Origin of the sequence: Tepidiphilus baoligensis, from assembly GCF_012911495.1 — a bacterium.
Taxonomy (GTDB): Bacteria; Pseudomonadota; Gammaproteobacteria; order Burkholderiales; family Rhodocyclaceae; genus Tepidiphilus; species Tepidiphilus olei.
On sequence record NZ_JAAAUB010000010.1, the window covers coordinates 1 to 90913 of the forward strand.

86 protein-coding genes and 1 pseudogene are annotated in these 90913 nt (G+C 65.4%); 53 read left to right on the top strand and 34 right to left on the bottom strand.

All coding sequences use genetic code 11. From position 1 onward, the window contains the following. Positions 1-69 precede the first annotated feature (69 nt). The 9 genes and pseudogenes from GV368_RS11790 to GV368_RS07680 form a co-directional block, all read left to right on the top strand. Positions 70-261 (top strand): annotated as a pseudogene (locus GV368_RS11790) (hypothetical protein); the annotation flags it as partial. A gap of 13 nt (positions 262-274) precedes the next feature. Beyond that, entirely contained in the window at positions 275-1168 is an 894-nt protein-coding gene (locus GV368_RS07645; protein WP_169116095.1) for an NAD(P)-dependent oxidoreductase, read from the top strand. A gap of 79 nt (positions 1169-1247) precedes the next feature. Beyond that, positions 1248-2066 (top strand): phosphatase PAP2 family protein, encoded by an 819-nt coding sequence (locus GV368_RS07650; RefSeq protein ID WP_169116096.1) that lies wholly within the window; start codon positions 1248-1250, stop codon positions 2064-2066. Next, positions 2063-2674, top strand: coding sequence for a YqiA/YcfP family alpha/beta fold hydrolase (locus tag GV368_RS07655; protein WP_169116097.1), 612 nt, complete (start codon positions 2063-2065; stop codon positions 2672-2674). Before GV368_RS07650 ends, GV368_RS07655 begins: the two co-directional genes overlap by 4 nt. Before the next feature lie 164 nt (positions 2675-2838). Continuing rightward, positions 2839-3288, top strand: a complete 450-nt coding sequence (locus GV368_RS07660) for an OsmC family protein (RefSeq protein ID WP_169116098.1) — start codon at positions 2839-2841, stop codon at positions 3286-3288. Between the two features lie 14 nt (positions 3289-3302). Beyond that, on the top strand, positions 3303-4646 hold the full coding sequence (locus GV368_RS07665; RefSeq protein WP_169116099.1) for a quaternary amine ABC transporter ATP-binding protein: 1344 nt from the start codon (positions 3303-3305) through the stop codon (positions 4644-4646). Continuing rightward, complete coding sequence (locus GV368_RS07670) at positions 4643-5512, top strand: ABC transporter permease (protein WP_169116100.1); 870 nt, start codon at positions 4643-4645, stop codon at positions 5510-5512. Before GV368_RS07665 ends, GV368_RS07670 begins: the two co-directional genes overlap by 4 nt. Further along, the gene (locus GV368_RS07675) at positions 5509-6381 is read left to right on the top strand and encodes a glycine betaine ABC transporter substrate-binding protein (RefSeq protein WP_169116101.1); all 873 of its coding nucleotides are present in this window, start codon (positions 5509-5511) and stop codon (positions 6379-6381) included. Before GV368_RS07670 ends, GV368_RS07675 begins: the two co-directional genes overlap by 4 nt. A gap of 11 nt (positions 6382-6392) precedes the next feature. After that, positions 6393-7031 carry a trimeric intracellular cation channel family protein gene (locus GV368_RS07680; RefSeq protein ID WP_169116102.1) on the top strand — a complete coding sequence of 213 codons (639 nt, stop codon included), beginning with the start codon at positions 6393-6395 and terminating at the stop codon, positions 7029-7031. Here the strand turns inward: GV368_RS07680 and GV368_RS07685 are convergent. Continuing rightward, positions 7019-7960, bottom strand: coding sequence for a CysB family HTH-type transcriptional regulator (locus GV368_RS07685; protein ID WP_169116103.1), 942 nt, complete (start codon positions 7958-7960; stop codon positions 7019-7021). The genes GV368_RS07680 and GV368_RS07685 overlap by 13 nt on opposite strands. 103 nt (positions 7961-8063) lie before the next feature. Between GV368_RS07685 and GV368_RS07690 the strand changes: the two genes are divergently transcribed. The 5 genes from GV368_RS07690 to GV368_RS07710 are packed head-to-tail and all read left to right on the top strand — an operon-like array spanning position 8064 to position 13194. Then, positions 8064-9779 (top strand): nitrite/sulfite reductase, encoded by a 1716-nt coding sequence (locus GV368_RS07690; RefSeq protein ID WP_169116104.1) that lies wholly within the window; start codon positions 8064-8066, stop codon positions 9777-9779. After that, the gene (locus tag GV368_RS07695; RefSeq protein WP_169116105.1) at positions 9766-10290 is read left to right on the top strand and encodes a DUF934 domain-containing protein; all 525 of its coding nucleotides are present in this window, start codon (positions 9766-9768) and stop codon (positions 10288-10290) included. The genes GV368_RS07690 and GV368_RS07695 overlap by 14 nt, the downstream gene beginning before the upstream one ends. Beyond that, complete coding sequence (locus GV368_RS07700) at positions 10287-11030, top strand: phosphoadenylyl-sulfate reductase (protein ID WP_142803850.1); 744 nt, start codon at positions 10287-10289, stop codon at positions 11028-11030. Before GV368_RS07695 ends, GV368_RS07700 begins: the two co-directional genes overlap by 4 nt. Next, positions 11027-11929, top strand: a complete 903-nt coding sequence (gene cysD, locus GV368_RS07705; RefSeq protein WP_142803851.1) for a sulfate adenylyltransferase subunit CysD — start codon at positions 11027-11029, stop codon at positions 11927-11929. The genes GV368_RS07700 and cysD overlap by 4 nt, the downstream gene beginning before the upstream one ends. Next, on the top strand, positions 11929-13194 hold the full coding sequence (locus GV368_RS07710) for a sulfate adenylyltransferase subunit 1 (RefSeq protein WP_142803852.1): 1266 nt from the start codon (positions 11929-11931) through the stop codon (positions 13192-13194). The genes cysD and GV368_RS07710 overlap by 1 nt, the downstream gene beginning before the upstream one ends. 4 nt (positions 13195-13198) lie before the next feature. Here the strand turns inward: GV368_RS07710 and GV368_RS07715 are convergent, their stop codons facing one another. Genes GV368_RS07715 through mbhE form a run of 6 tightly spaced genes read right to left on the bottom strand, consistent with a single transcriptional unit; the run spans position 13199 to position 19063 of the window. Next, positions 13199-13591: a Na+/H+ antiporter subunit G gene (locus GV368_RS07715; protein WP_142803853.1), complete on the bottom strand. Its 393-nt coding sequence runs from the start codon at positions 13589-13591 to the stop codon at positions 13199-13201. Between the two features lie 11 nt (positions 13592-13602). Continuing rightward, positions 13603-13872 (bottom strand): K+/H+ antiporter subunit F, encoded by a 270-nt coding sequence (locus GV368_RS07720; protein WP_142803854.1) that lies wholly within the window; start codon positions 13870-13872, stop codon positions 13603-13605. After that, positions 13869-14387: a Na+/H+ antiporter subunit E gene (locus GV368_RS07725; RefSeq protein WP_206673344.1), complete on the bottom strand. Its 519-nt coding sequence runs from the start codon at positions 14385-14387 to the stop codon at positions 13869-13871. The genes GV368_RS07720 and GV368_RS07725 overlap by 4 nt, the downstream gene beginning before the upstream one ends. After that, positions 14384-15880 carry a monovalent cation/H+ antiporter subunit D gene (locus GV368_RS07730; RefSeq protein WP_178086755.1) on the bottom strand — a complete coding sequence of 499 codons (1497 nt, stop codon included), beginning with the start codon at positions 15878-15880 and terminating at the stop codon, positions 14384-14386. Before GV368_RS07730 ends, GV368_RS07725 begins: the two co-directional genes overlap by 4 nt. Next, positions 15877-16227, bottom strand: a complete 351-nt coding sequence (locus GV368_RS07735; protein WP_142803855.1) for a Na+/H+ antiporter subunit C — start codon at positions 16225-16227, stop codon at positions 15877-15879. Before GV368_RS07735 ends, GV368_RS07730 begins: the two co-directional genes overlap by 4 nt. A 1-nt stretch (position 16228) precedes the next feature. Continuing rightward, entirely contained in the window at positions 16229-19063 is a 2835-nt protein-coding gene (gene mbhE / locus GV368_RS07740; protein ID WP_169116106.1) for a hydrogen gas-evolving membrane-bound hydrogenase subunit E, read from the bottom strand. Between the two features lie 70 nt (positions 19064-19133). On the opposite strand from mbhE, the gene GV368_RS07745 reads away from it, so the two are divergent. Beyond that, positions 19134-19973, top strand: coding sequence for an IclR family transcriptional regulator (locus GV368_RS07745; RefSeq protein WP_169116107.1), 840 nt, complete (start codon positions 19134-19136; stop codon positions 19971-19973). A gap of 161 nt (positions 19974-20134) precedes the next feature. Here GV368_RS07745 and pbpG read toward each other — a convergent pair whose 3' ends face one another. Beyond that, complete coding sequence (gene pbpG / locus GV368_RS07750) at positions 20135-20980, bottom strand: D-alanyl-D-alanine endopeptidase (RefSeq protein WP_169116108.1); 846 nt, start codon at positions 20978-20980, stop codon at positions 20135-20137. A gap of 199 nt (positions 20981-21179) precedes the next feature. On the opposite strand from pbpG, the gene GV368_RS07755 reads away from it, so the two are divergent. Both GV368_RS07755 and GV368_RS07760 read left to right on the top strand, forming a co-directional pair. Beyond that, entirely contained in the window at positions 21180-23024 is a 1845-nt protein-coding gene (locus tag GV368_RS07755; RefSeq protein WP_178086756.1) for a phosphoenolpyruvate carboxykinase (GTP), read from the top strand. Between the two features lie 19 nt (positions 23025-23043). Further along, entirely contained in the window at positions 23044-24207 is a 1164-nt protein-coding gene (locus GV368_RS07760) for a pyridoxal phosphate-dependent aminotransferase (RefSeq protein ID WP_169116109.1), read from the top strand. Between the two features lie 205 nt (positions 24208-24412). On the opposite strand, the gene GV368_RS07765 is transcribed toward GV368_RS07760, so the two are convergent. Continuing rightward, the gene (locus GV368_RS07765) at positions 24413-25270 is read right to left on the bottom strand and encodes a lytic transglycosylase domain-containing protein (RefSeq protein ID WP_169116110.1); all 858 of its coding nucleotides are present in this window, start codon (positions 25268-25270) and stop codon (positions 24413-24415) included. Positions 25271-25526: 256 nt separating this feature from the next. Further along, positions 25527-26132 (bottom strand): 1,6-anhydro-N-acetylmuramyl-L-alanine amidase AmpD, encoded by a 606-nt coding sequence (gene ampD / locus GV368_RS07770; protein ID WP_142803860.1) that lies wholly within the window; start codon positions 26130-26132, stop codon positions 25527-25529. A gap of 66 nt (positions 26133-26198) precedes the next feature. Here ampD and cobU point away from each other — a divergent pair, with 66 nt between their 5' ends. From cobU to GV368_RS07820, 11 genes are all read left to right on the top strand, one after another. Next, positions 26199-26732, top strand: a complete 534-nt coding sequence (gene cobU, locus GV368_RS07775; protein ID WP_169116111.1) for a bifunctional adenosylcobinamide kinase/adenosylcobinamide-phosphate guanylyltransferase — start codon at positions 26199-26201, stop codon at positions 26730-26732. 82 nt (positions 26733-26814) lie between these two features. Beyond that, complete coding sequence (gene cobT / locus GV368_RS07780; RefSeq protein WP_142811545.1) at positions 26815-27855, top strand: nicotinate-nucleotide--dimethylbenzimidazole phosphoribosyltransferase; 1041 nt, start codon at positions 26815-26817, stop codon at positions 27853-27855. A gap of 33 nt (positions 27856-27888) precedes the next feature. Continuing rightward, complete coding sequence (locus GV368_RS07785; protein ID WP_169116112.1) at positions 27889-28668, top strand: adenosylcobinamide-GDP ribazoletransferase; 780 nt, start codon at positions 27889-27891, stop codon at positions 28666-28668. Then, positions 28653-29210, top strand: a complete 558-nt coding sequence (locus GV368_RS07790) for a histidine phosphatase family protein (protein ID WP_169116113.1) — start codon at positions 28653-28655, stop codon at positions 29208-29210. The genes GV368_RS07785 and GV368_RS07790 overlap by 16 nt, the downstream gene beginning before the upstream one ends. Further along, entirely contained in the window at positions 29207-30337 is a 1131-nt protein-coding gene (locus GV368_RS07795; RefSeq protein WP_169116114.1) for a glycosyltransferase family 4 protein, read from the top strand. Before GV368_RS07790 ends, GV368_RS07795 begins: the two co-directional genes overlap by 4 nt. A gap of 67 nt (positions 30338-30404) precedes the next feature. Then, positions 30405-31682, top strand: a complete 1278-nt coding sequence (tviB, locus tag GV368_RS07800) for a Vi polysaccharide biosynthesis UDP-N-acetylglucosamine C-6 dehydrogenase TviB (RefSeq protein WP_169116115.1) — start codon at positions 30405-30407, stop codon at positions 31680-31682. Between the two features lie 125 nt (positions 31683-31807). Further along, on the top strand, positions 31808-32461 hold the full coding sequence (locus tag GV368_RS07805; RefSeq protein ID WP_206673345.1) for a hypothetical protein: 654 nt from the start codon (positions 31808-31810) through the stop codon (positions 32459-32461). A gap of 38 nt (positions 32462-32499) precedes the next feature. After that, the gene (locus GV368_RS11145) at positions 32500-32847 is read left to right on the top strand and encodes a glycosyltransferase (protein ID WP_206673346.1); all 348 of its coding nucleotides are present in this window, start codon (positions 32500-32502) and stop codon (positions 32845-32847) included. Next, positions 32844-33551, top strand: a complete 708-nt coding sequence (locus GV368_RS07810) for a glycosyltransferase family 4 protein (protein WP_206673347.1) — start codon at positions 32844-32846, stop codon at positions 33549-33551. Before GV368_RS11145 ends, GV368_RS07810 begins: the two co-directional genes overlap by 4 nt. Next, on the top strand, positions 33548-34345 hold the full coding sequence (locus GV368_RS07815) for a hypothetical protein (RefSeq protein ID WP_206673348.1): 798 nt from the start codon (positions 33548-33550) through the stop codon (positions 34343-34345). The genes GV368_RS07810 and GV368_RS07815 overlap by 4 nt, the downstream gene beginning before the upstream one ends. Next, a complete protein-coding gene (locus GV368_RS07820; protein ID WP_169116116.1) occupies positions 34342-35601 on the top strand; it encodes an O-antigen ligase family protein in 1260 nt (419 codons plus the stop codon). The genes GV368_RS07815 and GV368_RS07820 overlap by 4 nt, the downstream gene beginning before the upstream one ends. A 192-nt stretch (positions 35602-35793) precedes the next feature. Here GV368_RS07820 and GV368_RS07825 read toward each other — a convergent pair whose 3' ends face one another. The 3 genes from GV368_RS07825 to polA all read right to left on the bottom strand — a co-directional run bounded on the left by GV368_RS07825 (position 35794) and on the right by polA (position 41320). Continuing rightward, entirely contained in the window at positions 35794-36765 is a 972-nt protein-coding gene (locus tag GV368_RS07825) for a mitochondrial fission ELM1 family protein (protein WP_169116117.1), read from the bottom strand. Between the two features lie 62 nt (positions 36766-36827). Then, positions 36828-38600, bottom strand: coding sequence for a lipid A export permease/ATP-binding protein MsbA (msbA, locus tag GV368_RS07830; RefSeq protein WP_169116118.1), 1773 nt, complete (start codon positions 38598-38600; stop codon positions 36828-36830). Continuing rightward, complete coding sequence (gene polA, locus GV368_RS07835; protein ID WP_169116119.1) at positions 38600-41320, bottom strand: DNA polymerase I; 2721 nt, start codon at positions 41318-41320, stop codon at positions 38600-38602. The genes msbA and polA overlap by 1 nt, the downstream gene beginning before the upstream one ends. Positions 41321-41388: 68 nt before the next feature. On the opposite strand from polA, the gene GV368_RS07840 reads away from it, so the two are divergent. The 10 genes from GV368_RS07840 (at position 41389) to GV368_RS07885 (ending at position 50856) form a co-directional block, all read left to right on the top strand. Then, a complete protein-coding gene (locus GV368_RS07840) occupies positions 41389-42114 on the top strand; it encodes an LOG family protein (RefSeq protein WP_169116120.1) in 726 nt (241 codons plus the stop codon). Between the two features lie 78 nt (positions 42115-42192). Further along, positions 42193-42540 (top strand): DUF2782 domain-containing protein, encoded by a 348-nt coding sequence (locus GV368_RS07845; protein ID WP_206673349.1) that lies wholly within the window; start codon positions 42193-42195, stop codon positions 42538-42540. Positions 42541-42553: 13 nt separating this feature from the next. Further along, complete coding sequence (locus GV368_RS07850) at positions 42554-43303, top strand: BPSS1780 family membrane protein (RefSeq protein WP_169116121.1); 750 nt, start codon at positions 42554-42556, stop codon at positions 43301-43303. Beyond that, entirely contained in the window at positions 43284-44012 is a 729-nt protein-coding gene (gene nadD, locus GV368_RS07855; protein WP_169116122.1) for a nicotinate-nucleotide adenylyltransferase, read from the top strand. The genes GV368_RS07850 and nadD overlap by 20 nt, the downstream gene beginning before the upstream one ends. Next, complete coding sequence (gene rsfS / locus GV368_RS07860) at positions 44009-44374, top strand: ribosome silencing factor (protein ID WP_142803876.1); 366 nt, start codon at positions 44009-44011, stop codon at positions 44372-44374. Before nadD ends, rsfS begins: the two co-directional genes overlap by 4 nt. Before the next feature lie 10 nt (positions 44375-44384). Then, positions 44385-44855 (top strand): 23S rRNA (pseudouridine(1915)-N(3))-methyltransferase RlmH, encoded by a 471-nt coding sequence (rlmH, locus tag GV368_RS07865; protein WP_142803877.1) that lies wholly within the window; start codon positions 44385-44387, stop codon positions 44853-44855. Positions 44856-45015: 160 nt separating this feature from the next. After that, on the top strand, positions 45016-48606 hold the full coding sequence (locus tag GV368_RS07870; RefSeq protein ID WP_169116123.1) for an indolepyruvate ferredoxin oxidoreductase family protein: 3591 nt from the start codon (positions 45016-45018) through the stop codon (positions 48604-48606). Between the two features lie 43 nt (positions 48607-48649). Continuing rightward, positions 48650-49399, top strand: coding sequence for a class I SAM-dependent methyltransferase (locus GV368_RS07875; RefSeq protein WP_169116124.1), 750 nt, complete (start codon positions 48650-48652; stop codon positions 49397-49399). Between the two features lie 110 nt (positions 49400-49509). Beyond that, the gene (locus GV368_RS07880; protein WP_142809391.1) at positions 49510-50205 is read left to right on the top strand and encodes a nucleotide-binding protein; all 696 of its coding nucleotides are present in this window, start codon (positions 49510-49512) and stop codon (positions 50203-50205) included. Between the two features lie 72 nt (positions 50206-50277). After that, positions 50278-50856, top strand: coding sequence for a PhaM family polyhydroxyalkanoate granule multifunctional regulatory protein (locus tag GV368_RS07885; RefSeq protein ID WP_169116125.1), 579 nt, complete (start codon positions 50278-50280; stop codon positions 50854-50856). On the opposite strand, the gene GV368_RS07890 is transcribed toward GV368_RS07885, so the two are convergent. The 8 genes from GV368_RS07890 to GV368_RS07925 form a co-directional block, all read right to left on the bottom strand. Then, positions 50853-51935: a CaiB/BaiF CoA transferase family protein gene (locus GV368_RS07890; RefSeq protein WP_206673350.1), complete on the bottom strand. Its 1083-nt coding sequence runs from the start codon at positions 51933-51935 to the stop codon at positions 50853-50855. The genes GV368_RS07885 and GV368_RS07890 overlap by 4 nt on opposite strands. Further along, on the bottom strand, positions 51928-53190 hold the full coding sequence (locus tag GV368_RS07895) for a phenylacetate--CoA ligase family protein (protein ID WP_169116126.1): 1263 nt from the start codon (positions 53188-53190) through the stop codon (positions 51928-51930). The genes GV368_RS07890 and GV368_RS07895 overlap by 8 nt, the downstream gene beginning before the upstream one ends. Positions 53191-53202: 12 nt before the next feature. Beyond that, on the bottom strand, positions 53203-54036 hold the full coding sequence (locus tag GV368_RS07900) for an ABC transporter ATP-binding protein (protein ID WP_142803882.1): 834 nt from the start codon (positions 54034-54036) through the stop codon (positions 53203-53205). Between the two features lie 71 nt (positions 54037-54107). After that, positions 54108-55439 carry an ABC transporter substrate-binding protein gene (locus GV368_RS07905; RefSeq protein WP_142809395.1) on the bottom strand — a complete coding sequence of 444 codons (1332 nt, stop codon included), beginning with the start codon at positions 55437-55439 and terminating at the stop codon, positions 54108-54110. Between the two features lie 51 nt (positions 55440-55490). After that, entirely contained in the window at positions 55491-56558 is a 1068-nt protein-coding gene (locus GV368_RS07910; protein WP_169116127.1) for a branched-chain amino acid ABC transporter permease, read from the bottom strand. 21 nt (positions 56559-56579) lie between these two features. Continuing rightward, positions 56580-57506 carry a branched-chain amino acid ABC transporter permease gene (locus GV368_RS07915; RefSeq protein ID WP_169116128.1) on the bottom strand — a complete coding sequence of 309 codons (927 nt, stop codon included), beginning with the start codon at positions 57504-57506 and terminating at the stop codon, positions 56580-56582. Between the two features lie 13 nt (positions 57507-57519). After that, positions 57520-58305, bottom strand: coding sequence for an ABC transporter ATP-binding protein (locus GV368_RS07920; protein ID WP_169116129.1), 786 nt, complete (start codon positions 58303-58305; stop codon positions 57520-57522). 11 nt (positions 58306-58316) lie between these two features. Beyond that, the gene (locus GV368_RS07925; protein ID WP_169116130.1) at positions 58317-60296 is read right to left on the bottom strand and encodes an AMP-dependent synthetase/ligase; all 1980 of its coding nucleotides are present in this window, start codon (positions 60294-60296) and stop codon (positions 58317-58319) included. Between the two features lie 247 nt (positions 60297-60543). Between GV368_RS07925 and GV368_RS11150 the strand changes: the two genes are divergently transcribed. From GV368_RS11150 to GV368_RS07955, 6 genes are read left to right on the top strand one after another with little or no spacing between them, the layout of a single operon-like run. Further along, a complete protein-coding gene (locus tag GV368_RS11150) occupies positions 60544-61245 on the top strand; it encodes an energy transducer TonB (protein WP_206673351.1) in 702 nt (233 codons plus the stop codon). Positions 61246-61264: 19 nt separating this feature from the next. Further along, positions 61265-62032 (top strand): MotA/TolQ/ExbB proton channel family protein, encoded by a 768-nt coding sequence (locus GV368_RS07935; protein WP_169116131.1) that lies wholly within the window; start codon positions 61265-61267, stop codon positions 62030-62032. A 12-nt stretch (positions 62033-62044) separates the two neighbouring features. Continuing rightward, positions 62045-62467 carry an ExbD/TolR family protein gene (locus GV368_RS07940; protein ID WP_169116132.1) on the top strand — a complete coding sequence of 141 codons (423 nt, stop codon included), beginning with the start codon at positions 62045-62047 and terminating at the stop codon, positions 62465-62467. A gap of 41 nt (positions 62468-62508) precedes the next feature. Next, positions 62509-64701: a TonB-dependent receptor gene (locus tag GV368_RS07945; protein ID WP_169116133.1), complete on the top strand. Its 2193-nt coding sequence runs from the start codon at positions 62509-62511 to the stop codon at positions 64699-64701. A gap of 43 nt (positions 64702-64744) precedes the next feature. Beyond that, a complete protein-coding gene (locus GV368_RS07950; RefSeq protein WP_142809400.1) occupies positions 64745-65425 on the top strand; it encodes a Fe2+-dependent dioxygenase in 681 nt (226 codons plus the stop codon). Positions 65426-65453: 28 nt separating this feature from the next. Beyond that, complete coding sequence (locus GV368_RS07955; RefSeq protein WP_169116134.1) at positions 65454-66449, top strand: alpha-hydroxy acid oxidase; 996 nt, start codon at positions 65454-65456, stop codon at positions 66447-66449. On the opposite strand, the gene GV368_RS07960 is transcribed toward GV368_RS07955, so the two are convergent. Both GV368_RS07960 and GV368_RS07965 read right to left on the bottom strand, forming a co-directional pair. Continuing rightward, entirely contained in the window at positions 66372-67187 is an 816-nt protein-coding gene (locus GV368_RS07960) for a DUF2334 domain-containing protein (RefSeq protein ID WP_169116135.1), read from the bottom strand. The genes GV368_RS07955 and GV368_RS07960 overlap by 78 nt on opposite strands. Beyond that, positions 67184-68335: a glycosyltransferase family 4 protein gene (locus GV368_RS07965; protein WP_169116136.1), complete on the bottom strand. Its 1152-nt coding sequence runs from the start codon at positions 68333-68335 to the stop codon at positions 67184-67186. Before GV368_RS07965 ends, GV368_RS07960 begins: the two co-directional genes overlap by 4 nt. A 201-nt stretch (positions 68336-68536) precedes the next feature. Between GV368_RS07965 and GV368_RS07970 the strand changes: the two genes are divergently transcribed. Continuing rightward, positions 68537-69109 (top strand): lipid-binding SYLF domain-containing protein, encoded by a 573-nt coding sequence (locus GV368_RS07970; RefSeq protein WP_206673352.1) that lies wholly within the window; start codon positions 68537-68539, stop codon positions 69107-69109. Between the two features lie 78 nt (positions 69110-69187). Further along, positions 69188-69403, top strand: a complete 216-nt coding sequence (locus GV368_RS07975) for a glycine zipper 2TM domain-containing protein (protein WP_169116137.1) — start codon at positions 69188-69190, stop codon at positions 69401-69403. 16 nt (positions 69404-69419) lie between these two features. On the opposite strand, the gene GV368_RS07980 is transcribed toward GV368_RS07975, so the two are convergent. Then, complete coding sequence (locus GV368_RS07980) at positions 69420-70733, bottom strand: hemolysin family protein (RefSeq protein ID WP_142809408.1); 1314 nt, start codon at positions 70731-70733, stop codon at positions 69420-69422. A gap of 97 nt (positions 70734-70830) precedes the next feature. On the opposite strand from GV368_RS07980, the gene cutA reads away from it, so the two are divergent. Then, positions 70831-71169 carry a divalent-cation tolerance protein CutA gene (gene cutA, locus GV368_RS07985; protein ID WP_169116138.1) on the top strand — a complete coding sequence of 113 codons (339 nt, stop codon included), beginning with the start codon at positions 70831-70833 and terminating at the stop codon, positions 71167-71169. Next, the gene (dsbD, locus tag GV368_RS07990; RefSeq protein WP_169116139.1) at positions 71166-73010 is read left to right on the top strand and encodes a protein-disulfide reductase DsbD; all 1845 of its coding nucleotides are present in this window, start codon (positions 71166-71168) and stop codon (positions 73008-73010) included. The genes cutA and dsbD overlap by 4 nt, the downstream gene beginning before the upstream one ends. Here dsbD and GV368_RS07995 read toward each other — a convergent pair. Continuing rightward, the gene (locus GV368_RS07995; RefSeq protein WP_169116155.1) at positions 73007-74977 is read right to left on the bottom strand and encodes a UvrD-helicase domain-containing protein; all 1971 of its coding nucleotides are present in this window, start codon (positions 74975-74977) and stop codon (positions 73007-73009) included. The genes dsbD and GV368_RS07995 overlap by 4 nt on opposite strands. 606 nt (positions 74978-75583) lie before the next feature. Between GV368_RS07995 and GV368_RS08000 the strand changes: the two genes are divergently transcribed. Beyond that, a complete protein-coding gene (locus GV368_RS08000) occupies positions 75584-76993 on the top strand; it encodes an MFS transporter (protein WP_142803899.1) in 1410 nt (469 codons plus the stop codon). A gap of 33 nt (positions 76994-77026) precedes the next feature. Here the strand turns inward: GV368_RS08000 and lipA are convergent, their stop codons facing one another. Genes lipA through GV368_RS08045 form a run of 9 tightly spaced genes read right to left on the bottom strand, consistent with a single transcriptional unit; the run spans position 77027 to position 86344 of the window. Beyond that, on the bottom strand, positions 77027-77983 hold the full coding sequence (gene lipA / locus GV368_RS08005; protein WP_169116140.1) for a lipoyl synthase: 957 nt from the start codon (positions 77981-77983) through the stop codon (positions 77027-77029). A 13-nt stretch (positions 77984-77996) separates the two neighbouring features. Beyond that, positions 77997-78662, bottom strand: a complete 666-nt coding sequence (gene lipB / locus GV368_RS08010; RefSeq protein ID WP_328514248.1) for a lipoyl(octanoyl) transferase LipB — start codon at positions 78660-78662, stop codon at positions 77997-77999. Next, positions 78659-79801, bottom strand: a complete 1143-nt coding sequence (locus tag GV368_RS08015) for a D-alanyl-D-alanine carboxypeptidase family protein (RefSeq protein WP_206673354.1) — start codon at positions 79799-79801, stop codon at positions 78659-78661. The genes lipB and GV368_RS08015 overlap by 4 nt, the downstream gene beginning before the upstream one ends. A 49-nt stretch (positions 79802-79850) precedes the next feature. Next, positions 79851-80843, bottom strand: a complete 993-nt coding sequence (locus tag GV368_RS08020) for a septal ring lytic transglycosylase RlpA family protein (RefSeq protein WP_178086757.1) — start codon at positions 80841-80843, stop codon at positions 79851-79853. A gap of 20 nt (positions 80844-80863) precedes the next feature. Further along, positions 80864-82027, bottom strand: a complete 1164-nt coding sequence (rodA, locus tag GV368_RS08025; RefSeq protein WP_169116143.1) for a rod shape-determining protein RodA — start codon at positions 82025-82027, stop codon at positions 80864-80866. Beyond that, positions 82024-83883: a penicillin-binding protein 2 gene (gene mrdA / locus GV368_RS08030; RefSeq protein ID WP_169116144.1), complete on the bottom strand. Its 1860-nt coding sequence runs from the start codon at positions 83881-83883 to the stop codon at positions 82024-82026. The genes rodA and mrdA overlap by 4 nt, the downstream gene beginning before the upstream one ends. Positions 83884-83890: 7 nt before the next feature. After that, positions 83891-84415, bottom strand: a complete 525-nt coding sequence (mreD, locus tag GV368_RS08035; RefSeq protein WP_142803905.1) for a rod shape-determining protein MreD — start codon at positions 84413-84415, stop codon at positions 83891-83893. Then, positions 84415-85281, bottom strand: coding sequence for a rod shape-determining protein MreC (mreC, locus tag GV368_RS08040; protein ID WP_142809424.1), 867 nt, complete (start codon positions 85279-85281; stop codon positions 84415-84417). The genes mreD and mreC overlap by 1 nt, the downstream gene beginning before the upstream one ends. A gap of 22 nt (positions 85282-85303) precedes the next feature. Next, positions 85304-86344 (bottom strand): rod shape-determining protein, encoded by a 1041-nt coding sequence (locus GV368_RS08045; protein ID WP_142803907.1) that lies wholly within the window; start codon positions 86342-86344, stop codon positions 85304-85306. Between the two features lie 332 nt (positions 86345-86676). On the opposite strand from GV368_RS08045, the gene gatC reads away from it, so the two are divergent. The 4 genes from gatC (at position 86677) to GV368_RS08065 (ending at position 90903) form a co-directional block, all read left to right on the top strand. Next, positions 86677-86958: an Asp-tRNA(Asn)/Glu-tRNA(Gln) amidotransferase subunit GatC gene (gatC, locus tag GV368_RS08050; RefSeq protein ID WP_142803908.1), complete on the top strand. Its 282-nt coding sequence runs from the start codon at positions 86677-86679 to the stop codon at positions 86956-86958. Beyond that, positions 86955-88433 carry an Asp-tRNA(Asn)/Glu-tRNA(Gln) amidotransferase subunit GatA gene (gatA, locus tag GV368_RS08055; protein WP_169116145.1) on the top strand — a complete coding sequence of 493 codons (1479 nt, stop codon included), beginning with the start codon at positions 86955-86957 and terminating at the stop codon, positions 88431-88433. The genes gatC and gatA overlap by 4 nt, the downstream gene beginning before the upstream one ends. A 16-nt stretch (positions 88434-88449) precedes the next feature. After that, positions 88450-89910, top strand: a complete 1461-nt coding sequence (gene gatB, locus GV368_RS08060; RefSeq protein ID WP_169116146.1) for an Asp-tRNA(Asn)/Glu-tRNA(Gln) amidotransferase subunit GatB — start codon at positions 88450-88452, stop codon at positions 89908-89910. Between the two features lie 87 nt (positions 89911-89997). Continuing rightward, on the top strand, positions 89998-90903 hold the full coding sequence (locus GV368_RS08065) for a hypothetical protein (RefSeq protein WP_169116147.1): 906 nt from the start codon (positions 89998-90000) through the stop codon (positions 90901-90903). Positions 90904-90913 lie beyond the last annotated feature (10 nt).

Below are 90913 nucleotides of genomic sequence, written 5' to 3' on the forward strand. Positions count from 1 at the left end.
GGGAGCGAGCACCGCGCAACGCAGCGATTCGCCCGCGCAGCTAATTATTCAGCATTTCCCTGAGTCTGCCTGTACAATCACTACATCCCACGGAAAGCCCTGGGACATATCACACCCATCGAAGCCATGAAAAGATGGTGCGCGGAAAACGAGCGCCGCATGTTTCGACGAAAGCAAAAACCGGAACTCTTCATAAATCGGAGCAATACCCAACGAATTCTACGGCAGCTTTCTTGTCGCTCGTGCTTCCTTTTCCCCTGAGGAGATCGTCGTCATGAAGATCGCTTTTCTCGGTCTCGGCCGCATGGGATCCGGCATGGCACAGAACCTGCTCCGTGCCGGCCATACGCTCGTCGTCTATAACCGCACGCCGGAACGGATGCAAGCTCTGGTGGCGCAAGGCGCCAAGCCGGCGCCTAGTCCCGCGGAAGCGGTTCAGGGCGTGGATGCCCTGGTGACGATGCTCGCCGACGATGCGGCCGTGGAAACGATGCTCTTCGGTGCGAATGGCGCCTTTGCCGCGCTACCTGCCGGCGCGATCCACGTCTCGTCGAGCACCTTGAGTGAAGCCTTCGTCATCCGCCTCACCGAAGAGCACGCCCGTGCTGGGCACGGTTTCGTCTCCGCACCCGTGTTTGGTCGCCCCGAGGCGGCCGCGGCGGGCAAGCTGCGGGTGGTGGTAGCCGGCGAACCGCAGTTCGTCGAACCTTGTCGCCCGATTTTCGAGGCGATCGGGGAAGCGGTACATGTCGTCGGCACGCAACCGCAACTAGCCAACGTCGTCAAACTCGCGGGCAACTTCATGATCATGGCGCTCATCGAGGCGCTAGGCGAATCCTATGCCCTGATGCGCAAAGCGGGCGTCGAACCGCTCCAGTTTCTTGAAATCATCAACGGGCTCTTCCGCTCACCAGTCTACGAGAATTACGGTCGCCTCGTAGCCGAAGAGCGATTCTCTCCTGCTGGATTTACGGCCAAGTTGGGGCTGAAGGACGTTCGCTTCGTGCTCGCTTCGGCCGAACGCGCCGCGGCCCCCATGCCGATCGCAAGCCTCGTGCGTGACCGCTTCCTCGCCCTGATAGCCCAAGGCGGCGAGGCGCTCGACTGGGCGGCGCTCACCCGTATCGCGGCGATGGAGGCGGGTCTTGCCGCTCCGTCGGACCGCTGACTGCACGGAAGGTGACCCCCACTTCGGGGGAATCGGTGTCGCGTTTACAATCGCCCCATCCGACCGAGTCCGGTCCAGGGTGGAAGGGCGAGCATCGATGGGAACGGGAACCTATCGAGTCAAGGAATTCGGGGTTTGGTTGCATGAGGAGGCACCGCGACCGGCGCTTGGGCTCGCCGTCGTCGCGGCGCTGATTTTTCTCGGCCTGCTGGGCACACTGGTCTTCGGCGTGCCCCCCGCCATGGACGAGGCAGTGTTCCACACCCTGCAAGGCTGGCGCACGCCGGAGCGCGACGGCGTGATGGTGCTCTTTACCGAGTTCGGCGATCAGGGCATGATCCTGCCGGTGGCGGCGCTGGTACTCGCCTGGCTGGCGGCGCATCGCCTATGGCGCAGTGCGGCCTGCTGGCTGCTGGCAGTCGGCGGGGCCGAGCTCGCCACGGCGGCGCTCAAGCTCGTCCTGCACCGGCCGCGTCCCAGGAGTTTCTTCAGCGGGGTCGAACAGTATTCTTTCCCCAGCGGTCACGCGCTCATGGGGGTGACCGTCTATGGCCTACTCGCCTGGTTCATCTACCACCAGGCCGGCACCCGGTTACGGACCGCGACGATCGCGCTGACCGTACTGCTGCTCGCACTCATCGCTTTCTCCCGGCTCTATCTCGGCGTGCATTGGTGCTCCGACGTGCTCGCCGGCCTCGCTTTCGGCCTCTGTTGGGTCACGTTCGTGGCGTTACTCCATGCCTTTTACGGTCGCGAGGCGATCCCCTCCGCCCGGTTCGCCCGCGCTGCCGTGGCGATCTTCGTCGTCGTGGGCGCGGTGCACGTCGGCCTGCACCATGAGACCAACCTGGCACGCTATGCGCAGGTGGTTGCGCAAGACCAAGGAGTTGCACCATGATTCTTTATCTCCACGGTTTCCGTTCCTCGCCCCAGTCGGTGAAGGCGCGCGCGCTCGCCGCGCACATGGCGGCCAAAGGGCTCGCCGACTCGTTCCGCTGTCCCCAGCTGCCGATCGCCCCGGCCGAGGCGATGGCCATGTTGCGCGAGGAAGTGGCACGACTCGCCGAGCAGACGGGACGGCTGCCGACGGTGGTGGGGAGCTCCCTGGGCGGTTTCTACGCCACTCGACTCGCCGAAGAGCTGGGCGTGCGGGCGGTGGCGGTCAATCCGGTCGTCCATCCCTCGCGGGGGCTTTCCGCCTACGTCGGCCGGCTCACCAACCTCTACACCGGCGAGCCCTTCGAGTGGACGCCCGAGCACGTCGCGCAGCTGCGTGCGCTGGAGCGCGACCGTCTGGAACATCCCGAACGGATCTGGCTGATGGTGGAGCTGGGCGACGAACTGCTCGATCACCGACAGACCATCGCCTTCTACCAAGGCGCGAAGCAGACGGTACTCGAAGGGGGCGATCACAGTTTCACGCGCTGGAATGACCATCTCGACGAAATTCTCGTCTGGGCAGGGTTGATGCCGGAAGGAAATGCCGGAAAAGCTGAGCGTTCGTGAGGCAATCGTCGCGAGCGGGGCAATAGCGAGGCGCACGAAGTGCAGTGACTGGGCCTTTCTGCGTAGACGGACGAGGAGCGAGCACCGCGCAGCAGATTGATTCACCGGTTCTGACGCCCGTCGGTGCTACCATTGACTCCGCCCATTCATCGGAAGGAGCGATCATGGAAGAAAAAAACCCGCCCAGTGTCAGCCTGCGCCAGATCGAAGGGTTCCAGTTCGAAGTGCGTTTTGGCGAAGATATGCCGGTGCTGCTCACCGACGAGCCGCCCCCGCTGGGCAAGGGCACGGGCCCCACGCCTACCCATCTACTGCTCTCGGCCGTGGGCAATTGCATGGCCTCCAGCCTCTATTTCGCCCTGACGAAGTTCAAGAACGATCCGCAAGGGGTGCGCGCCGAGGCGAGTGCCGAGCTGGGACGCAACGAAGCGGGCCGTTTACGCGTGCGCCGCATCGACGTGCGCCTCGAAATCGGCGCCCCCGCCGCCACCCTGCAGCATCTGGACCGCATCCTGGGACAATTCGAGGAATTCTGCGTCGTCGGCCAGAGCGTGGCCGCCGGCATCCCGGTGATGCTCAGCGTCTTCGATGGCGAAGGGTTGCAGTTGAAATGAGCTCCGAAGCACCGATGCCGACCGATTCCTCCCACCAAGCGCTCGCACCCAAGATTCGCCTGGAAAAAGTCAGCAAGATCTTCGGGCGACATGCCGATCAGGCGCTCGATTTACTGGCCCAAGGGTTGGACAAGAAAACGGTACAGGAGCGTACCGGAGTCGTGGTGGGGGTCTACGACATCTCTCTGGAAATCGCCGAAGGAGAGATTTTCGTCATCATGGGGCTATCGGGCTGCGGCAAGTCCACGCTGTTGCGCCTCATCAATCGCCTGCATGAGCCGACCACCGGCAAAGTCTTCATCGGCGAAGAAGACATCACGGCCATGGGGGCCCGTGAGCTGCGTCGCCTGCGTCGCAACGCTTTTGGCATGGTATTCCAGAGCTTCGCCCTGCTGCCGCACCGCAATGTACTCAGCAACGTCGAATTCGGTCTCGAGTTGCACGGCGTGGCCCGCCAGGCACGGAGAGAACGGGCACAGCAGGCCATCGAGACGGTGGGATTGAGCGGCTACGAGCACAAATATCCCGACGAGCTCTCTGGCGGCATGCAGCAGCGTGTCGGGCTCGCACGAGCACTGGCGGTCGATCCGCAAATCCTTTTGATGGACGAAGCTTTCAGCGCGCTCGATCCGCTCATTCGCGGACAACTACAAGACGACCTCATCGCGATCCAGGAGCGCATGGGCACGACGGTGGTGTTCGTATCGCACGACCTGGACGAGGCGATCAAGATCGGCACGCGCATCGCCATCCTGCGCGATGGGCGCTTGGTGCAGGTAGGCACCCCGCAAGAAATCCTCGCTGCACCCGCCGACGACTACGTGAGCGCCTTCGTGCGGGGCGCCGACCGAACCAAGGTGCTCACCGCCGCCGACGTCATGCTGCCGTTGCACACTTTCGCCCATTTGCGTGATTCGCCCCGGGCCTTGTTGCGCAAAATGCAGCATAGCGGTTTCAGCGGCCTGATCGTGCTCGACAATCAGCGCCATCCCTTGGGTTACGTCGAATTACGGCAAGTAATCGAGATGCGAGACCAAACACGCCTCGAACGCTCCGCCTTGCGCCCCCTTCCCTGTGCCACTCCCGAGGAGCCCTTGTCGGAGCTCATTCGGCGATCCAACGTCGAAGGCTCTCCGATGGTCGTGTGCGATACCAAGGGACGGGCCATCGGCGTCATCGACAAAACCACCTTGCTGGCAGCCTTGGCGCAACAGGGTGAGACGGACGAATCCGCTGCCGCGACGAGTGAGCAAACCGCCGAGCAGCCGGCCTGCGCGGAGCCGACGCCCAACGAATCCGCGCAGAAACCGCCGTCCGGCGAGTCGCGAGTCTCCATGGAACGCGAGGACAAATCATGAAGGAATTCGCCCCCATCCCGCTGGGTGAGTGGGTGAGCGATGGTATCGACCGGCTCACCCGCGAATACGCCACAGCCTTCGACTCGATCAGTTTCGTGATCTACGAGTTGATCGATGCCTTGCAAAGCGGCCTCCACGCCATTCCTGCGCCATGGTTCATCGTTCTCCTTTCTCTGCTCGCCGTGCTCGCCGCGGGATGGCGACGCCCTGGCAGCTGGGGGTTGGGGCTTTTCACCCTGGTCGGTCTGGGCTTGGTATGGAACCTGCGCTTGTGGGACGATCTCATCACGACGCTCTCACTCGTGCTCGCCAGCGAAGCCTTGGTGCTGCTCGTGGGCATCCCCTTGGGCATCGCCTCCGCCAAAAGCGCCATGGTGGAGCGCATTCTGCGCCCGGTGCTCGACGTGATGCAAACGATGCCCGCCTTCGTCTACCTCGTGCCCGCGGTGATCTTCTTCGGGCTCGGCCTGGTGCCAGGCGTGATCTCGACCACCATTTTCGCCCTCCCACCCCTCATTCGCCTAACCAGCTTGGGTATTCGGCAAGTGCCTCGTGAATTAGTCGAAGCCGCACTGGCTTTCGGGGCCACGTGGTGGCAGCTGCTCACCAAGGTTCAGGTTCCCGTCGCCCTTCCTGCCATCATGGCAGGCGTCAATCAATCCATCATGCTCGGCCTCTCCATGGTCGTGATCGCCGCCATGATCGGCGCCGGGGGGCTGGGTAACGTAGTGCTCGAGGGCATCACCCAGCTCGACGTCGGCAAAGGATTCGTCGGCGGGCTTGCCGTGGTCATCCTCGCCATCGTCCTAGATCGCATTACCCAGTCCATGGGGAAAATCTATCAGCAAAAGGGGAAACCGCGATGAAACGACGTCACTTCCTGTTCCTGAGCTCCGCGGCTGCGCTTTCCTCGTTCGTGCCGCGCGCGTTCGCCCAAAGCGCCACCGTCCGGATCACCTACGTGAAGTCCTGGCCCGACAGCAATCTCAATACGAATATCGCCACTCAAATCCTGCGTGAACATCTGGGGCAGTCGGTGGAGCTGATCAATACCGACGCCGGCCCCATGTGGGCAGCCGTTGCCACCGGTCGGGCCGATGCCACGCTGACGGCATGGCTTCCCAATACCCACCAGGTCTACTGGGAACGTTACAAGGATCAGGTGATCAACCTCGGTCCCATCACCGAGGGAACCTGGTTGGGCCTGGCCGTACCCGACTACGTCCCGATCGACTCGATCGAAGATCTCGATGCACATGCTGACCGTTTCGGCCGGCGCATCGTCGGCATCGAAGCCGGCGCCGGCATCATGATCAATACCCAACAAGCGATCGAAGCTTATGGCATAAAAAACCTGCGTTTGATCAACAGCTCCACTCCGGCCATGCAGGCCGAACTCGCCCGAGCGGTGGCCCGAAAGCAGTGGATCGTGGTCACGGCCTGGACTCCCTTGGGAATCTGGGCGCGTTTCCCGCTCAAACAACTCGCCGACCCCAAGAACATCTATGGTGAGCAAGGGCATATCGATGCCGTGATCCATCCGAGCCTTCAGGAACGCTCACCTGAGACCGTGGAATTCCTGCGACGTTACAAGATGCCGCTCGAAGAACTCCAGCGTATGATGCTCGCGCTCGATGAAGGCCAAGCGCTCGAAATGGTGACCCAGGAGTGGCTGGATCGCAATCGCGCCACCGTAGAGCAGTGGGTTGTCGAAACGAAAGCCGCCGTGGGTTGAATGAGGGTTGAATGACGCTCATTCAATGGCTCGACTACGCGGGGGTGGCGGTGTTCGCCCTCTCGGGCGGCATCACCGCGGCGCGCAAGCGGCTCGATCCCGTCGGCTTCGCCCTCATCGGCACGGTGACCGGCATCGGCGGGGGGACGCTGCGCGACCTGCTGCTCGATCGCCCCGTCTACTGGATCACGCAGTGGGAATACCTCGTCATCACCGTGCTCGCCGCCTGGGTGGTATTCTTCTGGGGACGTTTCGCGCCGCGCCCGGCACGCCCCGTGCGCTGGAGCCGGCTGCTCGACTGGGCCGACGCCGTGGGGCTGTCGGTCTTCGCCCTCATCGGCGCGCAGGCGGCGCTCTCGGCCGGGGCCAACGGCTTCATCGCCGTGGTCATGGGCATGATGACGGCGAGCTTTGGGGGGCTCTTGCGCGACATCCTCTGCAACGAGATCCCCATGATCTTGCACCGTGAGATCTACGCCTCCGCCGCCGCGGCCGGGGCCGCGGTCTACGTTTTGGGGCTACGAGCCGGCTGGCCCCACGATCCCACGCTCGCCGCCGGTGCCGGCACGGCCCTCGCGCTGCGCGGACTGGGCATCACGCGGGGCTGGCATCTGCCGGCGTACCAAGGGGAAACCCCTCACAACCCATAATCCTCCCCGTCCCCCCGTAGCGCCCGCTCCACCACGTCGCGTTTGAGGTGCGGCGCGAAGGCTTCGATGAAAGCGAAGACGAATCCGCGCAGGTAGGCGTCGCGCAGGACGCCGATGCGCGTCGTGTTCGATTCGATCAGATGCCCCAGGTCGCGGCAGACGAGGTCGGCGTCGGCCGCGGGGTCGAAGGCCATTTTCGCCAGGATCCCCACGCCCAGGCCCATGCGCACGTAGGTCTTGATGACGTCCGAGTCGAGGGCGGTGAGGATCACCTCCGGCCGCAGGGCGCGGCCGAGGAAGGCCTTGTTGATGTGGTTGCGGCCGGTGAAGGCGCCGTCGTAGGTGATGACGGGGTGCCGGGCGATCGCCTCCAGCGTGAGCGGCTCCAGCGTGGCGAGTTCGTGGCCTTTGGGCACGACCAGCGCATGCGTCCACTGGTAGCAGGGGAGCTCGACCAGCTCGGGGAAATCGCTGATCCCTTCGGTGGCGATGGCGAGATCGGCCTCGCCGGCGATCACCATCTCGCACACTTGCCGAGGACTGCCCTGGTGCAGGGAGAATCGCACCTTGGGGAAACGCTCGCGAAAGTTGCGGATCACCGTCGGCAGCACATAGCGCGCCTGGGTGTGGGTGGTGGCGATCGACAGCACCCCCTCGTCGGCGCGCGAGAATTCTTCCGCCACCGCGTGCAGGTGGTTCATGTCGCGCAGCATGCGCTCGCAGATCGCCACGATCTGGCGCCCCGGTTCGGTGAGCGCGGTGAAGCGCTTGCCGTGACGCACGAAGATGTCCACGCCCAGCTCCTGCTCGAGGGCGCGGATCTGCTTGGAGACGCCGGGCTGCGAGGTGAAGAGCGCATCGGCCGCCTCGGACACGTTCAAATTGTGCTGCACCACTTCGACGACGTAGCGAATCTGCTGCAGGTTCATCACCGCTTCCTAATAACCGACGGTTATCGAAGTCTAACGCAAATCGCCTGTTATGCGCCAGAGGCGGCCGCTACACTGCCGCCATCGCATAGGGGAAACTTGCATGTACCGCTACGATTCCTGGGACCAAGCCCTGGTGCAGGCCCGCGTCGTCCAGTATCGCGACCAGCTGCGCCGTTTCCTTGCCGGTGAGCTCGGCGAGGACGAATTCCGCCCGCTGCGCCTGCAAAACGGCCTCTACGTCCAGCGCCACGCGCCCATGCTGCGCGTGGCCATTCCCTATGGACTGCTGGAAGCGCGGCAGCTGCGGATGCTGGCCGACATCGCCCGCCGCTACGACCGCGGCTACGGTCACTTCACCACCCGGCAGAACATCCAGTTCAACTGGATCCGGCTGGAGGACACGGCCGACATCCTCGAACGTCTGGCCGAAGTGGGACTGCACGCCATCCAGACCTCCGGCAACTGCATCCGCAACCTCACCACCGATCCGTTTGCCGGCGCGGCTCCGGACGAGCGCGTCGATCCGCGCCCCTGGTGCGAACTGATCCGCCAATGGTCGAGTTTCCATCCCGAGTTCGCTTTCCTGCCGCGCAAGTTCAAGATCGCCGTTCATGGAGCCGAGGAAGACCGCGTGCTCGTCCGGGCCCACGACATCGGACTCGAACTCTTGCCGGGCGACGATCCCCTCCTGCCGCGCGTGCGCGTCTTCGTCGGCGGCGGTCTGGGACGCACGCCGATCCTGGGCAAACTCCTCTACGACGAGGTCCCGGCCGAGGAACTCTTCACCGTGCTGGAAGCGATCCTGCACGTCTATAACCGCCATGGACGGCGCGACAATCTCTACAAGGCCCGGGTCAAGATCCTGGTGCAGGCGATCGGCATCGACGCCTTTCGCGCCGAAGTCGACGCCTACCGGGCCGAACTGGCGACACAGGGCGAAGCCCTGCTGCTCACGCGCGAGGAGATCGAACGCGTGGCAGCGCACTTCGACGATCTGCGCCGCGCACGGGCGCGGCAAACACCCCTGCCCACCGTCGCTCCGCTCACGGCGCACGAATGGCCTGCCTTCACGCGCTGGCGGCAGCGCAACGTGCACCTGCAGCGCCAGCCCGGCTACGCCCTTGTCGTGCTCACCACCAAGCGCGCCGCGAGCGCTCCAGGCGACGTCTCCGCTGAAGAAATGACAGCGATCGCCGACTGGGCCGAGCGCTACGGCGACGGCGAGATCCGCGTCACGCACGAGCAGAACCTGGCGCTCGCCTGGGTGCGCGAAGAGACATTGCCAGGACTGTGGCGCGAGGCGCGTGCGCTCGGTTTCGGACATCCCAGTTTCCGCCTGGCGCACGATCTCATCTCCTGCCCCGGCGGTGACTACTGCGCCCTCGCCAACGCCCGCTCCATCCCGGTGGCCCAGGCGCTGCTTGCCGAATTTGCCGAAGCGGAACTGGAAGACATCGGGCCGCTGTCGATCAACGTCTCGGGCTGCATGAACGCCTGCGGCCATCACCACGTGGGGCACATCGGCGTGCTCGGCGTCGATAAGAACGGCGAAGAATGGTTCCAGGTGACGATCGGCGGACGGCAAGGAAACCACACGCGGCTCGGCAAGGTGATCGGGCCGGCCTTCCGCGCCGAAGACATGCCGCGCGTGGCGCGCACCCTGGTCGAGACTTACCGCGCCCTGCGCGCCCCCGGTGAGACCTTCCTCGACACGCTCGACCGTCTGGGGCCGGCGCCTTTCAAAGAAGCCGTCTATGCCGGCACCCCCGCCGCCCGTCATCCCGCGCTCCGGGAGGCCGCCGATGTGGAAGCTTGAGCTCGACGGCAGCGTCTCGGACTACCGCGCGGTACTGGTATCGACCTGGGAAGCTGCTCGCGACGAGGCGGACACCGTGCTGGCCTTGCCCGTCTGGCGCGAGGCGCTCGCCGCGGGCCGCACGCCGCTGCCGCGGCGGGTGTGGCTCGCGCCGGAGGAAGACCCGCTCCTCAGCCCGGACGAAGGCACTCGGCTCGAGGAGATCGTCCTGCCCTTTGCCAAATTCACCGACGGACGCGCCTTCAGCCAGGCCACGCGCCTGCGTCGGCGCGGCTGGCATGGCCGGCTCACCGCCTTCGGCGCCTTCCTGCTCGACCAGCTCGACTATTTGCGCCGTTGCGGTTTCGACGGATTCGTCCCCGACCCGGCCCGCTACGACCGCGCCACCCTGGAGCGCGACGGTGCCCGGCTGCTGACCGTGTTCCCCGAACCCTATCAGGCGAGCGCCGCCGTGCCCGACCCGCTCTTTCGCCGCCGGGAGCGTGGACTTGCCGAGGACCGAACCCCATGAGCGATCCCACCCGCCCTTCGCTCGACGCGGCCGAACTCGCCGCGCTCGAGCAAAAAACCGAGGCTGCCATCGCCCTTCTCGAGCGCATCGCCCGCGAGCACGTCCCGGCGGTGCTCGCGAGCAGCCTCGGCGCCGAGGACATGGTGCTCACCGACCTCATCGCCCGCCACGCCCTCTCCATCGGCCTCTTCGTGCTCGACACCGGTCGGCTGCACGAGGAGACCTATGCCCTGATCGCCCGGGTGGAGGCGCACTACGGCCTGCGTCTGCAGCTCTTCGCCCCGCGGGCCGAGGAGGTGGAAGCCTTCGTCGCCCGATATGGCATCAACGGATTCTATGACTCGCTCGAAGCGCGCCGGGCCTGCTGTGCCGCCCGCAAAGTGCAGCCGCTCGCCCGGGCGCTCGCCGGCAAGCGCGCCTGGATCACGGGCATGCGCCGCGAGCAATCCCCCACCCGCAGCGACCTGCCGCAGGAGCAATGGGACGAAGCGCACGGGCTGGCAAAGTTCAACCCGCTCGCCGACTGGAGCGCGCGCGAAGTCTGGGCCTATCTGCGCCGCCATGCCGTGCCCTTCCACCCCCTGCACGAGCGTTTCTACCCCAGCATCGGCTGCGCCCCCTGCACCCGCGCCGTGGCCGTGGGCGAAGACCCGCGCGCCGGACGCTGGTGGTGGGAACATCCCGAACACAAGGAATGCGGCCTGCACCGCCGCCCCGTCCTCACCGGAGAGACCCGATGATCGCCCCCCGCACCCATCTCGACCGGCTCGAAGCCGAGGCCATCCACATCCTGCGCGAAGTGGCGGGGCAGTGCCAGAACCCCGCCCTGCTCTTCTCCGGCGGCAAGGATTCGGTCTGCCTGCTGCGGCTCGCCGAAAAAGCCTTCCGCCCCGGCCGTTTTCCCTTTCCCCTGCTGCACATCGACACCGGTCACAACTACCCCGAGGTGATCGCCTTCCGCGACCGGCGTGCCGCCGAGCTCGGCGAGCGGCTCATCGTGCGCTCGGTGGAAGACTCCATCGCCCGCGGCACGGTACGGCTCGCCCGGCCGGACGAGTCGCGCAACCGGCATCAGTCGGTGACCCTGCGCGAGGCGATCGAGGAGTTCGGTTTCGACTGTCTCATCGGCGGAGCACGCCGCGACGAAGAAAAGGCCCGCGCCAAGGAGCGCGTCTTCAGCGTGCGCGACGAGTTCGGTCAATGGGATCCGAAGAACCAGCGCCCGGAGCTCTGGCGCCTCTACAACGCCAAGGTTCCGCCGGGCGGGCACGTGCGCGCCTTCCCCATCAGCGACTGGACGGAACTGGACGTATGGCAGTACATCGCCCGCGAGGGACTGGAACTGCCCTCGATCTACTTCGCCCATCCCCGCCCCTGCGTGCGCCGCGGCAGCCTGCTCGCGCCGGTCACCGAGCTCACTCCGGCGCGCGAGGGTGAAGCGGTCGAAACCTTATGGGTGCGTTTTCGCACGGTGGGCGACATCACCTGCACCGCACCGGTGGAATCGCGCGCCCGCACGATCGAGGAAATCCTGCGCGAGACCGCCGCGACCACCGTCTCCGAGCGCGGCGCCACCCGGCTCGATGACCAGACGCACGAAGCAGCGATGGAACAACGCAAACGCGAGGGCTATTTCTGATGGATACCGTACTGCGCTTTCTCACCTGCGGCAGCGTCGATGACGGCAAGAGCACGCTCATCGGACGACTCCTCTACGACAGCCGGGCGCTGCTGGTCGACACCCTGGAAGGCATCGAGCGCACCAGCCGGCGCCGCGGTGCCACCGCCCCCGACCTCTCACTGGTCACCGACGGGCTGATCGCCGAGCGCGAACAGGGCATCACCATCGACGTCGCCTACCGCTACTTCCGCAGCGGCGCGCGCACCTTCATCATCGCCGACGCACCGGGCCACGAGCAATACACCCGCAACATGGTCACCGCCGCCTCCATCGCCCAGCTCGCCGTGCTGCTGGTCGACGTGCGTCAGGGACTCACGGCCCAGACCCGGCGCCACGCCCTGCTCGCCGATCTCGTCGGCATCCCGGCGCTAGCGATCGCGGTCAACAAAATGGATCTGGTCGACTACGACCCGGCCGCTTTCGAAGCGGTGGTCTACGCCTTCGAGGACTTCGCCGAAGCCAGCGGACTGCGCGCCCGGCGCCACTACATCCCCATGTCGGCGCTACTGGGCGACATGGTGGTCGAGCGCGGTGAGCACCTGCCGTGGTACCTGGGTCCGACGCTGCTGGAAGTGCTCGAACGCACCCCCGCCGGCCAGGGCGTGAGCGACCACCCCTTCCGTTTTCCCGTGCAATGGGTCTGCCGGCCGAGGAAAGCCACCGACCCCCGGCTGCACGATTACCGCGGCCTGGCGGGGCAGGTGGCAGCCGGCACGATCGCCGTGGGCGAAGAGATCGTCGTGCTGCCCTCCGGGCGCCGCAGCACCGTGACCGCCATCGAATTGGGCGGCGTGCCGCGCGAGCGCGCCGTCGCCGGCGATTCGGTCATGCTCCGGCTCGCCGACGATCTCGACGTCGGTCGGGGCGAAATGCTCGTGCGCGCCGACGAATCCGCGCCGGCGCTCACCCGCGGCGTGGAAGCCGACCTCGTCTGGCTCGACCCGGCCCCTCTCGCCCCCCGGCGCACCTACCTGCTGCGCCACACCACGCGCGAAGTGCAGGCGCGGGTGGAGACCATCGAATGGAACCTGGACGTGGCCACGCTCGAGCGCGAGCCGGCGCACGAACTCACCATGAACGACATCGCCCGGGTGCGCGTCAAGCTCGCCCAGCCGATCGCCGCCGACCCTTACGAGGTTCTGCGCGACACCGGCAGCTTCCTCCTCATCGACCCGGCCACTTGGGACACGGTGGCCGCGGGGATGATCCGCGGGACGCAGTGAGGCGCTAGCGCCGAGGTTCGGCACCGTCGCTGCCGGATTCCTCCGGCGGCGGCTGGAACGTTCCCCAATCGACGCCGGACGCAGCGGGACGGGGCAGCGCAGCGTGTACCCGTTCCCGTTCGCGATGCAGCCAGGCGCGCGCGAGCATCAGCGCCGAGAGAGGGGCCGTCAAAAAGAGGAAGAGGGTGATGAGCAGCTCATGGACCGACCACTCTGCGCGCACCCAGCCGAAATAAGCGATCGAAGCGAGCAACACCCCACCCACGCCCAGCGTCGTCGCCTTGGTCGGCGCATGCAGCCGCTGCATCGCCTGAGGCAGCCGCACCAACCCCCACGACCCCACGAGGCCAAAAAACGCGCCCACGAGCAACAAGGCCGCGATCAGCATGTCTGCCATCTCTCCCCCTCCTATTCGATGATGAGCCCACGCAGCACATAGCGGCAAAACGCCACCGTCGACACGAACCCGATCATGGCGAAAAAGAGCGCTGCCTCGAAGAACACCGCACTCCCTTGCCAGATGCTCCACGTGACGATGAGCGCGATCACGTTCACCATCATGGTGTCCAACGCCATCACCCGGTCGACCAGGTCCGGGCCGCGCCACAGACGCCACGCGCACAGCAGCACTCCCAACCCGAATGCCGCCAAGGCCACCAAAGCCGCCCATTCGATCATGCGTCGCCCTCCCCGAAAATCTTCATCACGCGTTCCTCGTAGCGCGACTTGATCCCCGCCACCGTCGCGTCCGGATCGTCCGTATGCAGGCAATGCACCAGCAGGGCCGAGCCGTCGGCGGCCAAATCGCAACTCACCGTGCCCGGCGTCATCGTGATCGTGCCCGCGAGCAGGGTGATCGCCTCGGGTCGATGCAGGCGCAGCGGCACGACGAGCCAGGTCGAGCGCAACGTCTCCGGCCGGCGCAGCAGTATCCAGCCGGCCACCTGTATGTTGGCTCTGACGATGTCCCACAACACGATCACCGCATAGACGATGGCCGTACGCCATGAATACACCCGCGGCAGATCCGGCCAGAACGGGCGCAGGAGCAAAGGAACCACCACGCCCAGGATCACGCCCATCAGCCACTGCCCGGCAGAGAAATCGTTTTGCAGGGCCACCCATACCAAGGTCAGCGCCAAGCTCACGGCTGGATGCGGCACCCAGCGGCGCCACTTCGATCGCATCCTCATCGGTACACCCCCGCTCCCATCACGGCCTGCACGTAAGCGCCCGGCTCGAGCAACGCCTGTGCCGCCTGGGTGAAATAAGCGAGCGCCGGCCCCGCGACGAGTGCCCAGACGACGGTCCCTGCCAGCAGCAAGGCGAGCGCAGCCACTCCACCCGCCGCCGGCCCGTGCGATGCCTGCCCTCCATCCTTCTGCGTCTTCCAGAACACCCGTGACCCTGCCCGCGACAACCCCAGCAGCAGCAGGAAAGACGCCATGAGCACGAACACCCAGCTCGCCGCCCCTTCGATCACGGTGACTGGAATGCTGCGCAACACGGCAAGCTTGCCGACGAAACCGGAAAGCGGCGGCAAGCCCACCGTAACGATCGCCACGAGAAAGAACAACCCACCGAGCAGCGCCCGTCCGCTAAATTCCCGGCCACCGACCAGCGCATCGCCTTCCTCGCGCCGCACCGAGCGCACCAGGTCGGCGAGCACGAAGAGTGCGGCCCCAGCCAGCGTGGAATGGACCAGGTAGTAGAGCCCGGCGCCCAGCCGCGCCGCATCCGCCCCGGCCAGCCCCACGAAGAGCACGCCGATCGACGAGATGGAAGCAAAACCGGCGAGCACGCCCAGCGAGGGTGCGGCCAGAACGCCCAGCGCCCCAGCCAACAGAGTGAGCCAGGCGAGCGGCTCCAGCGCCGCGAGCGACGACCACCCCAAGCCGACGAGGGCAAAGCGCAGCAACGCATAAGCACCGACTTTGGAGAGCAAGGCAAAGAGCGCCGCCGCCACTCCCGGCGCATGCCCGTAGGCTCCCGGCAGCCAGAACTGCAAGGGCACCACCGCCGCTTTCAGCAAGAAAACGACGCACAGCAACGTTCCTCCAGCCATGAGGATGCCCCGATCGGAGGACGGAATCGTCGGCACTCGTTGTGCCAGATCGGCGAAATTGAGCGTACCGGCCGCGTTGTAGATGAGGGCGACGGCAAAGAGGAACAGGGACGAAGCGATGAGGTTGACCACCATGTACTGCAACGCATTCGTCAGTCGCGCCGCACCACCGCCGTGCACCATCAACCCGTAGGAAGCGATCAGCATCACCTCGAAGAAAACGAAGAGGTTGAAGAAATCCCCCGTGAGAAAGGCGCCGTAAATCCCCATCAGCTGAAACTGGAACAACGGATGGAAGTGCCTTCCGCGTCGGTCCCAGGCGCAGACCGCGTGCAACAGCAACACCGCGCCGAGGATGGCGGTGAGCAGCACCATCGCCGCCGAGAGGCGATCGGCCACCAGCGCGATGCCATACGGCGCCGGCCAGTCGCCGAGTCGGTAGACGAGAATCTCTCCTTCTCCCGTCGCCGCGAACAGCAACAAGGCCACGACGAGTTGGGCTGCCGCAGCAATGAAAGAGAGCACGCGCGCCAGCACCAGATCCTGACGCGAGAGCGCCACCATCACCGCCGCGCTCAGTACCGGAATCAGGACGGGCAGAATCGGCAGATGCGCATTCACCGCTCGACCTCCACTCGATCGGTCACCGCCGGCACGTCGCTGCGCTCCACACCGGACTCGAAACGCGCCCGGATGGCCAGCACCACCAGGAGCGCCGTCATTCCGAAGGCAATGACGATGGCCGTGAGCACCAACGCCTGCGGCAGCGGATCGGCGAAGCGCGTCACCCCCTCAGCCCAGACCGGGGGAGCGCCGACGGTCAAGCGCCCGGCAACGAAGAGGAAGAGGTTGGTGGCGTAGGAGAGCAGGGATAGGCCCAGCACCACGGGAAAGACTTGTCGTAGGCAACACAGGTAAATCCCGGCAGCCGTCAGCGCTGCGATGAGCACGGCGAACAAAATTTCCATCTCACCCCTCCTTTTCCGATGGTTTCGGCCGAGCCGGGTCCATGGGCGTGCGGCTGGGCAGAAAACCCGCGAGCTGCCCCAAATGAGCCAATTGCACCAAAGCCAGCGTCACCGCCCCGAATACCGTCAGCAGCACCCCCAGATCGAACCCCATGGCGCTCGCCAACGGCACCGGTCCGATGCCTGGGATATGCACCTCGCCGTGGGCACTGCGTAGAAATGGCGCGCCCAAACCCATCGCCGCCATCCCGGTCGCCCCGGCCACGAGAAGCCCGGTGCCGATCCAGACGTGCGCATCGAGGCGCATGCGATGCATCGTCCATGACAGGCCACTGGCCATGTACTGGATCAAGAATGCAAGGGCCAAAAGCAAAGCGGCGATGAAGCCACCGCCAGGGGCATTGTGCCCGCGGAAAAAGATATAGAAAACGGCCATGAGCAGGAAAGGTAGCATCACCCGCGCCGTCACGGCAAACGGCAGCGGATGGCGCGTCGGGGACAAAGCGAACGGGAAACGCCAGGCGTGGAGATGCTCCCGTGCCACCCCCTCCTGCATGCCCTGCAAAAGCGCGTAGATCACCAAGGCGGCGATGCCCAGAACCGTAATTTCGCCGAACGTATCGTAACCGCGGAAATCGACGAGGATCACGTTGACCACGTTGCTCCCCCCCCCTTCCGATACCGAACGGCTCCAGAAGTAATCGGCCAGGTTAGGCCCGTCATTACGCATCATCACCCAGGCGAGCAAGCCCACCACCGCGCCGATGAGGATGGAGGCGGCCGCCGCACCCCGCGGCTTGGCCACGGGCTCGGTATCGTGCTGAGGAAGGAAGAACAGCATGAGCAGCAGCAAAACCGTCGTCACCGCCTCGACCGAAATCTGGGTGAGCGCCAGGTCCGGCGCCGAAGCATGCAGGAAAGCCAGCGAAACGACGAGCCCCACCGCCCCCGTGAGCAATACTGCTCGCAGCCGCTTGTGATGCCAGCGCACCACGAGACCGATCGCGGCGAGACCGACCCCGGCGAAGATCAGACCGAGGCCGTTCATGGGCGTCGGCGCACGCTGCGGCCGCCACCCCTCTCCCATGCCCCAACCGAGCGCGAGCGCGGCAAGGCTCACCACGGCGAGCAGCAGCACGTAGCGCCCCAGTACACCCGAGTGCACCCGGGCGATGAGGCGATGCGCCCCGCGCACCAGCCATTCCTGCGCCGAGAAGAACGCTCTACGCCCATCGAACGGCAAAGCCCAGGCAAGCACCCGGCCCGACAGCGCTCGATAGTGCCACACCATGGCCGCGCCGATGACGAAAGCCACGGCGGAGACCACGAGCGGCGCGCCGAACCCATGCCATAGCGCGAGTTCCGGCCACGGCGCGTGCGCGCCCACCGCCGCCGCGCTTGCCGCGGCGAGCAAGGGCTCGGCGAGGCTCGGCCACAGCCCCAACACCACCACTGCCACGACCAAAACCAAGGGAGGTCCCCACAGGAGTGCCGGCGGATCGTGTGGGATCCTCCCCTCCGGCAGGCGCAACGGCCCGAAGAAGAGCGCCGAAAAATACCGGAATGCATAAGCCGCGGAGAGGATCGCCGCCAAGCCGACGAGCCCCCACAACGGCCAACCGCCTCCCCAGCGCGCCGCCAGCACTTCGACGAGCATCGCCTCCTTGGAAACGAAACCATTCAACGGCGGCACACCGGCCATCGACAAGGCCGCCAGCGTCCCCAATCCCGCCGTCAGGGGCATGACCTTGGCCAAGCCCGAGAGGCGACGCAAATCGCGCAGGCCCGTTTCATGATCGACGATGCCCGTGTTCATGAAGAGCGCCGCCTTGAACGTCGCGTGCATCAGCACGTGCAGCATGGCCGCGAACACCGCCGTGGGCGTTCCCAAGCCCAGCAACATCGTCACCAGACCAAGATGGCTCACCGTCGAATATGCCAGCAGTGCCTTCAGGTCGTCCTTGAAGAGCGCGATCGTCGCACCCAGAAGCATCGTCGCCGCCCCGACCCCAGTCACCCAGACGACCCAGGCGTCGGTTTGACCGAACACCGGCCACACGCGCGCGAGCAGATACAACCCCGCCTTCACCATGGTGGCCGAATGCAGATAGGCCGAAACCGGCGTGGGCGCGGCCATCGCGTGCGGCAGCCAGAAGTGGAAGGGAAACTGCGCGCTCTTGGTAAAGGCGCCCAGCAGAATCAACGTAAGTATCGCCGGCGCCAAGGGCGAGGCGAGAATGAGCTCTTGCCGCGCCGCGAGTTCGGAGAGGCGATACGTACCGGCGACCTCTCCGAGTAGGATCAGGCCGGCGAGCAGCGCGAGCCCCCCTGCCCCGGTGATCGCCAGTGCAAGCCGTGCCCCGCGCCGACCGTCGGGCAGATGACACCAAAATCCGATCAGGAGAAACGAAGAAAGGCTGGTGAGCTCCCAGAACACCAGCAACAGGAGCAGATTGTCGGCCAGCACCACCCCCAGCATCGCCCCTTGGAAAAGAAGGAGATACGCATAAAACGTCCCGATGGGTTCGTTGCCGGCAAGATAGCCGCGACTATAGATGAAAATCAGGATGCCGATCGCCAGGATCAGGGAAGCGAAGAAAAAACCCAGACCATCGATACGCAAAGCCCATTCCAGGCCGAGCGCGGGCACCCAAGGGACATACACTTCCTCTGGTACGCCGGAAAACACCGACGCCGCCTGCCCCCACAACAATAGGAGCGCCACCACACTCGGCGCCAGAGCCGCGAGCAGCGCTGGCGTGCGCCCTGCCCGTGCAAAGAGTGGCGGCAGGATCGCGCCCAGCAGCGGCAAAGCGACGATTGCACTTGCGCTCATTGCCTCCCTCCTCATTTCACGATACGAAAAATCGAGCTATACTATGCGCTCGATTCCGACGATCGACCCGATGATACAACATCCTCCTGCAGCCCCCGCCCCAACGCCCGCCGAGAACAAAAGTTCGATCCAAGTGATCGATCGGCTCGTCACTTTGCTCGACGTATTGGCACGGCATCCCGATTCGCTGCCGCTGAAGGTGCTCGCGAACCAAGCGGGGCTTCACCCCTCCACCGCGCACCGCATCCTTTCGGCCATGACGGCCGCCGGGTTCGTCGAACGGGTCGAAGGCGGGGCCTATCGCCTGGGCATTAGGCTGCTCGAGCTGGGCGCACTGGTCAAGGAACGCCTTTCCTTGCGCGAGGTCGCCCACCCGTGGCTACGGCAACTCCATCGCGCCACCGGCGAAAGCGTCAATCTGGGCATCCGCGACGGCGATCACATCGTCTATATCGAACGCACGAGCGGAGGGCGCTCTGCGGTTCGGGTGGTCCACATCGTCGGCTCCCGGGCGCCGCTACACACCACCGCCACCGGCAAGCTCTTCCTCGCCGAGGAGCCGCGAGCCGAGGTCGAGCGCTACGTCGCCCGCACGGGACTCGCCCCCATGACGCCGCGCTCGATCACCGATCCGATGCGGCTGTACGAGGAGCTCGAACGCGTGCGCCGTGAAGCGCTCGCCTACGACCTCGACGAGCAAGAAGTAGGGGTGCGCTGCATTGCAGCCGGCATACGGGATGAAGATGGCACGCTCGTGGCAGGGCTTTCACTCTCCACGCCGACCGAGCGCTACAACCCGACACTGGCCGAGCCGATCCGGCGGACCGCGGAGGCGATCTCGCGCGCGCTCGGGCACGGCCCCCGCACGCGCGAACCCCTCGATGCGATCAGAGAAAAGGCGTTACCCTGACTCCGGAGCGCCCTGCGGGCGCCTCGAATGACCGGCTGCACGCGGCAGCGTTCTCCGGCGCTCGGATGCTCGCCCATCGATTCATGGATCGGGCATCGCGTGCGCCGGACGCGCGCTCCGGCAAACCGCACGATGGTTTCCGTGCTACGCCTCATTCGTGCTCAACCGCTGCGCGCTGCCAGCCCCGACCCGGCGACGGCGCCGCCCGCCTCCATCCAGCGTCGCAGCCGCTGCGCATCGGCCACGCGCGTGAGCTTGCCCTGACTGTTCATCAACACGATGATCACCGGCCGATCCGAGAGCTCGCTGAGCATCACCAGGCAGCGGCCAGCTTCACTGATGTAGCCCGTTTTCTGCAAAGAGATTCGCCAATCGTCGCGTCCCACCAAACGGTTGGTCGTGCCAAAGCTCACGCGCTGGCGGCCAACGAGCACCTCGGCCCGTTCCCTGGTGGAAAAGTCGCGAATCAAAGGATACTCGTTCGCGGCGCGCACCATTTTCACCAGATCCTGCATGGAAGCCACGTTGTCGGGACTCAACCCCGCCGGATCGACGAAACGGGAATGATGCATCCCCAACATGCGCGCCTTGACGTTCATCGCTCGAAGAAACGCCGGGCGCCCACCGGGATAATGGCGTGACAGCGCCATGGCCGCGCGGTTCTCGGAAGCCATGAGCGCCAAGAGCAACGCCTCGCGGCGGGTGAGGCGAGCTCCGATCCGCAAACGCGAGCGGGTCCCTTTGATGGTATCGACGTCCTCCTTGCCGATGCTGATCTCCTCGTCGAGCGGCAGACGGCTCTCGAGCACCACCATGGCCGTCATCAACTTGGTGATCGAGGCGATCGGCATGGGTTCGGCCGGGTCACCGCGCAGGGCGATGCGCTCGAGCGAGCGCGCATCCGCCACGAGGAAAGATTCGGACTTGAGCGGCGGCTCGGCCGCCTGCGCCCACGACACCACCAACAGGATCGCAAGGATCCCTCCCTGAACGAACCGGCGCAGCATGACACCCTCCCGACGCAGATCGAGCGACTGACGATCCGCCAAATATAACAGTTTGTGACGGAAGACGAGCCATTCGCCGGCATGAATACGCTGCCGGTCAGTATCCCCGTCATCGACTCGTGCGATAATTATGGCCTCGCCGCCGCCCGCGGGCCGCGACGCCACCGGCTTTTTTACTGCATCACCCGTGAGGAAGTCCATGACCGACAATCGTTTCCGCCGCATGGCGCTCGACTCGGCGCCTGCCTACGTGCGCCACGAAGGGCTCAAGCGCTGGGTGGCCGACATCGCCGAGCTCACCGAACCCGACCGAATCCATTGGTGCGACGGCTCGCAGGAAGAATACGACCGCCTGTGCCAAGAGATGGTCGAATCCGGCACGCTGATCCGGCTCAACCCCGAGAAACGCCCCAATTCCTACCTCGCCTGGTCCGACCCCTCCGACGTCGCCCGCGTGGAAGACCGCACCTTCATCTGCACCCAGGACCCGGACGATGCCGGCCCCACCAACAACTGGGAAGATCCGGCGAAGATGCGCGCCACGCTCACGGGGCTTTTCCGGGGTTGCATGCACGGGCGCACCCTCTACGTCATCCCCTTCTCCATGGGGCCGCTGGGCAGCCCGATCGCGCACATCGGCGTGGAACTCTCCGACAGCCCCTACGTGGTGGCCAACATGCGCATCATGACGCGCATGGGCAAAGCCGTCTACGACGTGCTGGGCGAGAACGGCTTCTTCGTGCCGGCCGTGCATTCGGTGGGCGCGCCGCTCGCGCCGGGCCAAAAGGACGTGCGCTGGCCGTGCAACCACACCAAGTACATCGTGCACTTCCCCGAGACCCGCGAGATCTGGTCTTTCGGTTCGGGCTACGGCGGCAATGCACTGCTTGGCAAGAAGTGCTTCGCGCTGCGCATCGCCTCGACCATGGCGCGCGACGAGGGCTGGCTTGCCGAGCACATGCTCATTCTCGGCGTCGAATCCCCGCAGGGCGAGAAGACCTACGTGGCCGCCGCCTTCCCCTCGGCCTGCGGCAAGACCAACTTCGCCATGCTCATCCCGCCCAAGCGTTTCGACGGCTGGAAGGTCACCACGGTGGGCGACGACATCGCCTGGATCAAGCCCGGTCCCGACGGCAAGTTTCGTGCCATCAACCCCGAGGCGGGCTTCTTCGGCGTCGCGCCCGGCACCGGCGTGAAGACCAACCCCAACGCCATGGCCACGCTGCACTCTAACGTGATCTTCACCAACGTCGCGCTCACTGACGACGGCGACGTGTGGTGGGAAGGCATGTGCGAGCCGCCGGCGCACTGCCTCGACTGGCAAGGGCGCGACTGGACGCCCGAGATCGCCCGCGAGACCGGGCGCAAGGCCGCGCACCCCAACGCCCGCTTCACCGCCCCCGCGAGCCAGTGCCCCTCGATCGACCCCGAATGGGAGAACCCCGAAGGCGTGCCCATCTCCGCCTTCATCTTCGGCGGGCGGCGCGCCACCACCGTGCCCCTCGTCTACGAAGCCTTCAACTGGGGCTATGGGGTGTACATGGCTGCGACCCTGGGGTCGGAGACCACGGCGGCGGCCACCGGCAAAGAGGGCGTGGTGCGCCGCGACCCCTTCGCCATGCTGCCTTTCTGCGGCTACCACATGGGCGACTACTTCAACCATTGGCTGCGCATGGGCCGCGTGGTCGAACATCCGCCACGCATCTTCTGCGTGAACTGGTTCCGCCTGGACGAAAACGGCCGCTTCATGTGGCCCGGATTCGGCGAGAACATGCGCGTACTCAAGTGGATCGTCGATCGCTGCCAAGGGCGAGTCGGTGCCAAGGAGACGCCGCTCGGCTGGATGCCGCGGTTCGAAGACATCGACTGGACGGGGCTCGACATCACCCGTGAAGAGTTCGAGGCGCTGACCCGCGTCGACGTCGAAGCCTGGCGCAAAGAACTCTCCGAGCACAAGGAATGGTTCGACAAGCTCGGCGAGCGCCTGCCGCGCGAGCTGGTGCTCAAGCGCGAGCTCTTCGAACTGATGCTGCACGAAGACTGACCGACGAAGGAGCGCGGCGATGACCCCGAGGTTCGCCGCCCGCATGGGCGAGATCGCTCCGTTTCACGTGATGGAGCTGCTGCGCCGCGCCTCCGAGCTCGAACGTGCCGGCTGCGACGTCATCCACATGGAAGTGGGAGAGCCCGACTTTCCCACGCCCGCACCGGTGCTGGACGCGGCCCGGCGCTTCCTCGCGGCCGGGCGCGTGGCCTATACGCCGGCGCTGGGTCTGCCGGCGCTGCGCGAGGCGATCTCCGCCTTCTACGCCGAGCGATTGGGAGCCGACGTCGCCCCCGAGCGCATCGTCGTCACCGCGGGCGCTTCTGGCGCCCTGGTGCTGGCGCTGGGTATCACCACCGATCCCGGCGACGAGTGGCTGCTGCCCGACCCTTCCTACCCGTGCAACCGCCACCTCGTGCGCACCTTCGAGGGGCGGGTGCGGCTGCTGCCGGTGGGCCCCGAGACGGCCTTCCAGCCCACGGCGACGATGATCGCCGCGGCCTGCGGGCCGCGCACCCGCGGCGTGATGCTCGCCTCACCGGCCAATCCCACCGGCACCCTGCTCTCGCTCGAGGAGATCGAGGCGATCGCCGAGGCGGCCGCCGCACGCGGCGTGATCACGCTCGTCGACGAGATTTACCAGGGGCTCACGTACGGCGAGGAGATGCGTACCATCCTCTCGCGCCGGCACGACGTACTCGTCGTCAACAGTTTCTCCAAGTATTTCGGCATGACCGGCTGGCGCCTCGGCTGGCTGGTGCTACCCGATGCCGATTGGGTGCGCGAGGCGGAAAAGCTCGCCCAGCACCTCTTCATCTCGCCCTCAACGGTGGCCCAGCACGCGGCGCTCGCCGCTTTCCTGCCGCAGACCCGGGAAGAATTGGAACGGCGACGCCACGAGTTCGCCCAACGGCGTACGCTGCTGCTGCGCGGACTCGATACCCTGGGCCTGAACGTGCCGGCCGAACCCACCGGCGCCTTCTATGCCTACGCCGACGTCTCGGCCTTGGGAGAGACGGCCGATCGACTCGCGCAGCGATTCATCGAGGAAGCGCATGTGGCCGTCACGCCCGGGCGGGACTTCGGCGAGCATCGTGCCGAGCAGTTTTTGCGCTTTGCCTATACCACCACCCAGGCGCGCATCGCCGCCGCCATCGAACGGCTGGCAAAGGTGCTACCCTGATCGCAACGACGGATGCACGCCTCGAATGAGCCGCCACGCGAGTGCCGGGCGAAGCGTTCCCTGGCGCGAACACCCCCTGGGCTCATCATCGTGAAGGATCGTGAGGCGTCGCACATCTCGCTCAGGACGCCCCCAACCACTCTCTGCCCCGCCAGCAGGCGCAACGATTGACCTCGGCACACTGCAGCCGCCCTGCGCCGGGGAGTCAGCCCCGCTGCTGATGGTTGGCGATCTGCTCCAGACTGCGCTTCATCGACAAAACCCGCCGAGCATAGCGCCTATCGGGATCATCGATGGCCCCATTGTAGGCCTGCAAGGCAGTTTCCAGATCCCCATGCCGTTCGATGGCCTCCACCAAAACGTCGATGCCCACCATTACGTTGAGCACCGGATCGAACAACGCGCGCGCATGCACTTCCCGATCGAGACGGGCGGCGATCTTGTCGCCGTGCCATTTCGGGATCACTTGCATCAAACCCTGAGCACCGGCAGCGCTTTCGGCGAAGGGGTTGAATCCGGATTCGATGGCGATGATCGCCACCACCAGCGTTGGATCGATCCCTCGCCGACGCGATTCTTCCTCGACGGCCAGAAAGAGCGGCGTGAGCATCCCGGAAGCCACCCGATACCGACGCGCCACATGATCACGCAGCCGGCGCAACTCGGGGCTGAGCGCCTGAATCCCCAAATGGGCATGCACTGAATCTGCCGAGGACAAACCCGCCGAAGAAGGTTTGCGCGCCTCCACTTTCTGCTTGCCGCTCACCGCCGGGGCAGGGGTTTGCGGCTGTACTTCTGCGGCACGCTCGACCACGGCATCCATGGGGCTCGAGGCACGAAGCACGTCCCCCCCCGAAGATTCCTCGCCGTCCTCGTCTTGCGACAAAGACAGGAACGCCGTGACCGAGGAAGGCATGGCCGCCACTCCTGCATCGGAGACCACGGCCAGACCCAAGATACCGAAACCGATGGCGAGCAACAACAGCACGGTGGACACCGTACGCCCTGGCGCCGTCTTGCGGGACGGCTCTAGCGAATCATCATGACGCCGTTCGTCGGTCATGACATCGACCTCCTTCTTGATTCGGATGCCTTCGCCTGGACGAGAGAAATTTCACCGCACACGCGGCAAAGGCGAAAGCGACCCCGAAAGCATACAGACCAGCCGGAACGCGGCTGAATTGAGCGACGGCAGCAAGGCCGCCGCAGAGAAAAGATGAGAAACGATCATTGAGGAATTTGGAGAATAGCGTAAAAAACTCGACAAGCCAAGGACTTGGCCCATCGAGACGCAAACTCCCCCCGACCCTGTTGCATTCTTACGACAGCGGTCGAGGAAGAAAACGCCCCGAAAAGAGACCGGCGATCCTCGAGCGCGCAGCGAGCGGCGCGGGCAAGGAAGACGCAAAACGATACCAATCGAAGAAAGGCCCGGGGTCGGTCTTACGACCCGGAGATATATGACAATGGCCTGCAATCGCGTCGATCCCGGGATATCTTCTTATCAATGCGGCAACGAGCGCCCCCGTTCGTTCGTACTGCGCCGGCGTGAAAGGCTGCCGATCGGAGCCTTCGAGTTCGATGCCCACGGAGAAATCGTTGCAGCGCTCCCGCCCTTCCCACCAGGAGAGGCCGGCATGCCAGGCACGGCGCTGCGGAGGAACGAATTCGATCGTTTCGCCGTCGCGCCGGATGAAGTAGTGTGCCGACACGCGCAGCCCCTCGAGCGATGCAAAGGAGGGATGAGTGGCCGGATCGAGGGTGTTGGTGAAGAGCCGCTCGACCGCATCGCCGCCGAAGACTTCCGGCGGCAGGCTGATCGCGTGCAGTACCACCAGGCGAATCACCGTCCCCGGCGGACGATCGTCGCAGTTGGGTGAGGCCACGCGCCGATCGACCCAGCGTTCGAGTTCCTCCACGACCATGTTCTCCAAACCGGTTCGTCCAGGGTCTCTATAATAGGCGGTTTCAGGTTCCGAACCCGTACCTATATGAGCACCCACTTCCTGCTCGGCGGCGCCCGCAGCGGCAAGAGCGCCCTGGCGCAACGGCTGGCCGAAGACAGCGGTCTGCCGGTGACGGTGATCGTCACGGGCGAAGCCCGCGATGGCGAAATGGCCGAGCGCATCGCCCGCCATCGGCAGGAGCGCCCCGCCCATTGGCTGACGGTGGAGACCCCCTTCGCGCTCGCCGCCGCCCTGCGCGCCCATGCCGCCCCCGATCGCTTCGTCCTCGTCGATTGCCTCACGCTGTGGCTGTCGAACTGGCTGCTCGCCTGCCTCGACGAACCGCCGCGCCGAACGCCGACCGAATTCGCCGCCGAGCGCGCGGCGCTGCTCGAACTCGTGGCCGATCCGCCCGGTCCGCTCGTGCTGGTTGCCAACGAAGTCGGCCTGGGGCTGGTGCCAGAAACCGCACTCGGGCGGCGCTTTCGCGACGAGGCCGGGCGGCTCAATCAAGACGTCGCCGCGCGTGCCGCCGCCGTGAGCTTCGTCGTTGCCGGACTGCCGCTGCAGCTCAAATGAGCGTTCATGCACGGCGCACGGCGTTTCCCCCGCGATCGCGTTTGCGTACAATGCGGGCTTTCGCCCACGACCTTTCCGCCCCATGCTCGAATTCTCCCTCACACCGACGCACGATCCGGAACTCGCCGCCCGGCTGCAGCGCGCCATCGACGACAAGACCAAGCCGCGTGGTGCGCTGGGGCGGCTCGAGACCACGGCGCTGCGTTTGGGTCTCATCCAACGCCGCCTCGACCCCCATCTGGAACGCCCGCAGGCACTCGTCTTCGCCGCCGATCACGGCGCCACGCACCGGCCCGGCATCTCGGCCTTCCCGCGCGAAGTCACCTGGCAGATGGTGGAAAACTTCCTCGCCGGCGGGGCGGCGATCAACGTCTTCTGCCGGCAGCACGGCATCCCGCTCGCCGTGGTCGACGCCGGCGTGGATCACGTGTTCGCGCCGCACCCCGGCCTGATCGACGCCAAACTCGCTTTCGGCAGCAACGACTATCTCCAGGCGCCCGCGCTCGGCCGGGAATTGGCCGTGCGCTGCCTCGCCACCGGCGCCGAGCTGGTGCGCCGCCTGGCACCCGAGACCGACTGCCTGCTGCTGGGCGAGATGGGCATCGGCAACACGGCTTCGGCGACGCTGCTCACCCACTGCTTCACCGGCGCCCCGCTCGCGGCAATCACTGGCCGCGGCACGGGGCTCGACGACGAGGGACTGGCGAAGAAACGCCAGCTGCTCGAGACGGCGCTCGCGCGCGGCGGCGTACCCGCCGATCCGATCGACGTGCTCGCCGAATACGGCGGACTCGAGATCGGCCAGATCGCCGGGGCGATGCTCGCCGCGGCCGAACGCCGTCTCGTCATCCTCGTCGACGGCTTCATCGTCACCGCCGCGCTCCTCGTCGCCCATGCCCTGGAACCGGCCGTGCTCGACTACTGCATCTTCTCGCACCGCTCGCAGGAGCCGGGGCACCGCCTGCAGCTCGCACACCTCGGCGCCGAAGCGCTCCTCGAACTCGACCTGCGCCTGGGCGAGGGTACCGGCGCGGCGCTCGCCTATCCGCTCGTCGTCTCCGCCGCCGCCTTCCTGCGCGAGATGGCCAGTTTCTCCGCGGCCGGCGTGGCCTCGGGCAGCTGAAGCGGTGGCACGACCACGCCTGCGCGCTCCACCATGATCCGTACCCTTTTCTGGCGGTTCGTCGCGGCGCTGCAGTTCTTCACCCGGCTGCCGCTGCCGCGCGACTTGCCCCAAGTACCGTTCCATCAGAGCGGTGCCATCGGCTTTTTCCCCTGGGCGGGACTCGTCGTCGGTCTCCTCGAGGCCGCGGTGTTGTCGTTGGCGCTCTGGCTGTGGCCGCCGACCGTCGCCGCGGTGCTCGCCGTGGCGTTCGTGGTCCTGCTCACCGGGGCCATGCACGAGGATGGCCTGAGCGATGCCGTCGACGGCTTCGGTGCCGGCTGGGATAGAATGCACATCCTCGCCATCATGAAGGACGCACGGCTGGGCAATTACGGGGCCACCGCCCTCATCCTGGCACTGGGGGCGCGCGTGGCGCTCACCGCCGCGCTCGCCAGCGAGCTCGGAGCGGGATCGCTGTTCGCTGCGCTCATGGCGGCGCATGCGGTCTCGCGCGGCGCCGTGCTATTCCCCATGCTGGTGTTGCCCTATGGGCGCGCCGAAGACACCACGAGCCGCGCCAAACCGCTGGTTGAAGAGCTGGACTACGCGGCGAAGCTCGTCGCCACGGCCGGGGTACTCGCGCCGCTCACCTGTCTCCCGCCGCCGGTCGCGCTCGCGGGGCTTGTCGCTGCCGCGGCCGCCGCCGCCGCATGGACCCGGCTGTGCGCCCACCGGCTGGGCGGCTACACCGGCGACGTGCTCGGTGCCGTCCAACAAACGGGCGAAATCACCTTTTTGCTAGGAATCTTGGCTGCATGGAAATTCATCTGATCCGACATCCGCGCGTGGCCGTCGACCCGGGCTTGTGCTACGGCCACAGCGACGTGCCGCTCGCCGAACCCGCAGAGGAAGCCGCCGAGCGCCTGTCCCCGTGGCTGCCCGAGCGCTTTCGCCTCTTCTCCAGCCCTTCGGGCCGAGCACACGCGCTGGCCCAGGCCCTGGGACAGCCCATCCTCGACGAGCGTCTCAAGGAAATGCACTTCGGCCAATGGGAGCTGCAGCCGTTCGAGTCGCTGGGCGAAGCCCTGGAACTCTGGGCGAAAAACCCCTTCGGTTTTCAGCCGCCGGGAGGTGAGTCGGCCGCCGAAATGGCCATGCGCGTGCTCGAATGGTGGCAGGAGACGCGCGAACGCCACCAGGACGAGGAGGCAATCGTGATCGTCGCCCACGGTGGCCCCTTGCGTGTGCTCGCCGGGCACCTGCTCGGGTTGCCGCGCGAGCGTTGGCTCGCCCTCGACTTCGGTTGTGCCCAATCCACGCGCATCGACCTCGAGCCCTGGGGGAGCATGCTTCGGTGGTTCAATCGAACATGAGTCGACGTCTAACCGTAGTGCAGATGCTGCCAGCGCTACAGGCTGGAGGTGTGGAACGCGGCACGCTCGAGATCGCTCAGGCGCTCGTCGAAGCCGGGCACCGCTCCATCGTCATTTCCGGGGGCGGGAGGCTCGTCGAGCCACTCGTACGCGGCGGCAGCGAGCACTTCACCTGGGACGTGGGACGAAAATCGCCTTGGACGCTGCTGCGCTACGTGCGGCGGCTCAGAGCGCTGCTGTGCGCCGAGCACGTCGATATCCTACACCTGCGCTCGCGCATGCCCGCCTGGGTGGGCTATCTGGCCTGGCGAGGGATGCGCCCGGAGGAACGCCCTCGATTGGTGACCACTGTCCATGGTTTTTATCGTGTCGGACGATACAGCGCCGTGATGACCCGGGGCGAGGCGGTGATCGCGGTCTCGAACAGCATCCGCGACTACCTGCTGCAGCACTACCCGGACGTACCGCCCGAGCGCATCCACGTCATCCCCCGCGGCATTGACCCAGCGCACTACCCCCGTGGCTACCAGCCGTCCGCGGAGTGGTTTGCACACTGGTACGAGCAATTCCCGCAGACGCAAGGCAAGCGCTGGCTCACGCTGCCGGCGCGGCTCACGCGACTCAAGGGGCACGAGACCTTTCTCGAGCTCATCGCCACCCTGCGCGAGCGATTCCCCGACATCCACGGCCTCATCGTCGGAGGGGAAGATGCACGGCGTACCGCCTATGCCGCAGCGCTGCGACACCAGGTGCAGGTGCTAGGACTGGCACAGCATGTCACCTTCACGGGGCACCGCAGTGACCTGCGCGAGATCCTCGCGGCCTCGGCGATCGTCTATTCCCTGTCGCGTCAGCCTGAATCCTTCGGCCGCACCACCCTCGAAACTCTCGCGCTTGGACGCCCCGTGATCGGCTATGCGCATGGTGGCATAGGCGAGCAGCTCTCGAGCCTTTTCCCCATAGGAGCAGTGCCTCCGGGGAATTTCGCCGCCCTGGTGACGACGTCCGAACGGATGCTCGCCGAGCCCTTCCCTGCACCCGCCGACCTGCCGGCAGAATACACGCTCTCCGCCATGTGCCAAGGAACGCTGGCGGTGTATCATCGACTGGCCGCGCAGCAAATATGAGCGAGGCGGACACCCTGAAGACATTACCCGCTCAACGCTCCGCCGGACGGTTCAGGAGCAAAGGAAAATGATGGGTCAGAATCACGATACAATTGCCCTCATCGGCCTCGGCTACGTCGGCCTGCCGCTGGCCGTCGAATTCGGCAAGCGCCGCCCGGTGGTCGGATTCGACCTCAAGCGCACCCGCATCGAAGAACTGCGCCGCGGGCTCGACCGCACGCGCGAAGTCTCCGCCGAAGAGCTCGCCGCCGCCCGTCACCTCCGCTTCACCGACGATCCGGCGGAGCTAGCGCGCTGCACCGTCTTCATCGTCACGGTGCCCACCCCCATCGACCGGCACAAGCGCCCCGATCTCACCGCGTTGCTCGCCGCCAGTGAAACGGTGGGCAAAGCGCTCAAGCCGGGCGATCTCGTCATCTATGAATCCACCGTCTATCCCGGCTGCACCGAAGAAGACTGCGTGCCGGTGCTGGAGCGCACCTCCGGCCTCGTTTTCAACCGCGACTTCACCGTCGGCTACAGCCCCGAGCGCATCAACCCCGGCGACCCCGAGCACCGCCTGCCCACCATCAAGAAAGTCACCTCCGGCTCCACGCCCGAGGCCGCCGAACGGGTCGACGCCCTCTACCGCGAGATCATCACCGCCGGCACGCACCAAGCCCCCAGCATTCGCGTGGCCGAAGCCGCCAAGGTGATCGAAAACACCCAGCGCGACGTCAACATCGCGCTGATCAACGAACTCGCCATCCTCTTCAACCGGCTCGGCATCGACACCCAGGCCGTGCTGGAAGCGGCCGGCACCAAGTGGAACTTCCTGCCGTTTCGCCCTGGTCTGGTCGGTGGACACTGCATCGGCGTCGACCCCTACTACCTCACGCACAAGGCGCAGGAAGTCGGACACCACCCCGAGATCATCCTCGCCGGGCGCCGGCTCAACGACGCCATGGGCGCCTACGTCGCCGGGCGCGTGGTCAAGCTCCTCATCAAACGCCGCCGACCCGTCGAAGGCGCCCGCGCGCTCATCCTCGGGCTCACCTTCAAGGAAAACTGCCCCGACCTGAGAAACAGTCGCGTCGTTGATGTGATCGCCGAACTCAAAGATTACGGCATGGAGGTAGACGTCTGCGATCCATGGGCAGATCCCGATGAGGCGCGCCAAACGTACGGCATTGAACTCGTGGCCGAACCACCGCTCGCATCCTATGACGCAATCGTGCTCACCGTCCCGCACCGCCAATTTCGCGAATGGGGGACACAGAAGCTGCGGTCCTGGTTGCAGCCCGACGGCGTGCTCTATGACGTCAAGCACGTCCTTCCCGCCGAGGCCGCCGAGGGCCGTCTGTGAGTGTCTTGAAGAACCTCGTTGCAGCAATAGGCGCTCAAGCCAAAAACAAAAATCGTGGTATGATGTAGTGATGGGTAGGATGGGTACGGTTACGTTCTCTTCCGTCGCCCGTGTTCCAGGAGTTCATGATGATGGCTGATCACGTCCGCCGCGCTCTTGCGGCAGCCCATAGGGAGGACAACCCCTATCCCCATTGGATCTTACGCGATGTCTTGCCACTTCAAACGGGCAAGGCACTCGCTGAGCTTCCTCTTACTCCCCCGGCGCCGGGAGACATTCAGGGACGGCGAGAAACGATCAACGACAAACGCATTTTTGCCTCCGAGGAAAACCGGGCGCGTTTTCCTGTACTAGATGATCTGGCTCGCAGTTTTCAAGAGCAAGCCACGGTCGCAGCGCTTGAAGCACAATGCGGATGCTCGCTGGAAGGAGGTTTCTTGCGCATTGAATACTGCCTCGATACCGATGGCTTCTGGCTTGAACCGCACACCGACATCGGGGCGAAGATGTTCACGATGCTCGTCTACCTCTCCGAGCATCCAGATGCGGAACACTGGGGAACCGACATCTTCGATGCGCATGGCAAACTGGTGAAACGCGCATCGGGGGCTTTCAATACTGGCCTTATTTTCATCCCGGCTGCCAATACTTGGCATGGCTTCGAGCACCGTCCGATCCGAGGTATCCGGCGCACCCTGATCATTAATTATGTCCGTCCTGAATCGCGCTCGCGCCATGAGCTCGCCTTTCCAAGCGAGCCAGTGCGTTGGGGCACATGAGCGATCGAGGCAGCGAAAACCCTGCGCCAGGAGGGGCTGTGAAAGTCAGCCAGGTGATGCTCAGCAAGGGCTTCGGCGGTGCCGAACGCTATTTCGTCGATCTGTGTACCGCGCTTGCCCGCCGCGGCCATGCAGTGCAGGCCATCTGTCACAGAGGTTCCGAAGCCGAGCGCCGCCTGCGGGGGATACCCAACCTCGAACTCGCCCCGATCCGCGTGCTGGGCACCTGGGATCCTCTGGCAAGCTGGGCCATTCATCGAGCGTTGCGTCGCTTTGCACCTCAGATCGTGCATGTTCACTTGCGCGCGCAGCAAAGCTCGCTGGTCGCGCGGCCCATGCCCTTGGCAAACCGGTCGTCACAAAACTGCACAATTACGTCAACTTGAAATATTACGGCAATATCGACTGGTTCAACGTCACGACGGACAGCCAACGGCGCTATCTGCGGGAAAAAAGGGTGCCGGAAGAGCGTATCCGTGTCATTCCCAACTTTTCGACACTTCTCTGCGCGAGGAAAGTACCTGAACCTGCAGCCGAACCGATCGATCTCGCAAGCTATGGGCGCTTCGTGCACAAAAAAGGCTTCGACCTTCTATTGCAGGCATTTGCCCAACTGCGACCAAGCTTTCCACAGCTTCGCCTTCGGCTCGGCGGAGCAGGGGAGGAAGAAGCGGCCCTTAAGGCGCAGGTTGCCGAACTGGGTTTGAACGAAGCTGTCACGTTCGTTGGTTGGGTCGAGGACGTGCCGCAGTTTCTCGCGCCAGCGGATCTCTTCATCCTACCCTCGCGCGATGAACCCTTTGGCATCGTCGTGCTTGAGGCGATGGCCTGCGGCGTGCCGATCGTCTCGACGCGCACCCAGGGACCGCTCGAGATCCTCGACGAGGAGACCGCTTGGATGTGCGCTGTCAATGATGCCGAGGATCTCGCCCGAACGATCGCACGCGCGTTGCGTGATCCTCAGCAGCGGCATGAGCGCGCGCGCCGGGCGCTCAAACGCTATCGCGAACGCTACCATGAAGACGCGGTAATCCCGCAGCTGCTCGCTTTGTATGAAGAAGCGATCGCCGCGCGACAGGAGGCCAGATGACCGACATGAAACAGGTCCTCTGCATGAAATGGGGGACTTTGTATGGGGCCGATTACGTCAATAAACTCTATCAGATGGTCGCCGCCCAGTGCAGCGGTCCCTTGCGCTTCGTCTGCTTAACGGACGATCCTTCCGGTTTGCTCCCGGAAATCGAGCATTACCCTTGTCCAGAGATCCCCATTGAGGGCCGCCGCAAGAACACTGGCTGGCGCAAGCTGACACTCTACCGCGAACGCGAGCATCTCTTCGGCCTTGAGGGCGACTGGCTCTTTCTGGACCTCGATGTCGTCATCACGGGCGGACTCGATCCCTTCTTCAGCTTCCAGCCCGAGAAAAGCTTCATCGTGATGCAAAACTGGACTCAGCCAGGAAAAGGGATCGGCAATACGTCGGTCGTGCGCTTCCGCGTCGGGGCGCACCCCTATCTCTACGACCATTTCGTCGCCCATTGGCGCGAAGTCTTTGCCGAGCATGACAACGAACAGATCTACATCTCCCGCACGATCCACGAGCTGACCTTCTGGCCCAACGAATGGTGCGTACTCTACAAAGTTCAATGCCTCCCGCCGTGGCCCCAACGTTTTTGGCAGGATCCCGTCATTCCCGCCGGTGCGCGTATCATTGCCTTCCCCGGCGCCCCAGATCCCTACGAGGCCGTCAAAGGAGAATGGCCAGTCAAACGTTGGTATAAAAAACTCTACAAATATACCCGACCAGCTCGCTGGATCGAAACGATTTGGCAAGACGCCGAGCAAAAGTACCGCAGCCGTCGCGAAGCTCGGTCCCCTTCTTGAACGACACCGAACAGGAGCCCCCCTTGCCGCAATTCTCCATGACAAAATCCCAACTCGAAGCAAGCGCTGCCATTGGCTTGACATTGCTCGCTTTTTTCCTCCTGCCCTTCGGGCGTGCGGTCAATGCTCCCCTCGCGCTACTGGCGACCTGGGGCGTCGTCCTGCTCATTCGTCATGGTGCCGAATTGTGGCAACGACCGTCGATTCGGGCGATGTTGATCTTCGTACTGTGCCTCTGGCTGCCCCAGTTCTGGGCCCTGCTCCATGCCGCCGATCCGGCGCGCGCCTGGGGCAGCGCGCTCTACTATCCCTGCTACGCCTTGGCCGGAGTACCGCTGCTATGGCTTGCGCTGCGTTATGAAGTCGAGGCTATGCTGCTCAAAGGGCTGCTTGCCATAGCGGTATTCTGGTCGCTGGATGCCTTACTGCAATGGATCGCTGGTCGCGACCTCCTCGGTTACCCCTACGACGGCATCCGACTGCAGGGGATTTTCTATCCAAAATACAGCATTGGCATAGTCTTGGCACATTTACTCCCACTGCTACTCGCCGCCTCGTACCGGTTGCAGCGGCGCTCCCCGATCTGGAACCTCATGCTCTTGCCGGTGGTTGCGACGATTGTCCTATCGGGCACCCGGACGGCAATGATTCTGATGGTGCTCACGTTTGTACTCTATAGCGGCTGGCTCGTCTCTCGCCGCCTCCTGAGTTGGCGATGGGTGACTGCCGGAGCCGCTGCACTCGTAATCTGCATCGCTGCCGTGTTGGCGGCCTCACCACAGACGCGACAGCGTTTCGTCGAAGTGCAGGAACTCGGTCAGATGAACATCGAAGCCGTCAACCGCGCCACCTCGCTGCGAGGCAGTGTCTGGCTTGCGGCGCTAACGATCGCCAAGGAGCACCTTACGACCGGCATCGGCGTACGCGGCTATCGCAAACTGATCCAGGAGGAAGGCCTTGCCGATATAGACTTCGCGCACCCGCATTTCTTTGCACTCGACGTACTCGTCTCCACAGGTATTTTCGGATTGTTGGCTTATCTCGTCGCCTATTTATACTTCTTGGCGAGACTGTATCGCTACATCACTACCCCTAAAGGTTTCGCCGGCTGGTTGACATCTGCGCTGGCCTTCTTACCGATCAACGCGCACTGGAGTATCTACGCTTCTTACACGCTGGCACTCGTCTGGCCTCTGACCACCCTAGGAGTGCTACTGATTCTGCGCAACCAAGAGGCTCCTGTCACAGATCCCTGAGTCATCCCGCCGTGCAATCCGAGGGAGACGCTGAAGAAATGAGCGAGCGGGATGAAGTGCAAGGCGCACGGAGCGCAGCGACCGAGACATATCGAGTGGATAGGCGAAGGAGCGAGCACCGCGCAACGCAGCGATTCGCCCGCGCAGCCAATTGTTCAGCGTTTCCATAGTGACAGCGTATCGCATGCCGACTCATCCACCGGCACAATGCGCAGTAAATCGCCTCCGCACCTCTCGTGCCACCGTCGCGGTGGGATTCATATAAGGTGCCATCGTCGTGTGGGCATCCCCGCCAATTTCGGTGAGCCACCCCTTTTGCCGCAGTAGCGCAGAAAAGGCACGCAGACGAGGGCTGAGTTCGCCCACGGACAGATCCCACACGGGGCGGTGCGATTCGATCGCTTCCGAAATCATCGATACCGAATCTTGCGTTACCGACAGCCGATCGCTACAGGTGAGGATGCCAAAATAAGGGTTCTCCCCCTCTCCGCTCCATACCCACCCGGGGATCTCGCTCCCAACGCGATCCTGCAGCCAGCGAACCTCTTTGCTTGGAGTACGGCGCGAGGTCGTCACGAAGAGGCTACCGCATGCATGCTTTGTCCACTGTTCCAAGCGCAAAAACTCCTGTCTGAACCTCGCCCCGTCCCAGCGCACCGAACGGCTGGGCCCGCCCACCAGCACCCCGACCCACGGTCGGGGAAAAAGCCCCATCCAGCGCGGTAACCATCGTTCCCTCGCCTCCTGAAGGCGCTGCGGCGTAACATGGTGTAGCGCTAACGGCGTGGTCACCACGTTCGGACCGCGCACCGCATCGTGTTCCGGTGCCGCCACGAGGTCGAAATGATGCGGGGAGATACGCGGATTCTGGATATAGACAGTAAAAGTGCGACCTCTACTCGCTTGCTTGATGAGCAAGGTTGCCACCTGCGCCCGCCTCCCACAGGCAATGACCAGATCCGGCCATGGGGGGGAAATTGGGTCGATTCCTCCCACGGCCATGCCCGCGAGTGCACGCTCGGCAGCAGCCCCGCCCCAACGCCAGCGCGCCAAACGCACCGCCACCGGTGCTGGCAGATGGCGCCATGGACCGCGCAGATCGTAGCGCTTCTCTTCATATGGCCAACCTAGCGCCTCGGCCAACCCCAAAGCTTGGCTACGCATCCCAGCCTCACCCGAGGTAAGGACCCACACGAAGGGGATTCCCCTATGTAGCATTCCAGCATTCATGCCACTAGATCCTCCCGGTACAGCTGGGCATAGCGCCCCCCCGCGGCGAGCAGCTGTGCGTGCGTGCCGCTTTCGACGATGCGCCCGCGCTCCATCACCACGATGCGATCGGCCCGCTCCACCGTCGTGAGGCGGTGCGCGATCACGAGCGTCGTGCGCCCCTGCATAAGGGTCTCCAGCGCGGCTTGCACCGCGCGCTCGGATTCGTTGTCCAGGGCCGAGGTGGCCTCGTCGAGCACCAGTACCGGCGCGTCTTTCAGGAGGGCGCGGGCGATCGCCAGGCGCTGGCGCTGGCCGCCGGAAAGCAGCGCCCCGTTCTCGCCGATGGGGGTATCGAAGCCTTGCGGCAGGCGCTCGATGAACTCCAGTGCGTGCGCCGCGCGCGCCGCCGCAATGATCTCCTCGCGCGACACCTGCCGCTCGCCCGCGCCGTAGGCGATGTTCTCCGCCACAGTCGCGTCGAACAGCACCACTTGTTGCCCGACGTAGGCGATCTGGCGGCGCAGCGCCGCGAGCCGCCATTGCGGCAAGGGAACGCCGTCGAGCCGGATGCAGCCTTCGGTGGGATCGTAGAAGCGCAACAGCAGCTGGGCCAAGGTCGACTTGCCGCTGCCCGAAGGGCCGACCAAGGCGACGACGGAACCCGGCTCGATGCGTAGATCCAACCCGTCGAGCGCCCAGTCTTGAGCATTCGGGTAACGGAAGCGCACACCCTCGTAGGCGATCTCGCCGCGGGCGCGCTCGAGGGCAAAGCTCCCCTCGTCGCGCTCCGGTGGCACGTCGAGCAGCGAGAAGATACTCTCCGCTCCGGCCAAACCTCGGGCGATACGGGCATTGACTTCGGTCAGCTGCCGAATCGGCTTGGGCAAAAGCCCGGCCGCCGTGACATAAGCCACCAGGTCGCCGGCCGTGGCGTCGCCGCGCAACCACAACACGAGCCACAGCAGAGCGCCGATCGCCACGAAGGTGACGAGCTGTATCGTCGAGCTATTTCTCGCTCCGATCCGCGCCAAGCGCAGCTGACGTTGGAAATCTTCTGCGTTGGCCTGCGTAAAGCGCTCCAGTTCCCGCCGTTCGCCGCCAAAGGCTTTGATGACGCGCTGCGCCATCACCACCTCGGTGGCGAGCGCAGTGATGCGCCCCATCGATTCTTGGAGGCGTCGAGACGCTGAGCGAAGCTTGCGTCCAGCACTGCGCATCATCACTCCGAGCACCGGAAGCAGAACCGCCAACATCAGCGTGAGTTTCCAGTTCGACCACAGCAGATAGCCAAAGAGGGCGACCACTGTCAGCCCCTCGCGCACGACGACGCGCACCGCCTCGGTCACGGCGCCCGTGGTCATGGTCACGTCGAAGGTGAGCCGCGAGACGATCCGGCCCGAATCCTGGCTGTCGTAATAGGCCGTAGGGAGCCTCAACCCGTGCGCGAAGAGCGCCGCCCGCAAATCGTGGATGAGTCCGACGGACACCTTGGACATGGAATAGGCGCCGAGAAACGAACCGATCCCTTGCCAGAGGGCCACCAACATCAGGGCCGCCGGCACGAGATAGAGCGTGTCGACTACCCCCCAGCCCGGCACCAGCAGCTGTGCCCGCGCCGGGTCGGTCAGGCCATCGACGAAATACTTCAGCGCACCCATCATCATCGGCTGGCCGCTGGCGAAAATCATGTAGCCGAGCAGGGCCGTGGCAAAGGCCGCACGATAGGGACGCACATAACCCCACAGCCGGCGATAGAGCATCCAGGAAGAATCCACACTTCGCTCCATCAATGCGCCTCGTCCCAATTACGGCCCACGCCGACGTCGACCACGAGCGGCACGCGCAGCTCGGCGACGTTCTGCATCTGGTCGGTGACGAGGGTACGCACGGCCTCGATCTCCGCTTCCGGGACTTCCAGCACCAGCTCGTCGTGCACCTGCAGGACGAGCCTCGCCGCGCGGCCTTGCTCCTGCAAGGCACGATGCACGCCGATCATCGCGAGTTTGATGAGATCGGCCGCGGTGCCCTGCATCGGCGCGTTGATCGCCGCCCGCTCGTCGGCCTGGCGTTGGGCCGGGTTGCGCGAGCGGATGTGGCGCAGCCACACCCGGCGGCCGTAGAGGGTCTCGACGTAGCCCTGCTCATAGGCCGTCTTTCGCGCCTGCTCCATGTAGGCCGCCACGCCCGGATAACGCGCGAAATAGCGGTCGATGTACTCCTGCGCCGCAGCGCGGTCGATCCCCAGGCTGCGCGCCAGGCCATGCGCGCTCATGCCGTAGATGAGACCGAAGTTGATGGTCTTGGCCACGCGCCGCTGTTCAGGCGTGACCGCATCGAGAGGCACCGCGAAGATCTCGGCAGCGGTGTGCTTGTGGATGTCCTCGCCGTGCAGGAAGGCCGCCACCAGGGTCGCGTCGCCCGAGAGGTGCGCCATGATGCGCAGCTCGATCTGGGAATAATCCGCCGACAGCAGCAGACAGCCGGGCGGAGCGACGAAGGCCGAGCGGATGCGCCGCCCCTCGGGCGTGCGCGCCGGGATGTTCTGCAGGTTCGGCTCGCTCGAGGACAAGCGCCCCGTAACCACCACGCTCTGGGAAAAGGTGGTGTGCACCCGCCCCGTGCGCGGATCGATCATCTTCGGCAGCTTGTCGAGATAGGTGTTCTTCAGTTTCGAGAGTTGGCGGTGCTGCAGCAGCACTTCGACGATGGGATGCTCGTGTGCCAGGCGCTCGAGCACTTCCTCGCTGGTCGAAGCCTGCCCGCCGGCGGTTTTTTTGGCCGCTTTCAGGCCCAGCTCGCCAAACAGGAGTTCGGCGACCTGCTTGGGCGAGGCGAGATTGAACGATCGCCCGGCAAGCTCATGGGCTTTCTGCTCGAGCGCGCGCAGCTGGGTTTCGAATTCGCACGATTGGGCCGCGAGCACTTTGGGATCGATCGCCACGCCGGCGCGCTCCATGGCCACCAACACGGGCACGAGCGGACGCTCGATGTCGCGATAGACGCGTTCGAGCTTGGGTTCGGCAGCGAGCTTGGCCGAGAGCACGTCGAAGAGCCGCCAAGTGAGGTCCGCATCCTCGGCGGCATAGGCTGCCGCGCGCGCCGGCGGCACCTCGTCGAAGCCGATCTGTTTCTTGCCGCTGCCGCATACCTCGGCATAGGTGAGCGGTTCGAGCGACAGCCAGCGGCGGCTGAGCCGGTCGAGGTCGTGCTGGGCGTCGCTCTCGAGCACGTAGGACATCAACATCGTGTCGTCGATGATCCCGCCCGGCTCGGCCCCGTGCGCCGCGAGCACGTGCCAGTCGTACTTCGCGTTCTGCGCCACCTTGCCCTCGGCCGCGGCGAACCAGGGTGCGAGCCGGCGCAGCACTTCTTCGCGCGGCAGCTGCGGCCCGACCTCGAGCCCTCGATGCGCGAGTGGAATGTAGCACGCCCGGCCCGGGCCCACGGCGAAGGAGATGCCGACGAGGGAAGCCTTGCGCGCGTCCAGGCTGGTCGTTTCGGTATCGAACGCCACGCGGGCGCCCTGCTCGATTTCACCGAGCCAGCGCTCGAATTCGTCCCAGTCGGTGAGGCAGGCGTAGGCCGAACGCCGCGCCGCGGCCTGCGCCGGCGATTCGAACCCATCATCGTCGCTCGACTCGGCCACCGCCTCGACTCCCTGTGCCCGCAGTTCATTCAACCAGGTGCGGAATTCGAGCCGTTCATAGAGCGCGAGGAGTTTCTCGCGCTGGGGCGGCCGCGCCTGCAGATCTTCCAGCCGCACCGGCAGTTCGAGGTCACAGCGCACGGTCAGGAGCTTTCTTGCCAGCGGCAGAAAATCGCGTGCCGCACGCAAGTTTTCCCCCACCTGCCCCTTGATCTCGTCGGCGTGCGCCAGCAAGGCATCGAGCGAACCGTATTGCCGCAGCCATTTCGCTGCCGTCTTGGGGCCGCAGCCCGCCACGCCGGGGACGTTGTCGACCGTGTCTCCCACCAGCGCCAGGTAATCGACGATGCGCTCGGGCGGAACGCCGAATTTCTCCTCCACGCCCTGGGCGTCGAGCTTCTCGCCGCGCATGGTGTCGACCCACAAGACCCCCGGTCCAACGAGTTGGGTGAGGTCCTTGTCGCCGGTGGAGATCACCACTTCCCAGCCGCGTGCCAGCGCCTGGCGGGTGAGCGTGCCGATCACGTCGTCGGCCTCCACTCCCGGGATCACCAGGAGCGGCCAGCCCTCGGCCTCGATCGCCTCGTGCAGCACGGGAATCTGCGCGGCGAGGTCCTCGGGCATTTCGGGGCGCTGCGCCTTGTACTGCGGGTACCATTCGTCGCGAAAGGTTTTGCCCGGCGCATCGAACACGCAGGCCCGATACGGCGCGGGGAATTCCTGCGTCAGGCGCCGCAGCATCGACAGGACCCCGCGGATGGCGCCCGTGGGCTCTCCCCGGGAAGTACGAAGATCGGGCAAAGCGTGATACGCTCGATAAAGATAGCTCGAACCGTCGACGAGCAGCAGACGCGTCGTCATGGCGTCTCTCACAGAGGCTTGCAAACGGGCAACTATACCGCGGTTCGGCGCACGATGAAAGGAAGACCATGCCGTTGAACGACAAACTCCCCAATCCGGTCGTCGACCCCAAGGACATTCAATACAACGGGCGCGAATCCTGGCGCATCTTCGGCATCATGGCCGAATTCGTCGAGGGCACCGAGCGGCTCGCCGCCATCCGCCCGGCGGTGAGCATCTTCGGCAGCGCCCGTGTCGTGCCCGACCACCCTTATTATCTGCTCGCCGAGCGCATCGCGCGCAAGCTCTCGGACGCCGGGTTCACCGTCATCTCCGGCGGAGGGCCGGGTGTGATGGAAGCGGCCAACAAAGGCGCCTACTTCGGCAAGAGCCCCTCGGTGGGGCTCAACATCCAGTTGCCGCACGAGCAGCACGCCAACCCCTACCAGGACATCTCGCAGACGTTCCGGCACTTCTTCGCGCGCAAATACATGTTCGTGAAGTTCGCCTCGGCCTACGTCGTATTGCCAGGTGGATTCGGTACCCTCGATGAACTTTTCGAGGCCATGACGCTCATCCAGACCGGCAAGAGCCGGCGCATCCCACTGATCCTGGTACACCGCCCATTCTGGGAAGGGTTGCTCGAGTGGGCACGCGAGCGGCTCGTGGGAGAAGGGATGATCGACGAGAAGGACCTCGACATCGTGCAGCTCATCGACGATCCCGACGAGATCGTCGCGGCGATCTTCAAGTACTACGAAAGCCGCGGTTTCGAGCCCCTGCCCACGGAGCGCGAGCTGATGCTCAACCTGTGAAAAAGCGAAGAAAAGGGCGAGTCTGCCTGCCGCTATTGTAGAATGCCGGCAAGAAGCCTCCCCGTCGGAATCGTATCCATGAAACCCCGCCTTCGCCCCTTCCTGTTCGCCTCCTTGCTCATGGCCGGCACGGCTTGGGCGCAGCAATCCTCGCGCCCGCCGCTCGAACCGATCCCGGAGCCGCCGCCGCTGCCCGGACCCATCACCGAAGAGGATCTGCTCGAGCCTCAAGTGACGATTCGCAAGGAAGGGGAAGACGAAGTCACCGAATACCGCATCGGAGGGCGCGTCTATATGATCAAGGTCGTACCGGCCCATGGGGGCACACCGTACTATCTGATCGATCGTACCGGCAATGGCGTGATGGAGCGATTCGACGGTACGCCCGAGCTCTCCGTGCCGATGTGGATCATCAAGTCCTGGTGAGCGCCGGCTTCGCATGCACGCCCACATCCTTGGATATTCGCACGGCTGGCGCTGGATCACCGAAGGGTTCGCGCTGTGGCGCCGCGCCCCCGCGCTCACGAGTTACGTGAGCTTTGCCTACGTCCTGCTGCTGTTGCTTGCCTCGAGCCTGCCCTACCTCGGTCAGTTTCTCGCAGCACTGCTCATGCCCATCCTTTCGATCGGCGTGCTCGAGGGTATGGCGGCTGCCGAGGGCGGGCGCCGTCCGGGACCAGAAGTGCTCTTCGCCGGTTTTCGTGGGCCGTGGCGCTCGCTCGCCGCGCTGGGTGCTTTTCAGCTGGCGGGAAACCTGCTCGCCGTACTCGCCACGATCCTCGTCGACGGCGGCCTGATGCTCGGGCTGTATCGCGGCACGATCGATCCTGCCTCGCTCGAGAGCGAGCCCCAGCTCCTGTGGCCGTTGCTCGTCTGGCTCGCGATAGCGCTGCCGGTGACCATGGCCTACTGGTTCGCCCCGGCTCTGGTCGCCTGGCACCGGCAACCTTGGCCCAAGGCGCTCTTTTTCAGTTTCTATGCCACCCTACGCAACTGGCGCGCCTTGCTCGTATATGCGTTAGGCATTGCTGCCGTCGTTTTCGCCCTGGTGCTCGCGTTATCCTTTCTGGCCGCGCTCATCCATCCCTACGTGCTCGGCATCGCTCTGTTCCTGCTGCCGCTGGTACTCGTGCCGACGCTCTTCGCCGGGCTCTACCTGCAAGTACGCGATGTCTTCGGTCCCCGCTAACGCCTCACTGCGGCCGATCGGCATACTCGGCGGCACGTTCGACCCGATCCACTACGGCCACCTGCGGCTCGCCGAAGAGGCGCGCGAGGCGCTCGCGCTCGAGCGCGTGCTCTTCATCCCAGCAGGCGACCCGCCGCATCGCCCCGCGCCGGGCACCCCGGCCGTCCATCGGCTCGGCATGGTCCGCTGCGCCCTCCGTGGCCATGCCGCCTTTCGTGCCGACGATCTGGAGTTGCGCCGCAGCGGCAAGAGCTACACCGTCATCACCCTGGAAACCTTGCGGCGCCGCTACGGTCCACGCCGATCTCTCGTGCTGATCCTCGGCGCCGACGCCTTCTTCGGCCTACCCTCGTGGCACCAGTGGCAGCGGCTCTTCGAACTGGCCCACGTGCTCGTCGCCATGCGGCCAGATTTTCCGCCGCCCTGGGGCAGCGAACCGCCCGAAGACGATCCGCCCGAGCCCGGCGCGGGGCTACCACCGGCCTTGCAGGACGTGCTCGCTGAGCGGCGCGCGCCCAAACTCGCGCGGTTCGCCGAAACGCCGGCCGGCCTCGTCGGATTCTTCCGCAACACGCCGCTCGCCATCTCGGCCACCACGATCCGCCGGCTGCTGTACGAGGGACGCAGCGCCCGCTATCTCTTGCCGGAGGCGGTGCTGCGCTACATCACCACCCATTCACTGTACCAAGGAGACCCTGGAAACCCATGACCACCACCGACACCCTACTCGATGCCGAAGCCATCGCCGCCCTGTCCGTCGAAGCCCTCGAAGACGTCAAGGGCGAGGACATCCGCGTGTTCGACACGCGAGCGCTCTCGCCGCTCTTCGACCGCGTCGTCGTCGCCAGCGCCCAGTCCACGCGTCAGACGAAGGCGCTCGCCCAACGCGTGATCCAGCGCGCCAAGGAGGCCGGCATCCCCATCGTCGGCGTCGAGGGCGAGGCTCTGGGCGAATGGGTGCTCGTCGATCTCGGACCGGTCGTCGTACACGTCATGCAGCCGGCCGTGCGCGCCTACTATCGCCTCGAAGACCTGTGGCAGCACGGCGCCACTGCCCGCCAAGGCACCTGAACGACGCACGATGAAGCTCACCCTGCTCGCGGTGGGTACGCGCCTACCCGCTTGGGCCGAGACGGCCTGCACTGAATACGCGCGGCGTTTCCCTCCCGATCTGCCGTTGACGATCGTCGAAGTCAAGACCGAGCCGCGTACCGGCGGCAAATCGGTGTCCGAGCTCAAGCGCCGCGAAGCCGAGCGCCTGCGCGCGCAGATCCCTACTGGAACACGCCTCGTCGCGCTCGACGAGCGCGGTGCCGACCTCAACACGAAGCAGCTCGCCGATCGGCTCCAGTCCTGGCGCCACGACGGGCGTGACGTGGCGCTCCTCATCGGCGGCCCCGACGGGCTCGATCCCACGCTCTTGCAGACCGCCGACGAAACGGTGCGTCTCTCCAGCCTGACGCTGCCACACGCGCTCGCCCGTGTCGTCCTGATCGAGGCGCTCTATCGCGCCTGGAGTTTGACGGCAGGGCATCCCTATCACCGCGATTGAACCTTCAGGGTTTACCCGACTGCCCTCATCGACCGTTTGGCACTAGGCTTACTCCTCGACTAAGCTGAAATGCAAAGGGGCGCCTACCCACGCGCCCGATCGCATGGACCCCCGCCGACTCGCCACGAGCGAACCCGGCGGATGAACGGAGGAGACACCGATGGCCAGCACCCCTGCCACCACGCCCGCCGTGGCCGCCCCCCTTGCGTCGCTCGACGACCGCTATCGCGTCACTGGACGCGTCTATCTCACCGGCTACCAGGCACTCGTGCGCCTGCTGCTCATCCAGCGTGAGCGCGACGAAGCCGCCGGGCTCAACACGGCCGGCTTCGTCTCCGGCTACCGGGGCTCGCCGCTCGGCGGACTCGATCAGACCTTGTGGCGCGCCAAGGAACATCTACGCTCGCATCACGTCGTCTTCCAGCCCGGCGTCAATGAAGATCTCGCCGCCACCGCCGTCTGGGGCACCCAGCAAGTGGGGCTCTTTCCCGGAGCCAAATACGACGGCGTCTTCGCCATGTGGTACGGCAAGGGACCGGGGGTCGATCGCTGCGGCGACGTCTTCCGCCATGCCAATGCCGCCGGCACTTCGCGCTTCGGTGGCGTGCTTGCCGTGGCCGGCGACGACCATGCCGCCAAGTCCTCCACGCTACCGCACCAGACCGACCACGTCTTCAAGGCGCTGATGATGCCGGTGCTCGCCCCGGCCGGCGTGCAGGAATACCTCGACCTGGGCATCCACGGTTACGCCCTGTCGCGCTACTGCGGCTGCTGGGTGGCCTTCAAGGCCCTCGCCGACACGGTGGAAACCTCGGCCTCGATCGACGTCGATCCCTTCCGCATCGAAACACGCATCCCCGAGGACTTCCCCCTGCCGCCCGACGGGCTCAACATCCGCTGGCCCGATCCGCCGCTGGTGCAGGAGAAACGGCTGCTGCACCACAAGCTCTACGCCGCGCTCGCCTACTGCCGCGCCAACGGGCTCAATCACGTGGTCATCGATTCGCCGCAGCCGCGCCTGGGCATCATCACCTCCGGCAAAGCCTATCTGGACGTGCGCCAGGCGCTCGACGATCTGGGCATCGACGAGGAGCTCGCCGCCCGAATCGGCATTCGTGTCTACAAAGTCGGCATGGTCTGGCCACTCGAGGCCGAAGGCGTGCGCCGCTTCGCCGAAGGGCTCGAGGAGATCCTCGTCGTCGAGGAGAAACGCCAACTCATCGAATACCAACTCAAGGAAGAACTCTACAACTGGCGTGAGGACGTGCGCCCGCGAGTGATCGGCAAATTCGACGAAAAAGGTGAATGGGCGCACATCCTGCGCCCCGATGGCAAAGTGGACCACGGTCAGTGGCTGTTGCCTGCCGCGGGGGAGCTCAACCCGTCGCAGATCGCCCGGGTGATCGCCCAGCGCATCGCGCGTTTCTACACCTCCGAGCGCATCCGCGAGCGCCTGGCCTTCCTCGACGCGAGCGAACGCGCCCTCACCGTTCGCCCTCCCGTCGCTGAGCGCGTCCCCACTTTCTGCCCCGGATGCCCGCACAACACCTCCACGCACGTGCCGGAAGGAAGCCGTGCCGTGGCCGGCATCGGCTGTCATTACATGGTCACCTGGATGCCCGAACGACGCACGGCCACGTTCACCCACATGGGCGGAGAGGGCGTCCCCTGGGTCGGTCAAGCCCCTTTCACCGAAGAGCGCCACCTCTTCGCCAACATGGGCGATGGCACCTACTTCCACTCAGGCATCCTCGCCATCCGCCAGGCGGTGGCCGCCGGAGTCAATATCACCTACAAGATCCTCTTCAACGATGCCGTGGCCATGACCGGCGGGCAGCCGGTCGATGGCCCGCTCACCGTGCCGATGCTCGTCAAGCAACTGCAAGCCGAAGGCGTGGCCAACGTGGTGGTGGTCACCGACGGCACGGCGCGCCCCTACGGGCCGGCGGATCTGCGCCACGTCCCGATTCGGCACCGCGACGAGCTCGACGCGATCCAGCGCGAATTGCGCCAACTTCCGGGCGTCTCGGCCATCGTCTACGACCAGACCTGCGCCGCCGAGAAGCGGCGTCGGCGCAAGCGCGGCCTCTACCCCGATCCGCCAAAGCGCGTCTTCATCCACGAGGCGGTGTGCGAAGGGTGCGGCGACTGCACGGTGCACTCGAACTGCGTGGCCGTCGTTCCGGTGGAGACCGAATTCGGGCGCAAACGGCGCATCGACCAATCCAATTGCAACAAGGACTACAGCTGCCTCAAAGGCTTCTGCCCCAGTTTCGTGACCATCGAAGGCGGGCGGCCGCGCAAGGGCAAGGCGCTCGCCGACGAACCGGGTCGCTTTCCCCTGCCGCCCGAGCCGACCCTGCCCGGGCTCGCATCGCCCTGGAACCTGCTCGTGACCGGCGTGGGCGGCACGGGCGTCATCACCATCGGCGCGCTCATCGGCATGGCGGCGCACCTCGACGGCAAGGGCGTCACCGTGCTCGACATGACGGGGCTCGCGCAGAAGAACGGCTCGGTCTTCAGCCACATCCGCATCGCCGCCACCCCGCAAGACTTGCACGCGGTGCGCATCGCCGCCGGGGCGGCCGATGCGATCATCGGCGGCGACCTCATCGTGACGGCGAGCGCCGAGGCGCTCACCAAGATGGCCCCGGGGCGCACGCGCGTGGTCACCAACGCCGCCGAGATTCCCACCATCGACTTCCTGCGCAATCCCGACTGGCGCTTCTCGGCCCAGGAGATGCAAGCGCGCATTCGTGAGCGCGTGGGCGAGGCCCCGGCCGAATTCCTCGACGCCACGGGGCTCGCGACCCGGCTCATGGGCGACGCCATCGCCACCAATCTCTTCCTGCTGGGCTACGCCTGGCAGAAAGGCTGGGTGCCGGTGAGCCACGAATCGCTCATGCGGGCGATCGAATTGAACGGCGTGGCCATCGACATGAACCGCGCCGCCTTCCTCTGGGGGCGGCGCATGGCCCACGACCCGCAGGCGGTGCTCGACTTCGCCCGCCCCGAAGCCGAGCCCGAAGCGCGCTTTGCCCGCACGCTCGACGAAGTGATCGAGCGGCGCGCGGCCTATCTCGTCGACTACCAGGACGAAGCCTACGCCGAGCGCTATCGCCGGCTGGTGGAACGCGTACGCGCCGCCGAGCGTGCGCTGCGCGGCACCCCTGCCGAAGAGACGCCTGGCACGATGCCGCTCACCGACGCCGTGGCCCGCTCCTACTTCAAGCTGCTGGCGATCAAGGACGAATACGAAGTGGCGCGCCTCTACTGCGACCCCACATTCTGGCAGAAGCTGGAAGCGCGCTTCGAAGGCCCGTTCGAAGTGCACTTCCACCTCGCCCCGCCGCTCCTCGCCCGCCCCGACCCCGTCACCGGCCTCATTGCCAAGCGCGAGTACGGCCCGGCCATGCGCCACGCCTTCGCGCTGCTCGCCAAGATGAAACGCTTGCGCGGCACGGTGCTCGACCCCTTCGCCCGCACCGAGGAGCGGCGCTGGGAGCGCGCCCTCATCACCGAATTCGAAGGCGACGTGGAGCGGGTCTTGCGCGAACTCGACGCCGAGCGGCTGGCGCTCGCCACCGAGCTGCTCGCCCTGCCGCAGCGTATCCGTGGGTTCGGGCACGTCAAGCGGGCCCAGGGCGAAGAAGCCGAACGCCGCCGCGCCGTGTTGTGGCGGCGGTGGCAGGAAATCGGCAAAGCCGGCGCGACGGAGCCTTCTGCGGCAGGACAGCCCGTGCCGGCTTGAGCACCGAAGCACACGAGGCGGCACGAGGTAGTATCATGAAAGCATGACGTTCCGCCTCTCGCGCTCGCCGCTCCTTGCCGCGGCGCTGGCCCAGCTGCTGGGCTGGCTGCTCGCCTTCGTCGCCGCGCATCTTGGCCTCGTGGCCGGGCTGTGGCCGCTCCTCGCCTTGCAGGCGCTCGCGGCTGCAGGGATCGCCGCGTCCTTGCGCAGCCCCTGGTGGTGGATCCTCTTTCAGCTCATTTTCTCCCCTGCCCTCGTGCTCCTGCATGGCTTGGGGCTCGCGCCGGGGTGGTACCTCGCGGCCTTCGTGCTGCTCGCCCTCGTCTTCGGCAACCCGACGCGCGCCCGGGTGCCCCTTTTCCTGTCGCACCGCGCCACGGTGGATGCGCTCGCGGCGCTGCTGCCCGCCGATCGTCCTTTCCATTTCCTCGACGTGGGCAGCGGCACGGGCCGCGTCGCCGTCGCGCTTGCCCGCGCTTTTCCTCGAGGCGAATTCACCGGTATCGAGCAGGCGGTCCTGCCGCACCTGATCGCACGCTGGCGCGGCCGCGGCCTGCCAAACCTGCATCTGCGTCGAGGCGATGCCTTCGCGCTGCCTTGGGCAGGATACGACGTGCTCTACGCCTTCCTCTCACCCGTGCCCATGCCCGACTTGTGGCGCAAGGCTCGAGCGGAACTCCCGCCGGGATCGCTGGTCTGCAGCAACGAGTTCCCCATCCCCGGGATCGTGCCCGAAGCCCACATCGTGCCGCAAGGTACCCATCGTCCTCTCTGGCTCTACCGGGTGGGGTAACGCAGGAATTGGGGAATTGACGGGAGAGGTGGGCGCTATTTTCCTCAAGAGTCGGTGCGTATCTGCCGATAATCCTGCCAAGGCTGCCCTCCACCACGAGGCTCTTCGTCATGGCGATCCTGATTGCGATCATCGGCAACAAAGGCGGCACCGGCAAGACCACGCTCTCGCACCTGCTCTGCCACGGGCTGGGGCTGCTTGGCCGGCGCTCGGCCTGCGTGCTCACCGATACCACCCGTCAGCCACTCGACCCGCGCGGGCGACGCTACGTCATCGCCGACGCGCGCTCGCTCGACACGCTCAAGCGCATCATCGACAAGCTGCGCCCGCTGGATGACTGGATCGGCGTGATCGACGGTGGCGGCAACCGCCCCGACGTCGACCGGCGCCTCTATGCCCTGTCCGACCTCGTGTTGCTGCCGTTTCGCGAGTCGCACGAGGACATCCGCACGGTCACCGCCGACCTCGAGCAGTTCCCCCGCGCCTATGCTGTGCCCAGCCAGTGGCCGGTCAATGTCTGGCAGCGCGAGGCCGCCGATCGCGCGGTGGCCCAGCTGATGGCGCCTTACCTCGGCCGCATCCTGCGCCCCGTACCAGCAGTCTCGGCAACCAAGCTGTTGCTGCAAAAGCACCTGCCGGCACAACTTCCCACCCCCCTCAACAACACCGCCCGGGCCTTCGCCCGCCAGCTGCTGGAAGTGCTCGATCTCGGCCGTGAGCTCCCCTCCTCATTCGACGAAGCAGAAGGTGAAGAAATCTACGAAGGCATTCCCGAAGAGGAAATGCCCTTGCGCCTCAGGCGCTGAAGTTCGCATCGCGCTACAATGCCATGAGAGAACAGCGGCTCATAGCGCAACACGCGACCGGAGAGGAAGACCATGACGCAGAATTTCTTCGAGGGTAATGACCCTTTCGCCTTCTTGCGGCAGATGTGCGCCAACATCGGCGTGCCGGTTCCGGGAATGGTGTTTCCGACGATGGATCTCGCCGACGTCGAGCGGCGCATCGCCGAATTCAAGGCGGTGGAGCAATGGCTGCAGATGAACCTGAGCACCCTGCAGATGACGCGTCAATCGCTGGAGATGCAGCGCGTCGCCATCCTCTCGCTCACGCAGATGGGCACGGCGAGTCAGGCCGCGGCGGCGGAAGCGGCCACCACCCCGGCCGGCAACCCCTTCGAGGCCATGGCACAGCTGTGGCAGACGATGCAGCAGGCCGCCCAGCAAACGGTCGAGGCCACCGCCACCGCCACCCAGGCGGCACATCAGGCCTTTGCTCAGCCCCCCTCGCCACCACCGCAAGCAGCCGATTCAACGGTCGCCCGGACTGCCGCAGAAACAGGACGGGAAGCCTCTCCTGCGCCTGACTCGTCTGCGGCGCCCAAACCCAAGCCGGCGCGACGGCGTCAGAAAACCGCGCCCTCGCCGAAAGGAGATAGCGGGAAAGAAGGTACCTAACCCCGCCGTACCCGCAGCGGCGAACGGGGCCAGGGGCCGCCTTCTTCCGCGGCTTTCAGCGCCTTCCGCTCCCGGAAGAGCGGATGCTCCAGCGTTTCCTCGGGCGCAAGCACCGGCGTGACACAGCAATCGTGCGGCGCGAAGAACGCCGCCCATTCGTCGCGCGTGCGCGTGCGCAGCACCGCCGCCAGTTCCGCCTTGGCCTTGACCCCTTCCTCGCCCACGGCGCGATGAAAAGGAACGAGATCGGGTCGTCCGATCGCCTCACACAACCGCACCCAAAATTTCTCTTCCAGTGCCCCCACGGCGAGATGCCGCCCGTCGGCGGTTTCATACACCCCGTAGCACGGCACCCCACCAGTGAGCAAGCCCTCACCCCGCGGCTCGCTGCGCCCCTCGACCAGGGCTTGCGCCAGAGGAAAGACCAGATGCGCCCAGCTGGCCTCGGTCATGGAGAGGTCGACATGGGCACCGACCCCGTCGCGCCGCGCCGCATGCACCGCAGCGACCGTGGCGAGCGCCGCATGCAGCGCCCCGCCCAGCAGGTCGGCGATCTGCAGATTGCACTGCGCGGGCGGCCCACCGGCCGTGCCGGTCTGGTGCAGCACCCCGGCGAGCGCCAGATAGTTGATGTCGTGCCCCGCCGCCTGCGCCATCGGGCCATCCTGACCATAGCCGGAAATGGACACCAGCACGATGCGCGGATTGAGACTGCGCATGGCCTCGAACCCCAGGCCGAGCCGCTCGAGCACGCCGGGACGGAAACCTTCGATCACGGCGTCGGCTTCGCGCAGGCGCGCCTCGAACCACGCCCGACCTTCTTCGCTCTTGAGGTCGATGCGGTGGATTTCCTTGCGTCCGTTGATACTTCGATAGAAAAAGGACGTTGCATCACCCGCTCGTCGAACCCCCATGCGCGCCGCGTCGTCCCCCTGCGGCGGCTCGACCTTGATCACGCGTGCACCAAGCTCGGCCAAATGCCAAGCAGCCATCGGCCCCGGCAACAGGAGCGAGAGATCGAGCACCGTCATGCCCCCGAGCAAGGGCAAGGTTCGTTTCTGCGGTTCGGTTTCAGTCATATTTTCTCCGATCGTCGATCACTTTACCATCATTGGGCAGACTACCCGGTGGCACGAAGCGTACTTCGCCGCGCAGCTTGGTGATTTCACGCAGCGTCGTCTCGATCGCCAGGCGCAATCCCTCGTCACCTCCCGCCACTTCGCATTCGAGGATCATGACGTCGGACAAGTTCGGGTTCTCGACCACCAGCCGGGCCCGCCGCACTTCGGGATGGCGTGAGGCCACCGCCAGCACCTGCGAGGGATGCACGAACATCCCTTTGACCTTGGTCGTCTGATCCGCCCGCCCGAGCCAACCGCGGATGCGTGTGTTCGTGCGCCCGCAGGGCGAGATGCCAGGGAGGATGGCCGAGAGATCCCCGGTGCCGAAGCGGATCAGAGGATAGACCGGATTGAAGGTGGTGACCACCACTTCCCCCACCTCGCCCTCGGGCACCGGTTCGCTCCCGCCCGGGCGCACGATCTCGACGATCACGTCCTCGTCTAGCACCAGCCCCTCGCGCGCCTCCGTCTCGTACGCGACGAGCCCCAAGTCGGCGGTGGCGTAGCCCTGATAGGCGTCGATACCGGCTTCGGCCACCTCGCGCTGCAGAGCCGGGGGGAACGCCTCGCCGGAGACCAAGGCCTTGCGCAAGGACAACGGCACGCCCGCCTCGCGGCACTTGTGGATCAAGATGCGCAGGAAGGAAGGAGTCCCGGTGTAGGCATTCGGTTTCAGGTCGGCGATCGCCTGTACCTGCAGTTCGGTCTGCCCGACCCCGGCGGGGAAGACCGTACAGCCGAGTGCATGGGCGCCGGTCTCCATCATGCTGCCCGCCGGCGTCATGTGGTAGGAAAAAGTGTTCTGTACCAGATCCCCCTCGGCGAACCCGGCGGCAAAAAGAGCGCGCGCCATGCGGTAATGATCCGGCCGGTTGCCCTCGGGCTCGTAGATCGGGCCGGGCGAGGCGAACACGCGCAGCACCTCCCGTCCCCAGCCGGCGGCGGCAAAACCGCCGAATGGGCGTTCTCTCTTTTGCAGCTCCAGCAGTTCCGATTTGCGCACCACCGGCAAGCGGGCAAGCGCCGCGCGGGAGGTAATCTCCCGCGGATCGATCCCGGCGAACAACCTCGCGTAGGCCGGCGCACGCGCCTTGGCGTGCGCGATCTGCGCCGGCAATCGTGCGAAGAGCTCCAGCTCACGCCGTTGCGGCGACCAGGTCTCGCGTTCGTCGTAGTGGCGGCGCCGCGCCGCCCGAGTAGTCCCCTTGGTCATGTGTTCTCTCCGTCAGGACAGCCAGCGCTTGCGTCGACGATAATGTTTCACCTCGCGGAAACTCTTGCGTCCCTGTGACGAGAGGCCGAGGTAGAACTCCTTCACGTCCTCGTTCTCACGCAGTTCCCGGGCTTCGCCCTCCATCACCACCCGGCCGTTTTCCAGAATGTAGCCGAAGTTGGCGTAGCGCAGCGCCACCATGGTGTTCTGTTCGGCGAGCAGGAAGCTCACGTTTTCCTTAGCGTTGAGCTCGTGCACGATCTCGAAGATCTCTTCGACCACCTGGGGCGCCAACCCCATGGAGGGTTCGTCGAGCAGGATCATCTCGGGTGCGGCCATCAGAGCCCGGCCGATGGCACACATCTGCTGCTCGCCGCCTGAAGTGTAACCCGCCTGCGACTTGCGCCGCTCCTTGAGCCGGGGAAAATAGTGATAGACGCGCTCGAGCGCCTGGGCGAGCTGCGCGCGCGAAAGCTTGCGCGTATAGGCCCCCGTGAGGAGATTCTCCTCGATGGTGAGGTGCTCGAAACAATGCCGCCCTTCCATCACCTGGATGACCCCGCGGCGCACCAGCTCGTTGGGCGAGAGGGCATCGACGCGCTCTCCCTTGAAACTGACCGAACCCTTGGTCACCTCGCCGCGCTCGGCACGCAGCAGATTGGAGATGGCCTTGAGCGTGGTCGACTTGCCCGCGCCATTGGCGCCGAGCAGCGCGACGACGCCGCCACGCGGCACTTCGAGCGAGACGCCCTTGAGCACCAGGATCACGTGGTCGTAGATCACCTCGACGTTGTTGACGACGAGGTAGGGTTCGCCAACGGCGGCGCGGCCCGCTTCAGCGTTCATCGCACATTGACTCCGGTTTGGGACTAGCCGTACAGGGCGGGCGGCGGCCCGCGAAGGACCGCCGCCGTCGCTCACTGCTCCTTGCTGCAATCACGCGGCGTGATACCTTTTTCCTTGGCGTAGGCCGCCGCCGACTCTTCCACCAGCGCGCGCACCACCTCGCGATCCGGTTCGATCCAGTCGGAGACGGACACCCATTTCTCGCCGTCCCACTGCTGGAAGCGTACCCGGCCGGACCCCTCGTGGTCGGCGCACGACAGCGCCAGCTCGGGCATCAACCCTTTGGCGCCGATCGCCTCCAACCGCTTCTCGTCCAGCCGGAGATTTTCCAGCGCCCAGCGCATCTGCTCACCGTCAACCGGTTGCCCCTTGCCGAATTTCTCCTGGGCGAGGCGCAGCGCTTCCACGTAGATGATCCCGTGCCCCACGCCACGGTTGTAATAGGTACTGCCGACGCGCTTGGGATCTTGCATGTCACCCTGACCCTTGGCATAGACATGCTTCTGGATGTCCTGGATCACAGGGAAATCGGTACCCGCCGGGTTGAACGCTCCGGCCACGAACCCCTTGGCCGCATCGCCCGCCGGTACGACGTCCTCCTCGGCTCCGGCCCACCACCAGCCCACGATACGGTCGGCCGGGAAGCCCGTACGCGCCGCGGTCTTCAGGGCCGTCGGGTTGGAGACGCCATAAGTGAGGAGAATCACGTAGTCGGGCCGCATCTGCCGGATCTGCAGCCACTGCGCCTGCTGCTCGTTGCCGGGCATGGCCACGGCGATCTTCTCGGTGGTAAAGCCCCACTTCTGCGCCAAGCGGTCGAGCACGGGGAAAGGCTCCTTGCCCGGAGCGAAGTCGAGGTAGAGCACGGCGATCTTTTTGCCCTTGAGCTTGTCCATGCCGCCCTCACGCTGCCCGAGATAGCCGACGATGGCCGAGGCTTGCGACCAATAGGTGGCTATCATGGGAAAGACCCAAGGGAATACGCTCCCGTCGGCAGTATCCGAGCGGCCGATCCCGATCGAGAGCAGCGGGATTTTGTCCTGAGGTACGCGCTCGAACACCCCGAAAGTGATGCCGGTAGAGACCGGCGCGAAGAGCACATTGCGCTGGCCTCCCCGCTGTTTGAGCCGTTCGTAGCACTCCACGCCGCGCGCGTTGTTGTATTCCGTCTCGCACTCTTGCCACACGAGCTTGACGCCGTTCACGCCCCCGTCGCGCTCGTTGATGAGCTTCATGTAGTCGATCCAACCGCCGAAGACCCCCGTACCACCGGCCGCATACGGCCCGACCCGGTAGCTCGGCAAGCCGAGGTACTGTTCCGCCGCCTGGGCCGACCCCACGGCAGCCGCGCCCCAGACGGTGCTCGCCGCCACCGCCGCCAACCAGATTTTTTTCAGTTTCATCGCCATGCCTCCTTTCGTGTGGAAAATCCCCGTGCCGTGCGTTCTTCCCGCTCAGTGCGGGAAAGGCCACAGGCGCAGTTTCTCCTTGCCGATCTGCCACAAGCGGGTGAGGCCGTGTGGCTCGACGATCAGGAAGAAGATGATGAGCACGCCGAACACGATCAACTCCAGGTTCGAGGCGAGCGTGGTCGGAACGAGCGCCCCGACCGAAGTATGCATCAGCACGTTGATCCCCACCGGCAGCAGCAGGATGAAGGCCGCCCCGAGAAAGGCGCCCAGCACCGAGCCCATGCCGCCGATGATGATCATGAAGAGAATTTTGAAGGAGAGGTCGAGCCCGAAGCCATCGGGTTCGACCGTCCCCAGATAGGTATAGGCGTACAGCCCGCCAGCGATGCCGCAGTAGAAGGACGAGACGGCAAAAGCCAGCAGCTTGGTCTTCATGAGCGGAATGCCGATCACTTCGGCCGCCACGTCCATGTCGCGCACCGCCATCCACGAGCGGCCGGTGTTGGTGCGCGCGAGGTTCTTCGCCGCCAGCGCGAGGAGCGAAACGATGGCGAGCGTGAGCAGATACTTGCTCACCGGGGTGTCGAAGGCAAATCCCAGGATTTCGATGCGCTGCGCCGAAATGATGCCGGAAGAAGAGTAGTTCGAAAACCAGGGAAACTTGGTCAGGACCCAGATGATGAAAAACTGGGCCGCGAGCGTGGCCATGGCGAGATAGAACCCCTTGATGCGCAGCGAGGGTAGCCCGAAGACGATACCCACGGCCGCCGCGCTCAGCCCGCCGAGGGCGAGCCCGACGAGAAAAGGCAGGCCGTCGAGACGCAGGAGAAAATTGTAGGTGGCATACGCCCCCACCGCCATGAACGCGCCGGTACCCAGCGACAGCTGCCCCGCGTAACCGGTGAGGATGTTGAGCCCCAGGGCTGCGAGCGCGAACACCAGCACCGGCGTGAGCACCGCCTGCAGCCAATATTCGCTGGCCACGAAAGGTACGACGAAGAAAGCGGCCACGACGAGCGTCGCCATCACGATCCGGTCTTGCTTGATCGGAAAAATCTGCTGATCTTCCTCGTAACTCGCTTTGAATTGCCCTGCCTCGCGATAAATCATCCCCAATCCCTCCCGAACCCGTCAGACGCGGTCGATGTGTTTTTCGCCGAAGAGCCCCTCGGGCCGGATCAGCAGGAAGACGAGTGCGAGCACGTAGGGGAACCACGAGTCGATCCCGCCGCCCACGTAAGGCCCGAGATACACTTCGGCCAGTTTTTCACTCGCCCCGATGATGAGCCCACCGACGATGGCGCCGGGCACCGAGGTGAGCCCGCCGAGGATGAGTACCGGCAATGCCTTGAGGGCCGTGAAGGTGAGGGCGAACTGCACACCGTTGCGCGACCCCCACACCAGACCGGCGACGATGGCCACGAACCCGGCCACCGCCCACACGATCACCCAGATGCGCTGCAGCGGGATGCCCACCGACAGCGCCGCCTGGTGATCGTCGGCCACCGCCCGCAGCGCCCGCCCTACTTTGGTATATTGGAAAAAGAACGCAAGCACGGCCACCAGGACGCCGGCTACCGCCGCCGCCACGACGTCGAACTTGGAAATCATCAAATTGTGGCGCTCGAGTAGCCACATCACCGGTTCGTCCGAGATTCCCAGATCGAGACCACGCACCATCGCCCCCCACATGCCCTGAGCCACCCCTTCGATGAGATAGGTGAGCCCAATGGTGGCCATAAAGAGCGTGATCGCCGGCTGATTGACCAGCTTGCGCAGCATGAAACGCTCCACCAGCCAGGCGAGCAGCACCATGATCGCGGCGGTGAGCAGCAGCGCGATCCAGAAAAGCCCCGCCCACTCGGGCGAGAACCCAAACCACTGAGGCAAACGCTCGGTCAGGCCGACGAAAGTGAGCGCCGCAAAAAAGACCATCGCCCCCTGGGCAAAGTTGAACACCCCCGAGGCCTTGAAGATGAGCACGAAACCGAGCGCCACCAAGGCATAGAGCATCCCCGCGAGCAGCCCACCGATGAGCACTTCCAGAAAGAATTGCATCGTCCCTTCTCCCTCAGTGGGCAGCGCCGCCGAGATAAGCTTCGATCACGACCGGGTCGTTGCGCACCTCCTCGGGCGGCCCGTCGCCGATCTTGCGACCGTAATCGAGCACGACCACCCGGTCGGAGATGTCCATCACCACCCCCATGTCGTGCTCGATGAGCACGATGGTGGTCCCCAACTGCTCGTTCACGTCGAGGATGAAGCGGCACATGTCCTGTTTCTCCTCCACGTTCATCCCGGCCATGGGTTCGTCGAGCAAGAGCAGCGAGGGTTCGGCCGCCAGCGCCCGGGCGAGTTCCACCCGTTTTTGTAGTCCATAGGGCAGACGCCCCACCGGCGTCTTGCGGATGTTCTGGATCTCGAGGAAATCGATGATCTCCTCGACACGGCGCCGGTGCGCGATCTCCTCACGTCGACTCGGCCCCCAGTAGAGCGCATTCCACAGGAAGTTGCGCCGCATCAGGAGGTTGCGCCCGGTCATGATGTTGTCGAGCACCGTCATGCCTTTGAAAAGGGCAATGTTCTGGAACGTGCGGGCGATGCCCTGCGCCGCCGCCTCGTGGGGATTCATCCGTCGCCGCTCCTGGCCACGGAAGACGATGCGCCCCTGCTGCGGGTGATAGACGCCATTGATGACGTTGAGCATCGAGCTCTTGCCCGCCCCGTTGGGTCCGATGATCGCGCGGATCTCGCCTTCGCGCACGTCGAAACTGATGTTGGTGAGCGCCTTGACCCCGCCGAACGACAACGAGATGTTCTGCAGATCGAGGATCACGTCGCCGATGACTCGCGCCATTTCCTCCTCCTTCAAGCGTGCACGCGCGGTGAGGACGGGAAGACCTTCGCGTCGCGGATGCGTACATCGGCGGCGATCTTGCCGGTGCGCCCGTCTTCGTACTTGACCGCCGTCTCGATGTATTGGCTGTCCTTGCCGGCATAGAGCGCCTCGACGAGCACGGCATACTTCTCGGAAATGAAACGCCGACGCACCTTGCGCGTGCGGGTGAGCTCCTCGTCGTCGGCATCGAGCTCCTTGTGCAGGATGAGGAAACGCCGGATCTGCGAGCCGCTCATCTGCGGATCGTGGCTCAGGTCTTCATTGACTTCTTCCACGCACTGCTGGATCAAATCGTAGACGGCCGGCTGCTGCGCCAGATCGGTATAGCCCGAATAAGCGAGCCCGCGGCGCTCGGCCCAGTTGCCCACCGCCTCCAGGTCGATGTTGATGAAGGCGGTCACGTAAGGACGGTCGTGCCCGAAAGCCACCGCCTCCTTGATGAGAGGGAAGAACTTGAGCTTGTTCTCGATGAAATTGGGCGCGAACATCGAGCCGTCCTTGAGCCGCCCTACGTCCTTGGCCCGGTCGATGATCTTGAGGTGCCCGTCCTCGTCGAAGAAGCCCGCATCCCCCGTCATGAAATAGCCTTCCTCGTCGAAGGCCTCGGCCGTGTCCTGCGGCCGCTTGTAATAGGCTTTGAGCAGCATCGGACCGCGTACGCGGATCTCGCCGTTGTCGGCGATCTTCACCTCCACCCCCGGCGCGGGTTTGCCCACCGAATCGAGCTTGACCTCCCCGTCTGGCTGCAGGCAGACGTAGGCGCAGGTCTCGGTCTGACCATAGAGCTGCTTGAGGTTGATGCCGATCGAGCGGTAGAAACGGAAGAGATCCGGCCCGATCGCCGCCCCGGCCGTATAGGCCACCCGCAAACGCGACAGGCCCAGCACGTTGCGCAGCGGCCCATAGACCAGGATCTCACCCAAGGCATAGTGCAGGCGCTGCAGCAGCGGCACGGGACGCCCCTCGAGGATCTGGATACCACAGCGCTCGGCCACTTTCATGAAATGGCGAAACATCGCCTGCTTCAAACGGCCGGCATCCTCCATACGGATCCACACCTGGGTGCGCAGGTTCTCGAACACGCGCGGCGGCGCGAAGTAGTACGTTGGCCCGATCTCGCGCAGATCGGTCATCACCGTCTCGCTCGACTCGGGGCAATTGATGGTGAAACCGGCGGCAAAGGCCTGGGCATAGGAGAAGAGATGGTCCCCCACCCAGGCCATCGGCAGATAGGAGAGCACTTCCTCCTTGTCGGTGAGGCGGTCGAACTGTACCCCCCCCATGCCGGCGAAGAGAAAAGCCCGATGCGTCTGGCACACCCCCTTGGGCTTGCCGGTGGTGCCCGAGGTATAGAGCATGACCGAGACGTCGTCACTCTCCCCCTTCTCGATCTCCTCATCGACGAAATCGGGCTGGTTGCGATCGTGGATGCGCCCAGCCTCCAGGAGCTCGTCCAACCCTTGCAGCACCGGCAAGGTGTAGTGGCGCATCCCGCGCGGATCGTCATAGAAGATGCGCTCGAGCGAGGGCAGGCGATCGAGGATCTCGAGGAGCTTGTCGACCTGCTCCTGATCCTCCACCACCGCCATCTTGACCTCGGCGTCCTGCAGCACGTAGGCCATCTCCTCGGCGATCGCATCCTGGTAGAGCAGCACCGGGATGCCACCCAGGCATTGCGCCGCGGCCACCGCCAGGTAGAGGCGGGGCCGGTTGTCACCGACGATGGCCAAACGGTCGCCGCGCCGGAAACCCGCCTCGGCCAGCCCACAGGCGAGCGCGCGCACCTGGGCATAGCACTCCCCCCAGGTGTAGGTCTGCCAGATGCCGTATTCCTTCTCGCGGATCGCCGGCCGGTCGGCGCGCACGCGGGCATGATGCCGCAGCATGCGCGGGAAAGTCTCCAGTCCCGGGATGATCGCAGGGGCATGCGGTTTCGCGCCCTCGGCCATGCCAATCCTCCTCCAATACGATGAGTGTGTAGAGCCCCGCCGTCGTTCTCTTTTTTCGGCGGGGCCGTCTCCCTCCACTCGACGGCTGCATTGTGCCGACGAAGTTTTGCAAGGGTTTGTCACGAACGTAACGTGAATGTAACGACGGATTACCGGATCCCGCGTGACGTGCGAAATATTTTTTTGCACTTGATACTGATTATCGTTTACTATATCATTTGCAAAGAAACGTTTCGCACACCGGATCATGACTCCAGACACTCATCGCGTCATCTCGCCCTGGTCGATTGTCGCCGCCCTCGCGCTGCACGGGGCGATCCTCTACGCTAGCGCACGCGCCCTGCCCGAAGTGCAGGCGCCTGCCGCGGCCCCGATCATGACGCTCGCCTGGGTCGCTCCGTCGCCCGAACCCGCTCCCGCAGCGGCGCCGGCGTCTGCAGCCGAACCCCCTCCGACCCCTCCCAAAGCAAAAGCGCCTGCCCACCCGCAACCCAAATCCCGTGCGACGGCTCGGCCCACCCCAGCGCCACCGCCACCGCAAATGGCAAACGCCGCCCCGGTCCCGTCCACCCCGGCAAACGAGGCGACGGCAGACTCCGCGCCGGCAGCGGACGCTTCCGCCACTGCCCACGGCAGCACCCCGAGCGCCGAAGCCGCGCCTTTCGTCGAACCGCGCTTCGATGCCGCCTACCTCGCCAACCCTCGACCCGCCTATCCCCCCGTCTCACGCCAACTCGGCGAACAAGGGAAGGTGATCCTGCGCGTACTGGTCGGGGCTGACGGGCTGCCTCGCCACGTCGAGCTGGAGCGCTCCTCGGGCTACCCCCGGCTCGACCGGGCCGCGCGCGACGCCGTCGAGCGCTGGAAATTCGTTCCCGCACGCCGCGGCGACACGCCGGTCGAGGCCACGGTACTCGTGCCCATCGCTTTTTCCCTTTCCTCTTCCTGATCTTTGCGGAGCCTTACCCATGAACGAATCCTTACTGCATTTCTTCGCCCAAGGCGACGGCGTGAGCCGCTTCATCTTCCTGCTGCTCGCGCTGCTCTCCGTATCGAGCTGGGCCGTGATCCTCGCCAAAACGGCACTGCACCTGCGTCTGTCGCGGCGAGCCGCCCAGTTTCTGCGCCGATTCTGGAACGCGGGCGATCTGGCCGAGATCGCGCGCGACCTCCGGGAACACGGCGCGATCGATCCCGCCTCGCACCTCGTCCATCACGGCCTCGAAGTTCTGGAGCGCATCGACCGGGCAGGAGAAAACGCCGCGGCACGTCCCGGAGCACTCGGAGAACGAGGCGAGCCGCAGGAACTCCTCACCCGGGCCTTGCGCCGTGCCATCGACGAAGCCCGCGCCCGCGACGAGGCCGGCATGACGCTCCTCGGTACCACCGCCTCCAGTGCCCCCTTCATCGGGCTCTTTGGCACCGTCTGGGGCATTTATCACGCACTGCAGGCGATCGCCGCCAGCGGCAGCGCCTCGCTCGACAAAGTGGCCGGCCCCATCGGTGAAGCCCTGGTGATGACCGGATTCGGTCTGGCCACCGCGATTCCGGCCGCGATCGCGTACAACGCCTTCAGCCGCATCCAGCGCCGCCGCACCCAGGAGCTGGAGTCCTTCGCCTATGACGTCTACACCTTCCTCGTCACCGGCATCAAACGTCCGACGACCCGGTCCGAACCCGCCGTCGTCGCGCTCGGTGTCGACGCCCCTCGCCCTGCCCGCAAGACTGCCTCCTGACGGAGATCTCTCATGGCCTTCGCTCGACTCGACAGCACCGGTGACACCGAACCGATCAACGAGATCAACATGGTGCCCTTCATCGACGTGATGCTGGTGCTGCTCATCATCTTCATCGTCACCGCCCCCTTGATGACCCACGCGGTGAAAGTCGACCTGCCTCAGGCGAGCAGCGTCCCCGACACCCAACGCGACGAAGAGCGCCTACGCCTGCGGCTCGCCGCCGACGGGCAGACCCTGCACTGGAACGACGAGGCGATCGACTGGACGGCGCTGGAGCCGCGCCTCGCCGAACTCACGCCCCAGACCACGCTGGAGCTGCAAGCCGATCGTGCCACCCCCTATGAGGCGATCGCCCGTTTGATGGCCGCCGCCTCGCGCCACGGCCTGGCGAAGATCGCCTTCGTGACCCTGCCGGGTGAGCCCTTGCCCTGAAAAACGACGACGCTTTTCCCCAACCCCAAGGAGTGTTTTCGATGTCGACCGTCCCTCCGCACGAGCCCCAGCCGCAAGCGGAAAATGCCGCGCTTCTTCGTCCCAAGGTCCTGCCGCTGGGCGCGGCGGTGCTCATCGGACTGGGTGCCGCGCAACCGGCGCTGGCTCAAAGCGCCGAAACCGGCACTGCCGACGCCCAAGTCCTGCCCACCGTGACCGTGACCGACCAAGCCCCCGTAGCCGAAGAGGGATACCTCAAGCGCACCACCCGCGTGGGCAAGACGCTGCAAGACCCGCAGGAGATTCCCCAGGCGATCACCATCCTCACCCGCGACCTGCTCGAAGACCAGCAAGTGGGTTCCTTGCGCGAGGCGCTGCGCAACGTCTCGGGACTCACCTTCAACGCCGCCGAGGGTGGGCGCTCCGGCGACAACATGATGCTGCGTGGTTTCTATACCTTCGGCGACATGTACCTCGACGGCATGCGCGACACGGCGCAATACAACCGCGAGACCTTCAATCTCGAGAGCGTGGAAGTGCTGCGCGGCGCCGCCGCCATGCTCTACGGCCGCGGCCAGGCGGGTGGCGTCATCAACCAGGTGAGCAAGACGCCGTTGCCCGTCGACAAGTACAAGCTCACCGGCTCGGTCGGTACCGAGGACTATCGCGAGGGCACGGCCGATCTCAACAAAACCCTGGGTGAGAACTCGGCGCTGCGCGTCAATCTCATGAAACGCGTGGAAGGCAGCTGGCGCAAGAACCCGGCCAACGGCGCCGAACCCGAGGTCGACCGCCAGGGTGCGGCCCTGAGTTTCGTCCACGGCATGGGCACGCGCGACGAAGTGCAGCTCAGCTACTACTATCTACAGACTCGCGACAATCCCGACTACGGCGTGCCCTTCGATGCCACGACCAAGCGGCCGCTCAAACGCTTTGGATCCTCCGCCTTCTGGGGCACCGACGATACCTTCGACGACTCGGACACACACATCGCCACCGCCACCTACACCCACCGTTTCCAACCGGGCACCGAGTGGCGCACGAGCCTTCGTTTCGCCGATTACGACCGCAGTTATTGGGCGCTCGCCCCTTCACGCACTAGCGCACCCGCTGCCGACGGTTCGAGTGGCAGCTCGAAAACACGCAACACCGACTATCAAACCGTGGCGCTGCAATCCGATCTCACGCACGCCCTCACGCTCGCCGGCATGCGCCATGAACTGCTCCTGGGATTCGAATACCTCAACGAAGACAGTCACCGCCGCGCGCTGCGCAATCTCGCTCCCCAGGGGGCACCCGCTTTCTATCGTCCCGGTATCGAAGATCCCAGGGCGAGCGCCACCGATTTCACGGGCGATAGCTACGCGCTCCTTGCCCAAGACACGATCGAATTCCTGCCCGGTTGGAAACTCACCTTGGGCGCACGTCGCGACGAGCTCTCCGCCGACTATAGCAACGTCAATTCTCCCCGTCTCGACTACGGCGAGAACAGCTACCGCGCCGGCCTGTCGTGGATGCCCACCGCCAACCAACACTACTACCTCTCGTGGTCCGACAGTTTCAGCCCCACCGCCGACCTCTACCAGCTCTCCGGCGGCGAGTATCCGGCCGAGCGCAGCGACGTGGTCGAGCTCGGTGCCAAATGGATGCTCTTCGAAGGCGATCTCTCTCTGCGCGCCGCCCTCTATCGTGCCACCAAAGACTGGGAACGCAACACCGATCTCGAGACCACTGGCGCCATCCTCAGCCGCAAGCGCCGCACCGATGGGTTGGAGCTCGAAGCCGCCGGCCGCATCACCGAGCGCTGGGAAGTTTTCGCCGGCCTATCCCTGATGGACGCCGAGATCCTCAAAGTCGCCCCCGGCGCCGATCCGCGATTCAAGGGGCAGCAGCCGCGCAATACGCCCGACTACACCTTCAACCTGTGGACCACCTACCGCTTCATGCCTCATTGGAAAGCCGGTCTAGGCGCCGAGACCAAGGGCGAGCGCTATGGCTACAACCCCATGGCCGCCAACGGACCCTTCGTGAACGGCAAGTTCTCGCCCAATGTCGCTCCCTCCTACACCCGCTGGGACGCGATGCTCGCCTACGAACAGCCCTCTTACACGATACGCATGAACGTGCGCAACCTCTTCGACAAGGTCTATTATGATGCCCTCTACGACAACGGGGGCTTCGTCGTCCCCGGCACCGACCGGGCGGTGATCCTCACGGCCGAGTTCAAGTTCTGAATTTTCGGCGGGGCGCGAAGCCCCGCCTCTCACGGAAGATGCCATGCTCCTGACGATCGACGAAGTCCTCTCCGCTGCGGAAGTCGACCATGCCCGGGCACTGCTCGCGCAGGCGCGCTGGGTCGATGGCCGCAGCACCGCCGGGCCGCTCGCCCGCGAAGTCAAGAACAACCTGCAGATTGCCGAAGACTGCCCCACCCTCGCCCCCTTGCGCCAGCTGGTGCTGCAGGCGCTCGAGCGCGAGCCGCTCGTTTTTTCGGCCGTCCTGCCGCGCGACATCTTCCCGCCGCAGTTCAACCGCTATCGCGCCGTCGGCGAAGGCGAACGCTACGGGCCCCACGTCGATGCCGCCATCCGCCTCGTCGGCGAACGAAAACTGCGCACCGACGTCTCGGCCACACTCTTTTTCAGCGCACCGGAGGAATACGACGGGGGCGAGCTCGTCATCCACGACCTCTTCGGCACGCAGCGCGTCAAGGAAAAGGCCGGCTCCATCGTCATCTACCCTGCGAGTTCGCTGCACGAGGTCACGCCGGTCACCCGGGGAGAGCGGCTCGCCTCTTTCATGTGGTTCCAGAGCCTGGTGCCCGATCCGGTCGAGCGGCGCATGCTGTTCGAACTCGACATGGCCACCCTCACGCTGCGCAGCGAACACGGCGAAGGGGCACTCGCCGCCCGATTCTCCACCCTCTATCACAACCTGCTGCGGCGCTGGAGCGTCTAGCCGTGTCCGACGATGCGCTCGCGCCCGTGTGCGCCGAAGACTACCTCGAGCTCGCGCAACGGCAGCTGGCGCCGGACGTCGCCGCGTACCTCTCGGCGGGGCCGAAGCGGAACTGGCGGCGCGGCGCAACCGCGAGGCGCTGGACGCCACCACCCTCATCCCCCGTTTCGTGCGCGAAACGCCTCCCGCCCCGCCTAATGGGCCGACCCTGTTCGGCCGGCGCCACGCTTCGCCGCTGCTGCTCGCGCCGATCGCACACCAGCGGCTCTTCCATCCCGACGGTGAGGCGGCGAGCGTCCTCGCGGCGTTGGCGCAGGGCGTCACGCCCATCGTCTCCAGCCTGGCGAGCACCCCCTGGCCGCAACTGCGCCAGCTCGCCGAAGAAGAACCGCTGTGGTTCCAGATCTACTGGCAGGGCGATCGCGCCGCCACCGCGCGGCTCATCGATCGTGCCGCGCAGCTGCGCCCCGAAGCCTGGATGATCACTCTGGATGCGCCCATCGGAGGCTTGCGCTGGCGTCTGTGGCGCAGCGGTTTTCGCTTGCCGCCTCAGGCGGTACCGGCCAACCTCGACCCCCAGGTACCGACGCAGCGCACGCACGAACTGGCGGCCCTCCTTGCGCTCGCGCCGACACGCGATGATCTCGCCTGGCTACGCGATCGCGTACGGCAGCCGCTCCTTGCCAAAGGCGTGGTGCACGAAGCGGACGCCCAAGCGCTGGCGCGGCTGGGCTACGACGGTCTCGTCGTCTCCAATCACGGCGGGCGCACCTTCGACGCCGCCCCCGCGAGCCTTGCACGGCTTGCCCCGCTCGCACAGGCCGTGGGCAAACGGATGACGATCCTCTTCGATGGCGGCGTGCGCCGCGGCAGCGACGTCGCCAAAGCCTTGGCACTGGGCGCGTCGGCCGTGCTCGTCGGCCGCCCCTACGTGGCAGCGCTTGCCCTAGAGGGCGCGCACGGCGTCGCCCGCTGCCTGCGCTTGCTGCGCGACGAGTACGCCGCCGTCGCTGCCTTGCTGTAACGCGGCCAGATGCCGCAATGCATCGACCTTGGTGCTCGGCATGCGTTCGGCCAGTAGCGCGCGCGTCGTCCGCTCCCAGAAACGGCGTGAGCGCTCGTGGCGCATGTCCACCGGGTGCAATCCCAGTCGCAGCCAAGGGCGGTTCGCGCTGCGTCTCAACCAGCGCTCATTGACCACCTGCGAAACGAGGCGACGCCAGCCGCTGCGGGCGCTCCACACGAGGCTGGGCGCCTCGATCGAGCGCCACCCCGCACCCGCACGGACATACACCCGCCGCGGCGAGCTGGTATAGCGCAAGGGAGTACGCGCGAGCGCACGCCAGGCGCCTTCTCCCAAAAGCCAACCCGGCGCGACGAAACCCTCCACCGGCCAACCCAGGCACGCGAAGAGCGCGAGGCCCCGTTCGAGCCGCATCTGGGCCTCTTGCTCGGAGATCGCCGCGAATTCCCCCTCGTGGGTAAAGATGCGCCGGCGCACGAAGTCGATCGGTCCATGACAGGGAAGTTCGTCGGCATGGAAGTACCCGTGCAGCACCGCCTCGCCGCCGCGGGCCAGCTCCCGCTCGATCGCGGCACAAAAGCGCGGCTCCCGGTCGAACGTCCCTTGTCCGTGGTAGTCGGGTACGAGGAGCAGCGTGAGCGGCACACCCCAGGATGCCGCGTGGGCCGCGAAGTCCGCATACAGCGGCCACGTGGCCGGTGCCACGTCGTGCAGCACGACCGAGAAGCGGGCCTTCATCGTCCCCCCTGCCAGGCATCGATCACTTCCGCAGCCACCGGCACCGGCAGCAGCGAAGGTACGCCGCACAAGGCACGATAGTGCTCCAGCAGACTCGGCAACACCGCCGGCCAAGCGTAACGGCGCTCCACCCAGGCGCGCGCTTGCCGCCCGGCCTCTGCGAGATCGACGTCGCGCACGAACTCGCGCACCGTCTGCGCAAACACCGCCGCATCCAGCCGCGGGGCGATGCGGCCGGCCTCGGGCGGCACCAGCTCGGACACGGCCCCGCCGGCTACTCCGACCACGGGGATGCCGCTTGCCATCGCCTCGAGCACCACCAAGCCGAAAGTCTCCTGATTGCCGGCATGGACGAGCACATCGGCGCTGGCCAGGATGCGGGCGACGTCTTCACGACCGACAAAGCGATCGACCACCGTCACGTTCTCCGGCACCCGCCGCGGCATGGCGCTGCCCACGAGCAGCAGATGAAACTCCTCGCCCAAGAGCCGCGCCGCCGCGAGCAGGACGTCGAGATTCTTCTCGCGTGAACCGCGGCCGGCGAAGACCATGAGGTAGCGCGATTGGGGAATGCCCAGCTCGGCGCGCAAGCGGGGGTCGCGCCGCGCTGGCGAGAACGCTGCCGTATCCACCCCCAAAGGCTGGGCGATCGCCCCCTCCACGCCGAGTGCCGCCAGATGCTCCGCCATGGTACGACTGGGCGTGAGCACCCGGTCAAAGCGCCGGTAGAGATGACGCACATAAGCAGCAGCCGCCTGCCCCCACGTTCGCCCGAATCGTCGCTCGACGAGGCGAGGCAGATCCGAATGGTAGAAACCGATCACCGGCACGCCCAGCCGCTCCCCCGCGGCCAGGGCCGCCCAGGCCGGAACATACGGATCCCCCGCCTCGATCACGTCGGGCGCCAAGGCAACGAGGCGATCTTCCCACGGCCCCGGGCGCAAGGGAAAACGATAACCGGTAGAAAAAGGGATGGGCCAGGCCGAGATCATCTCCCAGCCCGGGACGGAGCAATCTTCTGCTCCCGGCACCACCAGGGTATGCCGCACCCCCTCGATCGAAGAAAGAACACGTCGCTTCGCTTCCAGATACGTCCGTACACCCCCGCTCGCTTCCGCGTAGAACATCGTGACATCGACAATATGCATGAATCGTCCGATCAGCAAGAAAGTTCCACCAGTGTAGCGCTGCCGCCTCTTGCCTGCTACCCCCTGAAGGGTCTCTCGCAGCGGCAAAAGCATCCCGTAAACACCTTGTTTCTTTTTTGGCCGATGCCAACGATTGATCTTCCTGGATCCGCAGACTAACCTGGTTCATACGAACGTCTTTTCGTCTCGAGGAGAAAAACGATGATCCCGTTCGACCGATCGTTTCACCGCGCTTGGTTCTACGTACTACTGATCGCGATGAGTCTCGTGCTACTCCTGCCACGAGCCCACGCAGCCACGTCACAAGAAGAACTGATCCGCGATGCCCAGCAAGCTCTGGCCACGCTACGCAAAATCAACCCATCGGCAGACGCCATCGCCAAGTCGGCCAAAGGCGTGCTGGTGTTCCCCAACATCATCAAAGCAGGCCTCGTCTTCGGCGGCAGCTATGGTGAAGGCGTACTTTTCGTCGATGGCAAGGTACGGGGATTTTATAATTCGGTCTCCGCTTCCTGGGGCTTGCAGCTCGGCGCTCAATCGTACGGCTACGCCCTGTTCCTGATGAACGACAAGGCTCTGAAATACCTTGAAGAGAGCCAAGGCTGGGAGTTGGGTTCCGGTCCGAACGTCACCTTGGTGGATACCGGAGTCGCAGCGAACCTCTCCACCACCACGCTGCGCGACGACGCCTATGCCTTCATCTTCGACCAGCAGGGGCTCATGGGCGGCATCAACATCGAAGGCACGAAAATCACGCGCATCAAACAGCCGTGACCCATTGACATCCCGAAACATCTACCATGCGTCGCGCACGATATAAATAAAACCCATCAATCACGAAGAGGAGCGACCATGAAACGAATCTTCCTTCTCGCGCTCACCGCATCCACCCTGAGTCTGCTGAGTGGTTGTGCCACGTGGGACAACATGTCGAGCCGAGAAAAGGCCGCGGTAGGGGGCGCTGCCGTGGGCGGCGTCATCGGTGCGGCCGCTTCGGACGGGCACCTGCTCGGCACGGTCGGAGGTGCCGCCATTGGAGGCGTCATCGGCGACCAGCTCGGCAAGTGATTCGAGCAACGCAGCGCTAGCCGCCATCGCCCGTCTTCTCCGTTCCCGCGGGAGCGGAGAGGCGGGTCACCAGCAATTGGTCGATGCGGTAGTTGTCGATATCGACCACTTCGAAACGGTAGCCTTTGTATTCGAGCGCATCGGTGCGCTTGGGTACCTTGCGCAAGTGATACATCATGAACCCGGCGATGGTCTCGAAGTGTTCCGATCCTTCGAACCCGTCGATTCCGAGCACCTCGGCCACCTCGGCGATCGGGGTGAGCCCATCGAGCAACCAGGAATCGGCGTCACGCCGAACGATCATCTCTTCGCGCCCCACGACGGGATCGACCGCGACCACCGTGTCCATCACGTCGCGAAGCGTGAGCAAACCCACAACTATGGCATATTCGTTGACAATGAGCGCGAAATCTTGCCCGGCACTGCGAAAGCGCTGCAGCGCCTCGAGCAGCGTGAGCGTATCCGGGAAGACCAACAAATCCCGCACTACCATCTCGGCGGTCAGCGAGACTTTTTCTCCGTCGATGATGGAGAGGAACAGATCGCGCGTGTCCACGTAGCCCACAGGACGGTCGAGCGAGCCGTCACACACGGGAAACTTGCCGTGGGGGTGGTTGCGCAACTTCTGCCGAATGTTTTCCTCGGGCTCACCAACCAAAAGATAGACGATCTCGTCACGCGGCACCATGGCGGTACGCACGGTGCGCTCGTCGAGCTCGAAAACACGGGTCACCAGTTTCTGCTCCTCGGCGAGCAGCGTTCCGGCACGCGTGGCGGCGTCGGCCAGTGCCACGATTTCATCGACGGTGACCTCCTCGCGCCGGCGCTCCGGCGCCCCGGCCAGGCGCAGCACCCAGGAAGCAAGGGCGTCGATCACCCACACCAGGGGATGGAGCAGGCGCACGAGCAGCGTCATCGGCGGGGCCGCCACCAGCGCGATGCGTTCGGGCGCGAGTAGCGCGAGGCGTTTCGGCACCAGGTCGGCGAACACGACGAAGAGCAACGTGACACCAAGAAACGCAAGGGAAGAGGCGACGGAGCGGACATACTCCGGCGGCAACAAGAGCGCCACGAATGGTTCGAGCCAAGGCGTGACGGAAGACTCTCCCACCGCACCGCCGAGGATCGCAACCGCATTGAGGCCGATCTGCACCACCGTGAAATAGTGCCCTGGCTGATCCTGGAGCGTCAACACCCGCTGGGCCCTGACGTCTCCTTGCTTGGCCAGCATCTCGAGGCGCAAGCGGCGCGACGCCGCGAGCGATATCTCCGACATGGAAAAGAAAGCACTCGTGAGCACGAGCGCCAAGAGGGCGACAAGGATCGACATGTTGGTTTTTTTCGTCCGAGACTTCCTCATTATAGCGAGGAAGTCCGTCGCGACCCGATGGATATAATGGGACTTTTACGCAGAGGGAGCAACGGCGATGGATTCGATCCTGCTCGTATATTGTACGGTCCCCGACCTCGATACTGCGCGCTCGCTCGCCCGAACCCTGGTCGAAGAGCGGCTGGCTGCCTGTGTGAACCTCGTGCCGGGATTGACGTCCTTTTACCGCTGGCAGGGCACGGTACAGGAAGACGCGGAGACGCTGCTGCTCATCAAAACCGCGGCGGCACGCCATCGCGCACTACAGGAACGTTTACGCGCCCTGCATCCTTATGAACTCCCGGAAATCATCGCGGTCCCAGTGTCGGCGGGTCTGCCCGCCTATCTGGAGTGGGTCGCCACGGAAACCCTTAGCCCTCCCGAGGATCCCACATGAGCCGTCTTCGTTCTCGGTTACGCCTGCCGTTTTTCCTGTCGTTCCTCATCTTCTTCCTGCTCGCGCCGCTCCCGAGCCGCGCCGCCGACCCCGTTCCACCGGAAGAAGCCTTCGTGCCCCACGCTTACCGTGGAGAAAACGGCACGATCGTCGTCGAATTCACGATTCGCGAGGGCTATTATCTCTACCGGGACAAACTGAGATTCACCGTCCTCTCCCCGCAAGAAACCCGCCTCTTGCCCGAACTGCCACCGGGCGAATCGAAGCAGGACGAGTTCTTTGGCGAGGTTCAGATCTTCCGTAACCGCCTCGGCTTGCCGCTGAGATACGAGGGCGAGACGCCACAGCGCCTGCGCATCACCCATCAAGGCTGCTGGGACGGGGGAATCTGCTACCCCCCAGTGATCTCCGACCTCGAAGTGACCGCCACCCCGCCCGCCCCCAGCTTGTTACAGCGTCTGCGTGGTGTCACGCCCACATACACGCCGGCCCAGGCTTCGGCCTCGATCGCAGCGGAGTCCACGCCACCTTCGAGCCCGCTGCCGGGCGACGAGAGCGGGCGGCTGGCACAAGCGCTCGCCGGCAGCCACTGGGCGCCCATGCTCGCCACGTTTTTCGGCCTGGGGCTGTTGCTCGCCTTCACGCCCTGCACCTTCCCCATGATCCCCATCATCTCGGGCATCATCGTCGGCAGCAAGGAGCACGTCTCACGCGGACGGGCGTTCGGCTTATCCCTCGCCTACGTCATGGCCATGGCCGCCACCTATGCGATCGCCGGAGCGCTCGCCGGACTCTCGGGAACACTGCTCTCCGCCACTCTGCAGACTCCTTGGGTGCTCGGAGGTCTCGCGCTGGTATTCGTGCTGCTCTCCCTGTCGATGTTTGGTTTCTACGAGCTGCAGCTACCCGCTTCGTGGCAGACACGGCTCGATGCTGCCGCGGGACGCCTGCCGGGGGGACGCTATCTCGGCGTCGCGCTCATGGGTGCGATCTCGGCGCTGGTGGTCGGCCCCTGCGTGGCCGCGCCGCTCGCGGGCGCGCTGCTCTACATCGCCCGCACGGGGGACGCCTGGCTCGGAGGCTGGGCGCTCTTCGCCCTGGGATTGGGGATGGGAGCTCCACTCGTGGCGGTGGGCTTGGGCGCGCGTGAGCTGCTGCCGCGCTCCGGACCCTGGCTCAAAGGCGTAAAGCGCATCTTCGGCGTGCTGATGCTGGCGCTCGCTTGGTGGATCGTGCGGCCGGTGGCGCCGGATTGGCTGTGGCTGCTCGGCTGGGCCCTGCTCGCGCTGGGCACCAGCGTCTTCCTGCATGCGCTCGATCCGCTGCCACCGCAAGCGCCGGCCATGCGGCGCCTGGGTAAGGCCCTGGGCCTTGCGCTTGCCACCTACGGCATCGTCGCCCTGGTGGGGCTGTTGGGCGGAGCACGCGATCCCTTGCAGCCGCTCGCGCTGCGCCTCTCGGCTGCCTCTTCCGCCTCGGTGCCGGCGCAGCAAGTTCCCACCGTGCGCACGCTCGCCGAGCTGGAATCGGCGGTGCGCGCGAGCGATCGCCCCGTGCTGGTCGACGTGCGGGCCGACTGGTGCATCTCCTGCCTGGAACTGGAGCGCGCCCTCGAAGACCCTCGCCTGCGCCCCCACCTCGCCGACGTGACCCGCCTCGGCGCAGACGTGACCGCCGCCGACGAATCTGCCCGGGCGCTGTTGCGCCGTTTCGAACTCTTCGGCCCGCCAGCCCTGCTCTTCTTCGCGCCCGGCGGCAAAGAGCATAGCGAACTGCGCGTGGCCGGCTACCTCGGCCCCGATGAATTGCTGCCGCGATTCGAGCGCTGGCTGGGACGCTAGCCGCCTTCGAGCATCGCGCGCAAGCGCGCAAGCCGCGCCTTGGCGTCTTCCTTGGCCACGGGTTCGTCGCGCCGCCGCATCTGCACCCCCTCGCCCATCTCGGCGATGAAACGCGATGGCTCCACGCTGCGCCACTCCTTGCCCTCACGCCGCCGCTCACACCAGGTGATCGTCAGGCTGCGCTGCGCGCGCGTGATGCCCACGTACATGAGCCGGCGCTCTTCCTCGACCCGCTCTTCCTCGAGACTCGCCTGATGCGGCAGGATACCCTCCTCCACGCCGACGAGGAAGACGTGCTTGAACTCCAACCCCTTGGCCGCATGCAGGGTGGCGAGTTGCACCGCGTCGGCATCGTCCTCGCCGTCGTCGAGCCGGGCGACGAGGTTGAGCGTCTGCGCGAGCTCGAGCAGCGTCTTTCCTTCTTCCTCGCCCTTGCGTCCTACCCAGGCGGCAAAGTCGCGCAGCGAGCGCGCCCTTGCCTCGGCCTCACGCGCCTCGCCGTGCGTCAGATACCAGCCTTCGAGGTCGATCGCCGCAAGCAGCTCTTCGAGGAGCCGGGCGGCGGGCTCGCGTTCCGCGCGCCAGCGCAGTCGGTCGAGGAATTCGGCGAAGGTACGCATGCCCGCCAGCGCCGCGGCCGGCACGTGCGCCGCCGCGCCTTCTTCGCGCAGCGCCGCCGACAGGCTCAGGTGGCGCAGTCCGGCGTAGCGCGACAGGGCCTCGATGCTCGCCGGGCCGATGCCGCGCCGTGGCGTGGTGATGGCGCGCACGAAGGCCGGGTCGTCGTCCTCGTTGAGCAGCAGCCGCAGGTAGGCCATGACGTCGCGGATCTCGACGCGATCGAAGTAGGATTGCCCCCCCGTGAGGGTGTAGGGGATCTTGTGCTGGCGCAGGGCCTGCTCGAAGAGCCGACCCTGGTGATTGCTGCGATAGAGGATGGCATAGTCGCGCCAACGGCCGCGGTGCTGGAAGCGGTGGGCGTCGAGCCGCGCCGCCACCCATTCGGCCTCGTGCTCGGGATCACGGCAAGCGAACACGGTGACCGCCTCCCCCTCGCCGTGCTCGGACCACAGACGCTTGTCGAACAGCTTGTCGTTGTGCGCGATCAGGGTGTTGGCGGCGGCAAGGATGCGCCGGCTGGAGCGGTAATTTTGCTCCAACTTGATGACCCGCAGCCGGGGATAATCCTGCGCGAGCAGCCGCAGGTTCTCGACGTCGGCGCCGCGCCAGCCGTAGATCGCCTGATCGTCGTCCCCCACGGCGGTGAAGGCTTCGCGCGGCCCGGCGAGCAGCTTCAGGAGCTCGTACTGGGTGCGGTTGGTGTCCTGGTATTCATCGACGAGGAGGTAACGCAGCCGGTTCTGCCAGCGCTCGCGCACCTCGGCCTCGCGCCGTAGCAGGCGCAGGGGCAGCAGGATCAGGTCGTCGAAGTCGACCGCGTGGTAGGCGCGCAGCGTGCGTTCATAGTCGCGGTAGGCGGCGGCCGCGGCGGCGGCGAGTTCATCGCTGGCGAGCTGCTCGGCCTCCTCCGGTTCGATCGCCGCATTCTTCCATTGCGAGATGCGCCAGTGCAGCTGGCGCACGATGCCGCGCTCGGCCGCGGGCAGGAGGTCGGCGAGCACGTTCTGCGCGTCGGCCGGATCGAGGATGGAGAAGCGCGGCTTGAGCCCCAGGTGCGGCGCCTCCTCGCGCAGCAGGCGCACGCCGAGCGCGTGGAAGGTGCTCACGGTGAGCCCGCCGGGGAGCCGCCCGCCCAGGAGCGCCGCCACCCGTTCCTGCATCTCGCGGGCGGCCTTGTTGGTGAAGGTGATGGCGGCGATGTGCCGGGGGGCGAGCCCCACCTTTTGGATGAGGTGGGCGATCTTGTGCGTGATGACGCGCGTCTTGCCGCTACCGGCCCCGGCGAGCACCAGGCAGGGGCCGTCGAGGTGGGTGATCGCGCTTCGCTGTTCGGTATTCAAAGACATGAGCACGGGAAAATGGGGGTCCATCGGGAGACTGCAAAAAAACCGTCACACCCGGCCGAAGGACGAGGCGCTCCGGGCACAGGATACGACACCCATCGGGGGCACGAGCGGGCAACCGAATACCGTCCGCGACGCCGTGCAGGCGCGCAAAGGGCCATTTAGGGCTCCCGTGAGATTGTACCCTCGTGGGCTGGCGCCGCCTTACTGCTCCTGCGCCTCTCGTACGAAATCATCGTGCACAATCGCATGGCAAGGCACCCGGCGTACCGAATGCAAGGCATGTCTCCGAGTAGGCGAGCACAGGAGAACGTCGCCACGCAAACGCGCGGTGCGTCATGCAGAGGATCCTCCCGTTGGCCGGTTTGCGCCGCACCGCAGGACAGGCTATCCTTAGGGAAACGCTGAAGAAATGAGCGAGCGGGATGAAGCGCAAGGCGCACGGAGCGCAGCGACCGAGACATATCGAGTGGATAGGCGAGGGAGCGAGCACCGCGCAACGCAGCGATTCGCCCGCGCAGCCAATTATTCAGCGTTTCCTTAGCACGACGAGGGCGGCGCACCGATCCCTACCGCCTTCGCTTTTTTGCGACCCTTGCGGGAGGCTCCATGCGTAGCATTCTGTTTCCCATTACCGCTCTAATGCTCGGGGTGGCCTCGTTACTGCTCGGTACGGGGCTACTCAACTCTCTCATCGCATTGCGTGGAGGGCTCGAGGGGTTCAGCGATCAACTGCTGGGGCTGATGGGGTCGAGCTATTTCGTGGGGTTCTTCGCTGGCACCTGGATCACCCCTTACCTCATCCGGCGCATGGGACACATCCGGGCCTTCGCTTTTTTCTGCGCGACGATCACCGCCTGCGTGCTCCTGCACCTGCTTTACGTACATGCCGAAATTTGGATCGTGCTGCGCTTCCTCACGGGCGTGTCCATCGTCGGTTTCTATGCCGTGATCGAGAGCTGGCTCGGAGGGAGTGCCCCACCCGAACGACGGGGCTTCATATTCGCCGTCTACATGATCGTCAATCTCGTGGCGCTGGGCTGTGCCCAGCTTTTCCTGCGCTGGAATAGCCCGGGCGTCTTCAACCTGTTCGCGGTCTCGGCCATCTTCGCGGTGCTGGCGATCTTGCCCGTGACGGCCACACGCTTACAGCCACCGGCCATCGTCGAAGTGGCGCGAATGTCCCTGCGCCGCCTGTGGTTGAGCGCCCCGGTCGCGGCCATGGGAGCCGTCTCCTCCGGCTTGGCGATGGGTTCATTCTGGACCCTCTCCGCAGCCTACCTCAACCGTTTGGGTTTGGGCAATGCCGAAATCGGCACTTTTCTCTCGCTCACCATCCTAGCGGGCGCCCTGTTCCAGTGGCCCATCGGTTGGCTTTCGGACCGTTTCGATCGCCGCCTCACCTTGGCCTGGGTCGGAGGGCTGGCCTGCATCACGGCCTGCCTGCTGGCGCTCGCACCCAGTCTGAAATTGCCCCTCTTGATGATGGGGCCGATCTTCGGTCTCTTCCTGCTCGCCGTCTATCCCATCGTGGTCGCGCATCTGGTCGATCATCTGCACCGCGACGAGATTCTCGCAGGCAACACGGCTTTGCTGATGTTGCATGGCATCGCCGCGGCGCTGGGCCCCTCGCTGGCCGGCTGGGCCATGACGGATTTCGGGCCGAACGCTTTCCCGGCCTTCCTCGCGGTGGCCCTCTTGCCGATGACGGTGCTCGCCGCACTGCAGTACCGCCGCAGCATGGACGTGATCGTCGAAGAACCGGCGCACTTCAAACCCATGGTACGTACTTCGCCCGCCGTCCTCGAACTGATGGCCGAAGCGGAACCCGCCCAGATGCAGGACACACCCATCCCCCGGGCAGACTCCCCCTCGACGGAAGAAGAGATCGCCGACGCTCGAGAAAACGCGCAAACGACCGAAGGCGCCCCATCCAGCAGTTCCGAGGAAACCGATGCCGAGCGCTCGAACCGTGAAACCGGCAACGAGGCCCCCGGGGCGACCGCTCGCCCCTCCTGATCGGATGGGAAAAACCGACGGAAACGGCGCGACTCAGGCCACGCCGGCCTCGTGCGCCTGACGATCGGCCCAGTAGGAGGAACGCACGAGCGGCCCACAGGCAGCGTGCCTGAACCCCAGCGCGAGTGCCTCGCGCTCGAAGGCGGCGAAGGTCTCGGGTGGAACGTAGCGCTCCACCGGCAGGTGTCCGGACGAAGGCTGCAGGTACTGGCCGATGGTGAGCATGTCGCAGCCGTGCGCCCGCAGGTCGCGCATCACCTGCACGATCTCCTCGTCGGTTTCGCCCAACCCGACCATCAGGCCAGACTTGGTCGCCACCTCGGGATGGCGCGCCTTGAATTCCGCCAACAGCCGCAAGGAATGGGCGTAGTCGGCCCCGGGCCGCGCCTGGCGGTAGAGCCGGGGCACGGTTTCCAGATTGTGGTTCATCACGTCGGGCAGATCCTGGGCGAAGGCTTCCAGCGCCGCCTCCAGCCGGCCACGGAAGTCCGGCACCAGCACTTCGATGCGGGTGGAGGGGGAGTGTGCACGCACGGCACGGATGCAAGCGGCGAAGTGCGCCGCGCCGCCGTCGCGCAGGTCGTCGCGGTCGACGCTGGTGATGACCACGTAGCGCAGGCGCATGGCCGCCACCGTGCGCGCGAGATGCTCGGGTTCGGCCGGATCCGGCGGCAAGGGCTTGCCGTGGGCCACGTCGCAGAAGGGGCAGCGGCGGGTGCAGACGTCGCCCAGAATCATGAAGGTGGCCGTGCCCTTGCCGAAACACTCGTGGATGTTGGGGCAGGAGGCTTCCTCACACACGGTGTGCAGCTGATGGGCGCGCAAAGTGGCCTTGATTTGCTGGAAGCGCTCGGCCTCTTCACCCCCGGCCAGGCGCACGCGGATCCACTCGGGTTTGGGCAGCGGCGCCCTGGGGACGATTTTGATCGGGATACGGGCGGTCTTCTGGGCGCCACGGGCTTTCTCGGGTGCATCGACGGGTCGGTCCATGATCGGCTCCTTTTCAGGGAGAGGGCGGGGCCCAGGGGTCGGAAGTTTCGCTCCAGGCAAGCGGCCCGAGCCAGGTCTGCAGCGGATCGAGCAGCCGCTCGGCGGTCTCGCGCACGCTCCAATCGAGGCCATGATCGCGCAAGCGGGTGGTGGCGAGCCCCGCATGGCCACAGGGGTTGATGCCGGCAAAAGGCGAGAGGTCGAGGTCCACGTTGAGCGAGAGTCCGTGGTACGTGCAGCCATTCTTCACCCGTAGCCCCAGCGCGGCGATCTTGGCGCCGGCAAGGTAGACCCCGGGCGCCCCCTCGCGCCGTTCACCTTGCAGCCCGCAGCTGGCGAGCAGGTCGATCACGCTCTGTTCGATGTGGTGCACCAGAGCGCGCACGCTCGAGCGCCGGCGGCGCAGGTCGAGGAGGAAATAGACGACGAGCTGACCCGGCCCATGGTAGGTGATTTGGCCGCCGCGGTCGATGTGCACCAGAGGAATGCCCGTGGCCCGCCCCTGGGGCAGCAGGTGCTCGGGACGGCCGGCGAGCCCCAGGGTATAAACCGGCTCGTGTTCGAGGCACCACAGCCGGTCGAGGGTGTCAGGCCCGCGCTCGGCCGTGGCGCGCTGCATTGCGCGCCATACCGGCTCGTAAGGCTGCCGGTCGAGCCAGAAAACCGGCGTGCAGCTCACCAGCTCTTGATCCACAACACCAGCGCATCCCAGGCACGACCGAACCAGCCCGCTTGCGGCACATCGTCGAGCGCCACCGCCGTGAGCGTGGTGAGCGGTTTGCCCTCGACGCTCACTTCTACCTTGCCCACCGGCTGCCCCTTGCTCACCGGCGCGAGCAGCGGCTCTTCGCCGATGAAGCGCGCCTCGGCGTGCTTGACGTCTTCACGCGGCAGGGTCAGCACCACGTCGGTGGTAAAGCCCACCGGAATCTCGCGTTTGGCCCCTTTCCATACGCGCAGCGTGGCCACCGCCTGGTTGGCGTCGTAGAGTTTGACGGCGTCGAAGAACTGGAAGCCGTAATTGAGCAGCTTCAGCGACTCCTGCACCCGCACCTCGTCGGAGGGCGCGCCCAGCACCACGGCGATGAGCCGCCGTCCCTCGCGCCGAGCCGAGGAAGCCAGGCAATAGCCGGCAGAGGAGGTATGCCCGGTCTTGATCCCATCGACGCTGGGATCGAGCCAAAGCAGGCGATTACGGTTGGGCTGACGGATGCCGTTGAAAACGTACTCCTTTTCCGAATAGAGGGCGTAGAACTGCGGAAACTCTTCGATGATGGCACGCGCGAGGAGCGCGATGTCGTGCGCACTCATGTAGTGCTGCGGATCGGGCATGCCAGTCGAATTCATGAAATGTGAGTTCTTCAGGCCGAGTTTCTTCGCCGCATCGTTCATGAGGGCGGTAAAAGCCTCTTCGCTGCCGGCGACCGCCTCGGCCAGGGCCACGGAAGCGTCGTTCCCCGACTGGATGATCATGCCGCGCAGCAACTCTTCCACCGTAGGCGTCATCTTGGGGTCGATGAACATGCGCGACCCCCCCATCTTCCACGCCGTCGTGGACACTGGAATTTGCTGCTCCAGCTCGAGCCGCCCGTCACGCAGTGCGCCGAACACGACATAGGCGGTCATGAGTTTGGTGATGGAAGCCGGCTCGGCCGGCTGATCGGCATCCTTGCTAGCGAGCACCTCGCCGGTGCGGGCATCGATCAACACCCACTGCCGGGCATTGAGCGTGATGGGCGGCACCGCCGCCTGCGCTACCGTGACCCAACACGCGATGAACAGGACACACCAAACCTGAATCGAACGAACGAACCTCACGTGCCAACTCCTGAATCGCTTCGAGAAGCGTCCCATTATACGCGGCGGCTCAGGGGGCGGTCACCAAGAAAGCACTACCGCCCAGGCGCGCCGTGACGATCCGAGCCGCCGCGCGCGCCGCCGCCTCGTCGGCGAACGGCCCGACCCAGACCCGGATTTTGTCCGTGGCCGGAATCACGTGCAGATCGACTTCCGGCAACAACGTAGCGGCGTGCCTCCGGAAGGAATCCGCATTGTCGGCCAAGGCAAAAGCGCCCAACTGGAGATAATAGCCCGGGGCAGGAGAACGACGTTCGTCCGCAACCGGCTCGAGGGGCTCCATCGCCACCACCGCTTTGCTCGACTCTGACTGCTCGAGCGCAGACCCTGGCGCAGCCGACGACACGGAGACGATGGGTGCGTCGTTCCGCGACGACGACGTTCGCTCTTCCCCCTGCAACCGCGCTGACAGCACACGCGCCACCACCAGCGCTGGCCCAGCCTCGGCGCCGCGCGCGCGTATGACCTCGCCACGCGCCTCGGCCTGGCGGATTTCCTCGGGCAGGATCAGCTCCACCTCCACGCTGGTCGTACCCTGGTTGACGAAACCGAGGCGATCCGCCGCAGCAAAGGAGAGATCGATGAGTCGATCCGACACGAAAGGGCCGCGATCGTTCACCCGCACGATCACCTGACGGCCGTTGGAGAGATTGGTCACTCGAGCATAACTGGGGAGAGGGAGCGTCTTGTGTGCGGCCGTGAAGGAATACATGTCGTAGCGTTCTCCCGTGGCCGTGGGCTGGCCATGGAACTGACGGCCGTACCACGAAGCCACGCCGATCTCCCGATAGGGAGCGAAATCGGTCATGGGAAAATAAGTGCGGCCGAGCACGGTATAGGCGCGCGCGTTGGCCGGACGCAAAGGTTCGATGCGCGGAACCGGTTCTTCTCCGGAGACCAAGGCGCCAAGCCCCCCCGTTTCCACGAGCGAGGAACGCTTCGTCCGTGGAGCAGTGCCGCAGGCCGCCAGCCCCAGGGCGACGAGGAGCAGCACACCGGTCACGCGCCATCTCGTTCCTGATGTCATATCCCCCTCCGCTGGCCGGAAAAACCACCGCGCGGCGCCGATTGGACCGCTGCGCTCAAGAGCAATCCCAGCCCCGTGGCGAGCGTCACCAGAGCCGTGCCGCCATAGCTGATGAAGGGCAAAGGCACTCCTACCACCGGCAACATACCACTGACCATCGCCACGTTCACGAAGACATAGACGAACGTGGTCCCCACCACTGCGCCGCCCAGCAGCATCCCCGGCCACGAGGGGCTCCTGATGGCGAGCCACGCACCGCGCAGCAGCAGCGCGGTATATACGCTCAATAATAGCGCGACACCGAAGAATCCAAACTCCTCGGCAAGCACCGCAAAAATGAAATCGGTGTGGCGCTCGGGAACGAAGGAGAGTTGGGATTGCGTGCCCTCGCGCCATCCCTTGCCCCAAGCGCCCCCCGAACCGATGGCGATCGTGGCCTGAATCGTGTGAAAACCTTTACCGAGAGGGTCCCGGTGCGGATCGAGCAAGGTGCACACGCGCTGTTTCTGATATTCGTGTAGCATTGGCCATTCCACGCCGGGCGCACACCAGCGATCTCCTTGCACGAGGAGCGCACCGATCCCGACGGCCAAGGCCAACACAAGCGGCACGATGAACCGCCATGAAAACCCGGCGAAGAAGAGCACGAATCCCCCGGCCGCCACCACGAGGATGGTCGTACCCAAGTCCGGCTCTTTCAGGATCAAGATCGCGGGAATCGCCAAGAGCATCAGCGCCACGACATGATCCCACCACGCGAGCGAATGCCGTCGCAACGCAAAATACCAGGCAAGCATCATCGGCGCCGCCAGTTTCATCAGCTCGGAAGGCTGGATGCGAACCACCCCCAGATCGAGCCATCGCGTTGCCCCTTTGGTCGTCTCGCCGAAGAGGAGCACCGCCAGCAGCAGCAGGACACCGAGGAGATACAACGGCAAGGCCAGGCGCAGCCACCAGCGAAACGGGACCAGCGCCGCCGTCAAGAGCGCGGCCAGTGCCAGCGCCTGGTGCCCCCACAAGGTCCCGACCCGCTCGGGCGATGCGCTCATCAACACCACTTGCCCGGCGGCAAAGAGCAGTAGCACGCAGACGAGCAGAGGGAAATCCCAGCGTCGCATCGCGTGGGCGATCATCACGAGCCAATACGCCTTCTTCATCATTTTTCCTTTCCACCGGCAACGGAAAAATGATAGTCAAATATTTGGCGCATCAGCGGCGCCGCCGTCCTGCCTCCCGGCCCTCCGTTCTCCACGATGATCGCGGCGACGATGCGCGGCTCTTCGGCCGGGGCGAAGGCGATGAACCACGAATGATCGAGTAGATCTTCGTCCGTGGCGTCGGGGTCGTACTTGCGCCCCTGCAGGGAGAATACCTGTGCCGTTCCCGTTTTCCCGCCCAGGGAATAGGCTGCGCCGGCAAACGCGCGCGCCGAGGTGCCGATGCGCGCGCCATCGACCATTGCCCGCAGCACGGCATCGACGTGCGCGGGATCGAGCTTGACGAAACCGGTCACTTCACCGGCGACGGGAACACGCTCCCCCGTGAGTGGATCGATCGAAGCCGCCAGCACGTGCGGCTTGCGTATCACGCCGCCATTGACGAGGATGCTCAAGGCGTGGGCCATCTTCAAGGGCGTGTAGGCATTGTACCCCTGGCCGATCGCGGTAGAAAGCGTTTCGCCACCAAACCACTGCTGCTGATTCGCTTGGTTGAATCGCTGCCTTTTCCACTCGCGCGAGGGCAGCACGCCTGCCGCCTCTCCCGGCAGATCGATTCCGGTACGTCGTCCGAACCCTAGCTGCTCCATGAAAGCACTGATGGCATCGATCCCCAGTTCGTTGCCCAGCGAGTAGAAATACACGTTGCAAGAGAAAGCCAGCGCCCGGTGCAAATCGACGCCACTTTGACAATTCCGCTTGCGGTCGTACAGTCTCACGCCGGAGTACTCGAACATCCCTTGCCGATCGAAGCGCTGGCCCGGTTGCCGACTCCCCGAGGCCAGACCCAGCATCGCCATGAAGGGCTTGAAGGTCGAACCAGGCGGGTAGGTACCGCGTAGCGCGCGATTGAACAAGGGTTTATCATCGCTCAGCGCGAGCCGCTCCCAGTCGGCCTGCGTCAAGCCACCGAGAAACAGGTTCGGGTCGAAAGACGGAGAAGAGACCATGGCGATCACGCCTCCGTCGCGCGGATCGAGCGCGACGAAAGCCCCGCGCCGCCCGGCAAACGCCTCGAGCACGAAACGCTGCAGTCGCGCGTCGATCGTCAGCACCAGATCCCGGCCCCTCACTGCTTCCTGCCGCCCGAGCAAACGCACCGCCCGGCCCGCCGCATTCACTTCCAACAATTCCCAACCCGGGATACCATGAAGCAGCCGTTCGTACTGCGCCTCCACCCCTTCTTTCCCGATGCTCTCGGTACCCCGATAGATCCCCGTCAGCCCCTCGGCCTCGAGTCGCTCCTGTTCCTGCGCATTGATCCGCCCGAGATAGCCGACCACGTGTGCCGTCACCTCCGCCTGCGGATACTCCCGAATGAGTCTGGCCTGCACTTCGACTCCGGGGAAGGCAAACTTCTTCGCGACGAAGCGCGCCACCTCCTCGTCGGAGAGATGCTGACGGATCACGACACTGCCCAGACCGCGCTGATCACGCATCTGACGCAGGAAGCGCTTGTGGTCACTCTCCTCGATGCGCACCACCTCGGAGAGACGCGCGATCGTCCCTTCGACATCCTTCACCTGGGCCGGATCGAGTTCCAGGGTGTAGGTGCGCACGTTACGCGCGAGGGCTTCGCCGCGCACGTCGAAAATCTGCCCGCGATGCGGCGCAATCGGCACGAAAGCCTGGCGATTGTCGTCAGCCAGGGTACGAAATCGCTCGTGCTCACCGATCTGCAGCTGGTACATGCGTCCGAGCAGCAGACCGAAACCGACCAGCATGACGACCACCAGCACCCACAGCCGACGGTGCGTACGCGCGATTTCCGATCCCTCCCCCAACGCGCTCTTGGGCATACGCACCTCAGGACAAAGACGCGGACCCGCCGGCACGCGCAGCGCGCCACTGCGGCCACAGCAGCCCATGGCTCAAGATCGGCCACAAGAGGACGAGGGTCACGGCGGATCCGAAATATCCCCACCCGGGCCAATCTCCGCCCGCAACCAGACGTACCGCGGCCTGCAAGGCCAGCGCCAACGACCACAACGGCAACAACAGCAAGGCCTGCCCCCAAGCACCAAACCACAGGATGCGTGCGGCACGGCGCTGGGCCAGATAAACCACCCACACGAAAGCGAGCGCCTCCTGCCCCAAGGCCGCGCCTCGCCCGACGTCGAGCATCACGCCCAAGGTGAACGCCGCGCCCACGCCCACCCGCTGCGGATCGCGCAATGCCCAGAACGTAAGCACCGCCATGGTCATCTCGGGCCAAAACCCGCCTCCCCCCTTGGGAATGAGATCCCAGAAGAAGGCGAGTGCCAGCGTGCTCAGAATGAAGCGCAGCCGCGGCGGCTGCAGTACGCGGGTCGTACGGGACGATTCGTGCATCAAGACCCCTCCCCTGGCTCCCCTTTGGGCGGGATCCGCTCGACCACCAGCAAATGCCGGCGGCGTTCCCCGAACGACGTCGGCCGACAAACGATGCGCAAAAAGACTCCTCCGGCGTCTACCGACACCACCTGAGCCACGGGAATTCCCGGGGGAAACACGCCATCGAGGCCGGAGGTGACGAGCACGTCGTCGGTGCGGACGTCGGCCTCGACCAACAGATGACGCAATTCGAGATAACCGTCGCCCAGGCCATAGACCACGCCACGTACCCCGTTGCGCTGTACCATCACGGGGATTGCATGATCGCGCTGCGTGATCAGCGTCACCTCCGACACCAGCGGCTGGGTACGCGTCACCTGACCGACGAGACCCTCGGCATCGACCACCGCCAATCCCGGCCGTACGCCGGCGTTCGCCCCGCGATCGACGACGATGCGCCGACTGAAGGGATCGGGCGCGTCGTACAAGACCTCGACTCCGATCCGACGCAATTCGAAGCGCCTGGCCATGCCCAGGAGGCGCCGCAACTCGGTGTTCTCCGCCTCCAGAGCCGCCAGGGTCGCCGCTCGCAGACGGTCTTCCATTTCGATGCGTCGCAGGCGTGCATTCTCCGCTTGTACCTCGGCGAGGGTGGCGAAATAGATCGACCCATCGACCACGAGCTTCACCGGCCAGTGCGCCGCCTCCTGTACGGGGCGCAACACCACAGAGATCGCGTCGCGCACCACGTCCAATGCGCCGAAACGCAGGTCGAGCACCAGCAGCGACACGGCAGCCAGCGTCGCCAACCCCAAGCGCTGCCCGGGCGACATCGTCCGATGAAAGCGCGGGACGTTGGGCGAATCGCCGAGCGGGGAATTCATCGCGCTCCCCCGGTGCGTGGGGTCATTCCGTGGCGAAGAGGGTGTCGAGCATGTCGACCTTTTCCAGCGCCATGCCGCAGCCACGGGCCACGCACGTGAGCGGGTCTTCGGCCACGATCACCGGCAGCCCCGTCTCTTCCTGGATCAAGCGATCGAGATCGCGCAACAGGGCCCCGCCGCCCGTGAGCACGATGCCGCGCTCGGCGATGTCGGAACCCAATTCCGGCGGCGTCTGCTCCAGGGCGATCTTGATCGCCGAGACGATTTGATTCAAGGGATCGGCGATCGCCTCCCGAATCTCGTTCGAGGAAACGGTGAAGCTACGCGGAATCCCCTCGGCCAGGTTGCGCCCCTTGACTTCCACTTCGAGCACTTCGGGGGAAGGAAAGGCGATCGCCACCTGCTTCTTGATCAATTCGGCCGTTGCCTCTCCGATCAACATGCCGTAATTGCGCCGAATGTAGTTGACGATCGCATCATCGAATTTATCGCCCCCCACCCGGATCGAACCCGAGTACACCATCCCGCCCAGGGCGATCACGCCGACTTCCGTGGTCCCCCCGCCGATGTCGACCACCATGGAGCCCGTTGCCTCGGCCACCGGCAATCCCGCACCGATCGCCGCCGCCATCGGTTCTTCGATGAGGAACACCTTACTCGCGCCGGCGGCGAGCGCCGCGTCGCGGATGGCGCGGCGCTCGACTTGAGTCGAACCACAGGGAACGCAGATGATGATGCGAGGGCTAGGCGAGAGCAGGCTGGACGCGTGTACTTTCTTGATGAACTGCTTGATCATCTGCTCGGTGACCACGAAGTCGGCGATCACGCCGTCTTTCATCGGCCGGATCGCCTGCAGGTTTCCCGGCGTTTTGCCCAGCATCTGCTTGGCCGTCTGCCCAACGGCCTGGATCACCTTCTTCCCCGAGGAAGGATCGACGCGGATCGCCACCACCGAAGGCTCGTTGAGCACGATACCGCGCCCCCGCATATAGATGAGCGTATTGGCCGTCCCCAGGTCGATCGCCAGATCGTTGGAGAACAAAGAGCGCAAAAAACCGAACATGTTGAGTCCTCGAGAAACGCAATATTCGCGGAAATGAGGGTGCCACCGAGGCGGCAGCCCGAGCCCCAGCAGCGCAGGACCGCCATCACCTGCCCGAGCAAGTCCCGAGGGCGCATCGAAGAACCCACTGCGCAACTACATGGCGGCGTTGCGCGATGCTCGACGACTCACCCTTCTCGGCGAGATGTCTCGCACCCTGCGCACCGGGCGCCTTGCCCTACAAGCGCGCAACGGCTTTTCGAGGCACCCTTGAGACTTTGCGGCCGACGGCACGGCAAAACGACCACGATTATGATACTCTACAATGCTTTGGACGCGACAGAGACTGCCGTATGCCCGCCATCGATCTCGACCGCATCGCCGAGCTCGCCCGCATCGAATTGACTCCCGACAGCGCCGCGGCGTTCCGCGCCGACCTCGAACGGGTCCTCGCCCTCGTGGATCGGCTACAAGCCGTCGACGCCACCGGGGTGGCCCCCATGAGCCATCCGCTCGATTTGCCCCAGCGCCTGCGCGAGGACATCGTCACCGAACCGGATCAGCGCGACGCCCTGCTCGCCCTCGCGCCCGCGGCCGAAAACGGCCTTTATCTCGTACCCAAGGTGATCGAATGAGCGCAGAACGGCTCCTCACCTCCTCTCTGCGCGAGCTCGCTGCCGCCCTCGCCGAGGGGCGCATCCGCGCCGAAGCCTTGGCCGAGGCGGCGCTCGAACGCGCACAAAGTCTACAGGAACGGCTCAACGCCTTCATCACCCTCACCCCCGAGTCGGCGCTCGCGGCCGCGCGTGCCGCCGACGAGCGACGCCGCGCCGGAAACGTCTCGTTACTCTCTGGTATCCCGCTCGCGCACAAAGACCTCTTCTGCACCCGGGGCGTGCGCACCACCGCCGCCTCGCGCATGCTCGCCGAGTTCGCCCCCCCTTACGACGCCTTCGTGGTCGAACGGCTGGCCGAGGCCGGAGCCGTGAGCATCGGCAAGACCAACCTCGACGAATTCGCCATGGGCTCGGCGAACGAACACTCCCACTTCGGCCCCTGCCGCAATCCCTGGGATACGAGCCGCATCGCCGGCGGCTCCTCGGGCGGCTCAGCCGCGGCCGTGGCCGCCGGTATCGTGCCCGTAGCCACCGGCACCGACACTGGCGGCAGCGTGCGCCAGCCGGCGGCCATGTGCGGCGTCACCGGCATCAAGCCGAGCTACGGGCGGGTGAGCCGCTACGGTATCATCGCCTACGCCTCATCGCTCGACCAGGCCGGCGTGATCGCCCGCAGCGCCGAAGACTGCGCGCTCGCCCTCACGGCCATCGAAGGCTTCGATCCGCGCGACTCCACCTCGCTCGACCGTCCGTCCGAAGACCACGCTGCCGCCCTCGCCGCCGCCGACGGGCGACTCGACGGGCTGCGCCTGGGCCTGCCGCGCGAATTCTTCGCCGTCCAGGGGCTCGACGCCGACGTGCGCCGTGCCGTCGAATCGGCCGCCCGCATTTACGAATCCCTGGGCGCGCGCCTGGTCGACGTGTCCCTGCCGCGCGCCGAACTCGCCATTCCCGCCTACTACGTCATCGCCCCGGCGGAAGCCTCGAGCAACCTCGCCCGCTACGACGGCGTGCGCTACGGCTACCGCGCTCCCGACTATGTCGACCTCGACGACATGTACCGCAAGACGCGCGCCCAAGGATTCGGCGACGAAGTCAAGCGCCGCATCCTCGTCGGCACCTACGTGCTCTCGCACGGCTACTACGACGCCTACTACCTGCAGGCGCAAAAACTGCGCCGTCTGATCGCCGAAGACTACCGCCAAGCCTTCGACTCCTGTGATCTCATCCTCGCCCCCACCGCGCCCACCACCGCCTGGCGCCTGGGCGAGAAAGACCAGGATCCGGTGCAGGAATACCTGCAGGACATCTACACCATCGGGGCCAACCTCGCCGGTCTGCCGGCGCTGTCGCACCCCTGCGGGTTCGACTCGGCGGGGCTGCCCATCGGCTGCCAGCTCATCGGCCCCTATCTCGCCGAAACGCGGCTGCTGCTCGCCGCCCACGCCTTCCAGGGAAAAACCGACTGGCACCGCCGGCTACCGCCGCTCTAAACCCCACGGAACCGCCATGAACCGCACCGACTGGGAAACCGTCATCGGCCTCGAGATCCACGCGCAGCTCACCACGCGCAGCAAGATCTTCTCCGGGGCTTCCATCGCCTTCGGCGCCGAACCCAATCGCCAGGCGTGCGCCATCGACGTGGCCCTGCCCGGCACGCTGCCCGTGCTCAACCGCGGCGCCGTCGAGCGTGCAATCCGCCTCGGGCTGGCGATCGAGGCCGAGATCGCCGAGCGCAGCGTGTTCGCGCGCAAAAACTACTTCTATCCCGATCTGCCCAAAGGCTACCAGATCAGCCAGTACGAGTTGCCGGTGGTGAAAAACGGCACGCTCACCATCCAGGTAGGCGAAGGGGACTCCGCCTACGAGAAAACCGTGCGCATCACGCGCGCGCACCTCGAAGAAGACGCCGGCAAGAGCCTGCACGAAGACTTCCACGGCATGACCGGAATCGACCTCAACCGCGCCGGCACGCCGCTGCTCGAGATCGTCTCCGAGCCCGACATGCGTTCGGCCGAAGAGGCGGTGGCCTACGCCCGGGCGCTGCATGCCCTGGTGCGCTGGATCGGGGTGTGCGACGGCAACATGCAGGAGGGCTCGTTTCGCATCGACGCCAACGTCTCGGTGCGCCCCAAGGGCGAGACGCGCCTGGGCACGCGTCGCGAGATCAAGAACCTCAACTCCTTCCGCTTCCTGCAGCAGGCGATCGACTACGAAGTCCGCTGGCAGATCGAAACGCTCGAGGAAGGCGGCGCCGTCCAACAGGCCACCGTGCTCTTCGATCCCGAGCGCGGCGAGACCCGCGTGATGCGCACCAAGGAAGACGCGCACGACTACCGCTACTTCCCCGATCCCGATCTCCTGCCGCTCGTCATCGACCGCGCCTGGATCGAAGAAGTGCGGGCAAGCCTCCCGGAGCTGCCGCAGGCGCTGCGGCGGCGGCTCGTCGAGGAACACGGCCTCACCCCCTACGATGCCAACCTCCTCACGGCAAGCAAAGAACTGGCCGACTACTATCTGACCGCCGTTGCCGCCGTGGACCCTGTACTCGCCAAGCCCTGCGCCAACTGGATTCTCGGCGAGCTCGCCGCCAAGCTCAACCGCGGCGGGCTCGAGATCGGCGAGAGCCCCGTGCGACCAACACACATCGCTGCCCTGGTGCAGCGAGTGCACGACGGCACGATCTCGCACGCCGGGGCAAAAAAAGTGTTCGAGGCGCTATGGACCGGTGAAGGCCAGGACGTCGACGCGATCATCGAGGCACAGGGTCTCGAGCAGGTGAGCGACGAGAGCGCCCTGGAATCCCTGGTGGATGCAGCGATCGCCGCCAATCCGAAGTCGGTGGAGGAATTCCGCGCTGGCAAGGAGAAGGCCTTGAACGCCCTCGTCGGCCAGGTGATGAAAGCCTCGCGCGGAGCGGCCAATCCGCAACGCGTGACCGAACTGCTGCGGCGCAAGCTCACCGGCTGAGGATTTCTTTCCCGCGCGCGAACCCGAAAAACCATCCGGGTAATCGGCTAAAATGCCCTCTCCGTCGGTATCGTAGAGAGACCAGCCATGCAGGATACGATCGAAGCCATCGATGAGCGCTTGCGACACCTGCTCGCCGTCTCTCCCGACCCGGCCCCGCCCGCCGCCGAATTCGAACTGTTGGCCGACAGCCTTCTAGACTACGAATTTTCTACCTTGAGCCAGCTCGTCGACCGTGCCGATCTACTGCGCACGGCGCTGCATCGCGTCGGCTGGCCGCGCCGCGCTCCCCCGGTGCGCGAATCCCCCTACCTGAAAGTGTGGGGCAAACTGATCAAGATCTACACCAAGGCAACGAAACACCCTGCCGCCATTCCCTCCTCGCCCTACAGCGCACACGCCCATGAACGGCAGATCTGGTGCCTGCTGCGCATGATGCTCATCTTCTGGTTCGAACTCACCCGCATACCCGATACGCTCTGGGGTGGATTGCACCAAGCATTCCTGCGGGCCGAGCGAGCCAACGTCGCCAATCGGCGCATCGACGATGGTCTCTTCGGCACGCCCGCTCGCCTCAGCTGCCGCGAAGTGCACCACGCGGCCGCGCTCATTCACCTCGCCAACCCCAATGCACTTCCCATGTCGATGCTGCCGCGGGTCGTGACGTTCGCCCTCGAGTTGGCGCCCTACGCCCAATTCGTCCCGCCCGAGTGGCTCGATCGGGTCGACGATCGCTACGGAATCGATCTCGCCGGCAATTCCCCTCCCATTCCCGCGCTGGCTCTCGCCGACGCCAAGATTTTGCGCCTCTATGATGCCGGCGCGCTGATTCCCAAGGTTTATGAACGTCTCGCCCAACCCGGCCTGCCGACCGATGAGCGCCTGCTGCTCGAGACGCTGTCACAACGCTGGACGGGGGAGCCCCCCAAACGGCAGGGAACCTCGATCAACCCCCGTTTTCCGGGAATTTGGAGTGAAACAGGCTCTTCATGACACTCGGCAC

Bases quoted from the DNA above. Each gene is read 5' to 3' on its own strand.
- GV368_RS07645 (WP_169116095.1), top strand. From the start codon at position 275: ATGAAGATCGCTTTTCTCGGTCTCGGCCGCATGGGATCCGGCATGGCA.
- GV368_RS07655 (WP_169116097.1), top strand. From the start codon at position 2,063: ATGATTCTTTATCTCCACGGTTTCCGTTCCTCGCCCCAGTCGGTGAAG.
- GV368_RS07660 (WP_169116098.1), top strand. From the start codon at position 2,839: ATGGAAGAAAAAAACCCGCCCAGTGTCAGCCTGCGCCAGATCGAAGGG.
- GV368_RS07665 (WP_169116099.1), top strand. From the start codon at position 3,303: ATGCCGACCGATTCCTCCCACCAAGCGCTCGCACCCAAGATTCGCCTG.
- GV368_RS07670 (WP_169116100.1), top strand. From the start codon at position 4,643: ATGAAGGAATTCGCCCCCATCCCGCTGGGTGAGTGGGTGAGCGATGGT.
- GV368_RS07675 (WP_169116101.1), top strand. From the start codon at position 5,509: ATGAAACGACGTCACTTCCTGTTCCTGAGCTCCGCGGCTGCGCTTTCC.
- GV368_RS07680 (WP_169116102.1), top strand. From the start codon at position 6,393: ATGACGCTCATTCAATGGCTCGACTACGCGGGGGTGGCGGTGTTCGCC.
- GV368_RS07685 (WP_169116103.1), bottom strand. From the start codon at position 7,960: ATGAACCTGCAGCAGATTCGCTACGTCGTCGAAGTGGTGCAGCACAAT.
- GV368_RS07690 (WP_169116104.1), top strand. From the start codon at position 8,064: ATGTACCGCTACGATTCCTGGGACCAAGCCCTGGTGCAGGCCCGCGTC.
- GV368_RS07695 (WP_169116105.1), top strand. From the start codon at position 9,766: ATGTGGAAGCTTGAGCTCGACGGCAGCGTCTCGGACTACCGCGCGGTA.
- GV368_RS07700 (WP_142803850.1), top strand. From the start codon at position 10,287: ATGAGCGATCCCACCCGCCCTTCGCTCGACGCGGCCGAACTCGCCGCG.
- cysD (WP_142803851.1), top strand. From the start codon at position 11,027: ATGATCGCCCCCCGCACCCATCTCGACCGGCTCGAAGCCGAGGCCATC.
- GV368_RS07710 (WP_142803852.1), top strand. From the start codon at position 11,929: ATGGATACCGTACTGCGCTTTCTCACCTGCGGCAGCGTCGATGACGGC.
- GV368_RS07715 (WP_142803853.1), bottom strand. From the start codon at position 13,591: ATGGCAGACATGCTGATCGCGGCCTTGTTGCTCGTGGGCGCGTTTTTT.
- GV368_RS07720 (WP_142803854.1), bottom strand. From the start codon at position 13,872: ATGATCGAATGGGCGGCTTTGGTGGCCTTGGCGGCATTCGGGTTGGGA.
- GV368_RS07725 (WP_206673344.1), bottom strand. From the start codon at position 14,387: ATGAGGATGCGATCGAAGTGGCGCCGCTGGGTGCCGCATCCAGCCGTG.
- GV368_RS07735 (WP_142803855.1), bottom strand. From the start codon at position 16,227: ATGGAAATTTTGTTCGCCGTGCTCATCGCAGCGCTGACGGCTGCCGGG.
- mbhE (WP_169116106.1), bottom strand. From the start codon at position 19,063: ATGAGCGCAAGTGCAATCGTCGCTTTGCCGCTGCTGGGCGCGATCCTG.
- GV368_RS07745 (WP_169116107.1), top strand. From the start codon at position 19,134: ATGATACAACATCCTCCTGCAGCCCCCGCCCCAACGCCCGCCGAGAAC.
- pbpG (WP_169116108.1), bottom strand. From the start codon at position 20,980: ATGCTGCGCCGGTTCGTTCAGGGAGGGATCCTTGCGATCCTGTTGGTG.
- GV368_RS07755 (WP_178086756.1), top strand. From the start codon at position 21,180: ATGACCGACAATCGTTTCCGCCGCATGGCGCTCGACTCGGCGCCTGCC.
- GV368_RS07760 (WP_169116109.1), top strand. From the start codon at position 23,044: ATGACCCCGAGGTTCGCCGCCCGCATGGGCGAGATCGCTCCGTTTCAC.
- GV368_RS07765 (WP_169116110.1), bottom strand. From the start codon at position 25,270: ATGACCGACGAACGGCGTCATGATGATTCGCTAGAGCCGTCCCGCAAG.
- ampD (WP_142803860.1), bottom strand. From the start codon at position 26,132: ATGGTCGTGGAGGAACTCGAACGCTGGGTCGATCGGCGCGTGGCCTCA.
- cobU (WP_169116111.1), top strand. From the start codon at position 26,199: ATGAGCACCCACTTCCTGCTCGGCGGCGCCCGCAGCGGCAAGAGCGCC.
- cobT (WP_142811545.1), top strand. From the start codon at position 26,815: ATGCTCGAATTCTCCCTCACACCGACGCACGATCCGGAACTCGCCGCC.
- GV368_RS07785 (WP_169116112.1), top strand. From the start codon at position 27,889: ATGATCCGTACCCTTTTCTGGCGGTTCGTCGCGGCGCTGCAGTTCTTC.
- GV368_RS07790 (WP_169116113.1), top strand. From the start codon at position 28,653: ATGGAAATTCATCTGATCCGACATCCGCGCGTGGCCGTCGACCCGGGC.
- GV368_RS07795 (WP_169116114.1), top strand. From the start codon at position 29,207: ATGAGTCGACGTCTAACCGTAGTGCAGATGCTGCCAGCGCTACAGGCT.
- tviB (WP_169116115.1), top strand. From the start codon at position 30,405: ATGATGGGTCAGAATCACGATACAATTGCCCTCATCGGCCTCGGCTAC.
- GV368_RS07805 (WP_206673345.1), top strand. From the start codon at position 31,808: ATGATGATGGCTGATCACGTCCGCCGCGCTCTTGCGGCAGCCCATAGG.
- GV368_RS07815 (WP_206673348.1), top strand. From the start codon at position 33,548: ATGACCGACATGAAACAGGTCCTCTGCATGAAATGGGGGACTTTGTAT.
- GV368_RS07825 (WP_169116117.1), bottom strand. From the start codon at position 36,765: ATGCGTAGCCAAGCTTTGGGGTTGGCCGAGGCGCTAGGTTGGCCATAT.
- msbA (WP_169116118.1), bottom strand. From the start codon at position 38,600: ATGGAGCGAAGTGTGGATTCTTCCTGGATGCTCTATCGCCGGCTGTGG.
- polA (WP_169116119.1), bottom strand. From the start codon at position 41,320: ATGACGACGCGTCTGCTGCTCGTCGACGGTTCGAGCTATCTTTATCGA.
- GV368_RS07840 (WP_169116120.1), top strand. From the start codon at position 41,389: ATGCCGTTGAACGACAAACTCCCCAATCCGGTCGTCGACCCCAAGGAC.
- GV368_RS07845 (WP_206673349.1), top strand. From the start codon at position 42,193: ATGAAACCCCGCCTTCGCCCCTTCCTGTTCGCCTCCTTGCTCATGGCC.
- GV368_RS07850 (WP_169116121.1), top strand. From the start codon at position 42,554: ATGCACGCCCACATCCTTGGATATTCGCACGGCTGGCGCTGGATCACC.
- nadD (WP_169116122.1), top strand. From the start codon at position 43,284: ATGTCTTCGGTCCCCGCTAACGCCTCACTGCGGCCGATCGGCATACTC.
- rsfS (WP_142803876.1), top strand. From the start codon at position 44,009: ATGACCACCACCGACACCCTACTCGATGCCGAAGCCATCGCCGCCCTG.
- rlmH (WP_142803877.1), top strand. From the start codon at position 44,385: ATGAAGCTCACCCTGCTCGCGGTGGGTACGCGCCTACCCGCTTGGGCC.
- GV368_RS07870 (WP_169116123.1), top strand. From the start codon at position 45,016: ATGGCCAGCACCCCTGCCACCACGCCCGCCGTGGCCGCCCCCCTTGCG.
- GV368_RS07875 (WP_169116124.1), top strand. From the start codon at position 48,650: ATGACGTTCCGCCTCTCGCGCTCGCCGCTCCTTGCCGCGGCGCTGGCC.
- GV368_RS07880 (WP_142809391.1), top strand. From the start codon at position 49,510: ATGGCGATCCTGATTGCGATCATCGGCAACAAAGGCGGCACCGGCAAG.
- GV368_RS07885 (WP_169116125.1), top strand. From the start codon at position 50,278: ATGACGCAGAATTTCTTCGAGGGTAATGACCCTTTCGCCTTCTTGCGG.
- GV368_RS07890 (WP_206673350.1), bottom strand. From the start codon at position 51,935: ATGACTGAAACCGAACCGCAGAAACGAACCTTGCCCTTGCTCGGGGGC.
- GV368_RS07895 (WP_169116126.1), bottom strand. From the start codon at position 53,190: ATGACCAAGGGGACTACTCGGGCGGCGCGGCGCCGCCACTACGACGAA.
- GV368_RS07900 (WP_142803882.1), bottom strand. From the start codon at position 54,036: ATGAACGCTGAAGCGGGCCGCGCCGCCGTTGGCGAACCCTACCTCGTC.
- GV368_RS07905 (WP_142809395.1), bottom strand. From the start codon at position 55,439: ATGAAACTGAAAAAAATCTGGTTGGCGGCGGTGGCGGCGAGCACCGTC.
- GV368_RS07910 (WP_169116127.1), bottom strand. From the start codon at position 56,558: ATGATTTATCGCGAGGCAGGGCAATTCAAAGCGAGTTACGAGGAAGAT.
- GV368_RS07915 (WP_169116128.1), bottom strand. From the start codon at position 57,506: ATGCAATTCTTTCTGGAAGTGCTCATCGGTGGGCTGCTCGCGGGGATG.
- GV368_RS07920 (WP_169116129.1), bottom strand. From the start codon at position 58,305: ATGGCGCGAGTCATCGGCGACGTGATCCTCGATCTGCAGAACATCTCG.
- GV368_RS07925 (WP_169116130.1), bottom strand. From the start codon at position 60,296: ATGGCCGAGGGCGCGAAACCGCATGCCCCTGCGATCATCCCGGGACTG.
- GV368_RS11150 (WP_206673351.1), top strand. From the start codon at position 60,544: ATGACTCCAGACACTCATCGCGTCATCTCGCCCTGGTCGATTGTCGCC.
- GV368_RS07935 (WP_169116131.1), top strand. From the start codon at position 61,265: ATGAACGAATCCTTACTGCATTTCTTCGCCCAAGGCGACGGCGTGAGC.
- GV368_RS07940 (WP_169116132.1), top strand. From the start codon at position 62,045: ATGGCCTTCGCTCGACTCGACAGCACCGGTGACACCGAACCGATCAAC.
- GV368_RS07945 (WP_169116133.1), top strand. From the start codon at position 62,509: ATGTCGACCGTCCCTCCGCACGAGCCCCAGCCGCAAGCGGAAAATGCC.
- GV368_RS07950 (WP_142809400.1), top strand. From the start codon at position 64,745: ATGCTCCTGACGATCGACGAAGTCCTCTCCGCTGCGGAAGTCGACCAT.
- GV368_RS07960 (WP_169116135.1), bottom strand. From the start codon at position 67,187: ATGAAGGCCCGCTTCTCGGTCGTGCTGCACGACGTGGCACCGGCCACG.
- GV368_RS07965 (WP_169116136.1), bottom strand. From the start codon at position 68,335: ATGCATATTGTCGATGTCACGATGTTCTACGCGGAAGCGAGCGGGGGT.
- GV368_RS07970 (WP_206673352.1), top strand. From the start codon at position 68,537: ATGATCCCGTTCGACCGATCGTTTCACCGCGCTTGGTTCTACGTACTA.
- GV368_RS07975 (WP_169116137.1), top strand. From the start codon at position 69,188: ATGAAACGAATCTTCCTTCTCGCGCTCACCGCATCCACCCTGAGTCTG.
- GV368_RS07980 (WP_142809408.1), bottom strand. From the start codon at position 70,733: ATGTCGATCCTTGTCGCCCTCTTGGCGCTCGTGCTCACGAGTGCTTTC.
- cutA (WP_169116138.1), top strand. From the start codon at position 70,831: ATGGATTCGATCCTGCTCGTATATTGTACGGTCCCCGACCTCGATACT.
- dsbD (WP_169116139.1), top strand. From the start codon at position 71,166: ATGAGCCGTCTTCGTTCTCGGTTACGCCTGCCGTTTTTCCTGTCGTTC.
- GV368_RS07995 (WP_169116155.1), bottom strand. From the start codon at position 74,977: ATGTCTTTGAATACCGAACAGCGAAGCGCGATCACCCACCTCGACGGC.
- GV368_RS08000 (WP_142803899.1), top strand. From the start codon at position 75,584: ATGCGTAGCATTCTGTTTCCCATTACCGCTCTAATGCTCGGGGTGGCC.
- lipA (WP_169116140.1), bottom strand. From the start codon at position 77,983: ATGGACCGACCCGTCGATGCACCCGAGAAAGCCCGTGGCGCCCAGAAG.
- rodA (WP_169116143.1), bottom strand. From the start codon at position 82,027: ATGATGAAGAAGGCGTATTGGCTCGTGATGATCGCCCACGCGATGCGA.
- mrdA (WP_169116144.1), bottom strand. From the start codon at position 83,883: ATGCCCAAGAGCGCGTTGGGGGAGGGATCGGAAATCGCGCGTACGCAC.
- mreD (WP_142803905.1), bottom strand. From the start codon at position 84,415: ATGCACGAATCGTCCCGTACGACCCGCGTACTGCAGCCGCCGCGGCTG.
- mreC (WP_142809424.1), bottom strand. From the start codon at position 85,281: ATGAATTCCCCGCTCGGCGATTCGCCCAACGTCCCGCGCTTTCATCGG.
- GV368_RS08045 (WP_142803907.1), bottom strand. From the start codon at position 86,344: ATGTTCGGTTTTTTGCGCTCTTTGTTCTCCAACGATCTGGCGATCGAC.
- gatC (WP_142803908.1), top strand. From the start codon at position 86,677: ATGCCCGCCATCGATCTCGACCGCATCGCCGAGCTCGCCCGCATCGAA.
- gatA (WP_169116145.1), top strand. From the start codon at position 86,955: ATGAGCGCAGAACGGCTCCTCACCTCCTCTCTGCGCGAGCTCGCTGCC.
- gatB (WP_169116146.1), top strand. From the start codon at position 88,450: ATGAACCGCACCGACTGGGAAACCGTCATCGGCCTCGAGATCCACGCG.
- GV368_RS08065 (WP_169116147.1), top strand. From the start codon at position 89,998: ATGCAGGATACGATCGAAGCCATCGATGAGCGCTTGCGACACCTGCTC.